Here is a 115343-nt window from a genome sequence, read left to right on the forward strand (position 1 = left end):
GGCCGGGGTCAGCGGACGCTCCGCGCTGGCGGCCGTCGGCGGCGTCTGGCGCGGCTACGCCCGCCGGCACCCCGGCCGCTACGCCGCCACCCGGCTGCCGCTCGACGCGTCGACCGCGGCCGCCAGTGCCGGCCCGCGCCACGCCGAGCTGTCGCGCGCCGCGCTGCGGGGCTACGCCCTGTCCGGCGACGACGAGACACACGCCGTGCGCCTGCTCGGCGCCACGTTCCACGGCTACGCCGCGCTCGAAGCGGCCGGCGCCTTCAGCCACGGCGGGCCGTCCGCGCCCGCGTCCGACGACACGTGGGAGCGCGTGATCGACGGCCTCGACACCCTGCTCCGCTCCTGGGAGACCCGATGACCGACCTGTCCCTCGACGCCCTGGCTGCCCTCGTGAAGGGGGCCCTCGAGCTCGAGCGCACCGGCCGCGGCCTGCTGCCCCACCGGCTGCCCGCGTGGGCGCGGCGCCAGTCCGACGACCCGCAGCTCCACCTCGTCGAGGCCCAGCCCGCCGGCGTACGCCTCGCGCTGCGCACCGCGGCCACCCGCCTCGAGCTCGACGTGCTGCCCACCAAGCGGCGCTACGTCGGCGCCCCGGCGCGGCCCGACGGCTGGTACGACGTGCTGGTCGGCGGCGAGCTCGTCGACCGTCAGCAGGCGCCCGGCGGCAACGTGCTCGACGTCGACATGATGACCGGTGCCAGCACCTTCACCGCCGGAGAGCCGACGACCCTCGTCATCGCGCTGCCCGCGGGCGAGGCGGACGTCGAGGTCTGGCTGCCCCACGACGAGCAGACCGAGCTGATCGCCCTCCGGGCGGACGCCCCGGTGGCCCCGGTCGTGGACGACCGTCGCCGCTGGGTGCACCACGGCAGCTCCGTCAGCCACGGCTCCGTCGCGGTCCACCCGACCGAGCCGTGGCCGGTCGTCGCCGCCCGGCTGGCGGGGCTCGACCTGGTCAACCTCGGCCTCGGCGGCAGCGCCCTGCTGGACCCGTTCGTCGCCCGCACCATCCGCGACACCCCGGCCGACGTGATCAGCCTCAAGCTCGGGATCAACCTGGTCAACCAGGACCTGATGCGCCGTCGCGCCCTGGGGCCGGCCCTTCACGGCTGGCTCGACACGATCTGCGACGGCCACCCCACCACGCCGATCCGTCTCGTCTCGTCCGTCTTCTGCGGCATCCACGAGAGCGTGCCCGGACCGACCGGACCCGACATGCAGGCGCTCGCCGAGGGCCGGGTCGCCTTCGTCGCCACCGGCGACCCGGAGGCGGTGGCTCGAGGAGCGCTGACCCTCGAGGTGGTGCGCGAGGTGCTCGCCCAGGTCGTCGAGCGGCGCGACGACCCCCACCTGTCGTACGTCGACGGGCTCGCGCTCTACGGCCCGGCGGACGCCGAGCGGCTGCCGCTGCCCGACAATCTCCACCCCGACTCCGCCACCCACCGGCTCATCGGCGAGCGGTTCGCGGCGCTCGGGGACTGGTAGCCGGAGCGGTCAGGCGTCGTTGGCGCAGCGGAAGCCGATGTTGCCCGAGGAGGACTCGGCGGTGTTCGAGGAGCGCGCCGCGACGCGGTATCGGTTGCAGTAGCTGTCGTGGCAGAGGTAGGACCCGCCGCGCATGACCCGGCTGACGAGGCCGTCGGCCGTGTCGTCCGGCTCCGCCGCGATCGGGTCGACGACCGGGTCCTCCCCGGCGCGGTCGGCGTACTCCGTCGGGCGGAACGCGTCCTGGCACCACTCCCACACGTTGCCGACGGTGTTGTGCAGTCCGTAGCGGTTGGGCTGGAACGCGGTCGCTGGCGCGGTCGTGAGATGCCCGTCCTCGAGCGTGTTGTGCCGGGGGAAGTCGCCCTGCCAGATGTTGCAGCGCCAGCGGCCGCCGTGGGTGAGCTCGTCGCCCCAGGGGTAGCGCGCGCGGTCGAGGCCGCCGCGGGCAGCGTGCTCCCACTCGGCCTCGGTCGGCAGCCGCTTGCCGGCCCAGCGGCAGTAGGCCTGGGCGTCACGCCAGGAGACGTGCACGACCGGGTGGTTCTGCAGGTCGCCGATGTCCGAGAGCGGCCCGGCCGGGTGGCGCCAGTCGGCACCCCGCACGGCCAGCCACCACGGCACGCCGGCGGCCCGCTGCAGGACGTCGGCCGGCGCGGCCTGCACGGCGAGGTGGAACACCGCGGACACGCCGTCGCGCTCCGCCTCGGTCACGTGGCCCGTGGCCTTCACGAAGGTGGCGAACTGCGCGTTGGTCACGGCCTTGGTGTCGATGAGGTACGGCGAGACGCGGACCGCGTGCACGGGGCCCTCCCCGTCGGCGACGTAGCCGTCACCGTGGCTGTCGCCCATCCAGAACGTCGATCCCGGGATCTGGACCTGGCCGCGGGTGCTGCGCCCGCCGCTCCGGACCTCCGACGACGCGGCACCGGGGTCGGTGCGGCCGGCCGTCGGCGCGCAGCAGGAGGCCGGTTCGGTGGTCATGGGACGGACGCTACACAGGACGGGCCAGAGTAAGTCGATAGGGTCAGTTGACTTAATCACTCCGGAAGGAACCACATGCCATCTCGGAAGCTGCTCACGGCGATCGCCGCGCCAGCCGTCCTCACCCTGGCCAGCGTCGCCCCCGCCCTCGGCGGCACGCAGGCCGGCACCGCCAGCGCCGCGCCCGCCAAGCCGGCCTCGTCGCAGGCGCCGCGCCCCAACCTCGTCTTCGTCATGGCCGACGACCTCGGCTGGGCCGACCTCAGCAGCGGCCTGCCCAACGGCGGCTACGCCAACGACTTCAACGAGACCCCGCAGCTCGACCGGCTCGCGGCGGAGGGGCAGAGCTTCACCGAGGCGTACGCCTCCGTGCAGTGCAGCCCCACCCGCACCGCGCTCCACACCGGCCAGTACGCCACCCGCCCGACCAACAACACCTACGCGGTGAGCGGGATCGCCGGCCAGGCGGGCGACCCCCTGCTCGGGGCGCCGCACGGTCGGCCCGAGGACGGCCGCTCGGCGGTCCCGGTCGGCTACCCGACCATAGGCGAGACCCTGCAGGGCGCCGGCTACGCCACCGGCTACTCCGGCAAGTTCCACGTGGCCGGTTCCGCGGACGAGATCGTCGCGAGCCACGGCTTCGACGAGAACTGGGGGGGAAGCCAGAACTCGCACGCCACCTACTACTTCGCGACGAACGACCAGTTCAACGACTCGGTCTCGCCGAGCCTCGACCAGTTCGCGGCGGACTACACCCAGGACTACGTCGACGCGAACATCGCGCCCTACAGCCACGGTGTGAGCGAGGCCCAGCTCGACGCCCTGGTCGGCACCGACAAGCACGTGACCGACGCGCAGACCGATGCGGCCATCGACTTCATCGACCGCAGCAAGGACGAGCCCTTCTTCGCCTTCGTCAGCGAGTTCGCGCCGCACTTCCCGGTCAACGACGCCCAGGCCCGTTCCGACCTGCTCGCAAAGTACCGCGCGAAGGCGCCGGGGTCGGCCCCCGCGAAGCCGTCGTACGCCGCGCTGACCGAGGCTGTCGACCAGTCGGTGGCCCGCATCGTCGACTACCTCGAGACCACCCCCGACCCGCGCAACGGCGGCAAGCCGCTCGCCGACAACACGCTCGTCATCTTCACCTCCGACAACGGCGGCGAGGAGGACCCGATCGAGGCGGGCGCCTGGAACGGCCCGCTCCGTGAGGACAAGGGGTTCATGTACGAGGGTGGCGTGCGCGTGCCGTGGATCGTGTGGAGCGGTGGCTCCGACCTCGTCCGCGGCGGCGGGCGCACCAACGAGACGATCGTCAACAGCACCGACCTCTACACGACGCTCGCGTCCTACGCGCAGGCCGAGCTGCCCGCTGGTGTCCCGCTCGACGGCGTCGACCTGAAGCCGGCCTTCAGCAAGGGCACGACGATCAACCGCGACCACTTCCACCACGTCCCCGGCTACGTCCGGTTCGGCGGCCAGGTGCAGTCGCGACCGTTCTCGAGCGTCCGCGACGGCCGCTGGAAGCTCTACTACGAGTACACCGACGGCTCCTTCGAGCTCTACGACCTGACGACCGACATCGGCGAGACCACCGACCTCGCGGCCGACCGGCCCGGCCAGGTGCACCGCCTCGGCCAGAAGCTGATCGCCTGGCTCGACGAGACCGACGCGCCGCTCGCGACGCTGCGGGCAGGGCAGCCGCCGCGCGTGTTCGACGACGTCAGGGGCGAGACCTACGCCAACGGCACGATCACCCGACGCCGCGGCGAGACGATCACCGTCACCGCGGGCCAGTCGGTCCCGTTCGTGCTGCCCCGGCCGTAGCAGCCACGACCCGACGGGCCCGGACGCGTGCGTCCGGGCCTGTCGTGCGGGTCAGACCCTAGAGTCGGCCCATGGCACGCTACGGCGCTCAGTTCGGCCCCGACATCACCTTCCTCGGCGTCCCGGCGTGCGACCTCGACGACGAGGCGACGTACGCCGACGCGGACGTCGTGGTCGTCGGGGCGCCGTTCGACGGTGGCACGTCGCACCGGCCGGGCACGCGCTTCGGCCCGCAGGCCATCCGGATGACCGACTACCTGCCGCACGACGGCTCGCGGCCCTCGCTGGCGCTGCGCACCGACGCGCTGCAGGACCTCAAGGTCGTCGACGCCGGCGACGTCGAGCTGCCGCCCGGCGACATCGAGACCACCCTCGGGCGGCTCGAGGCGGCCGTCGAGAAGGTGACCCGCGCAGGCGCGATCCCGGTCGTGCTCGGCGGCGACCACTCGATCGCCTACCCCGACGCCAAGGGCGTGGCCAACGTGCTCGGCCACGGCCGCGTGTCGATGATCCACTTCGACGCGCACGCCGACACCGGCGACATCGAGTTCGGCTCGCTGTGGGGGCACGGCCAGCCGATGCGCCGGCTCATCGAGTCGGGAGCGCTGCGCGGCGACCGGTTCCTCCAAGTGGGGCTCCGCGGCTACTGGCCCGGTCCGGAGACCCTCGACTGGATGGCCGCGGAGCGCATGCGGTCCTACGAGATGACCGAGATCGTGCACCGCGGGCTGACGGAGTGCCTGACCGAGGCCTTCGGCATCGCGACCGACGAGTGCGACGGGGTCTTCCTCTCCGTCGACATCGACGTCTGCGACCCTGGCCACGCGCCCGGGACCGGCACGCCGGAGCCCGGTGGGCTGACGGCGCGCGAGCTGCTCGACTCCGTACGACGGATCTGCCTCGAGCTGCCCGTCGTCGGGATCGACGTGGTGGAGGTCAGCCCGCCCTACGACCACGCCGACATCACCGCCGCCCTGGCCAACCGTGTGGTCCTCGAGGCCCTCTCGGCGATCGCCCGCAAGCGGCGCGACGAGCGCGACGGGACGACCTGGGACCCGGGCCGTCCGCTGCTCGACCGCTAGGGAGGCCCGGGTCGTCCGGCCCCGTCGAGCGGGTCCTTCGGGCCTGACGTCGACGGGGCCGGTCGGCGCACGCTGGAGGTCCGACGAGCCCTGGAGGTCCCGATGCTCACCCACCAGTACGCCCAGCACGACTGGTCGCCCACGTCGATCGCGCTCGTGTTCTTCGCCATGGCAGCGCTCTTCCTGGTCGGCATGGGCATCTTCCTGATCGGGGCGAACCGCGAGCAACGCGGCACCACCGCCCGCCACGCGCATGGCGGGAAGGCGCACGGCCCACTGCTGCACTGACCAACGTAGGCAGTTCGACGCCAGCCAGGCGGGACTGAGCGGGGCGGCGGGGTCGCGCCCGGCGAACTGCCTAGGTCAGTGGGCCACGAGCCCCTCGACGTACGTCACGCGGCGGTCGCGTAGGCGTGGCTGGCAGCCACGATGCCGAGGACGATGGCGAGCTCGGCTTCGTCGCGCGGTCCGAAGACCATCACGAAGCCGGGGGAGAGGCGCGATCCCGCCCACATGTGCGGCCGGCCCCAGCCCTGGGTGACGAGGTCGGCGGCCAGGTCGGGCGGCAGGACGAGGTGCATCGACCCGTCGTGCTCCGGGTGCAGGTGCGCGAACTCGCCGACCTGCGGCACCAGCCACGCCTGCGGGTCGGGCGAGCCCTCGCGGAGGGTGAGCCCTCGCGCGCCGGGCACGGAGATGCGGGACGGACCGACCTCCACACCGGCCAGGGTGCGGAGCTCGTCGAAGAGCCGCTCCTGCAGGTGCGCCGGGGCGTTCTGGGACTCCTGCTGCTGCGGGATGGTCCAGCTCACCTCGGGGCGGGTGCCCGCCCGCTGCGGCAGCTCGCCGTCGGGCAGCGTGGCCCAGCGGACGTCCGACCGCAGGCCGGCCGGGGTGGCGCCGAGCTCGGTCACGTGGGTCAGGCGGTGGGAGATCCAGTCGCCGAGCTGGTGGACGGCGTCGGCGGTGAGCTGGTGGCCGCCCCGCCCGCGGTGGGCGACGGTCGGGGCGCCCGACTCGGACAGCAGGTAGAGCCAGGTCCGGTCGAGGAGCTCGCGGGGGATGACGTGGTCGCCCTCGCCCTGGGCGACGAAGACCGGCAGGTGGGCCAGTCGTCCGGGGTCGGTCGCGAGGCCCGCCTCGAAGGGGAGGGTGCCGTAGAGGATCGCGGCCCCGGCGAACCGGGCCGGGTCGTCGAGCACGAGGCCGCCGGCGAAGGCCGCGCCCCCGCTGAAGCCCACGAGGAGCACGGGACGTCCCGCGGGCGCGACCTCGTCGAGCCAGCTGCGGAACCAGTCCATCGTGCTGCGCAGCGACTCCTCGACCGGGCGCCCGATGCCGCGGTTGGCGAACCACGCGTAGCCGCCGCCCTCGGCGATCGGCGCCCGCACCGCGGCGTACGCCGGCCCGGCCGGCAGGTGCGCGGCGAGGCCGAGGATCTGTGCCTCGTCGGAGCCGCGGCCGTGCAGCAGCACGACCAGCGGCGCCGTCGGGTCGGTGGAGCCGTGCACCGCGACCACCGGTGGGGCGAAAGGACCCGAGCTCATCGCACGTCGTCCTCGGCCAGCGGGACCAGCTCGCCGGCGGTGCGGACCCCGCCCCAGCGGCGTACGTCGCCGGGGAGGTCGAGGCGCTCGACGGGCGCCGCGTCGGCGAAAGCGCCCCACTCGGCGCGGGGCAGCATCCACATCACCTCGAACTCGTTGCCGTCCGGGTCCTTGCCGTAGATGCTCTTGGTGGCACCGTGGCTCGACTCGCCGGTGTAGGCGTCGAGCTCGGCCAGCGTGAGGCGGGCCTGCTCGAGCTCGTCGATCGTGTCGACCTGCCAGGCGAGGTGGTAGAGCCCCAGCCCGCCGCGGGGCCGCGGCGGCTGGGCGCCGACCCCGAACAGGCCGAGGTCGTGGTGGTTGCCCGAGCGGGGGAGCCTCAAGAAGGCGGCGTTCGCGCGGGGCTCGCGCGCCATCACCGTCATGCCGAACGCCCGGGAGTAGAAGGAGATGCTCTGCTCCAGGTCCGACACGTACAGGACGGCGTGGTTGAGGCGGACGGCGTTGACGGTCATGGTGCGCTTCCTCTGGTGGTGCGGTGGGTTGGCGGGTTCTCGGTGGGCTGTCGGGACGTGCCGGTCAGGCGGCGACGCCGAAGCCGCCGGTCCAGGAGACCTTCTCGTTCGCGGCGAGGGTGAGCTGCAGGAAGCCGAGGGCCTCGAGCTCGCGGGCTCGCTTGAGCGATCCGGCGTCGATGGCGTTGACGCCACCGGAGGTGACGATCCCGGCGAGGGTGGCCTTGGCGTCGGCGTTGTCACCGGCGATCAGGACCGTGGTGGTCAGCGGGCCCACGGTGCTGGAGGCGAGGGTGCCCGCGAAGGTGGTGTTGAAGGCCTTGAGGACCTTGGAGTCCGGCAGGGCGGCGGCGATCTCGGCGGCGGCGGAGCCGTCGGCCGGGACGACGAGGTCGTCGAAGGTCTCGAAGTCGAGCGGGTTGGTGATGTCGACGACGACCTTGCCGGCGAGCTGCTCGCCGCGCTTGGCGATGACGTCGGCGACGGCGGGGTAGGGGACGGCGAGGACGACGACGTCACCGGTGATGGCGGTGTCGACGTCGCTCTGGCCGAGCTGCTGGACGCTGTGGCCGCCCTTGGCCGCGATCGAGGCGATGGCCTGGCTCATGTTGCCGGTGCCGATGATGCTGAGGTTCGTCATGGTGCGCTCCTGGGGGGTGGTGGTGCGGCAACCATTTGGTTGTCACTTCAAGTAACACTCTACACGCATTGGTTGTTCCGTCAAGTAAACGCTATCCTTGTCCCATGGAGACCCAGTGGCTCGACCAGACCGAGCGCGAGGCCTGGCTGCGCCTGATCGCAGTGGTCGAGCTGCTCCCGGGGGTGCTCGACACCCAGCTGCGCAGCTCGTCAGGGGTGACCCACTTCGAGTACCTCGTGCTCGCGATGCTCTCGGAGGCTCCCGACCGGACCCTGCGCATGACGGCCCTCGCCCAGCGGACCAACGCCACCCTGCCGCGCCTGTCCCACGTCGTACGACGCCTCGAGGACCGCGCGCTCGTCGAGCGGTTCCCCTGTCCGGAGGACGGCCGCGCCACCAACGCCCGCCTCACCGAGGCCGGGTGGGACGCGGTGGTCGCCGCTGCGCCGGGGCACGTCGACACCGTGCGGCACCACGTCCTCGACCCGCTCACCCGTGAGCAGCTCGGCCAGCTCAAGGAGATCGGTGACGCGCTCCTGTCCCGGCTCGACCCCGACGGGCGGATGACCGCGCTCTACGACCCGGAGCGGTCGGAGTAGGAGGCAGCCGCGGTCGTGCGCCTCAGGCGGCGGGTCCCTCCGCGGCGACGGCCGGCGAGATGTAGAAGTTGTCGCGGAACAGCCCGGTGGGGTCCCACCTCCGCTTGAGCTCGCGCAGCCGCGCGAGGTGGGCGGGCGGGAACGCGCGCTCCAGCCAGACCGGCCCGATCCCGGTCTCGAAGCTGAGGTAGCTGCCGGACAGGTGCGGCACGAGCCGCTCCCAGGCGTCGTCGAAGCGACTGCTCGCGCCGAAGCCCGACAGCGAGAAGGCTGCGCTGCGACCGGCGTACGCCGTCGCGTCGCTCGGCACGTCGCTGACCGCGCCACCCACCGCCCGGATCGAGAAGAAGTACGACACCCCCGCGTCGAGCAGGTCGGCCACCTCCGCGGACAGCTCGGGCGTGAGGTGGTCCGCCAGTCCCGAGTGGGTGTGCGGCTCGCCCTGTCCCTGCTGCGGCTCGTCGCTGCTGAACAGCCCCATCACCTGGTCGTACGTCGTCAGCACGACGTCCTGCTGCACGAGTGGCGCCACCTCGGCGACCGGCTGCAACCGCTCCACGACGGCCTCGGGGTCGGCGGCGTCGACGACGAGCATCGCCTGCGCGATCCTCCGACCGCCGCGCCGCTGGCCCAGGATGACCTGGCCGGTGAGCGTGCGGTCGGCCTCCTCGATCGCGCGACCCCACCGCTCGAGGAAGGTGGCGGTGTCGCTGGCGTCGAAGGCGAGCTGGGCGAACGCGATCGTCCCGACGCGCGCCGCGGTGAAGTCGAAGGACGTGGCGATGCCGAAGTTCGACCCCGCCCCGCGCACGGCCCAGAAGAGGTCGGGCTCGTCGTCGGGAGTGGCACGCACGACACGTCCGTCGGCGAGCACGAGCTCGACCGCGGTGAGGTGGTCGATGGTCAGCCCGTGCGAGCGAGCGAACCAGCCCACCCCGCCCGCGGTCGCCAGCCCACCGACCCCCACGCCGCCGTAGTCGCCGCTGCTGATCGCCAGGCCGTGCGGCGACAGCGTCCTGGCGACGTCGCCCCACCGCGCACCGGGTCCGATGCGGACCGTGCCGGCCTCGACGTCGAGGACCTCGATCGAGCTCAGCGCGCTGACGTCGATGACCAGCCCGCCGTGGTTGAGGGACCGCCCGGAGATGCCGTGACCGGCGCTGAGGATGCCGAGCGGAAGCTCGCGGTGCTCCCGCGCGAACGCCACTGCCTCCTGGACCTCCGGCACGGTCCGCGGCCGCAGGGCCAGGCCGGGTGCGCCACCGCGCAGGTAGCCGGACCGGTAGCGGGCGTACGCCGCATCACCGGGCTCGACGGCGCGCTCGGCCAGCGCGGCCGGGAGGTCGTCGTACGCGATGCCGGGCAGTCGCCTCGCCAGCGCTGCCGGACCGCGGACGCGGGACCTCTCCTTCGTGCCGCTGGTGCTGCGGGCCTCCGCGACCCGCTCGTGCACCTCGTCGAAGAGGCCGGCGAAGCGGCGCAGCCCGCCCTCGTCGTCGCCCATCACGATGAAGGTGCTGACGCCGTCCTCGACCGCGAGCCGGACCAGGTCGTCGGCCGTCGCCTCGCCGCCGACGTTGAGCAGCCGGGTCACCTCGGCCGGATCCCGGCCGGCGGCGCGGGCTGCCTCGTCGATGGTCGTCATCCCGCGCTGGAGATCGCCGGGCTGGAGGTAGGGGAGCGAGGGCAGCCAGCCGTCGGCGACGCGACCGACGAGCCGCAGCATCCGGGGCTTGAGGGCGCCGAGCCAGATCGGCACCTGCCTGGAGGGCGCCGGCCCGCGCTTCGCACCTCGCACGTGGTGGTGGGTGCCGTCCACGGCGAGCACGGACCGGTCGCCGGTGTCCCAGATGCCGCGGATGACCTCGATGCCCTCGGTCAGGGCGTCGACCGCCTGGCCGGGCGTGAGCCGCGTGCCGCCGTACGCCTCGATCGCGTCCCAGAAGCCGCCTGCGCCGAGCCCGAGCGCGACGCGGCCGCCGCTGAGCAGGTCGAGGCTGGCCACCGACTTGGCGAGCACGGCCGGCTGGCGGAGCGGCAGGTTCAGCACGTTGCCGGAGAGGTGGATCCTCTTCGTGCGCGCGGCCGCGAACGACATCAGCGTCCACGTGTCGAGGAACGACGGCTGGTACGGGTGGTCCTGGAAGGTCGCGAGGTCGTAGCCGAGCTCCTCGCTCAGCAGGGTGAGCTGCACGGGCCGGAGCGGAGTCGCGGCCGTGGGGGTGAGGAACGAGCCGAAGCGCAGGGGATGGCCGTAGTCGGGCATGGACCAAGGATCTGCCGGGCTCGCGCGACGGACAAGTGTGGGTAAGTGACTTACGATGGGTAAGTGACCTCGACCCGCACCGCCCCCCGGCACGAGCACCGCCGCGACCTCATCGACGACGCGACGTGCCGCGAGGCGACCCCGATCCTGGAGTTCGTCGGCCGTCGCTGGACCGGCGCGATCATGTTGGCCCTCGGGCGGGGCGCGACGCGGTTCGGCGAGGTCGAGGCGGCCGTCGACGGACTCTCGGCCCGGCTGCTCACCGCCCGGCTCCGCGAGCTCGAGGCGCACGACATCGTCGAGCGCGAGGTCGTCCCCACCACACCCGTCCAGGTGCGCTACCGGCTCACGGCGCGCGGGCGCGACCTGCTCGCCGCGCTCCAGCCCCTGATGGCCTACCAGCTGCGCTGGGGGGAGTGACCGGAGCCGGCCGTCCGTCCCCGAACGGTGTCCGGGTGGTTCGAGAACGATGTCTACGTCGGACTGCTCGCGGTGGCGACCTACCTCGGCGTGCAGCGCTGGCGTGGGACGGTCATCCGGCCGTCGTAGGCAGGCACGTCGGGGCCCGGACCAGGTACACCTAGATGCCGAGCCCGATCAGCCCCAGCGGCTCGGACATCTCGCTCTCCTCGTAGGCGAAGTGCGACTCGAGGTCGGCCCGGAGGTCCGCGACGGCAGTGACCAGCTCGCCGATCCGACCGGGGTCGGTCCGCACGGCGACCGCCAGGTCGTCGACCCGCTCGAGGTGGTCGTGGACGACCAGGTGCTCCTCGGCCAGGCGGGCCGCGACGGGCGCGTACGCCTCCATCGTCGCGACGGCCGGGAACATGTTCTGGTCCTCGATGGTGTGGTGCATCGTCAGGAAGCGGCAGACCTGCCCGCACAGCCCGGAGACCTGCTGGGCCGTCAGCGACGGCGCCAGCCCGTGGATCCCGGCACGGACGGCCCCGACCTCGCTCGCCCCGAGGCTCGCCCCGGCACCTGACGCGTCCTGGAGGGCGTCGACGGCCCGGGTCAGGGTCTCCAGCTGGTGGCGGAAGTGGTCGTGGACCATCCGCAGGTGGTCGCCGGCCGCGCGCTGGCGCGGCTCCAGCTCGACCGAGCCCGCGACGCGTGGTCGGGTGGCGTCATCGATGGGCGGCACGCGGCCGAGCCTACGGGCGACCCCGCGCCGAGTTGCCTCATCGAGGGGATACCACGCGTCCGCGGCCCGTCACTAGATTCATGAAGTTGGCAGCCGACCGCCTTCGGCATCGGGTCGAACACGTGTGCCGGCCGCCCGAGAGGGAGCGATGAAGACTGCGTCCAAGCTGTTGATCGCGAGCACGACCTCCGTCCTGCTCGCCACCGCGGCCGCCTCATCCGGATCCGGGGCCGTCCAGACCGTCACCACCACCAAGGCACATCCGGGCCACTCGGCCCACGGTGTCACCCCGAGCGACCCGCAGGCCAAGAAGTTCGTGAAGGGTGTCTCCGTCCCGGAGATCACCGAGCACCAGGTCGCCCTGCAGCAGATCGCGTCCCTCAACAACGACACCCGCGAGGTGTTCTCGAGCGGCTACCGGGAGTCGCTCGACTACGTCGTGTCGACGCTGCGCGCCGCCGGCTACCAACCCGAGGTCGACCAGTTCAACTTCCCGTTCTGGGCGGAGACCCAGCCACCGGTCCTCAACATGGTCACGCCGACGCCCAAGACGTACGTCCCCGGCGACGCCGAGGACAGCGACCTGCCCAGCGCCGACTTCATCACCATGGCCAACTCGCCGACCGTGGCGCTCACGAACGCTCCCGTGTTCCCCGTCGGCGGCATCGTCGACCCGCCCACGGGCGGCTCGACCAGCGGCTGCGCAGCGGCTGACTACGCCGGTGTGTCCGGCAAGGTCGCGCTCGTCCAGCGCGGCACGTGCCCGTTCGTCGACAAGTGGGCGCTGGCGCAGGCGGCCGGAGCCACAGGCGTGCTCATCTACAACGAGGGCAACACCCCGGCGCGGCAGAACCCGATCTTCGTCGACAACCAGCCCGACCCCCCGGCGACGATCGCCGCGGTGATCAGCAGCTACACCCTCGGCAACGAGCTGCTCCAGGCCTACAAGCAGGGGCAGAACCCGACGGTCGACTTCAAGGTCTACGGGAGCTTCACGGACCGTTTCCTGCCGCAGGTGATCGCGGAGACGCGTGGTGGCGACCCCAACCACGTCGTCGTCGTCGGCGCGCACCTCGACTCCGTGCCTGCGGGTCCGGGCATCAACGACGACGGCTCCGGCACGGCGACGCTGCTCGCCCAGGCCCAGGAAGTGGCCAAGGGGCACTACAAGCTCCGCAACAAGATCCGGTTCATGTGGTTCGGCGCCGAGGAGAACGGGCTGGTCGGCTCGTCCTACTACGCCAGCAACCTCAGCCAGAGCGAGGTCGACAAGATCGACGTGATGCTCGACTACGACATGCTCTCGTCGGCCAACTACATCCGCGGGGTCTACGACGGTGACGGCAACGCCGCCCCGGGCAACCCCACCGGGCCGGAGGGCTCGGGCAAGGTCGAGCAGGTCTTCGACGACTGGTTCAGCGCCCAGGGGCTCGAGAGCTCCCGTCGGGCGTTCGACGGTCGGTCCGACTACGTGGGCTTCACCGAGCGCGGGATCCCGTCGGGCGGCATCTTCGCCGGCGCCGAGGGAGTCAAGACGGCCGAGGAGGCAGCGGTCTACGGCGGCGCGGCAGGCTCGTGGTTCGACCCGTGCTACCACCAGCTCTGCGACAACCTGATCACGGTGATGACAGGGGTCCCGGCGCTCGACGCCCAGGGTCTGGCCCCCGGTGGCACCGAGGCCCAGAAGCACGCCGCGCAGCGGGCGATGGCAGGGGGAGCGATCAAGAGCCTCACCGAGCTCTCGGCCGCTGCCAGCTACGCCGTCTACTACTTCGCCGCCTCGAAGGACCCCTTCAGCGCGAAGGTGCACAAGGCCCGGAAGTCGGCCAAGGCCGACAGGACCCGTCCTGACTTCACGTGGCGCGGCCACGGAAACCGGGTCCGCCGCTAGGGAGCACGACAGGAGCGACGACAGGAGCCGCAGGTCAGCACCTGACCTGCGGCTTCTTCGTGCCCTGGGCGCCGCAGCCTCAGTGGTCGACAGCAACGGGGTCGGAGGCGTGGGCCGGCTCGTGACCGGACTTGCAGGAGCCTGGTTGGTCAGCCATGATTGACTCAATTGTTGTTGAGCGAATGGTTTGGGTGATGGACTTCGACGGGCGGGTGGCGGGCTTGTCGGCCTTGGCTGAGCCGGCCCGCCTGCGCATCGTCGACCTGCTCGGCGCCGGCGACGCGTCTCCTGGAGAGCTGCGCGCCGAGCTCGGGTTGCCCTCGAACCTGCTGGCCCACCACCTGAAGGTCCTGGAGGACGCCGGCATCGTGTCCCGGCACCGCTCGCACGCGGACAAGCGCCGCACGTACCTCCGGGTGCACCGCGGCAGGTTGGCCGGTCTGCTACCCGCTGCGTCGTCGACAGCTGGTGCCGCAGCGGAACGGGTGGTGTTCGTGTGCACTGCGAACTCGGCGCGTTCGCAGCTGGCGGCGGCGCTCTGGCGGGAGGCCAGCCCCATTGCGGTCACGTCCGGCGGCACGCACCCCGGTGCGGCCATCGCCCCCGGTGCCCTGGCCGCAGCCCGGCGCCATGGACTGGCCTTGGTCCAGGAGCGGCCCCAGTCCCTCGCCGGCCTGCTGCGCGACGGTGACTACGTCGTGACGGTGTGCGACGCCGCCCATGAAGAGCTCGTGCCTGCTGACTCCACGTCCGACCCACGGCTGCGCCTGGCGGGCGTGAGCCACTGGTCGGTGCCAGACCCCGTGGCCGCCGGCACCGATGCCGCCTTCGATGCCGCGTACGACGACATCGCCGGCCGCGTGGCCGACCTCGCCGCTCGCCTCCACCGCACCCCTGGTGCCACGACTCCCAGGAGCACACCGTGACCACCGACCAGCAGCCGGAGGCAGGCGACGACGTCCTGCACCGCCTCTCCACCCTGGACCGGTTCCTGCCGGTGTGGATCGGTGTCGCGATGGTCGGCGGGCTGCTGCTCGGTCGTCTCGTCCCGGGACTGGACGACGCCCTGGCGGCCGTCGAGGTCGGCTCGGTGTCGCTGCCCATCGCCATCGGCCTGCTGGTGATGATGTACCCGGTGCTGGCGAAGGTCCGCTACGACGAGCTCGGCCACGTCACCGGCGACCGGCGCCTGCTGGGGACGTCCATCGTTCTCAACTGGGTGCTCGGCCCGGCCCTGATGTTCACGCTCGCATGGCTGATGCTGCCGGACCTGCCGGAGTACCGCACCGGCCTCATCATCGTCGGGCTCGCACGGTGCATCGCGATGGTGCTCATCTGGAACGACCTGGCCTGCGGGGACCGGGAGGCGGCGGCCATCCTCGTCGCGCTCAACGCGGTCTTCCAGATCGTCGCGTTCGCCGTCCTCGGCTACTTCTACCTCGAGGTCCTGCCCGGCTGGCTCGGCCTCGAGCAGGCTGCGCTGGAGGTGTCCATGTGGGACATCGCCGTCTCGGTGCTGGTGTTCCTCGGCATCCCGCTGTTGGCGGGCTTCCTCACCCGCACGCTGGGCGAACGCGCCCGCGGCCGGGAGTGGTACGAGTCGACGTTCCTGCCTCGCATCGGCCCCATGGCCCTGTACGGCCTGTTGTTCACCATCGTGCTGCTGTTCGCCCTCCAGGGCGACACCATCACCAACCAGCCGCTCGACGTCGCCCGCATTGCGCTACCGCTGCTGGTGTACTTCCTGCTCATGTGGGGCGGCTCGATGCTGCTCACCAGGGCCCTCGGCTTCGACTACGGACGCGCCACCGCCGTGTCGTTCACCGCAGCGGGCAACAACTTCGAGCTCGCCATCGCGGTCGCGATCGGTGTCTTCGGCGTCACCTCCGGCCAGGCACTGGCCGGGGTCGTCGGACCCCTCATCGAGGTGCCGGTCCTCGTCGCGCTGGTCTACGTGAGCCTGTGGGCACGCCGCTTCTTCACCAGCACAGACCCCGCCACTTCCCGACGCGCACGTTCAGACGCAGGAGCATGACGATGACCCACGCCACCTCCGAACCGGCCAGCCACGTCGAGACGGCGGACGTCCCGCAGGTCGTCTTCGCCTGCATCCGCAACGGCGGCCGTTCCGTCATCTCACGCGTCCTGACCGAGCACTACGCGGGCGGCCGCGTCATCGCCCTCTCGGCCGGAACTCAACCCGGTGAGCACATCCACCCCGAGGTCGCCGACGCGCTGGAGAAGCTCGGCCTCGACACCTCGGCCGAGACGCCGACCAAGCTGACCCGGGAGACCATCGAGGCCTCGGTCATGGCCATCACGCTCGGGTGCGGCGAGGAGTGCCCCTACGTGCCCGGCGTGACGTACGTCGACTGGCCGGTCGCGGACCCGGGCGGTCAGGACGAGGAGACGGTGCGCCGCATCATCGCCGACATCGACGGTCGCGTACGTCAGCTTCTCGTCGAGCTCGACCCGGACATCCAGCTGCCGCCGTCCGTCCTGGCCTGAGCCACGGGCCGGCGGTTGGAGCCGGTCAGTCGTCCTTGCGCCGCTCGAGGAGCACGGTGTCCCGCCACACTCCGTCGAGCTGCGCGATGCGCGACCGGACTGCGAGGGTGGCGTAGCCGGCCGAGTGGTGCAGCGCGATGGAGGCTCGGTTCTCGGGGAACACCGAGGTCTGCAGCGTCCACAGGCCGCCAGCGTCGGCCTCGTTGACCTGGCGCCAGAGCAGCGCCTTGCCCACGCCGCGACCGCGGGCCGACTCAGCGACGTACACCGAGCTCTCACCGACGCCGGCGTAGCACGCGCGCTCGGAGACCGGCGAGATCGCCGTCCACCCGACGACCCGGGTGACCCCGTCGACGTCAGCCTCGGCGACCCACCGGTGGCCGGGCAGCCACTTCGTCGCCATGGTCGCGAGGTCGGGCACTTCGGTCTCGAAGGTGGCGTTGCGGGTGGCGATGCCCTCGGCGTAGATGTCGCGCACGACCGGGAGGTCGTCGTCGGTCATCGCGCGGGTCGTGACGTCGGCGGGCAGGTCCTCCGGGCAGCAGGGCCGCGCGGCGAGCGTGCCCATGACGACGTCGGCGGCGTGCGGGAGGCCCGTGCAGCAGGCCGGGTTGACCGAGACGTGCTTGCTGGTGCCCACGCGGTCGACGTTGAGGAACCCGACCTCGGCGAGCTTCTGCACGTGGTGGGTGACGGTGGGCTGGCCGATGCCGAGCTCGAGCGCCAGGTCGCCGATGCGGATGTGCCCGGCCGGTGCGGTGGAGACGGCGTGGAGCAGTCGCACGCGCGTGGGGTCGGACAGAGTCGAGAACCAGCCGGCGAACGTCTCGGCCTCGTCGCGGTCCAGCACCAGTGGCGCATCGATCGCTGGCCCGCACGCGGCGTCATCACACGGGGATGCCGCGCCGTCGAGGGCATCCGCGGGCGTCGCGATGGTCTCGTCCTGCGTCGTGGTGGTCACGTCCACAACCTTACATCGAAGACTGTCGATGAAACCCTTGCGTTCATCGACCCAGGTCGATACTGTCCCACTACATCGATCCCCGTCAATGCTCCAGGAGATGTCGTGACCACCTCAGCCAGTCCCACCCCTGCCGCTTCCCTGCCGGTTGCCATCATCGGCGCCGGTCCCATCGGCCTCGCAGCCGCTGCGAACGCCGCCGAGCGGGGCATGGACTTCGTCGTCCTCGAGGTCGGCCCGGATGCCGGCGCCGCGGTGGGTGAGTGGTCGCACGTGCGGCTGTTCTCGGCCTGGTCCGAGCTCGTCGACCCCGCCGCACGCCGTCTGCTGGACGCCGCCGGCACGTGGGCAGCACCCGACGACGACGCCTACCCGACCGGCGGGGAGTGGCGCGACGCGTATCTGCACCCGTTGGCGGCTCTGCTCGACGGCCTGGATGGCGGCTCGGTGCGCTACGGCGCCCGCGTGGTGGGTGTGAGCCGTGCCGGTCGTGACCTGATGGTCGACTCCGGGCGCGAGGGCGACTCGTTCGCCGTGCACGTCGAAGGTCCCTTGGGACGCGAGCGGCTCCTCGCCAGCGCCGTCGTGGACGCGTCAGGCACTTGGACCAGCCCCAACCCCCTCGGGGCCGACGGCTACCCCGCCCTGGGTGAGACGGAGAACGCCGCCCGCTTCACCTACGGCATCCCCGACTTCCGGGACCCGGCCGTCGCCGCCCGGTACGCAGGCAAGCACGTCGCCGTCGCCGGCAGGGGCGCCTCGGCCCAGGGCGTCCTCATCGGCCTCGCCCAGGTTGCCAGGACCGCCTCGGCCACCCGCGTGTCGTGGGTGCTGCGCCGCCCGTCCGTGGGGGACGCGTTCGGAGGTGGCGACAACGACCAGCTCGAGCAGCGCGGCAAGCTCGGCCAGGACGCCAAGGCCGCCGCCGCGAGCGGGCTGGTGACCAACGTGACCCAGTTCCGCACCGAGTCCGTGACCACCCAGGCTGACGGCCGCCTCACCATCGCCTCGGTCAACGGCCAGCAGGTCACCGACGTCGACGAGGTCATCGTCGTCACCGGCTTCCGCCCTGACTTCACGTTCCTGTCCGAGGTCCGCCTCGAACTCGACCCCGCCCTCGGGTCCGCGCGCATCCTGGCCGACCAGATCCACCCGGACCACCACAGCTGTGGCGACGTCCAACCACACGGCCACCGAGAGCTGGCCCAGCCTGAGCAGGGCCTGTTCCTGGTGGGGATGAAGTCCTACGGCCGCGCGCCGTCGTTCCTCGCGATGACCGGCTACGAGCAGGTCCGCTCGGTGGTGGCAGCCCTGGACGGCGACTTCGAGGCCGCCGACAGGGTCGACCTGGTGCTTCCCGAGACCGGGGTCTGCAATGGAGCCGGCACGTTCGACGACCCCGACGCCGTCGCGCTGGCCGGGGTCGGCGGAGGGTGCTGCGGCCCCGCCCCGGCGGACGGCACGCCGCTCCGGCTCGAGCCCCAGCTGCTGACCATCGGCGCGCCGGTTGCGGCCGGCGCGGGTGTGACCTCTGCTGCGAACGAGGAGAGCAGCTCGGGCTGCTGCGGATGACGCAACGCCCGGCGACCGGCGCCGGCGCCGGCGCCGGTCGAGCCAGCCTCGTCAGCCCCGGGTCCGCATCGACTGCGGTCGCGGGGCTGTCCCGCGCTGTCGCCGTGCTGTGCGTGACGGAGATCGTGTCGTGGGGCGTGCTCTTCTACGCCTTCCCGGTCCTGTCCAGCAGCATCAGCGCGGACGAGGGTTGGCCGATGGTCTGGCTGGTCGCAGCCTTCACCCTCGCGCTCGTGGTCTCTGGCGGTTGCGGCATCTGGGTGGGTCGCCGCATCGACCAGGTCGGCCCGCGCGTCGTGATGACTGCCGGGTCGGTCGTGGCCGTCGCGTCGATCGCGGCCCTGGCGGCAGCGCCGAGCCTCCTGTGCTTCTTCGCCGGATGGGTGTTCGCCGGCGCTGCGATGTCCGCCACGCTGTACGCCCCCGCGTTCGCCGCTGTGACCGGATGGAGCGGCGACGACTCGGTGCGTCGCGTCCGGTCGCTGACCGCCATCACGCTCGTCGCAGGGCTGGCGTCGACCGTCTTCGCGCCGTTGACCGCCCTGCTGCTGTCCGAGCTGGGGTGGCGCGGTACCTACGCGGCGCTCGCAGCCGTGCTCCTGATGACCGTGCCGCTGCACGCGTGGGGGCTCCGCCCACCGTGGACGTCGACCCGCGCACCGAACACGACGAGCGACGAGGGCAGCCCGACCGAGCCATCGGCCGAGTTCGACGCACGCGCCTTCACGCTGCTGGTCGTCGCCCTGGCGCTGGCCGGCTTCGCCGTCCACGCCGTCGTCATCAACCTCGTGCCACTGCTGACCAGCAACGGGCTGACGACCACCCAGGCTGCCACCGCCCTGGGCGTGGGTGGCGTCGGGCAGGTGGTGGGCCGGCTGTTCTACGGCCCGGTGTTCAGTCGGCTGGGACCGACTGCCCGCACGATCGGAACGGTTGCGGGAGTTGTCGTGACCACGGGCGCGCTCGCGGTCTGGCAATCACCGTTCCTGTTGGTGTGCGTGTTGACGTTCGCCTCAGGCACGGTGCGCGGCATCTTCACCCTCATCCACGCCACCGCCGTCGTGGACCGGTGGGGTGTGGGCGACATCGGGCACCGCAACGGCATCCTGACCGGCGCCATCACGGCTACCTCGGCGTCTGCGCCGTGGGTGGGCGCGCTGTTCGCTGCCCTGCTCGGGTCGTACGACGCCACGTTCGCGGTGCTTGCGGGTGTGGCGGCGATGTCGATGTTCGTCATGCCTGGCGCCCGCCGGTCACGCAGGATCCGCTGAGGCCGTCGAGCGGAGGACGGACCGTCTCCGGGCCGGTCCCTGAGACGGAGAAGGCCCACCTCCCTGTCCGGGAAGCGGGCCTCTCGCGATCTGATCTGCGCGCCTGTAGGGATTCGAACCCCAAACCTTCTGATCCGTAGCGGCGCGTAACCTTCTTCGGGCGCGATCGAGTCGCGTCGTTTTGAAGGGGCGCTTGCCGACGTTTGCGCAGGTCAGAGGCGTGTTGGACGCCGCATGAGGGCTCGTGGTGGGGCGTGCGGCGAATCGTTATCAAACGGGCTTCTGGAGGGGTTCCTGCAACCGTTTCTGCACCCTCGATCGTGGGGCCCGTCCGGTGGAACGTCTCGTGCGTGCGGCGCTGCGATTGCCCATGGCCACGGACAGCAGAGCATGCACCAGCAGGCCGGTTCAGATGTGAGATCACGCGCTGCACATGGAATCCAGGCAGAAGGTCTCCGAGTCCAGAATGCCGTTGGCACGGCGGGAAGATGATGCGCATGCAGCCACGGCGGTGAGACAGCCGTGTTGACACTGACCTGCTTGTCGTGTGTCCAGAGCAACTAGCCTCCAGCCATGACAGCATCACCGGATCCCGACCTCATCAGACTTCTCGACAACCTCCGGTACGCCGTCTACAACAGCACCACCGACGCGATCCCATCCGCTGAGTTGGTCCTTTCCCGACTCAAGACCTCCTATAAAGGGAACGCTCAGGACCGGTCCGAGTTCGATGCACGCAACCTCGATGATCTGCACGCAGCGCAGCTCCGGAACTCTGAAGACGAGCGGGTCTGCCGTGCGGTGCTGGCGCAGTTGCAGCACTTCACTGAGCAGCGCGAGGTGGTGTCTGGCACGTTCCAGCGGCACTTGGACGCCTTTCCTGAGGCCGTGGGACCGCGGACGCTCATGGTGCAATGGCAGCTGCGCTGCGGTGACATCGACGGAGCAGTCGCGACCATCGAGTCGCTTGTTGACCTCGCCCCCAACTGGATCGACGAGCGGTTGGAGACTGCTAAACACGCCTCGCTGCGCTTCGACCAAGAAGCACAGCGGCGACTCGACGAGGCCCTTCTGGCCCGCGGAATCGGCACGGCCGGGCTCGCGTCCAAGGTGCGACGCGCTGAAGCGGCCGGAGGGTTCGGAGATAGCGCGGCAGCCATCCGAATCGTCGGCCGGGCCGCTCGTGGGGGCGACCTGGAGCTCGTTCAGGCGGCGATCGCCGTGGCCGAAAGAGCCCGTGAGAGCAGCCCCCGCCTCTATGGCACCGCGGCCCGCAGCTTCTCCATGAAAGGCGACGTCGACGCCGTCACGGCGCTGTGTGCCGCGTCGCCATTCGGCGCCGAGGATGACGGCGGCGAGATGCTGTTTGCACTGACGTGCGCCTACGAGAACTGCGGCCGCTGGCTCGAAGCGGCCGACCTTCACAAGAAGCACGGGCAGTTGCCCCGGTTCCAGCTCGCCGAGGCGCAGAACCGCCGACTCAACGCGCTGCTCAACGCCGATCTGATTCTCGAAGCGGTGGAATTCGTGAGCGCCGCCATGCGCGACGGCAGGTCGTACTTTTCGATGGAGATCGTGCAGAAGACCATCCGGTCGGCTGCACTCACACGTCCGCTGCTGGCCGCCGACGTGCTTTCTTCTTGGCAGGCTGTCCGGGTCACCGGACGAATGCTCGAGGAGATGCTCGCGGCAGTCATCCTTGCTCGTGGTGCTGACGTTGCGGTTTCGTGGGTACTCGACCACCGCACCCACTTCCGCGTCGACGAGGAGACCTGGCGCGTGGTTCTGCGGCTCCTGCTCGACAATGGGGAGAGCGTCTGCGCCTGGCTGGGCGCCGCCCGCGAGCAGGCTGAGTCCGACCAACTCACAGCTGTCGCGTCCCTCACCGCCGCGGATGACCTCCCCCTACTCGAGATCGTCCTTCCGCGGGCGGGTTCGCTCCATCCCCAAGTCAACCGGGCACTAGTGACGCACGGGCTGTCACGTGTCGCTCAGCTGCCTGTCGACGCGTTAGACGCATGGACCGTAGCCGTGGCGGCATTACCTTCCGAAAGACGAAGTGACGAGTACGCCGACCTCGTCGCGGCCGTGGCGGACCGCTTCACCGTCGAACGGCAGCCCGCACGCTCGCTAGAGCTGCTGGAGAAGCTGTGGGACTTCGGCGACGGTGAGGCCCTCGTCGCGTGTCCTCCATCAGTACTCCAGAGCTGGGTGCGCGCCCTGCGATGGGGCCGACCAGACCGGTGGGAGCGCGACTGCGGCGCCACCCTCAACCACATGATCTATGTGCAACGCCAGCTGCGGGTCAATCGGAGTCAGCCGTCGACGCCCGACAGGGAGGAGGCAGTGCGGCTGCAGTACCGGGCTACCGAGTCGATTCGCGCGTTCGCGGAGGCCTTCGCGGAGCTCAGCCAGGTCGGTCGTTACTCGCTGATCGACCGACAGGTGGAGCGGCTGACGCGCGCCCGGATCGACCCCACTCCCGCGATGCTCGAGTCCCTCATGGTGGCACTGCCTCGCGAAGCACGGCTCGATCACCTCGACCGGGTCCGAGCACTTCTCGGCGGTCAATCGATGACGGCCGGGCTGTGGACGACCTTCGTCGTGGGTGGTCTCTCGATCGCCCGGGTCGAGTCCAGCGAAAGCACCCCAGCTGCAGTTCGGGACAACGTTGCAAGGTGTCTCGCTCGGGGCGAAGAAGTTCTTCTCGAGGCCCTGGCTGCCCTCCGCTCAGCTCCAGGACTGTCCGTGGTCGACGCCAACTTCAGCCAAGGTGAGCTGTTGCGCATAGCCGACTCCTACCCGACGGGCCGCTACTGGGCCTACGGTCCGCTCGCCAACGACGTCCGCAGCCGACTCCGGTCGTGCCACACTGCTCACGACGAGTTAGTTGCAACCCTGTCCGCGGTCAGCGCGGCCCACGCCCGCTACGGCCTCGTGGCTGGAGTCGATCGAGTGCACCGCGCCTTCGACACGATTGGGCACCGTGCCAGCCGCGACGCACAGCTTGACCGGCTGGAGGCAGCAGGGCGCGCGGGCTCGGGCGCCGAGGTCGACCGCGCCGCGACCGAGCTGGGAGTCGACAGCATGGAGTGGAGCTCACCGGACTTCCTCCGGCTAGTGCGCGTCGCCGGTGAGTTCGACGCCGTTGAGCCTAGCCACGTAGTGACAGCAATTGGGACAGCTGACGTCGACGAGAACTGCCGCACCGTCCTTGCGGGTGAACTGCGCCGTGCCCAGGCCAGACGCGACAGCCCAGCTGTCCTGGTCTTGCACCGCCTCGCCGAGCACCTCGGGGTCGTCATGCCTTCCGACATGCAGCCAGCGCTCGTCGCGTCAGCTGCGAGCCACGTGACCGGCATGGACGACGAGAGCGACCTCGTCTCTGGCGAGCGGCGTGCGGACATGCTCACAGCTGAGCAGTTCCGCAACTTCCAAGGTCTCGTGCTTCATATGATGGCCGTTCCCGGGAAGAATCTGAATGACGCCCTCCCGGTCCTGCGGCGGGCCGAGGAGTCCGACGACCGAGCGCGGGCGGCGCTGGCCCTCGTGAGGCCCGGTCTCGAGGAGGCCGGCCAGCGGATCGAACGACTGCGCCGCCTGCTGCGGATCGGCGAGCGCGACGACGTGAGTGGGACGACCCTTCTCGAACCTGTCATTGACGAGGTCCTTGCGTCCTTCCGGTCCACGACCGACCGGTTGTCGATCCTGGTGGAGAGAGACCTCGAGGAGGGCCTCACCACCGAGGCCAACCCGGGACTCGTCGCATTCCTCATCGAGAACCTGATAAGCAACAGTGTCAAAGAGGGCGACCTCCTTCGCTCGCAGAGACGCACGCCGGAGGGGGGTTTCCGGATATCGGTGTCGACACACTTCCGGGCGCCGCAGTTAGGCGAAGACCAGCGATACGGGATCGTCACGATCGGCGTACGGGACAACGGCTCTGGGTTGCCAGCCAACCTCATGGACGACATCCGGTCATGGAACTACACGAGTTCGCCCGACCACGGACTCGGGATCGGCCTAAGATCGACCGCCGAAGGTGTCGACCTGGCCGGCGGGCGCCTCGCCACGCTGGAGCAGGGTGGCGGCGCGTGGGTGACGATCGAGCTCCCCGCAGGAAGGGCGCTGAAGTGAACTCCCGGATGCTGCCGGTCGTCGTTGTCGACGACGACCCAGATGTGCTGCGGGACGACGTCGCCTACCTCGGGTTCGACTATCCGGGCCGCGAGGTCGTGACGTATCAGCAGCTGACGACCGCTGTACCGGCGCTCATCCGACGCGAGGAGCCGTTTGTCCTGATCCTCGACCACGACTTCCCGCCCGAGGGCGGCACGACGCGCCTGGAAGGTCACGTCCTTGCTACCCGGCTCCGCGAGCGTCACCCATGGGGGATGCTCCTGCCGATCTGTTACCGCTCGGGCAGGTTCTCGGCCACCGCGTGGACCGAGCTCACAGCCGCCGAGGGCTCCTTCGCGCCCACCATGTATGTCGACAAAGCGAGCAGGGGCGTGGTCGGCTGCGTCGAGATGCTCGACTCTGCGTTCGCGCGCACCCGCCAGGCGTGGCTACGTCAGGCCGAACTGCTGCTCGAGTACAGCGACTACGACGACCTCGAAGACGTAATCCCGACGTTCCCGCCGGACCCAGAGTGATCCGCATCAGCCGGAGCGAGCTGGTGGAGCGCTCGTCCGACATAGTGCTCCTCGACCTGGAAGCGACTGTTGACCTCGCCCACGGACGCGCCGTGCCTAAGCTCCCCTCCGAGATGCGGTCGCCGGTCCTATGCGTCCTTTCGGACACTGTTGCAAGAATCTCGGAGAAGTCATGCACGGAGCTCACGCCGGAAGCAAGAGAAAGGTATGCGGAGACGCTCTCGTTCTTGGGCCGCGCCCCCGCGTTGCCCGATGGTCAGCAGCTTGTCGTGTTGCTACGGGACGCGGCCGTGGTCCGGTCGAGCATCCGCCTGACCACCCAGGCCCGCGACCTGGTGAGCAAGTACGAGCTGCACGTCCACCAGCTGGTCATGATCGGAGCGATTCGAGAGCTCGATGACTTGGTGCGCGACGACGGAACCCGGGTTCGCACCCACGTCGTCGCCAAGTATGACTCGCTGGCGCAGCTCGTTGTCGACCTCTACAACGAGAGCCTTTACGTCCGCGTCTCAGCCCAGGCGCCCCGTGTGCAGGGCGGGTATCGGCCCGGCCCGTTCGACGCGCTCGCGGCGTTCGGCAGCACGACTCCGGTCAGCCGAACCGCCCGTCCCGGGCGAGGTCGCGCCCGCGGCCCGCTGTTCGACACCAACGTGATGCTCGACCCGAACGTCCATGACAGCCCGGACGTGCGCGACGCAATGGAACGACATTCCGCCGTGCTGCTGCCGCACCGTGTCGCACTCGAGCTCCTCAGCGGTTCGCTTCCGGCTGCTGTTGAGCGCCGGATTCCACGTGGCCCGGCACGACGGTGTCTGCGTGACATCCAACGAAGCCGGTTCCAGGGCCGGGAGCTACACATCGCGGAGGATGAGTCCGCTCATGACTGCCACCGTCAGCTCGAGCTCCACGCACGCTCAGCTGCTGAGGATTTTGCGTGTCCCGGGTTGACCGACGAGCAGCTCATCATCCTTGGCGAACGACTCAACGCCGAGGTGTTCACGATGGACGGGGCCGCGCGGACATGGTCCAAGGAACACTTTCCTTTAGTCCAGCTCCGACCCTGACGATCGCGGTGACCGACTTCGACAGACATGCCGAGCCGCCCGCTTGGTGCGGCGCTCTCGACGCGGCCGCCGCGACGGACGGACAGTAGGTGGCTCGAAGGACGGTAATTGCACGCAGTCGGAGGCGTCGAGGATCTGAAATGCCACCGTATGTAACCGAGGAGCGCGCCGGCTCTCCGGAGCCGGGCCCGAGGCTGTGCGTCACGGTGCCGGTTTCGCCTGCGCCGACATTGGTCGGCCGCGGGTTAGCGGGTGGTCTCTCTCAGTCAGCCCGGAGAAGGACAAGACCGCAGGGCAGCGAGCTCGCATCTGCTGCATGTCGATCTGCGCGCCAGGAGTCGAACCCAAACCGCCCGATCCGTAGCGGCGCGTGACCTTCTTTGGTCAATGCGAGTTCCGCTTTCTCCGAGGGCGCCCGTCGTGCGTTTCGCCGTTCAGAGGCCTACTGGGTGTCACGTGAGGGCTCGTGGTGGGCCGTGCGGTGGATCGTTATCAAACAGGCTTCTGGAAGGGTTTCTGCAACCGTCCTTGCACCGTGTATCCGGACATCGTCCCGGGTTGCGCGGATGCCCCATCGAGCCGAGTCGGTGCACCGGGCCGTCGGGCGGCGCCCTGCGACTCGTACTAGCGGACCTGTCGGTTGCTTGGGCGAGGATGTCGCCATGGCAGGAAAGACTCATACCTTCGAGTCGCTGGTGGCGACTCGCGTCGAGCTCCTCATCGACGCACTCGGCACGGCTACGCGAGTGGCGGAGTGCCTTCGTATCACCCGTCCGCTGCTGTCCAAGTGGCGTGCTGGAACTGTGATGCCGACGCTGGCACAGGCAAAGTTGCTGATCGAGCTCGATCACGTGGTCGCGCGCGGGTGCCTGATCTACGTGCCAGAAATCATCAACGGCTGGCTGTTCGGGCACGACTCCTATCTCGAGGGTGCTCGACCTATCGATGTGTTACATCTCCGAGGGAGTGCGGATGTGCTGGCCGCGCTCGACTCGCTCGAGCAGACGGCATGGGGCGGCTAGCGGCGGGGGTCGGCCGCACCCCGGATCCTTCCCGGAGCGTCAGCGCAGCGCCTGCCATCCGCCCACTATGGCTGGGTGGCGCAGCCACCCCAGCCATAGTGGGGGAGATGCGACTTCCTCGAGGTTCATGCCTCAAGGCCAGTCAGACCAACTGCAAGTGCACCGACAATTGGAGAACCGGGAATCTCAGATGCCGGGAGGTTCATACGGCTGCCCAGCATGTCAGCGAACCTCTGCGCCGCCTCTGCGCAGTCACCGTGGGCTGCCCAGGTTTCGAACTCGTAATGGTGGTCGCGTTCGGGCGTGATGATGTCTAGGCGCCCCTTCTCTCCCGCCTTGGCAGGCCGGTACCGCACATAGCGAATCGAGTTCAGATCGATCGACCGGTTGATCTCTCCATGTCGCTCGAAGTCCTCCTTCGCCAGAACGAGCAGGCGCTTGTCGGTCGCGGCCAGGTAGTGCGTCCAGGACCGGCCCTTCCACTTCGTCTTGGTCTCGGCAACGGCGAGTAACTGTTCTTCTCTCAGGTGCCAGCGGATCACCCGTGGGAGGTGCTCTGGAAGGCTGTGGGGGAAGGCGACAACCATGGGCTCGGGGAGTGGAGGTACCTCGATACTTATGGACTCGCGCATCGCGCTGACCTGATCCTTCAAGAATCTCGAGACGCGTGCGACGTCCTCTGCCGCACGACGAGACTTGGTGAACGGGACGGTCTTCTTACCGGGCAGGTCGGCGAGCACCGAGAGTTCCCAGTGGAGCTGGTGCAGTAACTGATCCACCACCTCGAGCTCTTGGTCGTGTTCCGTTCTTGCGTCGACAACGATCTTCCTTACAAGGGAGTCAGGTTCGTTCGGGTCGGCGTGTACCCGTCCTGCTCTGATGGCTTGATATGTGAACCACGCGGCCTGTGCCCGAATCATCGCCTGGGCGTCGGTGATCAACTCCTCGGCGTGGTGCTTCAGGTACTCCACTCGGGCCCGGTGATCCTTCTTGGCAGCGAGTTTCGTCTTGTGGTTGTTGACGCTGTCTCGGAAGAGCGTTCGGCTTGCGCGCAACTCTGCTTCATGACCTGCGACGTTTTCCCAGATGTGGCCGGTCACGTGCCCTACGTGCTGGGCCTCGTCGATTGCCTTGAGCATCGCGGTGTGAAGCCCCTCAACACCGGCCCACTGCTCCCGTTTTACTGTCTGGAGCAAGTCGTCGGTCAGCGCGATATTCTCCCGGACGAGGGTGGAGATCTTTGCGAGCTGCAATTGGATCAGCAGCAATGCGACGGCGGGTCCCAAGGCGGCAGCCACGCCGACGGCGCCCGCTGCTCCTGCGGGGACCCATTGCACGGAGTGGGCAATCTTGCCCGAAGAGTCGACGAGCGCCCCTAGGTTTGCCCCCGCGGCGTTGGTCATAGGCGTCGCTGTTTGGAGTGCTGTCAAGGTCTCCGGGGTGAGCCTGACCAGCCCTTGAAGGCCAGCCGTGGCTTGGCCCGCTTGGGCCGCGATGTTCGCGCTGCCGGCAAGTGCACCGATCGCATCGGTCGCTGAGGACGCAGCGCTCGTTGGAAAGAGTGGCGGAGGGATCACGTCTAACCCCGAGATTGCCTGCTCACCAAACACCAACGCCAGACCTGGGCAACCTTCCAGCTCGACGAGGGTGGCAGGAGTCGCCTCGGCAACGGGTTTCATGCGGCTGTCATACCACCGGATATGGGTTCGTGCCGCGGTTTGGAGCCGGGCTGCGCTACCAACCGTTGTCTTCGCAGAGCTTGCACGAACCGGAGCCTCCACAAGCAGGACAGTTCGGGTCGGTGTTGTACGTCCGACCCGAGCTAGCTCGCTGCTCGTTCTCCCAGTGCTCCAGGCTGCAAGCATCGCTACAGAAGTTCCAATTGGTGGCCGTGCCGCCACAGTTCCGGCACTCGGTTGTCCAGTCCTCTTCGTCGTCACTCGACTTCTTGCTGAAAAGACCCATTGTCACCTTTCGTACAACCGTCGGTGCGCCTGCGCGCTACCGACAGCACGCTATCGGTCGTCCGTGTCGCGCGCGGACGATTCGCAAGCGTCGCCTCTTAGCTCGAGGCCGTGAAGCGGACGGATGTGAATTGGCGCAGCACCGACGATCCAGAGGAGTCGGACGCCTGGTCACGGTCTAGCGAGCGCCCCTCCGATGCAAGCGTCCGGTCGTCGAGAACTCGCTCACTGGTGGACTCTGGTCGGTGCGAGTCCAGATGGACCAACCCGAGGCAGACCAGAGCCAATCTCGTCTCGAAGAGGTGCTGACGAAGATCAACGATCTCTTCGCCTACGAGGACGTCACGCCCGGGCAGCAGCAGTCCTGGGTGCAGTCACTCGTGACTGTCCTTGAGGAGGACGACACCGTCCAGGAGCAGGGGGCCGCGAACGGGTCCAAGCAGTTCGTCGAGTCGCCGGACCTCGCCGAGGCCGTCACGGAGGCCGTCGTGGGGACTCAGGAGTCGCACAACACGATGGTGGACAAGTTCTTCGGCGACGACGCCTTCAAGACCAAGCTCGTGAAGCTCCTCGGCGAACTCGTCCATGAGGATCTGAACGGCCAAGTCAGCGCTTGACGCCCCAGCAGCTAGTCGACCTAGCCCAGTCGGCCGCTGCAGGTCCGATTCTGTCTACGGCAGTCGATGACCCGGCTAGCCTGAGCGCGTGTCCAATCGGCGAATCGGTGGCTCCACCAGCGTCACCGTCAGCGACCTCGCAACCCATTACGGAACGACGGCCAAGTTCGTCGTACTGGCCCTACGCCGCGTCGGTGTCGACGCGCAGACATCCCAGGACTGGCTCACCCCGACGGTTCAGGCCGCCTTCGAAGATGCGTACGGGGAAAGGATTCGTGCCGCCCGTCCTTTCGCCACACAGCCGCCGTCCGCGGTAGAGACTCAAGCGAGTCTTGGCTCTCGAGAGGCCCCTCCAGCGAATGATTCCGCCGACGAGCGAAGCTGGAGTCGAGACGCGTTCAGCCCAACACTCGTCGGCGGGGCCTTAAAGCCCGCCAACGAACTCACGTCGGAGCAAATTGCCCAGCGCGAGGCCCAGCGGAGCAAGGACCGCCGGTACGCGCTCCCGAAGAGACAGAGCGCAGAACGCTTTCCAGCCCGAGGCGTCGAGAAGATCTACCTCGGGGGTTTGCCGGGCGGCGGGCGACGTTCCTAGGCACAGCAGGCCCCGTAGTGAGGGTGCCGAGGAGGCAGGGACAAGCTCTCGCGAAGTTCGGTGCAGCGACGGAGCGGCAGTCCTAGGGTGTGGCTCATGCGAGGCATGGTTACCGTCAGGGGCGGCCCGTCTGGACAGCGGAGCAAGTTCGGTGGGCGCAAGCTCACCTGTGACTGCGGGTGGACCACCGAGTCCCTTCAGGCCGAGTCGTCAGCGGCGCGTCACCTGCGCGAGCGGCACGGTGCGGACAAGACCCTCGTCGACAACGGGAGCAAACGTCTCATCGTCTGCGGACTGGACGAGAGGCGGCTGAGTAGCGCCGAGCTCGTCGAGTACCGGGCGCTGGTTCTTGGCGGCGACGAGGCTCGAAGGGTTCGGACCGCTCGCAGGCTGCGGCTCAGCGTMGGGGACTTTCTCCTCACGGGCTTCATCCTGGTCCTTTGTGCAGCGTTCACCGTGGGGCCGTTCTCGGCGTCCTTGGGCTCGGAAGATCCGCGCGGTTTCAGGGCGGAACTACTCGGATTCGCTGGGCTAGCCTCGATTCTCGCCGGGCTCTACTGGGTCTTCATCGTGGGCCTCGCGGACGCCAAGAGAGCGCAGTGGCGAGTAGTCGGATGCTTCCTAGACGTCATCGGGTTCCAGGACCGCGGTGACGCTCACCCCTCGGTCAGACCCGGTGGCGACCACCGCGACAGTGAACGCACCTATTGGGCGACGGGGAACTACGACCCAGAGAGGTACTACCGAGAAACGGGGAGCTGGAGCAGGGAGTTCCGCAACTACGTCAAGGACTCGTACGGGGACCTCGACACCTACAACTCGAACCACCCGGACTAGAGGCAAGGCGTCTTGCCCGCCTCGATGAATGCTTCCCTCAGCTACGGGATAGCGACTAGACCACGCGGCCTGCGAGGTCCCCTAATCGCTTCGGTTCGCCGTCCGGGCGCCGCGGTCTACTAGTGGCCAGGCCGCGAGCTGCCGCGCCCAGCCTGCGCCAAACGTTCCCGGGCGCTCACTCTTGCGAGTCACCCTCCTCGTGACGCGCGAGTTGGGAACTGCTCCTGTACGAGGTAGGGGTCGATTCGGCGCCACGGGCCAAGAAGAGGCGGAACATCAGATCCGCGCGCGGCCGGCGCTGGCCCTTCTCGAATTTCTGATCGCGTCGACGGACACCCCGGCCCGAACGGCCAGGTCGGCCTGACTGATTGCAGCCCCTTCCGGTAGGCCCTTAGTACCCACACGAACTCGCCGAGAACGACCACACCTCGAGCGCCGGACGGTATGTGCGTTCGACGGACGCGGTCTGCGATCGGGTGCGACGATGAGTCCGTGGCACCGCACGTTCCCGACGAACTCGAGCGGCGCACTCTCAAGAGGCTGGACGACATCAGGTCGTTAGCATCGACAGCTCTGATCACGGATCCAGCTCGGTGGACGGCCGAGACCCTGAGCGAGCGGATCACGCAGGTGACCCGGCTTCATCACGGCACCATTCATACGATCGTGTCTGCGGTCTTCGCCGAAGCGGGGCCGCGGGAGGATCTCCGGAGACAGCGCGGGTTCGCGCAATGGCTGCGCATGGGCATCCGCGATCGCGCAGAACTGGTGCGGAGAGCGACGGTCGAATGGCAACTGGACGAGCTGTCCGCCGCGACGGTCGTCGACCGGCTCATAACGTCGGCGCGCCGAAACGGCGTAGCTTTCGGTGAACTGGCCAAGCTGCCCGCCCCGCCGCCGCCAGACGGCCAAGCAGACTGGGACCTCCTCGAGCGGCGGATCAGCCGGCTGTTGACCCGGCGCGACGTTGGCATGATCCGTGTGTCCCCATGGGAAGGCGTGCGTGAAGCGGGGTGGACCCTGCGCCTCGACTGGGTCGCGACCCAGAACGGCAACACTGTCCACATCGTGTGTCGCGCGACGCAGCCGGAGCCTTACGCGGCCCTCCGCTCCGCCCTGACGTTGCGACTCTCAGACGTTCCATCCCGGCCGCTCGTCCATGTGCCCAGAGCCGTCGAGACGTTGCCTGTCCTCATGATCCGGCGCGAGCCCACCTCGGCCGAGGCGGCATCCCTAACCGTCGAGCTCCTGCGCGACTCCCTCAACCTGCGTCCCAGCAGCGTCAACGACAGACATCAGACACTGAACACGGTTGCTCACAGCGAAACCCAACGAGTGCGCCGGCTGGCGCGGGCGTACCGCAGTGCCCCGTCGGGCTACTGCGTGGAGTGCCATCGCCCTCTCAGCGACCCCGAAAGCCTGAGGCGCGGATGGGGCCCAGTGTGTTACGAACGGCTCCATCCTGATCTCAAGGTCGTGGTCTCCTCTGGATGGGCCTTACCCCGAGCTCGGGAAGAGTCGACGACGCCTGAGGGACTGCCGCCAGCCGACTGGAGACAGCAGGTCGCGACCGCCTGGTGGGAGCGGGACATCCCCATTGAGGGAGCTACTAGGGGCTAGCCCGGGACCCGCAAACAGGCCTCGCCTATGTGCAACAAGGCGTTGCACAGTTGACCTTGCCGAGGCCGCTCCGTTGAGCAGTTCAGTCTGAACCACATTCGCCCTGCCCCGCCGGTGCCAGACCGGCTGCGCCAACACACGCTCTACGTGGTCAGGCGCCACGCGATGGCTACATCGAACCTCAGGGCTCTGGCGGCATCGCGGGTTGCGCCACTGCAACCAGTTCCGCGTGATTTCGCTGCTGCGACCGGCACATTGCGCCTCCGCCACCTGATCGCGCCCGGCAACTCGCGGGTGCAAAGCGGGCGCAACTCCACAACTTCTCGGTCATTTTCGATGGCGTTGCCCGGGTGTCCCCGAGTTCGGAACTGCTCGTGGTGGCGGCGGTCCTGGCCGACGGAGTCGGGATCACTCGGCTGCGCGGCCCCGTTTGGTGTGATGCGGTGCGTCCCCATCGATCACTGTGATGGTCGAAGCGTCTTGACCCCCGGGTGCCGGGGGATCAGCCCACTCGCAGGGGCTGTCACAGCGTCATTGCGCCAGTTGCGACGTCACAAGGGTTCGTATCGCAGTCGTCGTCGTCCCCCTCGATGTAGCCCGTGCCCTTGCTCATGCCGTCCCCGCAGTCTGCGCACCACGACAACTCGCTCACGGTCTGGTCGTCATCGACGAATACATCCGCCATGCCTGTTCCCTCGCACTCCTCGCACACGTAGTAATGCTCGTCATGCTCGATTGCCATGGCCTTCCCTCGCCCTCGGATCGCGTGCCCAGACTGTAAGTGCAGTCGCACTAGTGTTGGGGCGGCCGCGGGCTCTGCGGTTGCAGACCTGCGAAAGGCCCAGCGGGAACCTTCTTCATCAACAATGGCTGCCGCAGAGGCCGTCGACCCGGCCGATTCTTGGGCGGCTACCGCTCGACCGGGTGGACTGAACCGCTCAGCCACCCACTTGGAGCTTCTTGTAGCGCGAGAACCGAAGCTCGTATCCGAACTCCTCGCCCTCGGGCGTAAGGGCACGGCCGCCCGTTCGCGCGGCATCCCACAGCCACGGAAGGACGAATCGGATGACGTCGTCTGGAGCGAGGCCCCCCATCTCCGCCAGTGCTCGGTCACGTAGCGCCTCCAGCTCTTCGGGACTCTGTGATCCAACGGCGCGTTGGTGGCCATCGGCAGCTGTGGCCCGCGCCAGGTCCAATAGGGGTGATGACTCTGATGAGGCGCCAACGTCCGGTTGTTTCGTGGTCAGCTTCTCCGTCGGCGCACCGCCAAGATCTGAGGTGCGCCCCTCAGCCTCCTCAGCCGGGGGGCCGAGCACGAGTTGGCGTTGTGCCGACGGCCGGAGTTCGCCGAGATTGCCGACGAGGGTGGTGACCATCTCCACGTAGGCCGCGACCTCTGGCCGCGTGTCGTGGCCCCAGGCGTCCTCGATCAGCGGTACGACCTGGTCCCAGGTGAGATGGCTGTAGCGCTGACCATCGAGCATGGCCGGAGCCGGTTTGATCAGAGGTCCGGTGATGTACGTCAGGTCCAGGCTGCAGCCCGGGTGCGCCGCAGCCGCGAGGCGCAGGTAGTAGGGCAACTGGTCGGGACGGTGACTGCCTGCCTCGGTCTTGAGCTCGATGACCCAGACCCGGCCAGACCACAATACGGCCCAGTCCGGCCATCCGTTGGCAGCGTCGTCCTCGACCTTCGGCAGCAGGTACTCGTCGACGAACACGTCGGGAGGATCCGCGCGCCGTCCCTGGTCGTGCGCGCCGTACGCCGTCTCGTCCAGCAGTTGGAGGAACCGTCGCCCTGCGTTGCCCGGTGATCGTGGCGTGTTCCACGGTGGTGGGTCCCCGTCGAGGATGAGGGTGGTGACGAGTCGCTGGAGGTACTCCTCCCGACCCAACTTCAGGCGTCGCCACAAGGCCGTTGGGCTCTCCCACATGCGGGAAAGCCTAGGCCGCTCCGACGACAGGGGTGGTCTTGACGAACCAGAGCACCCATGAGCGGGCGCACGGCATCGGCTCGCCTGGTCTAGGCGAGGCGCTTCCTCAATTCATCCGGGGTCAGCCAAGGCCGGGCACGGTGGATCATCCGGTGGCAATTGCTGCAAAGAAGGGCGAGGTCGTCCATCCGCGTGGTCGTGGGTCCAGAGGCGTGCAATGGGAGGACGTGGTGAACCTCGATGAACCCATCGCCGAGGTCGCCGTAGGTCTCGCCGAAGTCGAAGGCACATACCTCGCAGGCGATGGGCAGTCCCGCGGCTTGCGCAGCGCTGAGTTTGCGCTTTCGAAGGGTCTGATTGCGCTCGCGTCTGTAGTGCCAGGCAAGAAGCGACGTCCCCTCCGGGGCCTTGAAGTCATCGTCGAGCATGTCGGGGTCGGACCGCCAGTCCACCTCGACCACTTCCACCGGAGGCGCGACGGGGGTCGAGCCGATCGCGATCTCGGCACGAAGTCGTGCCGCCATAGCGTCCATCTCCAAGGGCTGGGCGAGGAAGTCCTCGAGCACCTCGTGCGTTGGACGCCCTCCCTTGGTCGGCTTGCCCGTGTACGTCGGTAGGAGGGTGGAAAGGTCGTACATCTTGCGCTGGACGCTGCTTGGGCTTCGGAAGTTGTCACCACGCTCGTCGACCGGGATGAAATTCGCGTCGTTCAGCAGCGCCGACAATGCCTCGGCCTCGTCCGAACGCGCCCGGTAGACGATCCAGTCGTTCGCCTGCAGCTCCGCGCAGATGATGATGAGCTCCTCGCGCGTCCAGTCCGCCACGAGACGTCAGCCCAGGCCAGGTTCGGGGTAATCGCCCTTGCGAGTGTCTGGATTCGTCATGCCCTCCTGCCTCAGGCTCGCTTCTTGAGGCCGCAGGAGGTGCACTGCAACCAGTTCGTGCTGACGGGTTGAAGCGTGTAGGTGCCACAATCGGGGCACCGGTGACCTTTCGCCACGGGTGTGTCCTTTCCTGGGTGCGCCGCCCCAGCAGCGAGCACCTGAGGGCCAGCGTAATGATTGCATCAGCACGCCGCGCCGGAACTGCAGACAGGGATAGACGTGCGAGATCGCGCGCACGGGGCCGAAGGTACCTGTTTCTTCGTAAGACTCCGATCAACGTCTGGCGTTCGGGCGGATGGTTGCGGCCACCTGTCCGGCACGTCGAAGCCCCTCAGTTCTCGTCCAGCAATACGCGCGAGCGGCCCGCATCGTCGGTCGTGGCCTTGAGCTTTCCGCTGCGAAGCCATACGTAGACGGTCTGGCGGCTGACTCCCAATCGTTTGGCGGCCTCGGTGATCGACACACCTGGGGTGTCCGGCGTCGACCGTGGGGCGCTGCCGCGTTGGCGTCGCCATCGAAGCGATGGGGGCACTTGTTCGTCGTCCCTGGCGCGGTAGGCCCTGATCCGGGCGGTCTCCGCGCTGCCCAGGTCTGCTGCGCGCGCGATCTCCGCCCAGGTGAACCCACCTTGGTGAGCGGCGATGAGGGCCTCCGCGAGCCGGGTCGCGGAGCTTCGGTGCCTGTCCTCCGCCTCGCGGAGACTGCGGGCGGCGTCACTGACTTTCCCAATCAACTGGCCGCTGCCACGGGAATCCTCGGGCGACGCGTGGGTCGTCACCGGCTGATCGTGTCATGCCGCACGCATCCGCGCGGAGACGCCACACTTGAACTCGAGGACGCCGTGACCAAATATCTGATTGATCGGGTCGCTGGTCCGGGAGAAGCAATGAATGTTGTCGTCGAGCTTCGGGCCTGGTCTTCCGCTCCCCACCGCGGCCTGTGATGGAGTTTCCACACACGAGCGAGGCCTGACGGAGGCAGAGAGGAACAATCAGAGGTGTCTCGCATCTTGCGCGCCGGCATGTGTCCAGGTGCGGGAGCTCAGTAGTCCTCAGGCCTTGGCCCGAGTCGCAGAAGAAGCTCAAGGCTGGGGAGCAGGTCGCCGTACTCGTCGACCAATCCCCAGCCGACGTACGCCGACGTGTCGTCGTCGCCCTCACCGTCCTCCATGCGCCATGCCGTGGCTGAGAGCAGTGTGGTGACGACCAGTCGGACGTCCTCGACATGCCGAGCGCATCGATCAGCCCAGACCTGTAGGAGCGGATGCTGGGCAGGAACGCCGGTGCGGTGCGTGATGGCGTAGATGTCGAGGTCCCCGAAGCCGCTGTCGAGGCCGTGCCTGTCGACGAGCTCTGCGAGCGTGGTCGGCGTCAACGCCGCGAGCGCGGCTTCGACCGAGGCGATGGTCTCGTCGGTCGAAGCCTGGCCGGGCGGTCGCTCGGGGAAGTAGAGGCTGGTCTCCCACGGGCCGTAGCCGCGCATGCGGTCGGCGTCGTGGAGCCGGTCGTGGAGCGCGGCGGTCTTGAGCGTCACCTGCACCGCCATCTCGAGGCGCTCTGCGTTCGCGTCGTCCGGCGTGGCGATCGGGAGGGTCTTCGCGAGCTCCTCGCAGCGGGACACTGCGGCGGACCTGCCGGCGCCGCGAGCGATCCGAGACAAGCGACTGTCGAACAGGTGCTGGGACTCGCCCACGTCGCGCAGGAGGTAGGCGTTGTTGTGCAGCCCTCCGACGACGAGCTCGTCTGCCGTAGCGATCGACGCGGCCATCGCACGGACCAGCGGGCTGGCCGGTCCGAACGCGTCGAAGATCGAGAAGCCCTCGTCGCCCAGCGCGTCGGCGTCGACGAYGAGGTGGGCGGGTACGTCGGCGTGCGGAGGCAGCGCCGCGATCATCTCGCGGACTTTGCGGACCAGACCGGGTAGCTCGGTTGGGCTGACAGGCAACAGTGGGCCGAAGTCGTCACGCCGGAGCTCCCACCCCACGGGTGCGACCGGTGTGTGCGGAGCCAGAGCACTCGCTTCCAGAGCCAGCGCAGTCTCTGGGGCGCGGACGGTGAGGACGATAGTGCCGTTGGGCAGGTCGCGCTCCAACGGCTTGTCGACGGCGAACTCGCCTCGTGCCACGGCGTCCAAGATGTCGAGACACAGGACCTGAACTCCGCGTCTGCCACGTGGCCAGTCCAGGCCCGGGTCCATGCCCTCCGTCGGTCGGGTCCAGACCAGCAGCTCGTGGCCGAGGGGTTCGAGTAGCCCCTCGGAGTAGCCGAATTCTTGGTTCCCCTCAGGTCCGTCGCTCATGTGGACGGAGAACGAGGGGAGGTCTTCGGCGTAGTCGCGGTGCACCCTCGACATCCTGTCAGGCCCGTTCCCGGTCCACGAACGGTTCGCGGCAACCGCGCTCGCCGAGTCAGATGCTCATGTCGTCGTGCACGCCGACCTTTGCGAGCTCGATCGAACCGTCAGGCAGCACCCAGTAGTGGAGGCGGCGTGCGGCCGGGGTGTTGGACTGGAGGCTGACCCGCCAGGCCCGTGCCCCGTCCTCGCGCACCCTCTGGGGCGAACCGCCGGCATCGTCCGTACGGAGCTGGTGGAGCTCGCGACCCGCCGACAGCGCGGCCTTCCCGGTGACAACTTCCATCACCACGTCGGCCGCCCGTTCAGCGCCGAGGCCATGCAACGAGTCGAGGCTCCGCAGGAAATCCGGACCCAACGTGTAGTCACCCATCGGGCAGCTTGTTTGTTCGGCGGCGGGGATGCGCGTGGCCCACGCCCGCTCGACGAGGAAGCGGAAGCCCCGCTCCGGGTCGGCGAAGGCCGGCGCGTCGGCCGTGCTGGAGCTGGAGCGGGACTTCCGCAGCTTGGTCCGGGACTGCTCGAGCTGCTGCGTGAGGCGGCGTACGTGGTCCTCGGCCTGGCGCAGCTCCGTCCGCAGGTGCTCGAGCTCGGTCGCGAACCCCAGCGCCTGTGCGTGCACCTCGTCGCGCTGTCGCTTGGCGGTCCGTACCTCCGCCTGGAGCGAAGCGATGGTGAGCGACATCGACTTCGTACTGGCGCTCTCGGCCGCTGGGGCCGGTGCCTCTACCGGTGCTTCTGCCGGTCCCGGCGCCGGGCGCGGTCGGACGGCGCGGCTGCGGTCGAACATCGCTGGACTCGGAACCGCCGGTGCTGGGGTGGTCACTGGCACGTCGGGGACATCCGGCTCGGTGTCCGGGTCGCACACCTCGATCTCGACGTCGAACGACACGACCTCGATGGGTGCGGTGTCCGGCGCAGCCGGCTCCGCGACACCAACCGGGGTCGCCGGGACCAGCCAGGGTGGGCCGCCCGCGAAGAGGGCGGCCGCGGCCACCGGCTCCTCGTCGTCGTCGATGTCGAGCAGGCTGAGCTGCCACTCGCCGCCTGTCGCGAGGACGCGCGCCGGCAACACCTCGCCGGGAGTCAGCAGGTCGGACAGGTCGTCGAGCGGGTTGGAGTTGACGGCAGCGTGGGTCACGTCCACGGTGACGAGCGGGTGCAGGAAGACCGACGCACGGCTGGCTTCGACGGACTCGACCTGGACCAGGACGACGTCGCCTGCCGCGTACGACGAGAGCGCGACGTCGGGTTCGAGGCGGGACTCCCGTACGTCGAACCAGCGGCTGTCGACGTCGTACAGGCCCGTCACCTCCTGGCCGGGCCGCAGCGACCGCTCCAGCGGCAGGCCGGGGAAGGCCAGTGCGTCCGGGACGATGCCCATGCGCCCGTCGAGCTTGACCATCGCGCGGTCGGCCACGATGCCGGCCACGACCCCCGTCAGTCGTGCGCGCTCCGCTGTCCGCACATTGTCGAAGAGGCCGGCCTCGGTCGCCATGTGGAGTGCGTCATCGATGAGCGCGGTGGTCGCCTTCGGGCCCTCCGCGGCACTGTAGGCGAACCGCAACGGGGACCGTCGCGGCTCGCTCGCCCAATCGTGGCCAACCGGATAGACCCGTCCGGCGCCGCCGTAGACCTGCGTCATGGCCGGGAGGTTGTTGGACAGGTCCCACGAGTGCGGGCCAGTGGGCACGAGGTAGATCTCGGCGATGTCACCGACCTGGTCGACGATCTCCTCGACGTCGATCCACGGCTCCGCCCGGCCGTGCGGCGTCGTCACCACGATTACGGGTCGGTCCCTCGCGTTCCCGTTCAGGTGCGTTGCCAGAGCTCGGGCACCTTCAGGAGTGGTCACTCGTCGGTAGGCGGGCACGGTACAAGCCTGCATCGGCGGCATCGGTCGGGGGACCGGATTCGCGGAACCAGCTTCGAGCATTCATCCCGGTGGGTTGCGTGGGGCGGTTTGGGCTTCTTCCTCCGAGCATGCGAAGGCGTAGTCATCGACGACGCGCGCAAACCGCTTAATGCACCTTATGGGCGGAACGACGTTGCGTTGTAAGTGACAACATGTACACTGACGTAAACTACGGATCGAGGGAGGTGGAGGTGAGATGACGGAAAGGTCTTGCCACGAGCTCGGGACGCACGTTGTCGCCAAGCCGATGGCGCGGCCGCAGGTCTCGCAGCCGAAGGGGCGCGTCGCAATCACCCGGGGAGCGGACCACGGCGTTCTCAAGACCCCCGAGCTCCTCGCGCTCGTGGCGGAGGGCGTAAACGGTCTCGGGTGCGTCGAGACGCATCCGCCGTTCGACGCCGAGCGGCTTCAGGTGGTCCTTGACCTCGATGCTCCGACGGGCTGGGTCGTGGCCGCGTGGCGCGACATCTACGCCGACCGCGACCAGCGCCTCGAGGTCGACATGTGTGTCGAGGCGCTCACGGATCAGCACCTGTGTTGGAACTGCGGCGACCTCGGGTGTGCCGAACGCGACGACCTGCTCTGGTGCGCCGCCTGTCTGAAGGAGGAGAAGAAATGATGAAGGTGGAAAGCAGGCGTACGAGGCTGGGCATGATCCCGCCGCTCGCGCTGTCGCACGGGTTCCGTCTCTTCTACGAGGGACACGCCGGCGAGCGTCACCGGGTGCGGCTCTCGCGGCACCTGCCCGGCGGGCTCCTCGAGGGTGACCTCGAGGAGATCCTGACCGAGCTGCGTCCCTGGCGCCGGACCATGCCCGACGGCGGCATCATGGCCGTGGTCTGGTGGCTGCACGAGTCCGCGGCGATGTACGACGCGCTCATCGGGGACGACCATGGCGCGTGAACCCAAGCCCAACCCCAAGGCGAAGTGGGTGCCGCACGAGGACAGCATCCTCGTTCGCCACCCCGACCTCGCCGCCGAAGCCGACCACGAGCGCGCCGCCGCGATGGGTCTCGACTTCGCGCACATCGCCCCCGGGACCAAGGTGCCGCTGCCGTGGCAGCATCCCGTCGCCAATGACGGGACCCACCGCTGGCTTCAAGCCGGCACCAGCCGGGTCCACATGCGCGCCGGCTGCTCCGTCTGTCGCGGGTACCGCGCCGACCACACCACCTCGCTCGCCACCCTCGCTCCCGAGCTGGCCAAGCAATGGCACCCCACCCGAAACAGCGACCGAACCCCGGCGACGGTCACTCCTGGGTCGCGGCGAATGGCGTCGTGGCTGTGCACCCAGTGCACCTACGACTGGTACGCCCGCGTCTCCTCGAGGGCACTGGACGGCAACGGGTGCCCGCGCTGCGCCGGGCAGGAGGCCCTGCCCGGTGACCCCACCACACTCGCGGTGGCCCAGCCCCAGCTGTACGCCGAGCTCGACGTCGACGGCGTACGCGGTCTGGGCCTGGACCCCCTCCGCATACACGTCCGCAGCAACCGCCACCTTCCCTGGATCTGCAAGGTCGACTTCGCCCACCGGTGGGTGGCGAGCCCCGCCGCACGCATGAACGGCTGCCAGTGCTCGCACTGTCCGCCAACGGGTCAGTCCTCACACCCCGAACGCGCCCTCGTCGCCTTGCTGAGCAGGCGCCACGCGGACGCAGTCGGCAACTCACCCGCCGCTGACGTCCGATGGCTCGACCGACGAGGACGCTCTCTCCCCGCGCGCTGCGACATCGTCGTCCCTTCCCTGCGTCTGGTCGTGGAGTACGACGGACTGCGCTACCACGGTGCTCCCGACCGGCGCCGCTGCGATCACGACAAGACCCATGCACTGCTCACCGCTGGCTGGCGGGTGGTTCGTGTCCGCGAGGCGACAGCCCGCCAACAGTTGGCCGACCTCGACATCACCGACGGCAACCTGCTGCAGGTCCAGCACCGGTACGGCGACCACCTCCCGCCGCTGGTCGACACGATCCTCGCCTGGGTCGAGGCCTGCGACTCCTGAGTCCGTGGCACTGGGACGGCCGGCAGGCCGAGTTCGCCTAGCGGCGGGCGAACGCAAGGCCGTGACCTGATGCCGATACAAGTGGGCCTCGCTGCGCTCGGCTGATGGGTGCTTGCTGTCTGCCTCGTGTCCCGTCTCGGTTCCTCAACATTGCCCACCGTGCGTGCTGTCCCGCCACTCGTCTGCTTTTCGTATGCGTCGTGGTGCTTGTCGAGGTCCTTCCGTCTCTTCATGTCCGCTTCGCTGTCGTCCCGCTGTCAGATCACCCGAAGGGTGAAGCATCACCCCCCTCCAAGGCACGGGGACTGGGGGCTTTCCTGGGTCGATTCGATGCGGGTTCGCCCAAAACTTGCCGCGTATTTTCACGGCCCGAGTCCGGGGAGTTTCGGGCGCGCCGCGATGCCCTAACGGCCCGGACGGGGACCTGAGTTCTTCGGCGCATGGTGAAGGTGGTGACAACACCGATCCAGACCCCGCCATCCGGTACCCCCAGCGGTGCGAGCCCCCGCCGCGACACCCAAGTGGTCGTACGCCGTCGCCAGCCGAAGGTGTTCCCGCTGGCCGGTGACCGCACCGACCCGTTCTACGAGATCCCGTGGACCATCGGCGGGCGAGCAGCCTGGCTGTGCGAAGACGATCGTTCGACATGGCTGCGCAGGCGAGGCGTAGACCTCTCACAACAGGAAGCGATGAATCGCATCCTCGGTTCGGGTCGACGGCGAAATCCCTACGGTTTCCCGGTCCACCTAGCTGCGCTGGGGGTGCTTCACTCTTGGCACACCTGCACCTCCGAGCAGCTTGCTGCGTTCGTCGGCGATGAGCGTCTCGCGGGCACCAACGCTGGGCCGTTGACCATGGGCGTTGCGGCTGGGCTCCACGACATCGGTCTGCTTCCCGGCGTCGACTCCGACTCCGTCCCGGGCCTCGCACCGATCTCGGTCCACCAACTCAACGACGATGTACGGCGCCGCGGCGCCTGCCTCGACAAGCTGGCGTGGATGCAATGGCTGGCAGTCACGGGCGGTCAAGGTCTTGGGGTCGGACCGCGCACGGACAGGCACAACATCCTCGCGGCCGAGTTGGGGCTCCGCGTCGCCGAGCTCACCGCCGTGTCGGCGGTTCTTGGAGAGCGGTTCTCCCGACATCACCAGCTCGCCAGCGAGCGGGCCAGGTTGTCCGCGCGCTCCGGGGCGCGCGCGGCGGACCTCACCGCGGTCAGATCCGACGGCCTGCGCATCGTCTTCGAGGTCACCAGCAACACCTCGCGCGGTTTCAGGTCCAAGGTCCGCGCATCGGTCCGACTCGTCGGCGACTCGCCACTCGATGAGTGGGGCCCCGCCGTCATCTTCGTCCTGGCCGTCCCGCCGCGCGGTGAGCGATGGCAGAAGAGACGCAGGCGGCTTCGCAAGGTCGTCGAACGCGAACTCCACATGGCGGTCAGGGACGTCCCCGGCACGTCCTTTGATCGCACTGCCGCTCGCATCGCCGTCGTCGACTGGACGGAGTGGTTCCCCGCACCCCGCATCGGATCGTCGGCATTCCGGAGACTGATGGCACACCGGTGGGTGCCAGAGCGCCAAACGTGGGAGAGGGTGGCCTTCGCGGACCCGAACGCCTTTCCCTTCGACCCCACCGACCCCATCTCCGGGTTACAGATCGTCGACAACGCCAAGCTCCTGGGTCAGTCGCCCTGGGCTCTCCGCGGAGACGTGGATATCAACGGCCTCACACGCACGCTGCTCGATCGTTACGGTCTCGGAGCCGGCTCCGACCATCCAGCTCTTGGTGCAGGCCGCGGCGCCACAGGCGACGTACAACTGCCGCAACCGCTGCTGGGACTCGTGTCGCCCCGACCACATCCCTCACCGCGTCACGCCCTGCCGAGGGCGCCCGCCGCGGCGCCGCTCTCGTCGCCCCTCGACGCCGACCGCGAGCGGCCCCCGAAGCTGCGTCGTGCCGCGTGCTCGATCCGTGTCGCCCACGGCGAGGTCTCCGTCGATCACGTCATCGAGTACGCCGTGCGTCACCCCGACTCTCCGATCGGAGCACTCGGCCTCGCCGAGCTGTTGCGGTCCCAACCCAACCCGGGCGACGTACGCCGCTCGCTCAGGCAGATGCGTCGAGCCGCGCACGTGCTCGGCGAGGAGTCGAGCATCACCGGCCGTACCGTCCGCTGGCTCGTCGACGGCCGATCCCGCGGTCGACGACTGACTGCGTGGAGAGACGCAGGCCTTCCGCATGAGGTCGACCCCGGCTTCCCATGGCGACACGGGCCATCTCCCACATGAACCCGCCGTGTGAATCCCTCCACGCCCGCAAGACCCGGCGAGAGAACCGGCGGTTCGGGCCGCCTGCACGGTCGCTTTGTGATCGCCCCGCTGGAGGCTCTCGCCCAGCGGGGTGCCGCCGGACTCCTGCTCGAGCTCGCCCTTCCCCGCAGCCACGGCATGGGCTCGTGTCCCGGACGTCATGATCGACATTTGATCGGCCGCGCCTCATGGGCGGTGCCTGCCTTCGGCCGGGAGAGGCAGACCTCCACCTATTGCGGAACCGCTGGGGGTCGGTTCGCACGGCCGGCGGTTCCGATGCCATTGGCACCACGGCGAAGTTCATCGGCAGGACCGCACGAGGTCACGGCGATCGACTACCGATGCAGGCGGTTCAGCCGCCCGTTGCCGAACCCAACCACGAGAAGGCAATGGCCGGCGCCGTCAATGACGGCTCTTCCCAGTACTACGAGAACAGGTCGAGTTGAGCGTCCTCCGTCATGACGGGGTCGTCTGCCTCCTCTCCGTCAGGCACCCACACCTCCACGGGTATGGGCAGGCTGCCCAGGTGGTGCTTGATGAGAGGCCATACCTGGCCCCACTGGAGTTGCCCGTTGCCGCATCCGAGGGGGGGCAGAGCCAAGCTCGTGATGCCCCATTCGGTATAGCGGTGCGACAAGAGTCGCAGCCCGCCGTCGATCCATTCGATCCGCGAAGGGTCGCGCCAGTGATCCTTTGTCGGGAAGTTCAGGATCAGCTCAAGCTCGGGTTTGTCGCGCTTGGGGTCGGCGCGGAAGACGTAGGGCACCCCAGGTTGGACCTGACGAACCAGGCATCGCGCTTCGTAGTCAGCGAAGTTTGCGGGGTGCGCCCGCTTGAACTTCAGTGCGACGCCCTTCCCCATCACGCCAACGCAGTTCACTGTGTTGGTGATGGTTTGCATCCGGGACTGCATGATCGTGTCGTTGCCGATGTGCCGTCGATGAAGGGGCATCGACTATCGCCATCCCCTCTGAAACGATCGGTTGTCTTCTGTCCAGCGGAGCCATCGTATCTAGAGGCGGCCGGAGTCTGATGGCCTACGGGGACGAAAAGAACAGATCAGGGTCCACGCTCCCCGGGAGGTCGGGAGCCAGCTGTCGCACCCAACGGTACGCGGACTGGTCACGCACGATGAAGCTCTCGACGAACTCGGGTGGAACGGTGTTGGGAACCAGTACTTCCGCCTGGGTGGTTCGCTTCAGATCGTCGTCGCTCCTGCCATCAGCACCAGTCCAGTACCTCGCGTAGATGCGATCGAACGGAAGGTCGGGCGACTCGGCCGCAAGTAGCCAGGAGCGCGAACTGCGGTTGGCTGCGTTCCCGTCAGTCACATGGACACCCGGCAAGCTCAGCACGTCGCGCGATACCCGAAGAACGACCAGATCCCGACGATCAAGCGCCAGCGTGTAGAGCATCGCGTTGTGTGGATTGAAGTAGAGACTTGCGAGGTCGTGCAGCCGGGTTCCGTTCGCAGCCTTGCGACCCCAGCGCAGGTTTTGGACATCCGCGTTCGATACGTCCTCGTGGGGGATTGAGGCGGCGAGATTGTGGGAAAGAATGCCGCGCTGGACGATGCTCGGGAGGTTGGCGATAGGCATGATGTTGTACAAGTAGGCGATCCTGTCGCGCACCGCTGCCACACGTGCCGCTGCCTCCGAGCGCCGCCGCTCTTCCTCGGCGAGCTTGCTTCGTCTGGCCTCGCCAGCAGCGCGGCGGCGGGCCAACTCCTCGTCGCGCTGACGTTCCATCAACTGAACTCGCTGGCGCTCCAGCGCGGCCGCCTGTGCCCGCCGCTGGCGCTCTGCCTCCTCTCGCTGGGGGCGCTGTGACTCCTCCGCTGCAGCGAACCAGAACGCCAGAAACGCCTCCTGCTCACACCCGGTGTGCTCAAGCCACACCTCGCGCGCCAGGGATTCAGCCAGTTCTCCAGGCAGGCGGCTTATCGCGGCGACTCGAGGATCTGTGTTGAAGCGCATCTTGAGGGTCCCGTTTCCGGGGTCGCTTCCAGACAGCAAGCACCAAAGCTGCCAATCGCGGTTCATGCAGCTCCCCTCGACGCGCGGGCCGATCAGCACTCGCATCGTATGGACTAGTGCTCCTTCATGGCCGTCGATTGAGCGGAGACGCGGTTCGGTCCGTGGCGAGGACAATGCTCGACGTCGAGAAGTCGTTCTTGACCCGCGACAGGGCGATGAGCCTTAACCTTGGGACGTGATCGTGACGAGGAGCGGTGCGTGCGTGGTCGCGACCACGCGACGTCTCACGGAGACGTGGGCTGTCGCTCGAGGGGGCACTCACTGATGGAGATCATCGACAACGTCAACCGTCTGTTGGGTGACGACCTCAAGGACACCCTGGACCGGGGGTCCAAGGTCCGCATCGCCGCGTCAACGTTCTCGATCTTCGCCTTCGAGGCTTTGCGCAAGGAGCTCGAACAGGTCAGTGAGCTGGAGTTCATCTTCACGTCGCCTGCCTTCGTGACCACGAAGGTGACCGACAAACTCCGGAAGGAGCGCAGGGAGTTCTTCATCCCGAGCGCTGCGCGCGGAGAGTCGAGCCTGTATGGCTCCGAGTTCGAGATCCGGCTGCGCAACAAACTAACCCAGCGGGCCATTGCTCGTGAGTGCGCAGAGTGGGTGCGTGGCAAGGTCACGTTCCGTTCTAACTCAACCGGCAACCCGATGCAGCAGTTCGCTGTCGTGGAGGACAAGGCGGCGTACGTGCCGCTCCAGGGTTTCACCACTGCCGATCTCGGCTATGAGCGCGGAAACGCTGTGTCCAACATGGTGCATAAGGTTGACGACTCCCCGATGACGGCGCAGTACGTCGCGCTGTTCGACCAGATTTGGAACAACCCGGCCCAGCTCGACGACGTCACCGAGGCGGTCTACGAGCACATCTCGAGCGTGTACGCCGAGAACTCGCCGGCTCGGATCTACTTCCTGATCCTCTACAACCTCTTCGAGGAGTTCCTCGACGACATCAACGAAGACGTCCTCCCCAACGACCGCACGGGCTATCAAGAGACCCAGGTGTGGAAGAGCCTCTACAACTTTCAGCGCGACGCTGCGACGGGCATCATCAACAAGCTTGAGACCTACAGCGGCTGCATCCTCGCTGACAGCGTCGGCCTCGGTAAGACCTTCACCGCGTTGGCGGTGATCAAGTACTACGAGCTCCGCAACAAGTCCGTCCTGGTCCTTGCGCCGAAGAAGCTCTCTGAGAACTGGACGAACTACAACGCCAACCTGACTACCAACATCTTTGCGAGCGATCGCTTCAACTACGACGTCCTCGCCCACACCGATCTCTCCAGAACTCGCGGGGAGTCACTAGGGCTTCGCCTCGACCGCATCAACTGGGGCAACTACGACCTCGTCGTTATTGATGAATCCCATAACTTCCGCAACGCCGACTACGCGGAAGAGAAGGAGTCGCGCTACCAGCGACTCATGCGACGGGTGATCCGCGAGGGCGTGAAGACCAAGGTGCTCATGCTCTCCGCCACCCCGGTCAACAACCGATTCAATGACCTCAAGAACCAGCTCCAGCTTGCCTACGAGGGGGAGTCGGAGACTCTGTCGCAACACCTGAGCATCTCCACGTCGATCGAGGAGGTCTTCAGGGACGCACAGCGCGTCTTCAACGAATGGTCCAAGCTGGCACCTGAAGAACGCACCGCGGACCAGATCCTGACGATGCTCGACTTCGACTTCTTCGAGCTCCTCGACTCGGTCACCATCGCCCGCTCCCGCAAGCATATCCAGGCGTTCTACGACACCAGCGAGATCGGCGCCTTCCCCGAAAGACTGCCTCCTGTCTCAATCAGGGAGCCTCTGACAGACCTTCCCAACGTCGCGAGCTTCAACGAGATCTTCGACCAGATCCAGGCGCTGACTCTCGCCGTCTACACCCCGCTTGCCTACGTCTTCCCTAGCCGCTTGGGCAAGTACGAGGACCTGTACAACGTCAAGGGAGGAACCGCCCGGTCCAACCTCGGTCAACTGGGCCGTGAGCAGGGTCTGAAGAAGCTCATGACCGTGAACCTGCTCAAGCGTCTCGAGAGCTCGGTCGAAGCATTCCGCCTCACCGTCGCGAAGATCGAGCGCTCCGTGGACGGCATTCTTAGCCGCTTGGCATCCCGCACGGGTGCTCTCTCAGACACGGACGTCGACTTCACCGCTCTGGACCTTGACGTAGACGACGAGGACGACGCCAATATCGAGGCGCTCACCTTCGGCGCGAAGATCAAGATCGATGTCGAAGACATCGACGTTGACTCTTGGCAGCGTGACCTCTGGCACGACCGCGAAACACTGCGCGAGCTCCTGGAGGAGATGCAAAAGGTCACCCCTGAGCACGACGTGAAGCTGCAGCGATTGAAGCGGATCGTCGCGGACAAAGCAGCGCACCCGATCAACCCCGACAACCGGAAGGCCCTCATCTTCTCGGCCTTCGCAGACACCGCGGAGTACCTCTACCGAGAGCTGTCGCCGGACCTGCACCGGGCCGGCCTGGAGAGCGCCATCATCACTGGAGGTGGCCACGCCGCGAAGACCACCTTGGGGAAGGGATTCGACTTCCAACAGGTGCTCACGCTCTTCTCCCCGCGCTCCAAGCAGCGGCACCTTCTCATGCCTGGGACAACGGGCGATCTGGATGTCCTCATCGGCACCGACGTGATCAGTGAGGGCCAGAACCTCCAGGACTGCGACTTCCTGGTGAACTACGACATCCACTGGAACCCCGTACGGATCATTCAGCGGTTCGGCCGCATTGACCGCATCGGGTCGACCAACGCGCAGATCCAGCTCGTGAACTTCTGGCCCGACATCTCGCTCGACGAGTACATCAACCTCAAAGAGCGCGTGGAGAACCGCATGGTGATCGCGGATCTCGCGGCGGTGGGTGACGACAACATCCTTGATCCCGCCAGCGCAGATGCCGCATACCGCAAGGAGCAGCTCCGCAAGCTTCAAGACGAGGTGATAGAGCTCGAGGACGTACGCACAGGGGTGTCGATCACGGACTTGGGGCTGAACGACTTCAGGATGGACCTGCTCGGCTACATCAAGGAGCACGGCGAGCTAGACACCACGCCCAAGGGCCTCCACGCGGTCATCCCTGCGGATCCCGCAAAGGGACTGCATCCTGGTGGCATCTATGCCCTTCGCAACGTCACTGCCGACGAGAGCATCAATCGCGGAAACCGCCTCCACCCTCACTATTTGATCTATCTCGACCTTGACGGCAAGGTCATCGCCGATCACACCGAGGTCAAGCACCTCCTCGATGTCATCAGGGCCGGCTGTCGTCCCTTTGATCAGCCGGTGAATGCCGTGACCCGGATATTCAACGCCGCAACCCACGAGGGTGCGGAGATGAGCAAGTACTCCGAGCTCCTCACCGCGGCCATCCGATCCATGATCGAGGTCACCGACGAGCAAGACGTGGACAGCCTCTTCACAGATGGACCGACCACTGCGCTCACCCAAACCATCGCCGGGCTCGACGACTTCGAGCTGATCGCCTTCCTCGCCGTCGTCGACGCAGAAGGGGAGACCGCGTGACAGCGCTTCTTTATCGCTGGCCGGACGCGGCCAAGTTCGGCCGTGTGGTTGCGAAGGCGAAGTTCTATGAACACGCGTCGATCGGGGTATCGCTCAAGGAGCGCTTCGTCTCCGACGTACGGCGTATCACTTGGGCATACAAGCTGGCCGAAGGCACGATCAACCTTCCAGGCAGCGTTGAAGTACCGGAGATCCAAGTCTTCGAGATCGACGCCAAAGAAGACGACGTGGCAGTGGGCGTTCTCGAGGCGATAGACAAGGTCGTCCGGTCGCCGATCATCTTCGAGATCATCCGCGGTAGTCAGGAGGCGGATCCCGTCACTCGGATGGTCGCTGCCCACAAGCAGCTGGGCGGTGGCACTCCGAAGTTAGGCCCCTACCTCAGCACCGACTGGCAGCCTGCCTCTCGCTCTCGCTCTCGCGACCGGGTACCGCTGCCGCCAGCCATCGACCTCACGAGTATGTATACCGAGCTGCTACAGCCGTTGGCCCCCGTCGCGCCGCGCGCCGGTGAGCCTCTTTCGGAGGTCATCGGCAGACTAACGACCGTTCGCTCGCTCGAGCGAGAGATATCCGCCTTGGAGCGGAAGCTCCGGAATGAAGCGCAGCTGAATCGGAAAATGGCGCTACGCCGACAACTGAAGGACCGACAGGCCGCGCTCGCGGATCTGGTGTGAGAGGAACAGATGGAAAAGCTTGAGCTGCAGTCGGCCGACGTGACCGCCAAGAACGTTGAGGCCATCGCCGGACTCTTCCCGCAGGTCGTCACGGAGGGGCGTGACGACGTCGGCAACCTCGTGCATCAGATCGACTTTGAGGCCCTCCGTCAAGAGCTCAGCGACTACGTCGTCGACGGCGCGAAGGAGGTCTACCAGATCGACTGGCCCGGCAAGCTGGCAGCGGAGTTCGCCTCGAACGCCCCGATCTCGAAGACCCTGCGCCCGAGCCGGGCGGACTCGGTTGATTTCGACACCACCAAGAATCTCCTCATCGAGGGCGACAACTTGGAGGCGCTGAAGCTCCTCCAGGAGTCCTACCTCGGAAAGGTTCGGCTCGTCTATATCGACCCGCCGTACAACACTGGCGGGGACTTGGTCTACCGCGACGACTTCGCCACCTCCAAGGACGAGTACCTGTGGAGGTCGACACAGGTCAATTACGCCGGCGAGAAGTTGCGGTCGAACACCGAGGCGAACGGTCGATTCCACTCGGACTGGCTAAGCATGATCTATCCGCGGCTCCGGCTTGCGAAGCGCTTTCTGGCTCAGGATGGCGTCATCCTCGTCAGCATCGACGACGCGGAGCAAGCGTCCCTCCGTCGCCTCATGGACGAAGTCTTCGGCGAACAGAACTTCATCGCTCAACTCGTTTGGGAGAAGGGCCGTAAGAACGACGCGAAGTTCTTTTCGGTCGGCCACGAGTACGTCATGGTCTACGCCAAGTCGAAGGCGACCCTCCGCGAGCGAAAGACCGAGTGGCGCGAGGAGAAGCCGGGAGCACGCGAGGTTTGGGACGAGTATCTCCGGTTGCGCGAACTTCACGGAGACAACGACGAAGCGGTGGAGGAGGCACTAACGGCTTGGTACAAGGCGCTCCCGAAGTCCAGTCCGGCCAAGAAGCTCTCGCGTACACGCCACGTCGACAGTAACGGTCCCTGGCGTGACGACAACATCTCTTGGCCGGGAGGTGGCGGACCGAGGTATGACGTCATCCATCCGGTGACCGAACTGCCATGCGCGGTCCCCGAAGCGGGATGGCGCTATGGCGAGGACGAGATGAAGCGGCGCATCGGGCTTGACCTGATCGTTTTCCGCGACGACCACACGCAGCCGCCGTTCCGGAAGTCCCACCTCAGGCCCGTCGAGGGTGAAGTCGACAGCGTGGAGGATGAGGTCGAAGACGGAGACGACGCTGGCCTCGCCGTTCAGGTCCGAGGGAGCTACTTTTACAAGCAGTCCCAGGTATCTGTCCGGCATCTACGCAACCTGATGGGGGCGCAGGTCTTCAACAATCCGAAGGATCACTTCGAGTTGTCGCGGCTCTTTGAGTATGTCCTCGGTGGTCGCGGCGGAATCGTCATGGACTTCTTCGCAGGTTCGGGTTCCACCGCGGAGGCGGTCTTTGAACTGTGCGCTCGAACGGGGCTCAACTGCCCGGTGATTCTCGTGCAGCTGCCCGAGGCTCTGGAGGACAATCTGAAATCCGCAACTGGAGCCGCCAAGACAACGATCCAGAACGCCATCAAGTATCTGCAGAAGTTCGACAAACCGTTGACGATCTCAGAACTGACCAAGATTCGCGTCGCGAGCGCTGGCGCGAAGGTGAGCTCGGAAAGCGCGCAGTCTGACTGGAAGCGTGACGTTGGGTTCCGGGCGTTCACGATTGACACGAGCAACTTCGCTGATGTGACGACCACGCCGGATGCAGCTGAGCAAGACACCCTGGACCTTCTGACCGAGAGCGTGAAGCAGGATCGAACGGGCGAAGACATCCTGTTCGAGGTACTCATCGATTGGGGCCTGGACCTCAGCGCGCCGGTCACCGTAGAGAAGGTCGACGGACACGAAGTCTTCTCGGTTGAGGGAGACGCGTTGGTCGCCTGCTTCGACGACGACATCGACGACCAACTTGTCCGCGCGGTGGCGAGTCGCTCGCCGCTCAGAGCAGTGTTCCGTGACTCCGGCTTTGAGACTGACGCGGCGCGGATCAACGCAGAACAGGCGTTCAAGCAGATCTCCCCGGACACCGATCTGAAGGTGCTCTGACTCGATGAAGCTTCAGTTCAAGGTCCAGGAGTACCAGACTGCAGCAGTCGAGGCTGTGGTCGATTGCTTCCGAGCGGTGCACCGCCAACCGTTCGCGGACAACATCACCTACAAGATCGATCCCGGCCGCGCTTCTCGCTCGGCGCAGGCACAGCTTGCCCTCGGGCAGCCCACCAATGGAACCGGCTATGGGAACAGCGACCTGGTGCTCGGTCCCGCTCAGGTCCTCGAAAATATCCATGCCGTGCAGCGACGTACGAGTGGGTTGCCGCTTTCGCCGGAACTTGTGGTGAGCCCCGCGGCTGGCCTCAACCTCGACATCGAGATGGAGACGGGGACGGGGAAGACGTACGTCTACATCAAGACGATCATGGAACTGCATCGGCAGTTCGGATGGTCCAAGTACGTGGTGGTCGTACCGAGCATTGCCATCCGTGAGGGCGTCAAGAAGTCCTTCGAGATCACCGCTGAGCACTTCCTGGGAGAGTACCGAACCCAGGCCCGCGCCTTTGTGTACGACTCAGACCATCTCGACGCAGTCGAGACGTTCTCGTCCGACGATGGCATCCAGGTCATGATCATCAACGCGCAGAACTTCAACCGCGATGCGAAGAAGGCAGACAGCGACGCCGGCAGCACCGGCAAGGCATCGGGCCTCAAGATGTTCAAGACCCTGGACGCGTTCAAGTCGCGTCGCCCTATCGACGTGATCGCGGCAAACCGGCCGATCCTCATCATCGACGAGCCTCAGCGGCTGGGCAGCAATCCGAAGAAGCCAAGCGAGACGCTCAAGGCCCTAGGTCGGTTCAACCCGCTCTTCGCGCTTCGGTACTCGGCGACTCACGCCATCGAGCACAACAAGGTCCACCGTCTCGACGCGCTCGACGCCTACAACAAGAAGCTCGTCAAGCGGATCGCTGCCCGCGGGATCAGCGTGAAGGGACTGGCCGGCAGCAGTGCCTATCTCTATGTAGACGGGCTTGAACTCGGCAAGGGCGCCGATTTCCCTAAGGCGCGGCTCGAGCTCGAGGTTCAGACGAAGGGCGGCCCAATCGTTCGTAAGACCATGAAGGTCCAGCAGGGATCGCGACTGCACGACCTTTCTGGCGGCATCGAGGCCTACAAGGGGCTTGTCATCGACGACATCGACGCCATCTCGAACACCGTGACGCTCCTCGACGGGCAGACCCTCCAAGGTGGTCAAGTCACCAACGATGTCACCGATGAGCAGAAGCGGCGTCTCCAGATTCGCGAGGTGATTCGTGCCCACTTGGACAAAGAACAGCAGTTGTTCAGGCAGGGCATCAAGGTGCTGTCGCTGTTCTTCATCGACGAGGTGGTGAAGTACCGCGACTACGACCAGCCTGATCGCCGCGGCGATTACGCCCGGACCTTCGAGGAGGAGTACCAGGCGCTGTGCGCGGCCAAGCTCGATGAGTTGGACCTGGATGAGACCAGTGAGTACCGCACCTACCTCGAGCGTGACTCCGTTCAGGACATCCACAACGGGTACTTCTCGGTCGACAAGAGGACCGGCCGCTGGGTCAACAGCGACTCGTCGGATGCTTCGGATGAGAAGCAGGGCATCTCTAAGGACGCCGAGGCTTACGACGCGATCCTGCGGGACAAGGAGAAGCTGCTCGACCCGGACTACTCCCTCCGATTTATCTTCAGCCACTCGGCCCTTCGAGAGGGTTGGGACAACCCGAATGTCTTCACACTGGGGTTCCTGAAGAAGGCGACGGCCGGCGACTCGCGCCGACAGGAAGTTGGTCGCGGACTTCGTCTCGCCGTGGATCGACATGGGGAGCGCGCCGACAACCCGGTGACCGTCCACGACATCAATGTGCTGACGGTCGTCACCGAGGAGTCGTATCTCGACTTTGTGAAGGGCTTCCAAGATGAGACGCTGCGACTGCTCAGCGCCCGACCGAGAAAGGCGACGCCCGACTTCTTTGCAGGCTCTGTCGTTCATGACGAGGCGGGAGGAGAGCTGACGCTCACGATCGACGATGCCAAGCAACTGCAGCACTGGCTGATCAAGCACGACTTCGTTGACTTCGACAATCAGATCACCGAGAAGTGGATCGGCCGCAAGGACCTCCTTGAGATGCCTGCGATGCTCCCCAAGTTGGACCCGTTCTTCCCGCAGCTTGCTTTGCTGATCGACTCCCTCAACGTCCAGGCGCCGAAGGTGGACGACTCCCGCAAGGGGCAGGTCGTGCCGATGAACAAGGCCAACTTCGGCAAGAAGGAATTCAAGGAACTCTGGGAGCGGATCAATCGACGGGTCGTCTATCAGGTCGACTTCGATTCGCAGGAGCTCATCGTCAACTGCGTACGTGTGCTCGACACCTCGTTGCAAGTTGCGCGGCTTCAGTACGTCGTCGTGGAGGGCGTCCAGCGCGACGTCGTTGAGGCTGAGCACTTGGAGTCTGGTGAGAGTTTCAAGGTCGCTCGTACCAAGATGGAGGAGTCTTCGCTGAGTGCCAGCTCAACCGTGCCGTACGACCTGCTCGGTGAGATCGCCGACAAGACCAACCTCACTCGCAGGACGTGCGCTGCGATTCTGAAGAAGGTGCGGCCGGACACGTTCGCGAAGTTCAAGCAAAACCCTGAGCAGTTCATCACCGAAGCGGCCAGGCTCATCAACGAGCAGAAGGCTGCGGCTGTGGTCGAGCACATCGAGTACGACCTGTTGGACGATAGGTACGACTCGTCCATCTTCACGGAAAATCAGACAGCGCGGGATCTGTCCAAGGCCGCGCATACTCCGAACCGCAACATCTACGAGTACGTCGTTCACGACTCGGAGGTGGAGCGAGCATTCGGTGCATCCCTCGATGTGAGCGAGGAGGTTGTGGTGTATACGAAATTGCCCCGAGGCTTCAAGATTCCGACGCCGCTGGACGACTACAACCCCGACTGGGCAATCGCGTTCAAGGAGGGGGATGTCAAGCACGTCTACTTCGTCGCCGAGACTAAGGGTTCGCTCTCGTCGCTCGAACTCCGTCCATCGGAGAAGGCGAAGATCGAATGCGCGCGCAAGCTCTTCGAGAAGTTGAACGACGAGACAGGGAGCCCCGGTGTGAAGTACGAGGTCGTCACCAACTACTCCGAGCTGATGCAACTCGTGACGACTTAGGTGAACGAACGAAGCCGTAGTGCACGATGACGTAGCTACCGGAGGCGACATGTCCCTTGTCAAACACATCTCGATGCGAGTGCCATGGCGAGATCAGCCGTGGGACGACAAGGTCTGTCGTGCGCCTCTGGACAACAGTTCGTGTCTGTTGCTCAAAAACATCGGTGACAAGCGCGACGACCCATGGGAGTTGAAGGTTGCCGGACACTCAATAGCTGACCTGCCCACACCGGAGCGCCTGCCGTGCCTCAGCGAGCGGGGCAGCTTCATGTCCTCACACGGCTACACGGTGGCCAAGGAGCACCCCTACCGCGTGAACCGAGCCCTCAAGGGACACCTGCATCCGACTACGGTGACGGTTCCGCCGTACGCATTCGAAGCTGTGCCCTTTCGCTGGCTCAGTCGAGAGGCCGTGGACGAAGAGCTGTGGCGAGATGTGGATGACTACAGGCCCGAGCGCGAAGACCACGCCCACAGCGTTCTCAAGTTCACCCCGGGTTGGTTGATGGATGGCCACAACCAGCGGGCTTTGATCTCGAGGTTCTTCGCCGACGTCGTCCCCAACACCAGCCTCGTTCTCGTCTACCTGAAGCACTCCCCCCTCCAGGAAGAGTCGACCCAACGCCTCCTCGCGGGAGCTGCTCTCGTCACCTCGGTGACACCCCCGCCAATGTGGAACCAATCGGGTCAGCAGCCGTTCGACTCGTCCATGTGGGAAACGATCATCGGCCACAGCCTTCGGCCAGACCAGAAGCAGGGCTTCCTTCTTCCCTATCAGGAGCTGGTCCCCCTGATGGACACCGGCGTCGATGTGAGCAGTGCGCTCGCGTGGGCCCCGGCGGACTCCACACATGAGTTCTCCTACGTCACTGAGCACCTGTCCGACGACACAGCTATCGCTGCCCTCAAGGAACTCCGCGCAGCCGCAGAAGGCATGGCGGGTCTTGGAGTCAACATCCCGCGATCCGCGCTGGCGTGGGTGGACGAGCAGATCGACCGTCTATGGCAGCTGCGCGGACCGGCCCCCGGCCTCGCTGCCGTTCTGCGCTACCTCGGCGCCGAGTCGGCGCATCAGGTGATCAGACGCCTGGTGGAGGACGCAGACTGGCAACAAGACCCGTGGTTCGTCGTCGAACGGGCCTTCGATTCCACACAGGCGCTGGGGAAGGAACTTGCGGCAGTCCTTCCTCCGTCCGTTGGAGGCACATGGCGCGGTCTCGAGGATGACGAGAAGATGGCGCTACGGATCCTTTCCGCTATGGACGTCGACGCGGCACAGGTCTCCGACCTCATGGACGGACGATCCACCATGGGGGTGACGGCTGCCGAGCTCGTGGAGAATCCCTACTTCGCGGCGACGTGTACCTACCGATCGCTCAACCCCATTGCGTTCGCAACCGTCGACCAGGCATGTTTTCCCGCGGTTCACGTCGACTGGGTGAACCTTGTAGCGGACCTGGCTGGGATGACTGATCCGGGTGATGGCCGTCGAGTTGAAGCGCTCCTGGTCGAGGTCCTCGAGCGCCTCGCAGACGAAGGGGACACGATTGCCGGTCAAGAACAAGTCTTGTCATTGGCCGCCGAAGTCCCGGTGACAAGACCCTGCCCCGTGTCCAAAGCCCTGCTCAAGTCCCACCACCTTGACGCTCCAAGTCTGAATGACTATCCGCTGTGGACCCCACTCGTGGGGGCAGAGTTCGCCGGCGGACTGCCGGCGTACAAGCTCGTGCACTTGCACGAGGTTGGCCGCGACATCTCCGATCACATGGGGGAGCGTCGCGGGGCGAGCCGCTTCAAGGTGACTTTCGATGCTCGTGAGCGGATCGATGACAAGTTCGGTGCCCAGGATCCCGGCGACGCACAGGAGGAGTTGGCCCGGTCCGAAAAGGCGGCCGGTCTGGACGAGCTCTATGCGTCGCGACTTACAGTGCTGGTGGGTCCAGCGGGTACGGGGAAGACGTCGGTCCTCGAGGCCTTGGTTCAGGAACCCAGCATCCAGGCAGATGGCGTCCTGCTACTCGCCCCGACCGGCAAGGCGCGCGTGCAGCTTCAGTCCAAGGTTGGACACACTGCTCGGACGCTGGCGAGCTTCCTCGTGAAGAAGGGCGGGTATGACTCGGACACCGGGCGGTACTCAGTCGTAGACCCGGCCAAGAAGGAACAATTCGGACTGGTCGTTATCGATGAAGCGTCGATGCTGACGGAGGAGATGCTGGCTGCGACCCTCAGTGCGCTCAATGGTGTGAAGCGTCTGGTGCTTGTGGGGGACCACCGCCAGTTGCCGCCGATCGGAGCCGGCCGCCCGTTCGTCGATATCGTCGAATGGCTTAAGCCCGAGTCGTTTTCCGCCATCCACCGCGTTGCACCCGGGTATGTCGAGCTCACGGTCTTTCGGCGGCAGAAGGGCAAGGACGCTGAGCGCGATGACCTCGCGCTCGCACGCTGGTTCGGCGGGGGCGACCTTCCGCCGGGGGCGGATGCGATCTGGCAGAAAATGCGACTTGGCGAGAACTCACCGACTCTGGAATGCCGCCCGTGGGGTGACATGGGGGTGGTCGAGACACTGATCGACGCGATTGAATCGGAGTTCTCCCTTGCGGATCATCCTGAGCCAGAGAAGGCGTTCAAGCTCACCTATGGTGGGCATCTATCGCAGGACGGCAAGTGGGTGAACTGGCAGATCGGCCCGGACCAAGGCGACGTACCGGGCGCGGGACAGAACTGTGAAGCGTGGCAGATCCTCTCCCCAACCCGATCGCGCGTCTTCGGCACGGTCGAATTGAACCGCTTGATCAAACAGCGCTATCGCGCAGGTGATCTCGACTGGGCACGGCATCCCTGGGGTCATCGTCCGCCCAAGCCATTGGGCCCCGAGCAGATCGTTCTCGGAGACAAGGTCATGCAGACCCGAAACGATGGTCGTGCCAAGGCCTACCCGGACGGAGCAGGGCTGAACTACGTCGCCAACGGAGAGATCGGCGTGGTGGTTGGGCGAGCCAGCAAGTCGCCGACCTTCGCGAACGTTGAGTTCTCCTCCCAGGTCGGCGCAACCTACGGCTATCGCCCATCGGCGACGGATGATCCTCCCCTCGAGCTGGCATGGGCTGTCACCGTGCACAAGTCGCAGGGGTCGGAGTTCGGCACGACCTTCCTGGTCCTCCCGTCTCGCGTCGCTGTCAGTCGCGAGCTCCTCTACACAGCCCTGACGCGGCAGACCAAGAAGGTCGTCATCCTCCACGAGGGCTCCATCGACGACATCTTCGCCCTGACCTCACCTGCGCTCTCAGAGACGGCGCGCCGCATGACGGATCTGTTCAGGCCACCTTCGCCGCGAGACATGACCGTGGGGGACGGACTCCGCAGGTTCGACAGCAACCTCATCCACGTTGCGCCCGGCAACGTGATGGTGCGCAGCAAGAATGAGGTCATCGTCGCGTCGATCCTTGAGAACGTCGCGCCCGATCGTTGGTCGTATGAGCAGCCGCTGACGGTGGATGGGGTCACGAAGTACCCCGACTTCACCATCGAAACCGCGTCGGGCGACACCGTCATCTGGGAGCACCTAGGCATGATGGGCAACCCCAAGTACGCCGCCGACTGGAGCGCCAAGAAGGCTTGGTACGTGGGGCATGGTTTCCGTCCCTTCGACGAGCCTCAGGTCGAAGGTTCTCGGGGCGTCCTCATGTGGAGCGACGACCGCGGTGGAGTCGATCAACCGGGATGGGTGCAGATGGCCACGCAGGTGCTGGGTGCACCGGCGCCTCGCCGTGCGGCTAAGAAGGCCGGCGGGAAGCGTCCATGAGTCTGGATCGCGAGGCGCAGGCGTGAGCAGAGTTGACCGGATGTATCGGCCGTCGCTGACAGACGTCTCGTGGACCGCTTCTCTAGGCCCAGCGACTGCCCTCATCGTCGGGGCCCCGACGGAGGAGATTCTTGCCGGGCTGCGCCCTCTCGCCGTTGAGATTAGGACGACTGACCCAAAGCTTGCCGCGCTCTTGAAGCGCGGAGCGTACGCAGTGGAGAGCGGTAGCCAGTGGAGCCTGGTAATTGTCCCGACCGGCGAGGCCGCGCAGCCTGAAGAAGCGGCTGACCGCGACGCTTCTGGCCACCTCGGCAACGTCGGCACCATCCTCGACTGGTGGGACGACGCACGACCCATGGCGTCCGGTTGTGCTTTCGCGCTCGGCGACCTCGTTCGGCCCCGTGGAGAGCAGCAGGTCGGGACGGTGACCAAAGTCGTCCTCCATGCGCACGGGTATGACGTACAGATGCGAGCTGAGGGTCGCACACGGACCTTCAACGAAGACGACTTGGAACTGGTTGAAGGCGATCCACACGATCCCGAGTTCTGGCTACGCGACGTTCCGGGGGACGCCAACGATCTCGCCCTCACCCTGAGTTATGCGAAGTTGAGTCATCCGCTCTCCGACATGCTCTACTCCTTTGCCGCGTCGAAGACCGTGTTCCGTCCGTACCAGTTCGTGCCCGTGCTCAAGCTGCTCAACTCACCTTCCGGTCGATTGCTCATCGCAGACGAGGTCGGCCTCGGCAAGACGATCGAAGCCGGACTCATCTGGACTGAGCTCGAACAGAGAGAACGGCTGCGCCGCGTGCTGGTCCTCGCGCCAGCCGCCTTGGTTCAGAAGTGGCGTGCAGAAATGCGGCGCCGTTTCGACCGGCCGATCGAGATAGCGGACCTCGCGCGAGTCCGAGATTTCGCCACAGAGTCAAGCAGGGGCCGAGACGAAGAGTTCCACGCCGTGATGTCCCTCCAGGCACTTCGCCGCGCCGATGATGTGTTGGAGAAGCTCCAAGAGGTCAATCCGCACTTCGACCTTGTCATCGTCGATGAGGCCCACGCGATGCGGAATCGGGGAACCAGCACGCACGCGCTGGGACAACTCCTGTCGGACTGGGCAGACACTCTCGTCTTCTTGTCCGCTACGCCGCTGAATCTAGGTCGTGAGGACCTGTTCAACCTGATGAACCTCCTCGATGCCGAACAGTTCGATGATCCCGTCACCTTCCAGTCCCAGCTGGAACCCAACAAGGTCCTGAATGCCGTACTACGAGAACTAGCGAGAGCGGAACAGGAAGACCCGCGCAAGCTTCTCGCCAAGCTCTCCGAGATCCACGACATGTCTCTGGGCGATGCGGTCACAGCCCGACCCGACTACGAGGTATTGCGCACCTTGTTGGACCGTCGGGAGCCTCTCGATGCACGGGACCGAGCGCGAGCGAAGCGGTTGATCAACGAACTGAACACACTCAGCAGTGTGTTCACGCGCACTCGCAAGGTGGACGTTCCCGATGCCAAGGCCGAGCGCGAGGCTCGAAAGATCGATGTGAAGTGGACCGACGAGGAAAGGGCCTTCTACAACGGTGTCAAGCGCCTGTACATGGCAAAGGCAAAGGAACGTCGTATCCCTACTGGTTTCGCGATGCAGATGCCGCTGCGGCAGGCCGCCTCATGCATCCCCGCGATGCGGCAGATGCTCTCACGCACGGACTTCGAAGGTGTCACGGTCGAGATCACCGAAGACGGGGACGAAGAGGGCTACGGCGTCCCCGCCGACCAGATGACCGCTGAGGAGTATCAAGCCGTCATGGGTCTTGATGTTCCGATCACCCATGACTCGAAGTTCGAAGCTCTGCGCGACCGCCTTCTCGAGGCGCGCGCACATGGCATGAGACAGGCCATGGTCTTTTCCTTCTTCAGGGGCACATTGAACTACCTGGGCGATCGACTCGCAGACGACTTCTCCGTCAGGGTTCTCACAGGCAGCACCAAGATGGCCGAGCGGGAGGTCATTATGGAGGACTTTCGAGCCGGCAAGTTCGAATTGCTCCTTCTCAGCCAGGTCGGGTCGGAGGGTTTGGACTTCGAGTTCTGCAATGTCTTGGTCAACTACGACCTACCGTGGAACCCCATGCAGGTCGAGCAGCGCATTGGTCGTTTGGACCGGTTCGGCCAGAAGCACCCCAAGATCTTCATCTACAACATGCACATCCCTGGCACGATCGAGACTGACATCTTCGAGCGCCTGTACCACCGGATCGGCGTGTTCACGGAGTCGATCGGCGAGCTCGAGCCCATCCTGCGAGATGAGCTTGAGCATTGGACCAACGAGCTGATGGACCCCAACCTCAACGACGCCCAGCGGCTTCAGCAGACGGATCGAATCGCCGTCGCGATCGAGGCGAAGCAGCAGCAGATTGAGAGCCTCGGCGAGTCGAGCGCACTGTTGACCACTCCGGATCTCCTCGAGATCGATGGGATGACAAATCGAGGGCCGACCGATGGCCGCTATGTCGGTGAGTCCGAGGTGCGACGGCTGCTTGACGTGCTGTTCAAGCGTTACGGCGGGTCGATCTCGGCGAAGGATGGCGAAGGTTTTGCCACCCTGCGTGGGACACACCCCTTGGGTACTGCGCTGCTGCGGTCAAGACTCGCCCGTCAGGGCACGATGTACACCGTCCCGCAGCTCGCCCAGTTGCTCCGGGACGAGGACGACATCCGGGTGACGTTCTCCTCCGATGTAGCCAGCGGGCACAGCATCGAACTGCTGTCGAGCCGTCACCCGTTGGTGACTCTGGCCTTGCATACCCTTGCGGAAGATGATCTCTACCTGAGGCGGTTTGGCTACGTTGGCGTTCCTGGCCTCCCCAAAGGGCAGCGGTTCGCCGTCAGGCTGGACCTGGTGACCAGCACGGGCCTTCGACCACGCACCGAGTTCTGGGCCACGGGCGTGGATGTGGTGTCGGGCGAGGTTGCATCTGACGTGGAAGGTCCACTACTGACAGGACTCGCTGAAGGCACCTTCAGGGTCGTCGGGCCGACATCCGAGACGGTGCCGTTGACAACACTGGAGTCGCTCCTGTCGTCGAAACGCCGGGAGGTCCAGGCAGAACGCAGCAGGGACAATGTGGCGATGGTGGAAGGGCGCATCCAGAGTCGTCGACAAGGAATATCACGCAAGATTGATAGGACGAGGGGAACGCTGGCGTCTCTGAGAGCAGCCGGTGGAGATCCGCGCATCATCCGACTCCACGAAGGTCGCCTCCGCAATCTCACCCAGGATCACGAGGACATCGTTGTCAGCCTGGAATCCAAGAAGGCGTTGACGGTCTCCAGTGACCCAATCGCTGTGTTGATCGTGGAAGGAGTTTGAAGTTCCTCAGTGGAGGAACAACGGGTCGTTCTCCCACGCGCGGGTCTGCCGTTCCTGCCGGGCAGCCGCGTCCAAGCGCTCGATCTGGATGGCTGCGTGGTCCCGCCCGCGCAGCACGGGCCAACGGTTGACGCGGAAGTAGTGCAGGCGCCCCTTGCCGTCAGTCACGGAGATGTGGCCGTTCGGCCGGATCCGGAAGCGGATGTCTTTGACTCCGAGCGCGACATCGATGCCGGTGTCCTCGGCCGACCCGAACTTGAACGAGACGTCAGTCCCCATCGCCGACCGCGCGCGCAGCTTGGCCGTTCCTCGCCCAGGAAGCTCGCGGGCCGGCACGACCCGTTCGTAGTAGAGGTCACTGCGCTGGAATGCGAGCCAGCCCTCGTAGAGCGGTGAGAACGCCTCGTAGAGCGGAACGGCGGATCCGTCGTCGAGTTCGAGCATGAAGTCGAACGGCGGACGGTGCAGGTTCACGCGATCGTAGACAGTGGTCTCGGCCAACCCGGCCACGATCGCTTCATCGGCCGAGAGGCGCTTGCCAGCAGTGGAGTACACCTCAGCGTGAGGAAACATCCCCTCAAGCTTTTCCCGCACTGCAGGGATCTGGCTCATACCGCCGGCCAGCAGGACACGGTCCACCCCGCGAGCGACCTGTGCGTTCGGAATCGCCCTCAGCTCTTGGGGAGACCGATGGGTCTCGTGGGTGAGAAATGACTCGCGCACAACGTGCCAGGTGAGGCCTTCTGCGCGGCTCAACTGTTCGGCGAACTGCTCCTCCAGCTGCTCACGCGTGTAGGTGAGAGTGGGAATGCGCACCGAGTCCATGGGGATTCGAATGTGGACCTCATCCTCAATGCTGAGCATGATCTTCGCGTGCCGAGCCTCGGGGAGGAGCTTTCGGTCCAACTCAGCCTGAGTCGCCGCGTCCAGTCCAAGCTCGTATCCCTGGAGGATTCGCATGAGTTCATCGCGGATCGCAAGGTCCAAGGCATCACCCGCTTCGTTGACACCCTTCGACGACAGCACGGAGATCTCGCCGGCGTGATCCCCGGACGTCGTGTCGACTTGTAGCAACGCGACGTCCAAGGTGCCTCCGCCCATGTCGAAGACAAGCAGGCGGCCCTTCACCTGACTGTCGTGCTCACGAATCCGGTGCGAGACCCATGCCATGCCCGCTGCGATGGGCTCATCAATCAGGGTGTGCTCAGCGACCGGAATTCCAGCCTTCTGGGCGAGTCTGAGCAGACGACCGCGCTGATGGGAGTCCCACATTGCTGGGCAGCCGAGGCGGATGAGATCTGCCTCTAGCTCGACGCCGACGTCCTGAGCGTTGGAGGCGAGTTGACGGAGAACGAGGACGATCCCTTCATCAACGTTGATGGAGTCACCCTCAGCCAGCGGATGTGGAATCGTCATGCAGCGCTCGGTGATCTGACGTTTGATGGACCGAATGATCTGCCGCTCTGGCATGTCGGMAGCGGCATCCCCAGCGAGCAATGCTGTCTCGGTTGCGCCCAGCAAGGTGGGCATGTACGTCGTCGCTCGTCCCAAGGGAGCCAATGTGATCCCACGGAGCACGTCACCCTCGGCAGCCAGGGACGTCGACGTACCGAAGTCAATGCCGATGGCCCTGTCGGTAGTAACCATGAAGACTCTCCTACTTCACACGCACGTGCGCTTTCACGAGAACGAGCTGTTCGTCCCCCGAGTCATAGGTATAGCCGCAGCGACTGACAATTACCGGCGTTCCGGAATCGATGTGATCTCCCTGGGCATCGTGTAGGCCAGGGTCGTAGTTGACGGTCTCACCCGAACTAGCGATCTCAACAAGCCCCTCACGACGCAGGGCGAACCCGAGGCGCTGGATTAGAGCGGGGTCTTCCTTCGCCGCAGCGGACTCCCTGATCGTGACAGCGAGACTCGCCAGCGAGCGGAGTACGTCGAGCTTCGCCTGCCGTAGCTGTGCGTCGCTCGCCTCCACGGCCTTCTCACCCGCTCGCCTGAGCGCAGCACTTGACGCGTCTCGATCGGCGAGTGCCCTCTCCGCTCGGTCTTCAGCTTCCGCGGTCGCGGCCTTGGCAGTCACCGCTTCGTGGACGGCGGCGTCGCGTTGTTTCGTGACCGAGTCGAGCAACTCCTGCTGGCGCAGGCCCCTTAACCACTCGGCCGCTTTCCGGTCATCCTTGGCCACACGCGCCATCGCCGTGGTCAGGGCACGCTCGTCCACGTACGCAGCGAATGTGCCGCGCAGCGCGACGAGCTTGCCCAGGTCGTGCCGGGTAGAGCAATCGGCGGCGAACTGGGCGACCGCTGGGCGCACAATGCGTTCGGCGAGGTCGGGGTCGAGCAGGACGCGACGCATGACTCCGCCAGCAGCGTGGTGGAGATCGTCCAGCTCGATACTCTTCCACAGGAGGTCGCCGTCGAGATGTTGCCTACGGATGTCGAAGAGGGCTGCGAGGAACTTGCTGCGTGGGCCCTCTTCGTCCAGGGGCAATCGGTTCATCCCGATCGCTACGTCCTTGACGCGTTGATCTGCCTGCGTCCAGTCCTCGCCCACTGACGTCTTGGTGCGCTCTGCCAGAACCGCAGCCAGATCCTGATGACTACTAGATCGACTAGGCACACTCTGCAGTGCAGAGGCACGTGCGAAGGCGCCCGCGACAAGAGCCAAGGGAAGCTCGTGGAGGTCTGTGCGTCCTGCGACGCGTACCACGAATCGCGCGAACAGATCGCCGGCCGGACTGGTCCTGTAGCTCTCCGCTATGGCGCTCTCAATGGCGGCAGACGCTGCCGACGGATCCAGGACCCCTGGCTCTGATGCCCAGAGCCTGGTCTCTCGCTCCCGCGCAAGGAGCAGCAACTGCGCGAGAGGCCGCTCAACGGAGGGCACGTCCGCCAAGGCCTTCAGATCCTTGACGGGTACAGGGGTGAGCGCGGCTCCGATCTGGAGGACCGATTTCTCGACATCCTCCAGAGTGTGTGGTGAGGAAGAGCCGAGCCACTTCTGGAGGAGGGCCAGCAATTGGCTCTTCAGTACGGCCGGTTCATCCGGAGTCGACGTGTGTGCGGCGGTCGCGACGGCCGCGTCGAGAGTCGCAGCCGCTGAGGCCGCCTCGGCGACAGATTCGTCTGGAAGGGGAGGCTTCTCAGGAGCGGGCGCCGCCGTCGCATCGGTGACTGAGTGTTCGAGGGGGTCTTGTCCGTTCGCGGGACTCGGCGCAGGCGCGTCCGTCACGGCTTCGACCGGTGCGGGTTTAGGCGGAGCAACCACGTGCGAAGCGTTGATGTACGGAAGCAGCCGCGTCTCTTCTGATCCCTTCCAAGCGAACTTCCTCGCCGACCCCTCCCCGTTCGCGCGAACGCCCGGCTCGTCCTCGAACGTCTTCCTGACCTGCTCCCACGCCTTGTCGACCTCGGCGATCCCAAGGCCGGCCTGAGTCAACCTAGCCTTCAGGTCGGTGACTGACAGGGACTTGCTCGAGTCCAGGAGGGCCTGCTCAAACACCGATCTGGGTGACGATTCGAGTGCCCGACGAAGACCGTCCGTGTCGAGTCGGGCAAAGTGGTTGATACTCCCGAAGTTGACGAAGGTGAGGCCGCTTCGTGTGTGGGTCTCAGCAGCTCCGTCAGGAGTGATAACGGTGACCTCGGTCTTGCTGTCGATCGAAACCAAGCCAATCAATGTGAATGACTTGTCGGATTCGCGGCGCAGCGCCAAGCGGTCGGTCTCGCTCAAGGTTCCTCCTCGGCGCCTCAGGATAGTGCCCGCGTGGCGACGACCTGTCGTCGTTGCCTCAAGAACCTAATGACTCATCGGCTCACGCGTTGAGCGTCCGCGTGCGACTAGCCTCGCTCCGCTCCGACGCCTTCGTTAGAGGCGCTGACCGCTGAGCATTCAGCGCGCAGCCCGCCCCTTCTCCAAGTGTCAGGGCAGGATCGGGGTCAACGGAGCATGCAGGCCGGGCCAGCGAAGTTCGCTAGGACCGCAGCGACGCGCTCGGCTTCAATGCCGTGCGCTTGTCCGGCCGCCAGGCGGTTGACTCGCGTTAGGGTCATCGGACTACCGGACGAAATGACGACATCTCGGGAGCGATGCCATGGACGCCACACTGGAGCCGCGGCTCGTGATCCAGGGCAGGGCCGGCATCCCGTACGTCGAGGGCGACTTCCTGGTCGCGGCGTACCAACGCGGCTATCGCTGGGGTCGCGAAGAGGTGCGCGCGCTGCTGGAGGACATCGCCGCGAACGAGCGCGACGCGGAGGCCGAGGACCGCAAGGTCTCCGACTACTTTCTGCAACCCGTCGTCGTCATCCGCCGCGGCGACCCGGCGGCCAAGTCGTGGGAGCTTGTCGACGGGCAGCAGCGGCTCACCACCCTCTACCTGGTCGTGAAGTACATACAGCGACACCTGCCGAGCGCACGCCTCAGCTACCAGATGTCCTACGAGACCCGTGAGGGCAGCGCGACGTTCCTTGACTCGCTGGACCCGGGCCTTGCCGACGACAACATCGATTACCGCCACATGGCGACGGCGTACGCCGAGATCGAGAGGTGGTTCGAGGAGCAGGGCAACGCCGGTCTCGCGGCCACGTCGATGCACACCGCGCTTGCCAAATGGGTCTACGTGATTTGGTACGAGGCGCCGGCCGAGACGCCGGCGATCGACCTCTTCATTCGGCTCAACCGGGACCGAATTCTGCTCACTGAGTCCGAGCTCGTCAAGGCCCTGGTGCTGTCGTCGAGCGGCGTCGAGCGGCGCGACGAGGTGGCGGCACAGTGGGACCGCTTCGAGTTGGAGCTGCGTGACCGGCCGCTGTGGGGGTTCCTCACGGGCAGCGACTCAGAGCCCGGGACGTACATCGACTTCCTCCTCGAGACGATGCCCTCACCACCGGGCATCGGTGACGCCGAGCGAGACGAGTCACGCCACTGGTTGTTCGGTCGCGCGCGTGATCACATCCAGGCCGAAGGCGTCGAGGCGTTCTGGAGCGCCGTCGTCGCGCACCACGGCCTGCTCACCGGATGGTTCAAGGACCGCGAGCTCTACCACCGGATTGGTTACCTCGTTGCGATCGGAGATTCGATCACCGAGCTCGTCACCATCTCCCGAGACCTGACTCACTCGGCTTTCGGCAAAGCGCTGAAGGAACACACCCGCGAGCGCCTCGGGCTCTCGAGCGACGACGTCTCGGAACTCCGCTACAGAAAGAGCGCCAAGACCGACCGCGACTGCATCCGGGTGTTGCTCCTGATGAACGTCGAGACCGTGCTGGCCGGCAAGGACCTCGCCAATCGGTTCAGCTTCCATGCCTACGCCGCCGCCCGGTGGTCGCTCGAGCACATTCACGCCCAGCGCTCCGAGTCGCCCGACGACGAGAACGGCCGTCGGGAGTGGCTGAAGATGCACCAGGAGAAGATCGCGCGACAGCAGCCATGGCCGAGCGAGTCGCAGCAGGTAGTCGATCCGCTGCTCGCCGACCTCGCGACGCATCTTGCTCGTCCGCTCACCCAGGTGGACGGGCCCGGTTTCGAGCGCCTGCGCGACCGCGTGATCACGCTCTTCGACGCCCCCGACGCCGCATCGGGCGACGACACGCACAGCCTCGACAACCTTGCGCTCCTGCAGCGCGAGATCAACAGCATGCTCAACAACGCCGTGTTCGCACTCAAGCGCGACCGCATGGTCAAGGTCGACAAGCAGGGGGGCTACCTCCTGCCGTGCACCCGCAACGTGTTCCTGAAGTACTACACCGCCGGTACCGAGCGGGCCTCGCTATGGGGACCCGGCGATCGCAGGCCCTACTACGACGAGATGGTCCGTCTAGTCAGGCCGTTCCTGACCGATCCGCCCCCCGCGTTGGACAATGAGGCGGTCGAGGCCGGCCTGGCCAGCATGACCGACGACGCGGAGGTCTCGGCGTGAAGGGGTACCAGACGACGTACCTCGGACTCTTCGACGAGCCCGAGGGCGACCGGCCGAGAATCACCGGGATCGAGATCCCGATCATCCAGCGTGACTACGCGCAGGGCCGGTCTGACAGCGCGACCACGGCGATCCGTCGGCGCTTCGCTCGCACGGTCGTCGACGCGGCGTACGGGGCCGCCGGCGTGCCCGAAGGAGGCATCGGTTTCGACTTCGTGTATGGCGGGGTGCACGCCCGAAAGCGCGACGGCGGGCAGCAGTACTTGCTGGAGCCGCTCGACGGGCAGCAGCGCCTCACCACCCTCTACCTCTTGCACTGGTACGTCGCCTCCCGCGCCGACGTACTCAACGGCGACGCAGCGTGGCTCCGCTTCAGCTATGCGACTCGGCCGAGCGCGCGCTACTTCGCCGCGGCTCTGCGCCAGCACCCCCTCCCCGCCGAGGCGGGGGTGCCCTCCGCCTGGATCACCGACCAGCCGTGGTACCTCTACCCATGGCATGACGACCCGACGATCGCCTCGATGCTGGTAATGCTCGACGCTATCCACGAGGCTGCGCTGGAGGTTGCGACCACGACGCGAGCCGATGCCGCGGCGGCCTGGGCCCGGCTGTCGAACCGGGCCGCGCCGAAGATTTGGTTCTTCTTCCTCCCGGTCGCCGACCTCGGCCGCGGTGAGGACCTTTACCTCAAAATGAACTCCCGCGGCAAGCCGCTCACCAAGTTCGAGGTGGTCAAGGCCGATCTCGAGGACGCGCTCGCAAGCGTGCTCAACCCGACGCAGCACCAGCACGTGACCCGAAGCTTCGACCTTGCGTGGACCGACATCTTCTGGGAGTACGAGAAGGCGTCCCGCAAGGAACGCGCGGCCGCCGAGGAGGCCGGCACCACACCGCCCCCGAAGGTCACGGTCGACAGCGCCTTCATGCGCTACATCGGATTCCTCATCGAGGTCTGCGAGTGGCGCGACCGCGAACCCGGACGCCGGTGGAGCGACGACGAGGGGAAGCACGAGCGCACGCTCGAGGAACGTGCGCGGCTCGCCCTCGTCGGTCGCGGCGCCGAGGATGAGCGCGCCAAGCGCAACCGCGACCTGTTCCTTCACGCCTTCGACACGTGGTGCGAGAACGGTGAGCACCCGATGGCCGTGTTCCCCCAGCTGTTCCGGGTGGGTGACGTCGGCGCCGGCCCCTTGCCGCTCCTCGTATCGGCGGCTCCTGACCTCGTCGGGATATGCGTGAGCTCAGACAATGGGCTGACCCTCCCTGAGATGCTGCTCCTGTACGCCGTCCTGCTCGCTCGCCAGCCCGGCCACCAGCCCAGCGAGCCCGACCTGCACCGCCGGCTCCGGACCCTGCGCAACCTCGTCGAGTCCGCGGTCATCCAGCGCAAGCGGATGCCCGACTACCTCCACACCGTCGAAAGCCTCGTCGTCGACGGCGTGCTCGACGAAAGGCAGCAGTCCTTCAACGCCGACTGGGCGGCCGACCAGGTGCGCGTCTGGAAGCTGATCGACCAGAGCTCCCCTGAGGTGCGTTACGCGATTCACGCGGTCGAGGACCACTCGATAGTCCGCGGGCGACTGCTGTCCTTCGACCTGGACGCTGCGACGCTGCCGAGACGTGCCGCGACGTTCGCCCTCGTCGCCGAGCCGGAGCTGCGCGACCTCTTCGGGGCAGCGCTGCTCACGCACGGCGACTACTCCCGCGACGTCGGGTGGGAGGGCCAAAAGCGGCAGCTTGGCAGCTCCGAGCTGGACGAGTCCTGGCGCGAGATCCTGACGATCGGCTCCCGGGAGAGCTTGGCCCGTGTCCGCGGGCCACTGATGGCGCTGCTCGACGACGTGGAAGCACGGCTGACGTCGGAGGCGACGTCGACTCGCAACGTACTAACCCAGATTTGTCAGGACTGGTGCGCCGAGAGGGAGTCGAGGAGTCTGTTCGACTGGCGCTACTACCTCGTCCGCTACCCCGGAGCGCGCAGCAAGGTCGGTCAGGGCTTCTTCCACGGCGAGTACGACGCTGCCGACGGCGGCTTCGGCTATGCGAGGCTGCACATCCTGAACGGCAGCCACTACAGCGCCTACTTCAGCGACGCGCTGCTCCTCGCTGCCTGGATCGACGGTGAACTCGCCGACGTCGCGTCGAAACCCCAGTGGTATCGCGAGAACACCGGCATGGCTGTGCGTCAGGCGGCGATCAAGTGTGTGGAGGACGGGTTCACCGTGCAGGTGCCGGACGATGCCGACGCCGAGATCCGCGCTGCGGTCGCGCGGATCCGCGAGATCTACCGGACCGGCTACGACGGCCGAGTGCTAGTGCAGCAGCGTGACGCCGGCATCGGACGGCCGATCGACAGCGAGGACCGAGTCCAACTGTGCGTCCGTCTCGTGCGCGACCTGGCAGGCTAACGGCCTGGCTACTCCGTGCGCGGAGGCAGCGGTGTGACCGCCTCACCTGTCCGTCCGTCACACCCCAACCCCACTGGCCCGGGCGCGCCGCGACCGGTTCTTGACCGAACATCTGCGTCAGGTTCACTCGCAACGCGAATTGAACGCTGGCCTGCATCGTCCTTAGCCGCCGTTGAGGCGCGCCTCGTATTCGCGTGCGGACTCCATGAGCTCCGCCTCGGTGACGAAGCTGTCCCACCCGCGCAGGTAGGGCCGGACTTGTTCGCTGCCGTTGATGCACACCGCGTCGTCGTGCCAGTCGTTGTTGTACGTCGGCGAGTAGCTGCAGTTCCAGGCTGCGTGGCCAGGGGCGGCGGTGACTTGGTCTTCATCTGAGCAGTACCCATCCCGACGAGCCATTCTGAGCGCCTCCGCCTGGATGTCGTAGGCGGAGTACTCAGCGCAAGGACCCCCGGCGCCGGCATTCGCGAACCCCTTGATGGACACGTAATCGACGAACACCTGGTACCTCTTAGGGCAGCGATCGCCGAGTTCATCCAGCTCCGCGTTGATGGCGCCTGCAGTGTCGCCACTGCGTTCCCGCCTCAGAATCGTCCTGAACAACGAGCTGCAGGAAGGCGGCTGCAGTCCTTCGCCCGAGTTCGCCTGATCGAGCGCGTTGGCGCCCGTGGGTGAGTAAGGAGAGGACGCGCAGCTCGACAACACCGCCGCCATCAAGGCGACACTGAGTGGCCGGCCGATGCTCATCGTGGATCACCCGCCGGCGTAGTCGCAGGCGACAGCGTTGTAGCTATGCATCGTGGGGTCGTCGGTGGCGTGGAAGCGGGAGTTGCCACTCTTCCTCACAGTGAGAGAACTCAGCTGAGCCGCGGGAATCGGCGTAGCGCCCGACAGGCTGGCAAGCCGACCGTTGCGGACCGATGCCGAGATCGCGGAGTACGGGGTCCCCCTCTCATCAACGAGGACCTCATACTTCCCCGAGGCGTTCACATGGACCGCCGTGCAGGCGTAGGCACCGTCCTTGAGCTTCGCGAATGAGGACTGACTCGTGTACCACCAAGTTGCTCCTACGGCGAGAACTACCAGAGCCACGTACGGCTTCCACGTCCGCCAAATCGAGCGCTCCAACATGTCCCCCACCGTTCGTACCTGATTCGGCCTTGCACCCGGAGCAGCGGCTTCCCTGCTGCCGAACCGTGCAAGGTCGTCCGCGCCTGACGCTACTGGGCGCACATCCCGTCGCGCAGGGAATCGGTTTGAAATACGAGTTGCGGTGTGGACGGCGTCGACCGACAGCCCGAGGGATCCGAGCGAGCGAGGGCCATTGATTCGGACCCCGGGCGCAGAGTACGCACACCCGACGCCGACGAAGGAGGACGAGATGGCTGAGCGGATGGCACTGTCACTCGAGCCCGACTTCGCGTCGGGCAGGTGGGCCTGGAGCCTCATGGGGGAGAGCTTCGGGTCCACCGGGTCCGTCCGTGCGCACGACCGGGAGGACGCCGTGCTGTGCGCGCTGGCGGTTGCCTTTCCCGCCGTGCAGGCCCGGGGCCCGGCCGAGATCGTCGTGACCCTGCCGCCGACCGCGCGGCTGTGGTCGTACGCCGCCGAGGTGGAGGCCCACTTCACGGGTGTGAGCCTCGTGGCCTACACCGCCGCCGATGCTGCCCTCCGCTCCGCCGCCATGCGTGCGCTCAGCCCAGTGCAGACCGTCGTTGCTCCACCCACCGGGTCGCTCACCGTCGCCACCGACGGCTCCGCTACCCGTGGCCGTATCGGCTGGGGGTGGCTGGCGGAGGACGGACTGCACGGGCACGGCACCGAGACGCCGTCCGTCAGGCAGTGCGCCAGGCGCAGGCACCCCGTGCTCGCCGAGCTCCGCGCCATCTCGCAAGCCATCTCGGCGCTGCCGCAGCGGGACCTCTTGATCCGCACCGACTGCCGGGCCGCGGTCTCCCTCGTGGAGGAGTGGGCCGTCGGCGGCGTCAGGCTTCCCGACGGGTACGTAGCGACCCACCACACCGCGGTCAAGCGAGGCGGGCTCCTGTGGATGCAGGAGCAGGTCCGCGAGGAGGCGCCCCGACTCGACATCGGCTGGGTGCGCGGCCACGCAGGTGACCCGCTCAACGAGGGGGCCGACTCCCTGGCCAAGCTCGCCCGCCGCGGCGCCGAGGGCACCTGGGGTTTCACCGCGGACGACGTACCACGGCGTGCCCGCGAGATCGCCGACGCCTTCACCACCGCGCACCCCCAGACCACTCGGTCCGCCACCGCGGCCTGAGCTTCCCAACGATCCTGGAGGATCCCATGAAGATCAACGCACTGCTCGACGTCAACGTCGTCGCTCACGAGACCGAGGACGAGGTCACCGTTCTGCTCGAGCTCGAGGCTCCTGCCGCGGTGGCCGACGCAGGCCGGCCGCAGGCCTCGCTTCAGGTCGTCCTCGACCGCTCCGGGTCCATGCACGGAGCCCCGCTTGAGGGAGCCAAGAAGGCCCTCATCGCGCTGGTGCGTCGCCTGGAGCCAAGCGACAACTTCGGGCTGGTCACCTTCGACGACTCCGCCCAGGTCGTCGTGCCTGCCGGTTCGCTTTCTGACAAGGAGGCTGTGATCGCCCAGATCCAGGCTGTCCACTCGGGTGGTTCGACCGACCTGTCCGCCGGCTACCTTCGCGGTCTCCGCGAGATCCGTCGGGTCATCCCCGCCGACGGCGACCGACGGGGCAGCGGCACGGTCCTGGTCATCTCCGACGGCCACGTCAACGCGGGCATCAAGGGCGTCGACGAGTTCGCCTCGGTCACCTCCAAGGCCTACGCCGACAGCATCGTCACCTCCACGCTCGGCTACGGCCGCGGCTACGACGAGACGCTGCTCACCGCGATCGCACGCTCGGGCTCCGGCAACCACGTCTTTGCCGACAACCCCGACTCTGCCGGGGCAGCCATCGCCGGGGAGGTCGACGGCCTGCTCAACAAGGTCGTGCAGGCGCTGTCGCTGACGGTGGTCTTCGAGCCGGCCGTGGAGTTCCTGCGGCTCTACAACGACCTGCCGGCACAGCAGATCGGCGACGGGCGGGTCATGATCGAGCTCGGTGACCTCTACAGCGAGGAGGCACGCAAGGTCCTGCTGAAGCTCAAGGTCCCGGCGCTCACCTCCCTCGGCCTCGCCCGGGTCGCGACCCTCGAGCTCGCCTACGTCGAGCTACCGGGCCTCATCGAACACGTCGTCTCGCTGCCGGTCAGCGTCAACGTCGTGCCGGGCGACGAAGCGGCTGGTCGGATCGCTCACCCGAGCGTGCAGTCCGAGGTCCTGTTCCAGGAGGCCCAGGACGTGAAGCGCCAGGCGTCCGAGGCGTTCGAGCGCGGGCAGTTCGATGAGGGCCAGCGGCTCATCGGCGAGACCAAGACTCGACTGACTCAGTCCCTCCAAGTGGCCCCCGAGAAGCTCAAGCCCGAGATCCAGGTCGAGCTCGACGACGTCGCACGGATGGAGCAGTTGGGCCACGACAGCGGCCACATGGGCGCGCCGATGATGTCGAAGATGTCCCGGGACTCCTACCACCGGATGAACCGCAAGCGCGGTCGGCGAATCGACCCCGACCAGGACGGGCGCTGACGCAGAAGCGTGATTGTTTCGGACCCCTGGCGCACCCTGCTCCCATGAGCGAAATCATCAATGAGGTCAGCGCCGCTGAGGAGCCCGCGACCGTCTACTTCCGCACGGCCACGGGCACCCGCGTCCACCGGCCCGAGTGCCCGCACCTCGTCGGCACCGACGTCCACGTTGCTTCCCCCGTCGAGCGGCTGCAACACCCTGTCTGTGACTGGTCGCGAGCCCAGGACGAGGGCTACGGCCGCGAGCACTTCGACACGGTGGAGGACGCCATGCGGCGCCTGGGAGTGCCGGTCGAGGCGCACGACACCATCCTGGGTGCCCTGCGCTTCGTCCGGCACGACGAGGTGTTCACCGTGAACAGCCTGACTTACGGCGCGCTCGGCGCCCGGGGCCGCACGGTCGCTGGCTTCGGCAAGACGTTCTATTGGGTGGGCGACGAGCGGATCAACCTCCCGTCGTACGTCGACAGCTCGCGTTCGGGTCACACCGCGCCCAAGGCGCACGGCGGCTCATGTTCCGGCTGCCACCTCGAGCTGCCCCTCACCGGGGTCTGCGACGACTGCTGAGCCGTCCTGTTTCCACCCCGCGCCCCACCGATTCGGGGCACGATGGACGGCCTACAGGCAGCCGAGCGGGGGAGACGCCCATGCCACCAGGTCGAAGTGCAGTCATTGCGATGCAGCGTCTCGCGCGCATCCTCGCCGTCCTTGACGATGCCGGCGTCGTGGGGGCGACGGCCGAGCGCCTGGTCTCCGTTGCTGGCTATGGCGACAAGGCACCCGAGGACCAGCTCAGCCTCGATCTCAAGAACCTCCGCAAGCAGGGCTGGCAGATCGACAACGTGGCGCCCGCCGGCGCGCCGGGTCGCTACCGGATGGTGAGCGGCGACAACCGGCTTCAGGTCAAGCTCACGGCACCCCAACGAGCCGCCCTCCAGCGTGCAGTGCTCCTGGCCGAACGGTCTGACCTCGCCAAGCGCCTCGGTGTCCGCCCCGCCGCGGTCCCCGAGGGGGTCGGCAGCATCGTGATCCGGAAACCGAAGGGCGACAAGCTCTCGCTCGCCTTCCAGTCCGTGCAGCTCCGCAGCCGGATCAGGTTCACTTACAAGGGAACGTCGCGGCTGGTGCACCCCGGGACGGTCCGCTTCCAGAACTACAAGTGGTACCTCAGTGGCGTCGAGGACGGGTCCGGCCTCGTGAAGCACTTCGTGGTCAGCGAGATGAGCGACATCGCGCTGGACCCTCCCGGTACTGGTGCCGAGGTGCCGTCAGTGAGGCGCATCCCCCTGCACCCGCTCCGGTGGGAGGTCGACGCGCCGACGGAGGTCACGCTGCGCACGACCCGCGACTTCGTGCCCGACGTCATCCGATGGCTCAACGAGCCCGACTCCCAGGTCGAGCGCGAGGGCGCAGTCGACCTGACCTACACCGTGACGCATCGGCACGCCTTCCGCGCCCGCCTCTACGTCCTCGGCCCGCGGGTCACGATCACCCAAGGCGCCGATGTGTACGACGAGCTGGTCGCCGAGCTGCGCGAGATGGCGGGTCTGTGATGGCCGGGCCCAAGTTCCTCGAGCGCATCGCCCGCCTTCCCGAGGTGCTCAACGTCCTTGGCGCCTACCCCGACGGGTTGCCTCTGAGCGAGCTTGCCGCCCAGTTCGGCCTCGGCGTCGAGACCATGCGCGAGGACCTCGTCACCTACCTCGACCTGGAGTCGTGGGGCTGGACGTTCGACATCTTCCGCAAGCCTGCCCTGGAGTTCGTGCAGCCCGAGCCTGACCATGTGACGGACGGGGCCGGGCGCACCGTCGTGCGCGTCGTGCCGGATGCCATCCCCGGACTCGGCGCAGAGCACCTGTCCGCCGGTGACCTCGCCACGCTCTACACCGCCGGTACGGCGCTGCTCGAGGTCGACCCGGACGATGCCGATCTCGCCGCGGCGCTCGCCGTCATCGCAGAGACGATGTACGGGCAGCCGGCCGCGACACCGTATGTGGGTGACTGGACCCGCCATGTCAAGGACCTCCAGGACGCGCAGGAGCAGAGGCGCAAGGTTCGGATCGTCTACTCCCGCGCCTGGCGTCCGGGCGTGACCGACCGGGTCGTCGAGCCGCTGCGGCTCGTCCAGACGCGTCGTGGCTGGGAGGTCGACGCCGGACCGGTCGGACCGGAGGGCAATCTGCGGACCTTCCTGCTCTCCAACGTGAGGGCCGTCGAGGTGCTGGACCAGGGGTTCGAGCCTCCCTCCGGCGTCGAATCGCTGCTGACGAAGCAGCGCGCGACGACCACGGTTCGGATGCAGCTCGCGCAGGACGCCCGATGGGCCGCACGTCAGCACGCCGAGGGTGTCACCGTCGTGGCCGAGGACGAGGAGACCTTCACTGCCAACCTCGATCTGCTCGCGCCGGTCGGCGAGCGGATGGGTCTGATCATGCTGGCGAGCGGTCCCGCGACCCGCGTCATCTCACCGGGGTCCGTCCTGCCGGAGGCCATGGGCCTCGTCGAGGAGCTCATGCACCATCACGAGTCGGCAGGGCGCCCGACAGGCTGAGCAGCACTCACCACTCCTCCATCACGGGCTCGCCACAGTTAGGGCAGCTCATCTGCTCGGCACTCTCGCCTTCGGGCACTTTCCCGGTCGACGTGCAGTACTCGCAGATCCATCTCGCCATGAGTCGACGGTAACTGTGTCGCGGGTTGTGCGTGCTCGTCGCCGATCAGTTCCGGACGGGCTCGAAGGCGCGGACAGGCGTCCAGTAACGCCGGTCGAGGGCGAAGTCGTGACTTCCGTCGCGCCCTCCGGTCCAAGCCGACGCTCGAGCACTCCGGCCACCCACCCGCATGCAACGGCGCGGCACAGTCATGACCACGCTCCGCTTCTCGAGCGTGATCTCCAGACGAGGACATCGAACGCGCTCGGGCCGGCCTTCGTCGGAGGCCAGAACGGCCAGGTTCAGCGTGGCTTTCGGGCCGCGGGGAGTCCGTCGCCAGGTGACGAGGTACCCACGCCGCGCCCCGGCGTCCACTGCGGCGGTGGCCGAAGAGATCTCGCGTCGGTAGTTGTTCCACATCTGGATCTCGACTCTGGTGTAGTCCGGAGCGTTGCGCAGCTTCAGGGCTTTGATGTCCACGGCCCCAGCGCCGTACTCGGCGTAGCGATCGGGGTAGACCCCTTCTTGGGCGGCGTACCGCACCTCCACCGGGACGGTGACAACCTGTTGCCGGACGCCATAACCAGCCACCTCGACGTCCCACCAGCCCTCAGGTGCGGTACCAACGGCGTCCCAACTCCAGGAGTACGTGCCGACAGCGAGCTCGCCGAACCGGTGCTGGACTATGTATCCCCGTCCGCGCTGGACGTGGAGGTGAAACTCCCCGGGCTGGTGCACTGTCAGCGTCACTGTCACCGACTCACCACCGTCCTCAGGGTCGGGCCATACCTTGGTGTCCGAGACGGTCACCGACATCATCTCCGAGTGTTGGGTCGCCGGCTCCTCGCCAGCTGCCGGGCTGTGCCACGAAGCCGTTGCCATCGCGAGACTGACCGTCAGCCCACGCACGACGTGCAAGCCGATCATCACTATCCAATCCCCTCGTGTGTCTAGTTGAGGATTCTTGCCCACGCCCTTCGTAATGACATGCGAATGGCCAACGGATCAGCGTCGCTTCCGATAAAGCGTGGCCGGGCGCCCCCGAAGCCCGTCGGAGACAACGACCTTGCCGTTGCGTGTCAACGGCTCGACGTACTCCCGCATCCGCCGGTTGAAGTTGTCCTTGTGCAGGTCGGCGCCCACCACCGCCTCGTGCACCTTGCGGAGCTGTCGCAGGGTGAACGGCTCGGGCAGGAACCCGTCGGGGTCGGGATGGATGTCGACGTAGCGGTAGCGGATCTCGTAGTGCTGCCGGAGGGCCTCCACCGCCGCCGAGACGATCTCGTCGTGGTCGAAGAGCAGCCGCGGCTCGCCGCGGAGGCGTCCGTCGGGACCCACGGGCACCAGGTCGCCGCTGGCGTCCAGCAGCTCGGCCTCCGGGAGCGAGAGCGAGTGCGCGGCTGAGATCACCCAGCTGCGGTCATCACGATCGGGGTCGTCGAACAGCCGCAGCAGCCGCGGCCGGTTGCGTTCCGAGGGCTCGATGCCGACCTTGCGACGCAGGACGTCGTCGACGGTCCGGTCGACGGTCCACCGCTCCCGGATGAAGCCGCCGGGAAGTGAGCGGCCGTGGGGCTCGCGTCGGTCCTGCACCAGGACGCGAAGCTGGGGGTTTGTTTCGGAGGGTCCGCTTACGGTCAGCACAGCGACATCGACAGTGACACCGGGTCGGGGGAACGAGTCGAGGTCAGCCATACGGCAGACATTAGCGCGATGCGCGTGTTAATGTTTAGAGATAACAGAGTGCTAAAGGGGGATGCCATGAACGATCGGCACCAGGACGGCGGGGCCGCCCACACCGAGAGCTCCGACCACGAGCTCACCCAGGCCTGGAGCGACCTGGTCAGCGGACTGACCGCACAGTTGAAGCGGATGCGGGACGAGAGCGACCACCTCATCATCGAGCTGCCCGACGGCGACGACGGCGAGATCCGCCCCTACACGCAGCTCGCGGGCTTCGGTCCCGGAATGGTGCGCGCCGAGCTCAGCGGCAACGCCTACCTCGCGCCGGCGTACGTCCTGACCGACGAGTGGTGCGAGTCGCTGCGCTCGATGGGGTGGAGCGGCAACGAGGAGGCCGAGCCGAACTGGTACGTCGAGCGCCCGGTCGAGGAGGCCAAGAACATCGCGGCCCTCGTGGTGGCCGCGCTGCGCCTGGCCTTCGGCGTCGCCCACCCTCAGTTCCTGACCTACCGGGCATGGGGGCGCAACGCCGACGGTGCCACCGAGCTCGGTCTCAGCGCGAGCGATGACGTGCCGATCGAGCGACCGTCCGAGCCGATGATCCTGCAGCCGGAGGACCGCGACGACCTCCTGGCGATGATCCGCATGACGCTCCACGTCAAGTACGACGAGGAGCCCACTGTCGACGACGACGGCGACGTCGTGCTCAACCACCTCGACCAGCCGGTGTGGGTGCGGGCCCGCGAGGACATGCCCGCGGTCGAGATCTTCGCCCCGGTCGTCCACGGCGTGCACTCCCGCCGTGCGACCGCGGTGGAGATCGGGATCCTCAACCGCGACAACCCGCTGGTGAAGTGGTCGATGCAGGAACGTGCGGTGTGGCAGCACATCGTCATCCCCGCGCTGCCCTTCGCGCCCGGTCACCTCGATGCGATGGTCGACGTCTTCCTCGCGACGATGACGGCGACGCGCGACGACCTGGCCCTGCGTGTCGGCGGGCGGGTGGTCTGAGATGGTCCTCGAGCGACCTCGGCTCACCACCGCCCAGATCGACCGCGCCTGCGGCGTGCTCATCGCATCTGCGGCCGGTGACGCCCTTGGCGCCGGCTACGAGTTCGCCAGCGTGGCCGCCGACCTCGTACCCACGATGATCGGCGGCGGCCTCGGCAACTTCTCTCCCGGCGAGTGGACCGACGACACCTCCCAGGCCGTCGTCATCGCACGGGCCGCTGCCACCGGCATCGACCTGCGCACCCCCGAGGCGCTAACGCAGGTCGCGCAGGGCTTCGCCGACTGGTACGCCGGCGGCCCCGCCGACGTCGGCACCCAGACCTCCGCCGTGCTCAGCCGCGCCGGGCGCAACCCGACCGGTGCCGCCATGGCAGAGGCCGCACGCGTCGTCCACGAGCGCTCGGGTCGCAGCGCCGGCAACGGCTCCCTGATGCGCACCGGCCCGGTCGCGCTGGCCTACCTCGACGACCCCGAGGGCCTCGTCGAGGCCGCGATGGCCATCAGCGCGCTGACCCACCACCAGGACGTCGCCCAGGAGGCCTGCGCGGTCTGGTGCCTGATGATCCGCCACGCGGTGCTGACCGGCGAGCTCCCGCCGTACGACGACATCGCGCCGTGGGTGCCCAACGGGGACGCCTGGCGCGAGCTGCTGCTCGAGGCCGAGACCAAGCCGCCGTCGTCCTTCATGCGCAACGGTTGGGCGGTTGGCGCGCTGCAGGCGGCGTGGTCCGCGATCACCCACACGCCCGTGCCGACCGACGGGCCCGCCTGCGGGCACCTCGTCGACTCGCTCACCACCGCAATCCGCATCGGTCACGACACCGACACCGTCGCAGCAATCGCCGGCGCCCTGCTCGGCGCGCGGTGGGGGATGAGCGCCGTCCCCGCCGCCTGGCGTCGCGTGCTCCACGGTTGGCCGGGGCTGCGTGCCCGCGACCTCGAGCACCTCGCCTACCTCACCGCCCACCGCGGCACCGCAGGCAAGTACGGCTGGCCGCTGGTCGACCACATCGACTACGCCCACCTGCAGTACGGCCGGCCCGCGCTGGCGACGCACCCGCACGACGACGGCGTGCTGATCTCCGGTGCGACCGTGCTCGACAGGGTCCCGGACAAGGTCGACGTCGTGGTCAGCCTCTGCCTGACGGGCCGAACCCAGGTGCCCGCCGGCGTCGAGCACATCAACTTCCGGCTGATGGACCAGGCCGAACCCGAGCAGAACCCCAACCTCGACTTCGTCCTGATGGACGCTGCGCGACTCGTCGCCGACCTGCGCGACGAGGGCAAGACCGTGCTGCTGCACTGCGTCGCCGCCCACTCGCGCACGCCCACGGTCGCCATCGCCTACTCCATGCTGCGAGGCGTGGAGCTCGAAGAAGCGCTGCCGGCGGTGTGTGGGGCGCTGCCGGCAGCGCGACCGAACCGGGGATTCCGGGATGCGCTGAAGCGCCTCGCGGACAGTGCCGTCCGGGATTCAATTGCGGAACCCGCTTGAGAGAGAGACACAAGGATGTTCATCGTCGATGGAGCACTTCACTGGAGCGCCTCCGACCTGACCGCAGCTGCCGCGTGCGAGTACGCCGTCCTCCGCACGCTCGACCACAAGCTGGGCTGGGGTGCCGCGCTCCAGGAGTCCGAGGATCCGCTGATGCGGCACATCGCCGCGCTGGGTGACGTGCACGAGGAACGCTTGCTCGCGGAGTACATGGCATCTGGCGACGTCGTCCAGATGCCTCGTGTCCTGGGATCGCACACTGCGGCCAAGCTGCAGGCTGCGAGGGACGACACTCTCGAGGCTCTCCTCTCCGATGCCCCGGTCGTCTACCAGGCCGCCTTCTCGGACGGGGAGTTCTTCGGCTACGCCGACTTTGTCGAGCGAGCCGACGACGGGTGGCGCGTCTGCGACGCCAAGCTCGCGCGTCAGGCCAAGCCTCAGGCCTTGCTGCAGCTGGGTGCCTACGCCGAACAGATGCGCACGCTTGGATTGCCCGTCTCTTCCAGGGTTGCGCTGCTGCTGGGCAACGGCGAACGCGTGGAGTTCCAGCTCAGCGACGTGCTTCCGGTTTTCTCCGAGCGACGCGAGCGGTTGCGCGAGCTCCTCGGCACGCACCGCTCCGGGGGCCGGCCGGCCGAGTGGGGGGCGAGCGGGGTCCGCGCCTGCGGCGGGTGCGCCGAGTGCCGTGACGCGGCCGAGCAGGCCGGCGACCTCGTGCTGGTGGCCGGCCTGCGCATGGACCAGCGTCGCAAGCTGAGAGCTGCGGGCATCCTGACCATGGGCGACCTCGCCGCGGCGACGTCCAGGCCCGGCGACATGGCCCAGGCCACGTTCGACAAACTGCGCGCGCAGGCCGCGATCCAGTGGAGCCAACGACACGCCGGTGAAGGAGCACCCGTCGAGTTCGAGCTGCTCGACGGCGCGGCAGAAGCCCTCACCCGACTGCCGGCACCGTCGGCGGGCGACCTCTTCTTCGACTTCGAGGGCGACCCGCTCTACGACGAGGGAGACCCCTCGCGCGTGGGGCTGGAATACCTCTGGGGCGTGCTCGGCACCGACGACGACTACACGCCGATCTGGGCCCACGACTGGGCTCAGGAACGAGCGGCGTTCGTGGAGTTCATGGAGCTGGTGGCCAAGCGCCGAGCAATCGATCCGGACATGCACATCTATCACTACGCGCCCTACGAGACGGCGGCGCTCAAGCGTCTCGCGATGCGCTACCAGACGTGCGAGAAGGAGCTCGATGACCTCCTGCGCTCCGAGGTGTTCGTCGATCTCTACGCCACGGTGCGCGCGTCGGTTCGGGTCTCGGCCCCGTCGTACAGCATCAAGAAGCTCGAGCCTCTGTACATGGGTGACGAGCTGCGCTCGGACGACGACGACGCGGTGTCCGACGGAGGCGCCTCGGTCGTGGCTTACCACGAATTCCGCACGTGGCGGACCGAGGACCCGCCGGCGGCGATGAAGCGGCTGGCCGCCTTGGCGGATTACAACGAGTACGACTGCCTCTCGACCCTCCGCTTGCGCGACTGGCTGCTGACACGAGCCGAGGACGTGGGTGTCCGACACCTCATCGTGCCGCGCACCAACGCGGTCGAGGGTGAAGAGCTGACGGTCAAGGACCCGGTGTTCCGTGGCTTGATGGATCTGTCCGGGCCCGAGGTGCGCACCGAGCGCACGGCTCCGGAGCAGGCGTGCGCGATGCTCGCGACGTCCCTCGACTTCTTCCGTCGTGAGAACAAGCAGTTCTGGTGGGAGCACTTCGAGCGGCTGATGCACCCGATCGACGACTGGGCCGGTGCCCGCGACGTGTTCGTGGTCGAGTCGGCCGAGGTGGTCTCCGACTGGCAGGTGCCCGAAGGCAGGGCAAGGAACGAGCGTCGACTCGTGCGGCTGGTGGGTGAGTGGACCCCGGGCAGCAAGGACGGCTCGGGCGCGAAGGTCGCCTACGCGACCCCCGCACCGTCGAAGTCGCACGGTCCGGAACGCGCTCCGTACGCTGCCTGCGACAGCGCCGCAGTGAAGTCCGACGACGCAGACACGCGGGTGGTGTTGCTGACCGAGAGCCGCAAGTCGGAGGACACCTTCCCCGGCCTCCCGGTGGCGTTGCTGCCTGGCAGTCCGCCGCCCGTCGGCAGGCTCGAGGACGCCATCAAGGGGGTGGGCCAAGCCGTCGTCGCTACGGGTGGGCCATCGGACTCAGCCGCGATGGACATCCTGACGCGGCGCACTCCCCGACTTCGCGGCGGGTTTCCGCTCCCGCGCGGTGGATCGACCATCGACAACGTCGTCGAGGCTTTGGTCGGCATGGACGACTCCTACGTCGCGGTCCAGGGGCCGCCCGGCACCGGCAAGACGTACGCCGGCTCCCGGGTGATCAAGTGCCTGGTCGAGCAGCACGGCTGGCGGGTCGGCGTCGTGGCGCAGTCGCACGCCGTCGTGGAGAACATGCTCGACGGCATCGTCAAGGCGGGCCTTGATCCGGCGCTGGTCGGCAAGGCAAAGGTCGAGAAGTCCGACCCCGCCTGGACCAGCCTGAAGGACGTGCCGAAGTTCCTCGACGAGCACACTGCGGAGGGCTGCGTCATCGGTGGAACGGCCTGGGACTTCGCCAACGACAACACGGTTCCTCGGGAGAGCCTCGACCTCCTGGTCATCGACGAGGCCGGGCAGTTCTCCCTCGCCCCGACCATCGCGGTCTCGGTCGCTGCCCGGCGACTCCTTCTGCTGGGAGACCCTCAACAACTGCCCCAGGTGAGTCAGGGGACCCACGCCGAGCCGGTCGACACCTCAGCCCTCGGGTGGCTCCTGGATGGACACCGCACACTGCCCGAGGACCGGGGCTACTTCCTCGCCGAGTCGTACCGGATGCACCCGGCCCTGTGTGCGCGCGTCTCGGTGCTGTCCTACGAGGGACGACTGCACGCTGCGGCGCCCGCGTCACAGCGCTCCCTCGAAGGCGTCCAGCCGGGACTGCAGGTCGTGACGGTTCCGCACGCAGGGAACCAGACGGCGTCTCCCGAGGAGGCTGCCGAGGTGGTCGCGCAGGTACGAGCCCACCTCGGCGCTCGCTGGGACGATCCGGACGATGCGTCCGCGCCGCGGCCGCTCGACCAGTGCGACTTCGTGGTGGTGGCGCCCTACAACGCGCAGGTCACCCTGATCCGGGCCCGCCTGAAGGAGGCGGGACTGGGAGAGGTGCGGGTCGGCACGGTCGACAAGTTCCAAGGTCAGGAGGCACCCATCGCGATCGTCTCGATGACGGCTTCGTCGCACGGGGACGTGCCCCGTGGGATGGGCTTCCTGCTCAGCCGCAACCGCGTCAACGTTGCGGTCTCGAGGGCCCAGTCGAAGGCGATCGTCATTCGTTCGGCCTCGCTCACGGCCTACATGCCGTCGAGTGTCGACGGGTTGCTGGAGCTGGGGGCGTTCATCGGCTTGTGTGGCGAGCAGTCCTCGGCACAGGATCGAAGCTGCCGCCAGGCGGACCTCCGAAGCCGTACGGTCGAGCCATGGAGTTGAGTGCAGAACTGCTGGGGCCCCTGAAGCCGGAGTGGGACCGCGCGCCAGGGGATCCGGAGATGACGGCGTTTAAGCGGGAAGCCCGGCGCCGTCAGGCCACGTGGCGAGCCCAGCAAGGTCTCGGCGTCGGGGAGCACCCTCCCGGGAACAAGAACGGCTCCGTTCTCATGGAGGAGGATGGCGATGCCTACGCCAACTTCCTGTCCCCGCGAATCGTCGAAGCCGTCAAGCAAAGGTTGCATGAGGATCAGCGACAGACGTCGCAGCAGCTTCAGGAGTCCAGGCTTCTCAACCACCTCCTCTCCTCGATGCCGATGTGCTTCAACCTGTTCGGCGAGCTGCACGACGATCCTGAGCGTCTCACCGCCGCCGGCAAGGCCCTGTGGAACGCGGCGGGGGAGGGACAGGCCGTCGATTTCGAGTCGTCTCCAGGGCGTCACGACTCCCGATTCACCGGGGACGGCACAGCGTTCGACGTCGCGCTGTTCTTCGGTGAGCCGGACGCGTCGCGGACCGTCATCGGGGTCGAGACGAAGTACCACGAGCACGCCGTCATCGAGTCCCCACCGAACGCAGTGTCTCGCCTGCCCCGCTATCGCAAGATCGTCGAGACCTCCCAGGTATTCAAGCCCGACTGGGAGAAGCGCATCCTCGGCACCGAGCTGCAGCAGGTGTGGCGCGACCACCTCCTGTTGCTCGCCATGCTGCAGGACACCGACCAGGCGTGGACGTCAGGCACCTATGTCCTCGTCTACCCGGAAGGCAACACGTCATTCGCTCGACTGGCGGAGCGCTACGTGGACGCGCTGCAGGACGATTCGACCTTCCTTCACATGACTGTCGAAGCCCTTCTCGACGCTCACGTCCTCCACGCGCCCGACACCGAGCAGAAGTTCCGAGAGAGGTACCTCTTCTGACAGCCGTCCTGCTCGCGAACAGTGGCGAAAGGGGCTGAGCCCTTCCCCGCTGCCTGCTCTACCTTGCTGGCCAGGGATCCGGGACAGTCCCATCGCGGGCGCCTCGCACTGCGAGGTACCTGGGGGGATGGGCTTCCTCGTTCGCTGAAACCCAGTCATCGTCGCCTTGTCTCGGGCACAATGCCGAGCAGTCCTCATCGGGTTCGAAGCCATGAGAGCTTCATGCCGTGCAGCGCAAGCGGTGTGCTTGGGTTGGGTGCAGTTGTCGGGCCTTTCGCAGCCCGGCGGGGTGCAGCGCCCTGATGACGGGGATCGGGACGAACGAGGGGTACGGAATGACTGATCAGGTGAACTCGGACGCCCACCTCACATTGCATCCGATCGTCTCCGAGCTCGCGGAGGCGCTCGCGCGCGTTGCCGGGTCGCGCGCAGAGATCGTGCCTGGGGATAACCACAACTGGCTGGCAATTGAAGAGACGTCCAGCGCGATTACCTTCGTCGAGGCGGAAGGCTCCGAGCTTCGAGTCGTTCCTTTCGTGGGGGACGCTGACGCCTTACGGGCGCGTTCCTTCGTCAGTGCGATCAGGCCATCCTGGCTCGACGGGGAGTGCGAGCTCGTCGCTGATGTGTCAGCACTGTCCAGCTACGCCGACCGCGGTCAGGTCATCGACCTAATGCACGCAGCGTTGGACTACTGGACCAGGTCCGCCAACACTTCAGTGACTACGCCAACGCCAACCCCAACTGTTGAGCCGGTCGTGGTCCACTCGACAGCAGAGGTCGACTTCTCCGAGGCGGCGATCGAAGCGCCCGCGGACGAGACACCGGCAGAGGACGCCAGGACTGTCGAAGTGCATATGCGCGCCGACATCAGCGATCAGTGGTCGTGGGCGTCCTCAGCCGCACGCATCCCGCAGATTTCTGACCTGACCGTAGCTGTGGCTGAACCGATCGAGCACGCCCGAATCAGCGTCGTCGTGCGTGACGCAGATGTTCAATTCGGCACGAAACTCGCCTTCGAGGGCCCGCTCGACGCCGGCACATCGGTGCTGGGCAGCGTCCATGTCCCACTGTCGGCCCGGGTCATGTCCCAGGTGGATGAGCGCCAAGGCGCAGAGTGTGTCATCACGCTCGAAGACGCGGCCGCGGACCGGGTGCTCGCCCGATACGACGAGGAGCTGGACATTCAGCCGCGCGACCTGTGGTTCTGGCAGGGCGACCCGCGTCGTTCTGAGCAGAGGGCACGCATGATCGCGCGCTACAACGAGCTGGTAGAGCTCGTTAAAGAGGACTCTGAGCGGGCCGACATTGCCGACATCCTCACGGAACTTGAGTGGCTCAAGCGGGTGGTCGACGACCAGGATGGACGGAGCGACACGCTGAGCCGTTCGCTGCTCGCATCGTTTGTGCGTCCGAACCATCCCGAGATCGCTGTGCTGGCCCGAGAGGCAGCCGACGTGCGCGGACGTATCGCCGGCGAAGCGTCATTCCACACATTCCAGCTCCCCGAGCGCGACACAGAAGAGCGCCAAGAAGTTGCTGGCAACGTAGAGAGCTCGATCACCGCCATCTACGAGACCCTGCGCGCTCGCAAGGTCGCCTACTCCGAACCGCCGCCGGGCTGGGATTACACACGCGACGGTCAGCGCATTCGAGATCACGGCGTAGTCGCACGAGGTGGACTCGGCACCTGCATGGACACCGCGGTCCTGACCGCAGCCGTCATCGAGCACGTAGGTCTCAACCCTGTGCTTGTCCTGATCCCATCCCACATCTTCATTGGGTACTGGCGACTCGACCCAGCGAAGAGCGGGAAAGACGGGGGTCCGGACTGGTATCCACGTTCACCCGTCGTCCGAGACCCATCGCACATCCGGAACCTCGTCGAGGCCGGCTACCTCGGCCTCATTGAAACGACGGCCCTCGCAGTTGCAGCCAACGCGTCACCGGGCGACGCGCGCGAGCAGGCCCGCCAGGTGCGATTCGCCAGTGGGATCCACGCCAACGACGTCACGCTCATCGACGTAGCCGCAGCCCGCCGCGAAGGCGTATCCGCTCTACCAGCGGTACACGAGAGGGCAGACGGCGTCACCGAGATCTATGAGTACCGCGCCGGGCAACATGCTGTTGTTACTGAAGTCGAAGAGAAGGTCATCGATCCCGAGTCGCGCCAGCGCCACGTCGATAACCACCCCGCGCGCTACCGGACGTGGAAGAGCTCGCTCTTCAGCCTGAACGCAACGAACGCTCTGCTGAACCTCGGCAATAACGCTCGCGTGCAACCGCTGATTCTCCCGGCTGAGGGTTTGGGCGTCCTTGAGGACAAGCTCCATCAGGACGTCTCGTTCAGCTTGGTAAGCGGTTATGACATCCCGGAAACCTTTGCCGCCCGGGACGTCAAGAACGCCCTGCAACTGCTAGAGAGCGGCAACGCCGACGATCGCAAGGAGCTGTTATCACAGCTAAACGACCGGCGGCTCTATGTGCAGCGGATCGGGCGGTCCGGGGGACAGAGGACCGCACTCGGATCCAGCACATTCGTGAAGGAGATCCGGTCGATCGCCCACAACGCGAAGACAGCCCGCGAGGAACGCGGGATGAATCCACTGTTCCTCTGCCTTGGTCTCTTCCGATGGGAATACAAGCCGGATGTGTTCGCCGAGGCCCCGCTCATTCTCGTGCCGGTCAACATTGGCGTAGCGCGCGGACGCCAAGAGATCACACTGTCGCTCGACACGTCGCAGCAGACGACGCCGAACGCAGCTCTCATCGAATGGCTTCGTCGTGAGCACGGATTGTCGATCGCCGGGCTCGCGGAGCCTCTCTCGGACCGGGCGGGCATCGACGTCGATGCGGTTATCGCAGAGGTACGAAACGCTGTCATTGGGCGACAGCTATCTACACGTGTCGAGGTCGTCTCCGAGGCGCGCCTTGCGACTCTGGATCTGTCCTCCTTCCGCATGTGGCAGGACCTGAACCTCCACGCGGACCACTTCTTCGACCGCCCGCTGGTCAAGCATCTCGTCGACACGCCTACAGAGACCTTCAACGACCCTGCGATCGTGGCGGTCGACGACGCTGCCCATGTCGAGGTGCTCGAAGACGAGTTGGAGAAGCTCGAGACTCCAATTCCGGCCGACTCCACTCAGAAACAAGCCGTCCTCTGGGCCAAGCAGGGCCGCACTTTTGTACTCCAGGGGCCGCCCGGCACCGGCAAATCGCAGACGATCACTAACATGGTCGCCGAGTGCCTTCTTACCGGCCTCCGGGTGCTCTTCGTGGCCGAGAAGGGCACCGCTTTGGCGGTGGTGCAGCGGCGACTGGACGAGATCGGTCTTGGCCCTTTCACGTTGAATCTTCACCACGAGGGCTCCAACGCGGCAGAGGTACGCGCCCAGCTGAAGCGATCACTCACGGCCAGCGTCAACCCCGACAACCTGGCCATTGAAAGCGCCCGCCGACGGCTAAGAAACGCACGTTTCGAGCTGACCCAGTATCCCCAGCAACTCCACAATGCCAACGCCGCGGGACTGTCGGCGTACAGCGCGCATGATGAGTTGCTCGTCCTGCAGGACGGCCCGGCGATGCCGATCCCCACGACACTGGTCGCGCATCAGGCAGAGCACATCGAAGCGCTGAAGGACCTCTTTGAGAACCTCCAGAGGTGGACCGCCGCAGCGGGTGTCCGTCCTGGCCATCCGTGGCGGCTCGCTGGTGTGGGTAACGGGGACCCGTTCGACATCGAGCGGGTGAGTGGCGCAGTGCGCGGCATCCTCGCGGGGTTCGCGTGGTCGGACTCGCTCGGTGGCGCGCTCCGCCTGGCGCTCGACTCCGTCACCCGGCCCGCGCAATTCAACACCCTCGCGGCGGCAGCGAACCCCGCCTTCCCCTCCGGGGACGAGCTGGCCGGCGTGCTCGAATCGAGTTGGCCAGCGCGCGCCGGCGAAACGGTCGCTGGCTGCGAGCGCGCGGTTGAGGGCTGCACCCCCAAGCTCCACGGGTTTGCACCAGACGTGCTCGGACTCGATCTTCGCGGAGTCGCGAAGCAGTTCGGCGCCGCCACAGCGTCCGGCTTCATGGGACGCAAGGGTCGTCAGATGGCAGCGATCGCTCCGATAGCAGCACTGGCGCCACCAGGGCTGGACATGCACCCTTCGAACGTCGGGGCGATCCTGTCCGACCTCGTTGACGTCCAAGACGCAGACGAACAAGTCCGGATGTCGATCGCCRCCACGCCAGGTCTGTCGAGGACCGTTCCGAAAAATGCGCTCGTGCCCGGTGCGCTCGCGGCCGCTCGCACGCGGGTCGAGGAACTCACTCAAGCAACTGCGAGCCTCCGCGATGGAGGTGAATGGACTCACCTCGTCAATGACCTTGCCCGCGCCGGCCATCTCGCTGGACAGGCCGAGGCTCTCGGTGCTTACGCGGAATCATGGAGCAACCTTTGCGATGAGCTCGTCATCCAGGACGCGGACTTCGAGGCATGGCGAAGCGGTGCGACACTGACGACCGCGGTGAGCCGGGTCGAAGACGTCTGGCGTCGCGACGTTGAATATGAGCGGCTCGTCCCGCTTCAACGTTGGTGCACCCTCGTACGCAAGCTCGAGCCGATGCGTTCCGCCGGGCTCGACCAAGCACGGGTCGAGCTTCTCGAAGGCACTCTTCCCGCCTACACCGCCGAGGATGCGCTCGCACGAGGCGTCGCAAAGGCCTCGCTCGCTGAGCGGATCAGCACCGAGGGGCTCGATCGCTTCGACGCCGTCGCGCACGACCAGCGCGTGTCGTCATACTCCGATTCTCAAGCCGAGGTCCGCAAACAGTGGGTCACGGACGGCCCTGCGCGCATCATGGCGCGAAGGGGCGCTGGAGGCCTTGGCTCTCGCACTGGCGGCCTTGCGCGGGAGTTGGAGAAGACCACCCGGAAACTCGGGACCCGCCCGATCCTGCGGAAGTACGGCGAGGCCGTCCAGGAACTCACGCCCCTCGTGTTGTGCAGTCCGTCGTCCGTCGTCGACCTCATCGAACCGGGCGTCATGGAGTTCGATCTCGTCATCTTCGACGAAGCTTCCCAGATCACAGTCCCCGAAGCGGTCGGCGCGCTTGGCCGCGCCCGTGCCGCCATCGTCGTTGGTGACAGCAAGCAGATGCCGCCCACCCGCAAGGTTGGGGGTGGTGCATTCGACGACGACGAGATCGACGACCCCGATGCCGAGGAGATCGTCGAGGATCAAGAGTCAATCCTCAGCGAGTGCGAGCTCGCCCGCGTACCTACCCTCAGCCTTAGCTGGCACTACCGCAGTCAGGACGAGGCACTGATCGCGTTCAGCAATCGCACGTACTACCGGGGTGACCTGAGCAGTTTCCCAACTCCCACCCTGCTCTCTTCCGAGACAGGTCTGGAGTTCCGGCCGGTGCATTGGCCTGAGAACGGCGACAAGGGCATGTACCTACGAGCGGGCGCCGCGAAGGTGGACCTCGGAAACGGGATCACCGCGGGATCCAACACCAACCCGTTCGAGGCAGTCGAGATCGTGAAGTACATTCACGAGCTCGTCCATGCCAGCGAGCGGCTCCCCTCCGTCGGCATCGTGACCTTCAACGAGCAGCAGCGCCAGCTCATCGAGGACCTGTTGCACGCAAGCGGCGACACCAAGATCGCCGACCTCCTGGACGAGTCCAAGATGGGTCGGGGCGAGGCCCTATTCGTCAAGGCCCTCGAACAGGTCCAAGGCGATGAGCGGAACGTCGTCGTCTTCTCGGTCGCCTTCTCCAAGCAGGCCAACGGCAAGGTCCCGACCAACTTCGGGCCACTCTCCAACGCTGGTGGGGAGCGACGGCTCAACGTCGCCGTAACCCGAGCGCGGCGAAAGAACGTGGTGTTCTGCTCCTTCAACCCGGCCTCCAACGAGCTCGACGTCTCCGGATCGACGTACCAGGGACCGAAGGACCTCAAACAGTTCCTGATGGACGCGCAGGCCGCCGGCTCTCAGAGCGATGAGGCAGAAACCGCCCACCGTATTGCCATCCGGGATCGGCACCGTGATGAAATCGCTGTGGCCCTGCAAGACGCTGGTCTGCACGTGATGTCCGACGTCGGGCTGTCCAATTTTCGGCTCGACCTCGTGCTCGCACGACCGGAATATCCAGATCGCCCGATCCTCCCGGTCCTGCTCGATGGCGAGAGTTGGAAGAAGCGCAGCACGGTGTCCGATCGGGACGTCTTACCTGTTGAGGTTCTTGAGAACCTGATGGGTTGGCCGACCGTTGCGCGCGTCTGGTGGCCGATGTGGCTCCAGAATCGGGACGAGGTCATTGCCCACGTCGTTGCGGAAGTGGATCGAGCCGAGGCCCACCTCGACGGCAGCACCGCGGGAACGGTGTCTGCCTCGAATCCCTTGCCGGGGATGATTGCTGAGCCTGTCCAGAGCCTCGCCCCGGAGACCGAGTGGGATCTCCCTTCAGAATCAATGCGCACGAACGCCGAGGGTGACGGCGAGTCGAACTTGGACATCGCGGCATCGCGGACCCCTCCGGAACCTCTGGACCCCGAGTCCGCGGTGCCGTTCCTGTCGCAGGAACAGTTTGAAACCCCTGCGGCTTCGATGCCTCCCGCGCCGTCGACGCCCGTCCCCGTCACTCCGTCTGGTACTCACGCAGCGCAGACGGACACCGATGCCATAGCCGAGTTCCAGCCCGCTCACACCAGTGTGGTCGGCTCGAAGGAGACCCTCGACCGCCTGCCTGATCGCACGGCCGCGGCGACTGTGCGCGATCAGGTACGCGACGTCATCGAGACCGAAGGACCCGTCGAGCTGGGGCGACTTGCTCGCATCGTTGCGCGACGCTTTGGTCTCAACGCGGTCCGCTCGGCACGTGCCGACAGCATCATCAAGCTGGTCCCACGGGGGCAGGTACGCAAGAACCGAAGACTCGGCGATTTTGCTTGGCCGACACACCTCGACCCCGAGGCCTGGGCCGGTTTCCGCATCGCCGGACAGGACGGTGCGCGATCCCTCGATGAGATTGCCCCGGAGGAGATCGCCAACGCGATGCTCGCGGTGCTCGATGAGTACGACTTGAACCTGGTTGACGACTTGCTTCGCGCGACTGCGGAGCTGTTTGGGATCACCAGGCTAGGGGCCAACGTTCGCGCTCGACTCGAAGCGGTACATGACTCGCTCCCGATCGAGGATGTCGTGGCGACCGCTCAGGAGCAGCCGGCGTCCAGCGAGATTGCGGCGGCCGCGCCCCCTTCGGACGATCCCACTGATTCCGACGGCGACCTCGGAGTCGTGGAGATTGCAGCGATGCTGGCCGATGCAATCCAGTCGAGTGGCACGGGCGGATTCGACGTGAATGGCGGGTACGTCCAGTGGCAGGGCGATCGCGAGAGGGGCCTGTACGTCGAGGCGGGCGATGGACAGGGGTACGACGAATCGTTTGACGCGGCACTCGCCGAGAAGCTCGTTTCGACCGGCTGGCGCAGGCCTGTGCCCAAAGATGGCATCCGCAACTGTTGGTTCGAGCTCCCGCTTGCGTTGAACGGTGACGAGTCGGAGCGTAGCTACGCCACTCGGCTGCAGGTGGCAGCGGAGCGTGTTCTCAACGGCATCCAAGTCTTAGAAGTACATCAGCGCTGAGTCAGGTCTCTGCCCGTCCGAACAGCACCCCACCCATCCGCGCCATGGCTTCCCGGCGCATCGGGTCGATGACGTGGGCGTAGCGCTGGGCGGTCCGGTGCTCGGTCCATCCCATGAGGTCCATGAGCGTCCGGGTGTCGACACCGTTGGCGAGGAGCAAGGTCGCGGCAGTGTGGCGGGCGTCGTGGACGCGAGCGTCACGAACGCCGGCGAGACGCAGCACCTCCTTCCACTCAGCCCAGTCGCGTCGGGGATCGATGGGCGCGCCGAACTCGGTGGCGAAGATCCAGTCCTCGTCGCTCCACAGGAAGCCCGCCTGGAGGCGTTCGGCGGCTTGAGCTGCCTTGTGGGCCCTGAGGAGGGAAGCCAGGCCGGGCGGCAGCGGAATGGTGCGTGACCTGTTGTTCTTCGGGGTGCGGGTGACGAGGCCGCCTTGGGTCCGCTCGGGACACCGGCCTCCCTGCTTGGTCCAACACGTGGGCTGGCCTGCGTCGTCGGGCTCGCACCCGTGGCGGCCGGTCTCGCGGCGCAAGGCGCGACGTACGACCACGGTCTCGGTCTCGAGATCCAGGTCGGTCCACTTCAGCCCGAGCGCTTCGCCCTGCCGGAGCCCCAGGGACAGGGCGACGCTCCAGCGGGCGCCGTTGCGGCGGTCGGCGACGGTCCGGAGGATGCGCGTCGCGTCGTCGACGGTGAGAGGCACCACCTCGACCTCCGGGGGCTTCTCGACCTTGACCTTCTTGGCCGGGTTCACCGCCAGGCGGCCCGAGTCCACGGCGGCCGACAGGCACGACCGCAGGACGCGGTGGGTGGCGGCGACGGTGTGGACGCTGGCGCCGGCCCGCTTCATCTCGATGAGGCGACTGCGGATGACTTCCGCGGTCAGCGCGCTCAACTTCATCCCGGCGAGATGGGGCAGGACGTGAACTCGGAGCGTGGACCGGTAGCCGTCGATGGTCTTGGCCTTGCGCCCGGCCAACGGAAGGATGTCGTCGAGCCAGTGGGTCGCCCACCAGCCGAGGGTCGTGTCCTGGCTCGAGTGGATGTACTCGCCTCGGTCGCGCTGCGCCTCGAGTCGTCGCTGCGCCTGGATGACCTCCCGACGCGTCTTGCGCCGCAGGTGCTTGCGGTCGGGACGGCCGTCGGGGTGCCAGCCCATCGGGACGTAGACGTGCCAGAGGCCGTCCTTGCCCTGATACGGCGTCGGTGTCGCCTGGGCCGGGTCCTGGCGGGGGCGGCTCATGCCGCGCCTTGTCCTCGCCGCTCAACGCGACGGGACTCGATGTAGGCATCGACGTCACGGCGCAGGATGCGCGTCGCGTAGTTCATCTTCACGTGGGGGAGTTCCCCGCGCCGGAGCATGCGATCGATGGTGGACATGGAGACCCGCAGGATGGCGGCGGTCTCGCGGATGGTCAGGAGAATCGGTGTCTGGGTCATGACCAGCCCTGTGCCAGATACATCGGGGCTGCGGCCGCCGACGAAATGAGGGAGCTGGGACATGTCTGAAGACTGCCGCGCCGAGATAACGGTGCCCGGCGGGGTTCTTGCACCATTCCTGCACCACTCGGACCGGGCGGCCTCCTGAAGTCGAGGGGAGCATCCGCGGTCGGGAACGCCAAAGCCGCAGGTCAGCGAGCTGACCTGCGGCTTTGTTGGTCTGCGCGCCTGTAGGGATTCGAACCCCAAACCTTCTGATCCGTAGTCAGATGCTCTATCCGTTGAGCTACAGGCGCTCGTCCGTGCGGCCGATGCGGCTGCGAGGACTGGTCGAGAATAGCCGACACACTGCGGACGGGCGAAATCAGGGGAGGGGTCGAGCGGCTGGGACCTTCGTCGCGGAGTCGGGACTTCCGGCCCCGTCGCAGGCGCGGACGGTGCCCTATCGTGCCTAGCACCCGCACCGCGGCGAGGCACCGCCGCACGACGAGAGGGAGCGCGATGGCAGATCTCGAGGCAGTCATGGATGAAGCCGGGCTGACGAACCCGAAGGTCCGAGAGTTCGTGAAGGAGTACGCCGAGCTGACCGGCGCCGAGCGCATCGAGGTGGTCAACGCCTCCGACGACGCCCGTCTCCTCGAGGAGGCCGTGGCGACCGGCGAGCTGCAGATGGCCGGCGAGGGTCGCTACTACTCCCGCAGCTACTACAAGGACACCGCCCGCTCCGAGGAGCGCACCATCGTCGCGACGAACAACGAGTCGGACCGGGGCGTCTACAACAACTGGCGCCCGGCCTCGGAGATGAAGCCGATGCTGCACGACCGGATGCGTGGCGCGTCCGAGGGCAGGACGATGTACGTCATCCCCTACCTGATGGCCCCTGCCGGCAACGTGCTCGCGCCGTGGGCCGCGGGGGTCGAGCTCACCGACACCCGCACCGTCGTGCTGCACATGATCCGCATGTCGCGGGTCGGGGTGCAGTTCGTCAACGATCTCGAGGACCCCGACTCGTTCGTCCGCGCCGTCCACGTGACCGGCGACCTCGAGCACCTCGGCCAGGGCACGTCCGCGGACCAGCGCTACTTCGTCACGGTCGCCGACGAGCGCACCATCCTGCACTTCGGGTCGTCGTACGGCGGCAACGCGCTGCTCGGCAAGATCGCGCACGGCCTGCGGCAGGGCGCGTACGACGGCTGGGCCAGCAAGAAGTTCCTCGCCGAGCAGTACATGCTCATCGGCATCCACGACAAGGAGACCGGCAAGGACTACCACGTCTGCGGCGGCTTCCCGAGCGCGTCGGGCAAGACCAACCTCGCGATGATGGCGGCTCCGGACGCGTTGGGAGACCGCTACCACGTGTCGTTCTACGGCGACGACATCGCGTGGCTGTGGGTCGACGAGGAGTCCGGCCGGCTGATGGGCATGAACCCGGAGTACGGCGTCTTCGGCGTCGCCAAGGACACCAACGAGACCACCAACCCCAACGCGCTGGCCTCGGTCGACGAGGGCTCGCGGGCGATCTTCACCAACGTCGCCTACAACCCGACCACCGGTGAGGTGTGGTGGGAGGGTCGCACCAAGGAGAAGCCGGCCGACCGGCACGGGTGGCTGGACTGGATGGGATCGCCGATCGCGGATCGCAAGGAGGACGACTCGGCTCCGTGGGCCCACCCCAACAGCCGGTTCACGACGACCCTCGCCAACGTCCCCAACATCGCTCCCGACTACGACGCGCCCGTGGGCGTGCCGATCGACGCGATCATCTTCGGAGGCCGCACCCGTGACCGCGAGCCGTTGATCCGAGCGATCACCGACCTGGCGGAGGGCGTCTACGACGGACTCACGCTCGGTGCGGAGGCCACGTCGGCGGCCGAGGGCAAGGAGGGCGTCCTGCGTTACGACCCCATGTCCAACCGGCCCTTCATGGCCTACGGCGAGGGCGACTACGCCCGCCACTACCTCGACATCGTCGGGGCGGCCTCGGACCAGCCGATCTTCGCCCACGTCAACTGGTTCCAGCGCGACTCCGAGGACGGTCACTTCCTGTGGCCCGGCTACCGGGACAACCTGCGCCCGCTGCTGTGGCTGCTCCAGCTCAAGAACGGCGAGGTGGAGGGTCGGCGTACGGCCGTCGGGATCATCCCGACCGAGGAGGAGCTCGACCTCACGGGGATGGACGTCCCGGCCGCCGACCTCGAGCGGATCCTGACGATCGACAAGGAGCGGTGGCAGCAGGAGATGGGCTTCCGCGAGGAGCACCTCTCCCAGTTCGACCGGATGCCCGAGGAGATCTGGGAGGCGCACCGCCGGGTCGCTGCGGATCTCGACTCCACGGACTGAGTCTCGCGACGTCGCACGCGCCACTAGGGTGGTGTCGTGCGACGTCGTTTCTCGGGGACAGCCGCGCCGGGGTCCGCGCCGTCCGACCTCAGGCGAGGCGGCCCTGCCCTGGCCGTGCCCTTCGGCATCGTGGCAGCGCTCGGCCTCGTCACCGTGCTCCTGCCGCCCTACGACCGGCCCTGGTGGGTTGCCGGCCTCGCGGCAGCCGTGCTGGCTCTGGCCGCCGTGCTCTTCGTCGTCAGCCGCCGCCAGCAGGAACGCACCTGGCTGGACGCGCTCCCCGCCTACCTGCTCTTCCCCTACGCCGCCCTGGTGAACGACGCAGCCGGTGCGAGCAGCGGCGGCTCGTCGTCGGGAATGACGGTCCTGGTCCTCCTCCCGATCCTCTGGTTCGCGATCACGGGCACCCCGCGACAGCTCTGGATCGCCAGCGGCCTGGCCGTCGCGACCCTCGTCCTCCCGGTGCTGGTGATCGGGCCGCCCGACTACACCCTCGGCGACTGGCGCCGAGCCCTGATGTGGGGCGCCGTGGCGGTCATCATCGCGCCCGTCCTCCAGCGGATCGTGCGCGACCTCGAGCGGCAGAGCCGGCGCGCCCGCGTCTCCAACGAGCGGGTCGAGAAGCTCTTCGACGACGCCCCGCACGGCGTGGCCCTCCTCGACCCCTCCGGCTCCATCATCCGCGTCAACATCTCGATGGCCGTCCTGGTGGGCCTCGACCCGCCCGACATGGTGGGCCACCGGCTCGCCGACTTCGAGACCCCGGGCGAGACCAGGATCGAGGACCACCTCGGCCGGCTGATGCTCTACCGCGGCGAGTCCCTGCAGTCCGAGTGCAACTTCCGGGACTCCGGCGGCAACGACGTCAGCGTGTCCCTGAGCAGCACCGTCGTCGGTGACGCGCAGATGGGCGAGATCGTGATGGTCAACGTCGTCGACATCTCCGACCGGCGGCGCTACCTCGACCGCCTCGCGCACCTCGCCGACCACGACGTCCTCACCGGCCTCGCCAACCGTCGCCGCTTCGAGAGCGAGCTCGACCGGCACCTCGACCGCTGCCGACGCCACGGTCCGACCGGTGCGCTCCTCCTGCTCGACCTCGACAACTTCAAGCAGGTCAACGACACGCTCGGGCACAACGCCGGCGACCAGCTCCTCGTCACCATCGCCGGGCTGCTCCGTCGTTCGATCCGCAGCACCGACGTCGTCGCCCGGCTCGGCGGCGACGAGTTCGCCATCCTGCTCACCGACTGCGAGCAGTCCGACGCCGCGCGGGTGGCCGGCCTCGTCGTCGAGCGGATCGCCACCCACGCCGCGACCCTCGACGGGGTCGCCCGGCGCGTGACGGCGAGCGTCGGCGCGGTGACGTTCCGGGCCGCCGCCGAGCACGCCGCCGACGTGCTCGCCCTCGCCGACATGACGATGTACGACGCCAAGGAAGCCGGCCGCAACCAGGTGGTCGTCCTGTCCGAGGGCGACGAGCGCGGCCCCCGCACCGCCGCCCGGCTGCACTGGCAGAGCCGCATCGAGGCGGCGCTCGCCGAGGACCGCTTCGAGCTGCACCTGCAGCCCATCATGGACATCACCAGTGGCCGGATCAGCTCGGCCGAGGTACTGCTGCGCCTGCGCGACGAGGGCGAGCTGGTCCCGCCGTCCCGGTTCATCTACATCGCCGAGCGGGTCGGCCTGATGCCGCAGGTCGACGCCTGGGTCGTCGACAAGAGCCTCGAGCTGCTGGCGCGGATGCGCCGCGACCACGATCCGTCGTTCGAGTTCGAGGTCAACCTGTCGGGCCACTCCATCGGCAACCCCGACATCGAGAAGGCCATCGTCGCCTCGCTCACGACCCACGGCGTCGACCCGTCGGCGCTCATCCTCGAGATCACCGAGACCGCGGCGGTCGCCGACGTCGCGCTGGCGAGAACCTTCGCCGAGAGGATGATCGAGCTCGGCTGCGCCTTCGCCCTCGACGACTTCGGCGCCGGTTTCGGCTCGTTCTACTACCTCAAGCACCTGCTCTTCGACTACGTGAAGATCGACGGGGAGTTCGTGGCCCACGTGCACGAGTCCACGGTCGACCGGACGATCATGCGCTCGATCGTCGGCATCGCGCACGACCTGGGCAAGCGGACGGTCGCCGAGTTCGTCTCCGAGCCGGAGATCCTGCAGGTGTGCCGCGACGAGGGCGTCGACTTCGCGCAGGGCTACCTGATCGGCAAACCTATGCCCTTCGACCAGTTCGTCCTTGAGTTCATGCCATCCGCCATCGGGGCGGCACCGAACGACTGAACGGTGCGGGACGTGCGCGCCCGCGAGGAGACAGCAGGAGACAAGGAGACTCGGGACAGATGCAGTGGCTTCAACGGTCCGTCGGTCTGGCGATCATCGGCCTGGCAACGCTGGGCGCGGGCATCCTGTGGGTGGCCGTCGCAGCGGGGGACCCGGAGGCCGGTCGTGCACCCGACGAGGGCCTGCTGTTCGGCATCTGGCGGGTCTTCTACGACACCGAGATGCCCGCACCACGGGTGCTGCTCGCCGMAGTGGGCGTCGCCCTGCTGCTCGCGGCCGGGGTCGCCGGCATCGAGCGGCGCCTGCTGACCCGGGCCCGCCGCAGCGAGGACGGCAACCGGATGCCCCTCGCGCCCAAGCTCGTGATGACCGAGACCCGCGGGGAGTACGCCGGTGAGGTGACCATCACCGTCCTCATCCCTGCGCACAACGAGGAGGGCTGCATCTCCGATACCCTGGCCTCGCTGCAGTCGCAGTCGCTGCCCCCAGCCCGGATCGTGGTCGTCGCGGACAACTGCAGTGACGGGACGGTCCGGCTGGCCCGCGAGGCCGGCGTCGACGTCTACGAGACCGTCGACAACAAGCACAAGAAGGCCGGCGGCCTCAACCAGGCGCTCGCGCAGGTCCTCCCCGGCCAGGGCGACAACGACTGCGTGATGATCATGGACGCCGACACCACGCTCGACGCCGGCTTCCTCGAGGGCGCGGCCAAGCGCCTCACCAACGACCGTGCGCTGATGGCGGTCGGCGGGCTGTTCTACGGCGAGGACGGCTTCGGCCTGATCGGCCAGTTCCAGCGCAACGAGTACACCCGCTACCAGCGCGACCTGCGTCGTCGCCGGGGCCGGGTGTTCGTGCTCACCGGCACTGCGTCCGTGTTCCGTCCGCGCGCGCTGCGCGCGGTGGCCGAGGAGCGCGGCAAGATCCTGCCCGGTGTCCCCGGTGACGTCTACGACACGATCGCCCTGACCGAGGACAACGAGCTGACGATCGCGCTCAAGACCCTGGGCGCCCTGATGATCTCGCCGAGCGAGTGCACCGTGGTCACCGAGGTCATGCCGTCCTGGCGCGGCCTGTGGGCCCAGCGGCTGCGCTGGCAGCGCGGAGCGCTGGAGAACCTCGGCGCCTACGGCCTGCGGCCGCAGACCTTCCGCTACTGGATGCAGCAGCTCGGCATCGGCTACGGCGTCATCGCCCTCGCCGCCTACCTGCTGCTGATCATCCTGATGGTCCTGGCGACCTCGAACTGGGTGTGGTTCCCGTTCTGGATCGGCATCGGCCTCGTCTTCACGCTCGAGCGGATCGTGACGGTGTGGCGCGGGGGGTGGAAGGCCCGGTGGCTGGGACTGTCGCTCTTCCCCGAGCTCTTCTACGCGATGTTCCTCAACGTGGTCTACCTCAAGGGCATCTGGGACCTCTCCCTGGCCAAGCAGGCGGACTGGAAGCACGTCGTCCAGACCACTCCCGGCTCACGAGCGGAGCACTGACATGCCGACCCTCGTCGTCCCGATGGGCGTGCTGCTGCCCGACAGCATCCTCCGCAACGACTTCATCGCCGTGCTGGCGGCCTTCGTCGCGATCAACACGATCGTCTACGTGACGCTCGCCGTGGCCAAGATCCTGCCCAAGTTCTACCTCCGCGACTGGCTCGCGGCCAGCAACCGGCGCTCGGAGACCCGCAGCATCCACCCCGACGCACCGGTCGGAGGACCGACGGGCGGCACGCTCGGCACGCGCCTGGCCCAGCCCCACCGGCGTACGCGCAAGTAGCGAGACGCAGGTCACAGGTCTGTGATCGATCCAATATGTGCGCCGATTCACGAGCGTTAACGTCCGCGACAAGTCGCCGACAACGAGGCCGCGCGAACCGACCGCGACGCAAGCTGTGAGGAACCGGCATGACCGCAACCATCGACACCCAGACGACGCCACCGACCACGCACGCAGGCATCCTCGCCTGGGTCACCGAGGTGGCCGAGCTGACCCAGCCGGACGCCATCCACTGGTGCACCGGCTCCGACGAGGAGTGGGCACAGCTCACCGCATCCCTCGAGGCGACCGGCACCTTCACCCGCCTCAACCCCGACGTGATGCCCAACTCGTTCCACGCGGCTTCCGACCCCACCGACGTGGCCCGCGTCGAGGACCGCACCTACATCTGCTCGGTCGCCGAGCGTGACGCCGGACCCACCAACAACTGGATGGAACCGGAGAAGATGAAGGACCTCATGCGCGGGCTCTACGCCGGCTGCATGCGGGGTCGCACGATGTACGTCATCCCGTTCGTGATGGGCCACCTCGAGGCGGACCACCCGATGTTCGGCATCGAGGTCACCGACTCGGCCTACGTCACCGTGTCGATGCGCGTCATGGCCCGCATGGGCACCGACGTGCTGCGCCGCATCGAGGAGCTCGAGACCGCGGGCGAGGACCCGAAGTGGGTGCCCGCCCTCCACTCCGTCGGCATGCCCCTCGAGGCCGGCCAGGCCGACGTCGCGTGGCCGTGCAACGACACCAAGTACATCGTCCAGTTCCCCGAGGAGCGGATGATCTGGAGCTTCGGCTCGGGCTACGGCGGCAACGCGCTGCTCGGCAAGAAGTGCTACGCGCTGCGCATCGCCTCGGTGATGGCGCGCGACGAGGGCTGGCTCGCCGAGCACATGCTGATCCTCAAGCTGACGTCCCCGCAGGGCGTGACCAAGTACGTCGCGGCGGCTTTCCCGAGCGCGTGCGGCAAGACCAACCTCGCCATGCTCAAGCCCACCATCCCGGGCTGGAAGGTCGAGGCGATCGGCGACGACATCGCCTGGATGCGCATCGGCGAGGACGGCCGCCTGTGGGCGGTCAACCCGGAGTTCGGCTTCTTCGGCGTCGCCCCGGGCACCAACGAGCACACCAACCCGCACGCCATGGAGACCATCCGCCAGGGCAACTCGGTGTTCACCAACGTCGCGCTGACCCCGGACGGCAACGTCTGGTGGGAGGGCCTGGAGAACACGCCCGCCGAGGCCACCAGCTGGAAGGGCGAGCGCTGGACGCCCGAGCTCGCCGAGGAGACCGGCGAGCTCTCCAGCCACGCCAACAGCCGCTACTGCACCCCGATCAAGCAGTGCTCGATCCTCGCCGACGAGTACGACGACCCGCGCGGCGTGCCGATCGACGCGATCCTCTTCGGCGGCCGTCGCAAGACGACCATCCCGCTGGTGACCGAGGCCCGCGACTGGAACCACGGCACGTTCATGGGCGCCACGCTCTCCTCGGAGACCACCGCCGCCGCGGTCGGCGCCGTGGGCGTCGTGCGCCGTGACCCGATGGCGATGCTGCCGTTCATCGGCTACAACGCCGGCGACTACTTCGGCCACTGGGTGGGCATCGGCAAGGACAACGACGCCGCCAAGCTGCCCAAGATCTTCTATGTCAACTGGTTCCGCCGCGGCGACGACGGTGGCTTCCTGTGGCCCGGCTTCGGCGAGAACAGCCGCGTCCTCAAGTGGGTCATCGAGCGCATCGACGGCCAGGCCGCCGCGGTCGAGACCCCGATCGGCCACGTCCCGGCGCCCGGCTCGCTCGACATCGACGGCCTCGACCTCACCGAGGCCGAGCTCGCGCAGGCCCTCGCGGTCGACGCCGACGAGTGGAAGGCCGAGCTGCCGCAGATCCAGGAGTGGTTCGAGAAGTTCGGCGACGACCTTCCCGCGGTGCTCTGGAGCGAGCTCGACACGCTGAAGGCGCGCCTCGACGCCTGACGCCGCGACACCACGCCGACCCGCCGTCCCGTTTCTCCGGGCGGCGGGTCGGTGCGTGTGGCGCCCGTCGAGCGCCTGCTCGCGGTGCCTGCTGGGGCTGGTGTGGCACCATCCTCCCCACGGGGATGTCGGTCGAGCGGGAGTGAGCCATGCCCTTGGGGCCAGATGAGCGGATCGTGTTCGAGGAGCACGCGACGCCCCTCTACGAGGAGATCGTGACGTCCGGAGGCATCGAGGCCTCTGACGCCCGCATCGTCGCGCGGGGCGAGCTGCACGCCGCGTTCGAGCTGCTCGTCGACGTCGGCCTGGTGATCAGGAGCGACGACGGCCGCTCGTGGACCGCCGTCGACCCGGCCGCCGTCCAGGCGCGGGTCGTGGCCCCGCTGGGCCAGCAGGGCGCCGAGCTGATCGCGGAGTCCGCCAACTGGGCCCACGCCTTCAGCACCCTCTCCCACGTCTGGCGCCGCTCCCCGAGCGCCGTCGGCGGCCCCTTCGCCGAGATCCGCGGACTCGCCACCATCGGCAACTTCCTCGCCTCCCTCGTCAGCGACGCCGAGGAGGAGCTGCTCACGGCCCAGCCGCAGTACCGCCGGGGCGTCAAGCAGCTCGACGCCGGCGTCGGCGCGCGCGACATCGCCGCCCTCAAGCGGGGCGTGAAGATGCGCACCCTCTACCAGCACGCCGCGCGACGCGGGGCGGACACCCGAAAGTACGTCGCTGCGGTGACCGCGGCCGGCGCGGAGGTGCGCACCCTCGACGAGTTCTTCAACCGCCTCATCGTGGTCGACCGGCGGGTCGCGCTCATCCCGAGCCACGAGGGCACCGACGCCGCGATGGTGATCAGCGACAAGTCGATGGTCGGCTACCTGGTCGACATGTTCGAGCGCCACTGGGAGCGGGCGCGTCCGTTCACCAGCAGCGAGACGTCGCTGGTGCGCGACATCGCCGCCGAGCAGCGGGCGATGACCATCCGGATGCTCCTCGAGGGCCGGGCCGACCCGGTCGGCGCCAAGCGCCTCGGCGTCAGCCCCCGCACCTACGCGGCCTACGTCGCGGACCTGAAGAGCGAGTTCGAGGTGGAGACGAGGTTCCAGCTCGGCTACGAGATGGGCAAGCGCGGCATCTCCGGCCGCGAGACCGACGAGTCCTCAGCCTGATCCCTCAGCCTGATCCCTCAGCCTGATCCCTCAGCCTGGCCACCCGGCCTGACCGATCGGCCCGAAATGAGGGGGAGGGCAGCACCTCCGTGGAGGTGCTGCCCTCATGCCGGGACGGGCCTGTGGGGGAGGCCATCGGACCAGAACTCGTGGGGGGTTGAGGGGTCCGTGTCCCAGCTCTTCGTTGCGTGCCCATTCTAGGCACGGCTGGTCTCAGTTGCGGATGTTGATCCGTCCCCAGCTGGTGTCGATGGCCTGCGCCGGCGTTGCGCCGATGGCGGCCACACCGAATCCGAGAACTGCCACGAGTGCGGCGGCGGCGATACGGCGTACTGGGGTCATGGGGTTTCCACCTCTTGGTCCTGTCACAGGGGATGACATGACCATTGTCGCCCACCGTGCGCGGCCACGTCCCGTCCAGTCGGCTGCAGTTCTGTGCATTGCAGGTTCCTGCAAATCCATGCGCTGCCAGCCGGCCGGCCCCCTCGGTGGGAGGGGGCCGACACTGGCGGAGGCGGAGGGATTTGAACCCTCGATGGGGTTTTAGCCCCAAACCCGCTTAGCAGGCGGGCGCCATAGACCGGACTAGGCGACGCCTCCATGCCCGACCACGGCCGGGCGGACAGAAGGTTACAAGGCTCGGCGCGCGTGCGCCGAATCAGGTCACAGTTTGCGGAGGCCGTGTCCGCGCTGCAGGTGGTCCTGGACGTCCCGCACGAAGGCCTCGCGGTCCACGGCGAGCATCTGGACGGGGATCGTGGTCGTCCGGCCGTCGCGCAGGCGCAGCACCACGACCGGGGCGTCGGCCACCGTCATGGTGACGGCGTCCTCGACGTCCTTCCAGCGGCCCGAGGCCACTCCGACGCCGCGCACCCACTGCACGCGGTAGCCCTCGGGCGTCATCCGCACCACCCAGCCCCGGGTGTGCCACGCCCACCAGCAGCCGGCCAGGACCGCCACGGTGAGGAGGACCGGGACCAGCAGGAAGACGGTGTGCAGGTCGAGGACGGCGATCGCCAGCGTGCTCGCCAGGATGACTACCGCCACCAGGCACAGCACCACGCCCAGCAACCGCGCCGCGACGGCGGGGGAGAGGCGGTGCACGGTGGCGGTCTCGGTCGTCACGCCGACGATTTCACCACGGGCGCCACCCGCCCCCGGCGCGCGGGTCCCGCCACCCTGCCTGCGTACGACGGCCCCGCCCGCGCGGTTGGGTAGAGTCCCGCGGTGTGCGGCGCCCCGGCGTCGTACGAGGAGGGGTGCCGGAGCGGCCGATCGGAACCGCCTTGAAAGCGGTCGTAGGGAGACCTACCGCGGGTTCGAATCCCGCCCCCTCTGCTGAGGCGCAGCGGAGCAAGCCGCCGGCTGAGGGGGCGTGGCCGGGTCTGGCGGCTGCTGAGCCCTTCGCGGAGCGAAGGGCTCAGCAGAGGCGGCTTGAACGCCAGCGAAGCCTCTGCTGACGTGACGTTCACTCGTACCTGGTGCGAGCGAACCTCGACCTTCCCGGGTCAGGTGGCCTCCCAGTAGGCCAGGTGCACGCGGTGCAGCCAGTCGTCCACCCAGGCCCGGTCGGGCTGGGGCGGGAGGTCCGCTGACTCGCGCAGCTCCTCGAGCCGGCGCTCGGCCTCGCCGACAGCGGCCACCACCTCGTCGAGCCCGACCTCTCCCCGGCGCACAGAACGGAGGAAGGACAGGGCGGGCTCGGGGACCGGCAGCGTGATCCGGCCGGTGGTGAGCAGCTCGGTGCCCTGCACGCCGAGTCGCAGCGCATGCATGGCGAACTTGGTGTCGTAGCCGTGGACGGCGACCAGCTCGGGGCGGTTGGTGTGCGCGCCGACGGCACCGGTCATCGCCGCCTCCTGCGACCGCAGGTAGCCGAGGAACCGGTCGGCAGCCAGGCGTGAGACGAACCGGTGGGCGTTGGCGACGAGCTCCGCGCCGACCTCGTTGCGGAAGACCACCTCGTCGTCGGGCACGAAGAGCGCGAGGAGCACGGTCGGGTTGCCGGCCAGTGCGAGCCGGCACCACTTCCGCGCCGAGTAGACGACCACGTCGAGGTCGCCCGCCCCCGACCGGTTGGCCAGGCCGCCGGGCTCGTCCCACACGGTGTGGCGCTGGTACTGCTCGAAGTCGACCTCCCGGTCCTCCCCGTCGATGCCGCGGGGCACGCGCGCCAGGCCGGTCACGAACCGGGCCGGCTCGAGGCAGATGCCCATCTCGTCGCGGTCGTCCTGCCCGCTGATCGAGGTGCCGTGCACCCCGGAGCCGACCTGGACGCGCAGGATCATGCCCTCCTCGGCGATGGCCCGGGCCTCCTCCGAGGCGTGCGGGTGGGCGAAGCCGGCCGGGAGGGCGCGGCTGCCGTGGACGGTGCTGACCGAGGACATCTCACGACCCTAGGGACGTGCACCGGCCCGCGCGAGGGGTTTGCGTCGAGGCCGGCCAGGCTGCACGACCCGGCGCCGCGGGCGCGGCTAGGCTCGCCCGGGTGACGACCTGGTTCGAGTCCCCGGACGACGCCGCGGCCCGGCTGCGCGAGACCGGCTACCTCACCGACGACGCCACGGCGCTGACGGCGTACCTCGCCGGCGCGCTCGAGAAGCCTCTGCTCGTCGAGGGACCGGCGGGCGTCGGCAAGACCGAGCTCGCCAAGGCGGTGGCCCGCGCCGCGGGCGCGGAGCTGGTGCGGCTGCAGTGCTACGAGGGCCTGGACGAGGCGCGCGCCCTCTACGAGTGGAACTACAAGAAGCAGCTGCTCCGCATCCAAGCGGCCGGCGGCGACCAGTCATGGAGCGCGACCCACGACGACATCTTCACCGAGGAGTTCCTGCTCACCCGGCCGCTCCTCAGCGCGATCCGGCGCGACGAGCCGACGGTGCTGCTGGTCGACGAGGTCGACAAGACCGACATCGAGGTCGAGGGCCTGCTGCTGGAGGTGCTCAGCGACTTCCAGGTCACCATCCCCGAGCTGGGCACGGTGACGGCCACCCGCCGTCCGTTCGTGGTCCTGACGTCCAACGCGAGCCGTGAGCTGTCCGAGGCGGTCAAGCGCCGCTGCCTGTTCCTGCACCTCGACTACCCCGACGCCGAGCGGGAGCGGGCGATCGTCACCAGCCAGGTGCCGCGGCTCGACGACAAGGTGGTCGCCCAGCTCGTCGACGTCGTCGTACGCCTGCGCGAGCTCGAGCTCAAGAAGGCCCCGTCGATCGCGGAGTCCGTCGACTGGGCGCGCACGCTGGTGGCGCTGCAGGTCGGCGACCTCGACGAGGCCACCGTCGCCCGCACCCTCGGCGTGGTGCTCAAGCACGCGTCCGACCAGCAGCGTGCGGCCAGGGAGCTGAAGCTGGCGTCACGATGAGCCTGCTCGACACCCACATCGGCTTCGTGGAGGCGCTGCGCTCCGCGGGCCTGTCGGTGTCGCTGGCCGAGGGCCTCGATGCGATCAGCGCGCTGGAGAAGGTGCACTGGCACGACCGCGAGACCGTGCGTGCCGCCTACGCCGCCACCCTCGTGAAGCGACAGCCGCAGCGCGTCACGTTCGACGCCGTCTTCGACATCTACTTCCCGCGGCTCATCGGCAGCGGCGTGGCCGGCGACGGCCTCGAGCCGGCGGCGGGCCCGCAGGACACCGGCCCGGACCTCGAGCGCTTCCGGGAGGCGCTGGCCGACGCCCTGGCCTCCGGGGACCAGCAGGCGTTGCAGGATCTTGCAGTCGAGGCGGTCGCCCGCTTCGGTGCGATGCCGGGCCGCGGGCCGGGCCTGTCGAGCTGGTCGGCCTACACCTCGCTCCAGCGGGTGTCGCCCGCCGAGCTGATGGACCGGCTCGTGCAGGGGCTGCTCGGCGAGGGTCTCGACGACGAGCAGGCCCAGCGCACGGCCGGGCGCCGGGTCGGGGACTTTACTCGGCTGGTCGAGGGCGACGCCCGTCGGCGCATCGCCGAGGAGAAGGGGCCCGAGCACGTCGCCGACGTCACCGTCCGTCCGACCATCGACCGGCTCGACTTCACCGCCGCCCGCCGCAGCGACCTCGAGGAGATGCGGCGGGAGATCTACCCCCTCGCCCGACGGCTCGCTGCGCGGCTGACGAAGGAGCAGCACGCCCGCCGGCGCGGTCCCCTCGACGTACGCCGCACCGTGCGCGCGTCGATCGCGACGGGCGGGGTGCCGCTGGCCACCCACCACCGTCCCAAGCGTCCGCACCGCACCGACCTGGTCGTGTTTTGCGACGTCAGCGGCTCGGTGGCCAACTTCGCCCAGTTCACCCTGATGTTGGTGTTCGCGCTGCGGGAGGCCTTCAGCGGCGTGCGCGCGTTCACCTTCGTCGACGACGTCGTCGAGGTGAGCGACAGCTTCCGGCCGGGGGCCGACGTGGTCGAGGTGATGGAGTCGCTGTCCGGGCAGATCTCCCAGGCCGCGCTGTGGGGGCGGACCAACTACGGCCGGTCGCTGACCCGGTTCGCCGAGGAGCACCCGGACGCCGTCGGGCCGCGGTCGTCGTTGCTGGTGCTGGGCGACGGGCGGTCCAACTACAGCGACCTCGCGCTGCCCGTGCTCGGCGACCTCGCCGGTCGGGCGCGGCACGCCTGGTGGCTCAACCCCGAGCACCCCCGTCACTGGGGCACCGGCGACAGCGCGGCCGACCGCTACGGAGAGATCGTCCCCATGGTGGAGTGCCGCAACCTCGCCCAGCTGGGCGAGTTCGTGCACGGCATCGTCTGACGCTGGCGGTCAGCCGGCGAGGAAGCCGAGGTCCTGCATGCGGGTGATCTCGGCGCGCAGCTCCGGGTGGGCGGCGCTGTCGGCGGCACGGGCGCCGGTGACGTAGAGCTGGGTGCCCTCGGCGCCGGCCGCGTCGAAGACGACCGTGAGCCGGTTGGTCGTCGAGGCGTTGATGAGCGACCCGAGCAGCACCACCGGGTCGGAGCGGTCCTCGAGCGACAGCACCCGGGTGGCCGCCGGGATCCGCGGCACCTGGGCGGACGGGGCGCCGGCGGTGACGACCTGGTCGACCACGAAGCGTGACGAGCGGGCCGTCGCGGCGATCTCGGTGGCGATCGCGCCACCGGCTGCCGAGCCCACGAGCATCACCCGGGCGTCGTCCTCGGTGACCGACGCCTCGATCGCCCGCACCACCTGGCTGATCGTCGTCGTCGGGTCGGCGCCGACGAGGCGCAGCCGGCCGGCGTCGTGGTTGAGCGAGCCGGGGAGGTAGGCGATGTAGCGGCCTGCGCCGACGCGCTGGACGCTGATCCGCTTGTCCTCGGCGAGCAGGTTGGCCATCAGCTCCTCGAGCGAGCGGGGAGCGGTGCCGGCGCTGCTGTCGACCTCGGCCTCCGGGATCTCGGCCTCGACGAACGAGCCCGCGGAGTCGCGGAAGGCCGACACGGCGTCGGTGGGGAACGGGTCCACGCCGATCGCCCGCAGGCCGCCGCGCGCCGCGTGGGCGCCCTGGTCGGAGGCGAGCGCCCCGGCGGTGAGGAGCGAGCGCATCTGCAGCCCGTCGAGCAGGCCGCCGCCACCGGAGAGGTGGTCCATCAGGTCGGGGTTGTTCTCGGCGAGCTCGTTGAGGTAGGCGGTGACGTCGTCACGGTCGAGGGTGTCGGTCTCGATGAAGCCGGCGCTGACGATCGCGCCACCGAGGGCGACCTCGGGGGCGAGGTAGCCGATCGCGCGGCCGGCGATGGAGCCGAGCGTCTTGTAGGCCGCCAGCTGCAGCTCGTCGATCCAGCGGTAGGTGAGGACCGTGGCGCGTACGACGAGCGCGTCGGCGTCGAGCTCGACCGAGCGGGCCAGCAGCCCGCTCTTGCCCGTCGTGGCGGCGCGGATGTCCTCCTCGGCCTCGCCCCAGGTCGCCCTGGACAGCTCGCCGGAGTCGACGACGTCGTCGTCGGTGAGGATCTCGGTGCCGAGGCGGGCACGGGTGCGCATCTCGTTGCCGGAGATGTCGAACAGGTCGGCCAGCGCCAGCATCTGGTCGTACTTGTCGGCGGCCACCGACGCCGAGGAGTCCTCCGGCGGGCCGTCGTGGGTGCGGGGGATGTCGAGGTCGCTCATGTCGGGGTCCCTGCGGCGTTGTCGGACGGGGGAGCGCAGCGGGGGAGGCCGAGAAGGCCGTGGGGTGGCTTCATGTCGGGGTGTCCTCCGGGGCGGTGACCTGCGCCAGCACGGGCGCCAGCTCGGTGGCCAGGTCGTCGGGGTCGACGCGGGAGACCGCGATCCGGGCGCCGTCGTCGTCGTGGCGAGGGGTCAGGGAGTGCCAGCCGTCGCGGAGCAGCACCCACGACACGACGCCGACCGACGTCGTGGCGCGCTCGGACACCTCGGCGGCGAGGATGCGCATGCGGCCGCGACCCTCGGTGTGCACGGCCGACACGGCGTCGGCGGCCTCGGCGCCGCTGATCTCACGACCGTCGGCCAGCACCACGCCGCCGGCGGACCGGTCGACCAGCACCGGCACCAGGTCGGCTCGGCCGGAGCGGAGCGCCTCCCCGACCGAGTCGGCGAGCGCGTAGGGGACGTCGAGGTGGGCAGGCACGTGCGTGGTGGCGATCGGGAGGTCCTCCGGAGGGGCCGTGACCCGGGCGAGCTCGGTGGTCCACAGGTCCACGGGGAACCAGGCCAGCTCGAAGACGATGCCGTCGCAGGTCGACAGGCTGGCGACCGCGCCGCCGGCCTGGCGGTGCCAGGCCTTCACCTGGGTGGCCCCGGCGGCGACGTCGATGTCGAGCGCCAGGCGGGGCGTCGCGAGCAGCCCGACGGCCCCGACGACGCCGGGGTCGGCGCCCGCGTCGGTCACCAGGCCGCGTCGGCGCAGGGTGTCCTCCGGGTCGTGGAGCGTGCGGAGGGCGTCGGTGTAGGCGGAGTCCTCCACCGAGCCGCGGCTCTTGCCGAGGCGGCCGGACAGCGAGCCCGCGTCGACGGTCCCGTCGGCGCCGCTGGGCAGGTCGAAGGGCAGCGGGGCGCCGCCGGCGAGCTCGGCGACGAGGCGGAGCTCTGGCAGCGTGAGCGCGAGCCGACGAGCCATCGCGTCGATGAAGCTGGTGGGCGGCGGCGGAGGCGTGGTCAGGTCGATGGTCACCATGTCAGAGCCCCGGGAGGTTCACGGTCAGCCAGTCCTTGTGACCGGCCGGGGGAGGGTCGAAGGCGAGGAGGGAGGCGTCGGCCTCGTCGGCATCGGCCGGGATCCCGTCGGGCCCGGACGCCTCGCCGGCCCGGGTGCGGGCGTCCTCGACGAGCGTGGTGGCCTTGTGGGCGCGTACGTCGATCGCCTCCTTGAGCGTGTCGACCTCCACGAGGTGCCGGGCGAGCGAGTCGGCGGCGGTCTCGTGTTGGGCGGCTGCGGTGCGCAGGTGGGAGGCGCGCTCCTTGATGCGCTCGCGCATCGCGTCGGCGGCCTTGCCGTGCCACGGCACGGCCTCGGCCTGGGACACGAGCCGGGCGGCCAGGGCCCGGATGTCGCCACCCTGCTCACGGAGCTGCGCCACGCGCTTGCGGCCCGCAGCGGTGTCGCCGTACATCGATCACTCCCTCTCGTCCGGTGACGCCTACCCCGTCAGCGGCACCTCAAACGTCCTCTTCCGGCAGGCGATTGTGCCGCAACCGGCCCCTGACGCGCCGGGGCCGGACCGTCCGAGCCCGGTCGAGGCGGCCGGGGGGCGCGTTGGCGGCCGATAGGATCCAGTCCGCCCCGCAAGCCGCAGAGCCACCCAGAGGTCACATGACGTTCGACGTCCACCAGCTCGACGAGTTCGTGCTGGTCGGTGCGGTCGTGACCCTCGCGGCGATCCTCGCGGTGCGGCTCTCGGCGCGCGCGGGGCTGCCGTCGCTGCTGATCTACCTCTTCATCGGCGTCCTGCTCGGCGAGGGCGGACCCTTCGGCATCCCCTTCGACGACGCCCAGCTCGCGCACGCGCTCGGGTTCGGGGCGCTGGCGGTCATCCTGGCCGAAGGTGGCCTGACCACCGACTGGCGGCAGATGCGCTCCAGCGTCCGCCTCGGCCTGTCGCTCGCGACGATCGGCGTGGCGGTGTCGGTGGCCATTGTCGCCGTGGGGACCCACTACCTCCTCGGCCTCCCGTGGGAGCTGGCGATCCTGCTCGGCGCGATCTGCTCGCCCACCGACGCGGCCGCGGTGTTCTCCGTCCTGCGCGCGCTCCCGCTGCCCAAGCGCCTCACGGGCGCTCTCGAGGCCGAGTCCGGTCTCAACGACGCCCCGACCGTCGTGCTCGTGGGGATCATCTCCACCGGTGCGATCGGGGAGGCGGGCCTGCTCGAGACCAGCGGCCTCATCGTCTTCGAGCTGATCGCCGGCGGGCTGATCGGCGCCGCGATCGGCGTGGGCGGCGCGTGGGTGATGCGACGGGCGGCACTGCCGTCATCCGGCCTCTACCCGCTCGCGGTCCTGTGCCTGGCCTTCGCGGCGTACGGCGCTGCGTCGGCGGTGCACGCCTCCGGGTTCGCCGCGATCTACATCGCCGCGCTGATCCTCGGCAACAGCGAGCTCCCGCACCGGGTGGCGACCCGCTCGTTCTCCGAGGGGGTGGCGTGGCTGGCCCAGATCGGGCTGTTCGTGATGCTCGGGCTGCTCCTCTCGCCGGCCCGCATCGACCTCGACACCGTCGTCCGGGCGCTGGCCACCGGCCTCGTGCTCACGCTCGTGGCCCGGCCGCTGTCGGTCGTCGTCAGCAGCATCGTGCAGCCGATGGGGCGGCGCGACCTGGCGTTCCTGTCGTGGGCCGGCCTGCGCGGTGCGGTGCCGATCGTGCTGGCCACGATCCCGCTGTCGGAGGGCGTGGAGGGCGCCGAGGACCTGTTCGACATCGTCTTCGTGATGGTCGTCGTCTACACGCTGCTGACGGGCCCGACCCTGCCGTGGGTGGCCCGCACGCTCGGGGTCGCCCGTCGCTCGGAACCGCGGGGCCTCGAGGTGGAGGCGGCGCCGCTCGACCGGGTCGCCGCCGACCTCCTGCAGGTGACGATCGCGCCCACCTCGAAGATGCACGGCGTCGAGGTCGGGGAGCTGCGGCTGCCGCAGGGGGCCTCGGTCTCGCTGGTGATCAGGTCGGGCGAGGTGCTCGTCCCCGAGCGTCGTACGGTCCTGCGGCACGGCGACGACCTGCTCGTGGTGACGCCGCGCAAGCAGCGCGAGGCCACGGAGGCGCGGATGCGCCAGGTCTCCGACAACGGGCGACTGGCGCAGTGGGTCGGCGACCCGAAGCGCCGTGACAAGGACAAGGACTAGGTCGGACCAGCCGGCGGGGCCGTCACTCCGAGCCGGTGGCCTTGCACCAGGTCGCGTCGGCCTCGGTGACCACGGACTCGACCTGCTTCTTCTTCAGCGACTGGAACTTCTCGCCGACCACCACGACGACGCCGGGGCCGAGCTCGTCGCCCTGGACGACCTGCGCGCGCTTGAACTGCCGCTGCACGAGCACGACCGCCGGGTTGTCCGGCTGGGAGGACCAGATCTGGGTGGTGGCCGCGGGGAGCGGGGAGTCGCCGACGGTGCCCTCGACGAAGCCGCGCTCGGCGAGCTGGGCGATGGTGGCTCCGGCGAGGCCGCTGCGCTTGCTGCCGTTGAAGACGCTCACCACGACCTGGTCGCGGCGCACCTCCGAACCGGCGGGCAGCGTCGTGTCCTCGCAGATCGCGACCGGCTCGTCCTCGGGGAACGGCTGGGTGAAGGCGGCCCATCCCCACACCGCGGCAATCAGCACCAGCACGGCGAGGACGGCCAGCGTGAGCGCCGACCGAGCCGCACCCGTCATTCGTCGGCCGCCTGGTGGACGCGGGCGTGCAGCACGCTGCGCTGCTGGAGCGCGGCGCGGAGGGCGCGGTGCAGGCCGTCCTCGAGGTAGAGGTCGCCCTTCCACTGCACGACGTGGGCGAACAGGTCGCCGTAGAACGTCGAGTCCTCGTCCAGGAGCGTGTCGAGCCGCAGGGTGTCCTTGGTGGTCACCAGCTCGTCGAGGCGCACCTGGCGCGGGGGCAGGTCTGCCCAGCCGCGCGAGTCGAGCCCGTGGTCGGGGTAGGGCCGGCCGTCGCCCACCCGCTTGAAGATCACGCCGGTGATCATAACGACGCCCCCTCACGGGCCTCGTCCTCGTCTCCGCCAGTGGGTGGGCGCGGGGTCACGCGGCCTCGCTCGTCAGGCCGGGAGCGACGCCGTCGCGCCCGGCTAGGCTCGCGACATGAGCGAGACGCCCGAGGCCGAGCCCACCCCGTCCGCACCCGCCGAGGAGACCACCGCGAGCGCCCCGGTCCCCGACCCGGTTCCGGCACCGGCCTCGGACCCCATCTCAGACCCCATCTCAGAGGCCGTCGCACCCGGCTACCTGTTCGAGGGCGACGCGCTCGAGCTCGGTGGGCTGATGCTGAACGCCGACGACCTCAGCGACGTACGCATCCGCATCCCGCTGGGGATGCTCAACCGCCACGGCCTCGTCGCGGGCGCCACCGGCACGGGCAAGACGAAGACCCTGCAGCTGCTCGCCGAGCAGCTCAGCGCGAACGGCGTGCCCGTCTTCGCAGCCGACATCAAGGGCGACCTGTCCGGCATCAGCGTGCCGGGGGAGCCGAGCGACAAGCTGTCCGCGCGCACCGCCAGCGTCGGCCAGGACTGGAAGGCGACCGGCTTCCCGACGGAGTTCTACGCGATCGGCGGCCAGGGCGTCGGCGTACCCGTCCGCGTGACGATGAGCGCGTTCGGGCCGACCCTCCTCGCGAAGGTGCTCGGCCTGAACGAGACGCAGGAGTCCTCGCTGGGCCTGGTCTTCTACTACTGCGACAA

General features: G+C 67.7%; 84 protein-coding genes and 3 tRNA genes (1 of these 87 running past the window's edge). 53 read left to right on the top strand and 34 right to left on the bottom strand.

The genetic code is table 11. The annotated features are described in order from the left end of the window. The coding region (locus AC1DP1_RS07140) for a TetR-like C-terminal domain-containing protein (RefSeq protein ID WP_477506271.1) at positions 1-361 on the top strand (361 nt) is incomplete at its 5' end. Next, complete coding sequence (locus AC1DP1_RS07145; protein ID WP_477506272.1) at positions 358-1488, top strand: SGNH/GDSL hydrolase family protein; 1131 nt, start codon at positions 358-360, stop codon at positions 1486-1488. The genes AC1DP1_RS07140 and AC1DP1_RS07145, both read left to right, overlap by 4 nt. 9 nt (positions 1489-1497) lie before the next feature. Here the strand turns inward: AC1DP1_RS07145 and AC1DP1_RS07150 are convergent, their stop codons facing one another. Further along, positions 1498-2472, bottom strand: coding sequence for a formylglycine-generating enzyme family protein (locus tag AC1DP1_RS07150; RefSeq protein WP_477506273.1), 975 nt, complete (start codon positions 2470-2472; stop codon positions 1498-1500). Positions 2473-2547: 75 nt separating this feature from the next. On the opposite strand from AC1DP1_RS07150, the gene AC1DP1_RS07155 reads away from it, so the two are divergent. From AC1DP1_RS07155 to AC1DP1_RS07165, 3 genes are all read left to right on the top strand, one after another. After that, complete coding sequence (locus AC1DP1_RS07155; RefSeq protein ID WP_477506274.1) at positions 2548-4296, top strand: sulfatase; 1749 nt, start codon at positions 2548-2550, stop codon at positions 4294-4296. A gap of 71 nt (positions 4297-4367) precedes the next feature. Further along, positions 4368-5378 carry an agmatinase gene (gene speB, locus AC1DP1_RS07160; RefSeq protein WP_477506275.1) on the top strand — a complete coding sequence of 337 codons (1011 nt, stop codon included), beginning with the start codon at positions 4368-4370 and terminating at the stop codon, positions 5376-5378. 102 nt (positions 5379-5480) lie between these two features. Then, positions 5481-5666: a hypothetical protein gene (locus AC1DP1_RS07165; RefSeq protein WP_477506276.1), complete on the top strand. Its 186-nt coding sequence runs from the start codon at positions 5481-5483 to the stop codon at positions 5664-5666. 104 nt (positions 5667-5770) lie between these two features. On the opposite strand, the gene AC1DP1_RS07170 is transcribed toward AC1DP1_RS07165, so the two are convergent. The 3 genes from AC1DP1_RS07170 to AC1DP1_RS07180 form a co-directional block, all read right to left on the bottom strand. Further along, positions 5771-6925 (bottom strand): luciferase domain-containing protein, encoded by a 1155-nt coding sequence (locus AC1DP1_RS07170; RefSeq protein ID WP_477506277.1) that lies wholly within the window; start codon positions 6923-6925, stop codon positions 5771-5773. Beyond that, positions 6922-7440, bottom strand: a complete 519-nt coding sequence (locus AC1DP1_RS07175) for a VOC family protein (protein WP_477506278.1) — start codon at positions 7438-7440, stop codon at positions 6922-6924. The genes AC1DP1_RS07170 and AC1DP1_RS07175 overlap by 4 nt, the downstream gene beginning before the upstream one ends. A 64-nt stretch (positions 7441-7504) precedes the next feature. Next, on the bottom strand, positions 7505-8080 hold the full coding sequence (locus AC1DP1_RS07180; RefSeq protein ID WP_477506279.1) for an NADPH-dependent F420 reductase: 576 nt from the start codon (positions 8078-8080) through the stop codon (positions 7505-7507). 104 nt (positions 8081-8184) lie between these two features. Between AC1DP1_RS07180 and AC1DP1_RS07185 the strand changes: the two genes are divergently transcribed. Next, positions 8185-8679: a MarR family winged helix-turn-helix transcriptional regulator gene (locus AC1DP1_RS07185; protein ID WP_477506280.1), complete on the top strand. Its 495-nt coding sequence runs from the start codon at positions 8185-8187 to the stop codon at positions 8677-8679. Positions 8680-8701: 22 nt separating this feature from the next. On the opposite strand, the gene AC1DP1_RS07190 is transcribed toward AC1DP1_RS07185, so the two are convergent. Continuing rightward, a complete protein-coding gene (locus tag AC1DP1_RS07190) occupies positions 8702-10945 on the bottom strand; it encodes an LLM class flavin-dependent oxidoreductase (RefSeq protein WP_477506281.1) in 2244 nt (747 codons plus the stop codon). A 63-nt stretch (positions 10946-11008) separates the two neighbouring features. On the opposite strand from AC1DP1_RS07190, the gene AC1DP1_RS07195 reads away from it, so the two are divergent. Then, positions 11009-11365: a winged helix-turn-helix transcriptional regulator gene (locus AC1DP1_RS07195; RefSeq protein ID WP_457190973.1), complete on the top strand. Its 357-nt coding sequence runs from the start codon at positions 11009-11011 to the stop codon at positions 11363-11365. A 160-nt stretch (positions 11366-11525) separates the two neighbouring features. Here the strand turns inward: AC1DP1_RS07195 and AC1DP1_RS07200 are convergent, their stop codons facing one another. After that, positions 11526-12089 carry a hemerythrin domain-containing protein gene (locus tag AC1DP1_RS07200; protein ID WP_477506282.1) on the bottom strand — a complete coding sequence of 188 codons (564 nt, stop codon included), beginning with the start codon at positions 12087-12089 and terminating at the stop codon, positions 11526-11528. A gap of 148 nt (positions 12090-12237) precedes the next feature. Between AC1DP1_RS07200 and AC1DP1_RS07205 the strand changes: the two genes are divergently transcribed. From AC1DP1_RS07205 to AC1DP1_RS07220, 4 genes are all read left to right on the top strand, one after another. Beyond that, the gene (locus AC1DP1_RS07205) at positions 12238-13980 is read left to right on the top strand and encodes a M28 family metallopeptidase (protein ID WP_477506283.1); all 1743 of its coding nucleotides are present in this window, start codon (positions 12238-12240) and stop codon (positions 13978-13980) included. 194 nt (positions 13981-14174) lie between these two features. After that, positions 14175-14906 (top strand): arsenate reductase/protein-tyrosine-phosphatase family protein, encoded by a 732-nt coding sequence (locus AC1DP1_RS07210; protein ID WP_477506284.1) that lies wholly within the window; start codon positions 14175-14177, stop codon positions 14904-14906. After that, positions 14903-16015 (top strand): ACR3 family arsenite efflux transporter, encoded by a 1113-nt coding sequence (gene arsB / locus AC1DP1_RS07215; RefSeq protein WP_477506285.1) that lies wholly within the window; start codon positions 14903-14905, stop codon positions 16013-16015. The genes AC1DP1_RS07210 and arsB overlap by 4 nt, the downstream gene beginning before the upstream one ends. A gap of 2 nt (positions 16016-16017) precedes the next feature. Continuing rightward, positions 16018-16488: an arsenate-mycothiol transferase ArsC gene (locus tag AC1DP1_RS07220; protein ID WP_477506286.1), complete on the top strand. Its 471-nt coding sequence runs from the start codon at positions 16018-16020 to the stop codon at positions 16486-16488. 25 nt (positions 16489-16513) lie between these two features. On the opposite strand, the gene AC1DP1_RS07225 is transcribed toward AC1DP1_RS07220, so the two are convergent. Then, complete coding sequence (locus AC1DP1_RS07225) at positions 16514-17449, bottom strand: helix-turn-helix domain-containing GNAT family N-acetyltransferase (RefSeq protein ID WP_477506287.1); 936 nt, start codon at positions 17447-17449, stop codon at positions 16514-16516. A 105-nt stretch (positions 17450-17554) separates the two neighbouring features. On the opposite strand from AC1DP1_RS07225, the gene AC1DP1_RS07230 reads away from it, so the two are divergent. From AC1DP1_RS07230 to AC1DP1_RS07255, 6 genes are all read left to right on the top strand, one after another. Continuing rightward, positions 17555-19021, top strand: a complete 1467-nt coding sequence (locus tag AC1DP1_RS07230) for an NAD(P)-binding protein (RefSeq protein WP_477506288.1) — start codon at positions 17555-17557, stop codon at positions 19019-19021. Further along, on the top strand, positions 19018-20292 hold the full coding sequence (locus AC1DP1_RS07235; RefSeq protein ID WP_477506289.1) for an MFS transporter: 1275 nt from the start codon (positions 19018-19020) through the stop codon (positions 20290-20292). Before AC1DP1_RS07230 ends, AC1DP1_RS07235 begins: the two co-directional genes overlap by 4 nt. A gap of 573 nt (positions 20293-20865) precedes the next feature. Continuing rightward, on the top strand, positions 20866-24429 hold the full coding sequence (locus tag AC1DP1_RS07240) for an ATP-binding protein (RefSeq protein WP_477506290.1): 3564 nt from the start codon (positions 20866-20868) through the stop codon (positions 24427-24429). Then, positions 24426-24947 carry a hypothetical protein gene (locus AC1DP1_RS07245; RefSeq protein WP_477506291.1) on the top strand — a complete coding sequence of 174 codons (522 nt, stop codon included), beginning with the start codon at positions 24426-24428 and terminating at the stop codon, positions 24945-24947. Before AC1DP1_RS07240 ends, AC1DP1_RS07245 begins: the two co-directional genes overlap by 4 nt. Next, positions 24944-26011, top strand: a complete 1068-nt coding sequence (locus AC1DP1_RS07250) for a hypothetical protein (RefSeq protein ID WP_477506292.1) — start codon at positions 24944-24946, stop codon at positions 26009-26011. The genes AC1DP1_RS07245 and AC1DP1_RS07250 overlap by 4 nt, the downstream gene beginning before the upstream one ends. A gap of 662 nt (positions 26012-26673) precedes the next feature. Then, positions 26674-27033 (top strand): hypothetical protein, encoded by a 360-nt coding sequence (locus AC1DP1_RS07255; RefSeq protein ID WP_477506293.1) that lies wholly within the window; start codon positions 26674-26676, stop codon positions 27031-27033. A gap of 125 nt (positions 27034-27158) precedes the next feature. On the opposite strand, the gene AC1DP1_RS07260 is transcribed toward AC1DP1_RS07255, so the two are convergent. Next, positions 27159-28712 carry a hypothetical protein gene (locus AC1DP1_RS07260; protein ID WP_477506294.1) on the bottom strand — a complete coding sequence of 518 codons (1554 nt, stop codon included), beginning with the start codon at positions 28710-28712 and terminating at the stop codon, positions 27159-27161. 587 nt (positions 28713-29299) lie between these two features. On the opposite strand from AC1DP1_RS07260, the gene AC1DP1_RS07265 reads away from it, so the two are divergent. From AC1DP1_RS07265 to AC1DP1_RS07275, 3 genes are all read left to right on the top strand, one after another. Continuing rightward, complete coding sequence (locus tag AC1DP1_RS07265; protein WP_477506295.1) at positions 29300-29614, top strand: hypothetical protein; 315 nt, start codon at positions 29300-29302, stop codon at positions 29612-29614. 691 nt (positions 29615-30305) lie between these two features. Next, positions 30306-31046: a hypothetical protein gene (locus tag AC1DP1_RS07270; protein ID WP_477506296.1), complete on the top strand. Its 741-nt coding sequence runs from the start codon at positions 30306-30308 to the stop codon at positions 31044-31046. Positions 31047-31538: 492 nt separating this feature from the next. Then, positions 31539-32666 (top strand): DUF6011 domain-containing protein, encoded by a 1128-nt coding sequence (locus tag AC1DP1_RS07275; protein WP_477506297.1) that lies wholly within the window; start codon positions 31539-31541, stop codon positions 32664-32666. 523 nt (positions 32667-33189) lie between these two features. Here AC1DP1_RS07275 and AC1DP1_RS07280 read toward each other — a convergent pair. From AC1DP1_RS07280 to AC1DP1_RS07305, 6 genes are all read right to left on the bottom strand, one after another. Continuing rightward, a complete protein-coding gene (locus AC1DP1_RS07280; protein WP_477506298.1) occupies positions 33190-33408 on the bottom strand; it encodes a hypothetical protein in 219 nt (72 codons plus the stop codon). Between the two features lie 196 nt (positions 33409-33604). Beyond that, entirely contained in the window at positions 33605-34597 is a 993-nt protein-coding gene (locus tag AC1DP1_RS07285; protein ID WP_477506299.1) for a hypothetical protein, read from the bottom strand. 89 nt (positions 34598-34686) lie between these two features. Beyond that, complete coding sequence (locus tag AC1DP1_RS07290) at positions 34687-35421, bottom strand: HNH endonuclease (protein ID WP_477506300.1); 735 nt, start codon at positions 35419-35421, stop codon at positions 34687-34689. Positions 35422-35812: 391 nt separating this feature from the next. Further along, on the bottom strand, positions 35813-36259 hold the full coding sequence (locus AC1DP1_RS07295; protein ID WP_477506301.1) for a helix-turn-helix domain-containing protein: 447 nt from the start codon (positions 36257-36259) through the stop codon (positions 35813-35815). 263 nt (positions 36260-36522) lie between these two features. After that, positions 36523-37824, bottom strand: a complete 1302-nt coding sequence (locus AC1DP1_RS07300; RefSeq protein ID WP_477506302.1) for a hypothetical protein — start codon at positions 37822-37824, stop codon at positions 36523-36525. Positions 37825-37888: 64 nt separating this feature from the next. Then, on the bottom strand, positions 37889-39613 hold the full coding sequence (locus AC1DP1_RS07305; protein WP_477506303.1) for a hypothetical protein: 1725 nt from the start codon (positions 39611-39613) through the stop codon (positions 37889-37891). A gap of 382 nt (positions 39614-39995) precedes the next feature. On the opposite strand from AC1DP1_RS07305, the gene AC1DP1_RS07310 reads away from it, so the two are divergent. The 4 genes from AC1DP1_RS07310 (at position 39996) to AC1DP1_RS07325 (ending at position 44038) form a co-directional block, all read left to right on the top strand. Further along, on the top strand, positions 39996-40367 hold the full coding sequence (locus AC1DP1_RS07310; RefSeq protein ID WP_477506304.1) for a hypothetical protein: 372 nt from the start codon (positions 39996-39998) through the stop codon (positions 40365-40367). After that, positions 40364-40651, top strand: coding sequence for a hypothetical protein (locus tag AC1DP1_RS07315; RefSeq protein ID WP_477506305.1), 288 nt, complete (start codon positions 40364-40366; stop codon positions 40649-40651). The genes AC1DP1_RS07310 and AC1DP1_RS07315 overlap by 4 nt, the downstream gene beginning before the upstream one ends. After that, positions 40641-41750 (top strand): zinc-ribbon domain-containing protein, encoded by a 1110-nt coding sequence (locus AC1DP1_RS07320; RefSeq protein WP_477506306.1) that lies wholly within the window; start codon positions 40641-40643, stop codon positions 41748-41750. Before AC1DP1_RS07315 ends, AC1DP1_RS07320 begins: the two co-directional genes overlap by 11 nt. Positions 41751-42190: 440 nt before the next feature. Next, complete coding sequence (locus AC1DP1_RS07325) at positions 42191-44038, top strand: hypothetical protein (RefSeq protein WP_477506307.1); 1848 nt, start codon at positions 42191-42193, stop codon at positions 44036-44038. 445 nt (positions 44039-44483) lie between these two features. Here the strand turns inward: AC1DP1_RS07325 and AC1DP1_RS07330 are convergent, their stop codons facing one another. Next, positions 44484-44972 carry a macro domain-containing protein gene (locus AC1DP1_RS07330; RefSeq protein ID WP_477506308.1) on the bottom strand — a complete coding sequence of 163 codons (489 nt, stop codon included), beginning with the start codon at positions 44970-44972 and terminating at the stop codon, positions 44484-44486. 124 nt (positions 44973-45096) lie between these two features. Then, positions 45097-46140 (bottom strand): DUF4433 domain-containing protein, encoded by a 1044-nt coding sequence (locus tag AC1DP1_RS07335; RefSeq protein WP_477506309.1) that lies wholly within the window; start codon positions 46138-46140, stop codon positions 45097-45099. A gap of 219 nt (positions 46141-46359) precedes the next feature. On the opposite strand from AC1DP1_RS07335, the gene AC1DP1_RS07340 reads away from it, so the two are divergent. Genes AC1DP1_RS07340 through AC1DP1_RS07365 form a run of 6 tightly spaced genes read left to right on the top strand, consistent with a single transcriptional unit; the run spans position 46360 to position 62711 of the window. Then, on the top strand, positions 46360-49629 hold the full coding sequence (locus tag AC1DP1_RS07340) for a helicase-related protein (protein ID WP_477506310.1): 3270 nt from the start codon (positions 46360-46362) through the stop codon (positions 49627-49629). Continuing rightward, the gene (locus tag AC1DP1_RS07345) at positions 49626-50306 is read left to right on the top strand and encodes a DUF4391 domain-containing protein (protein WP_477506311.1); all 681 of its coding nucleotides are present in this window, start codon (positions 49626-49628) and stop codon (positions 50304-50306) included. The genes AC1DP1_RS07340 and AC1DP1_RS07345 overlap by 4 nt, the downstream gene beginning before the upstream one ends. A gap of 9 nt (positions 50307-50315) precedes the next feature. After that, positions 50316-52394 (top strand): site-specific DNA-methyltransferase, encoded by a 2079-nt coding sequence (locus AC1DP1_RS07350; RefSeq protein WP_477506312.1) that lies wholly within the window; start codon positions 50316-50318, stop codon positions 52392-52394. Between the two features lie 4 nt (positions 52395-52398). Next, a complete protein-coding gene (locus tag AC1DP1_RS07355; protein WP_477506313.1) occupies positions 52399-55539 on the top strand; it encodes a type III restriction-modification system endonuclease in 3141 nt (1046 codons plus the stop codon). A 49-nt stretch (positions 55540-55588) separates the two neighbouring features. Further along, complete coding sequence (locus AC1DP1_RS07360; protein ID WP_477506314.1) at positions 55589-59341, top strand: AAA family ATPase; 3753 nt, start codon at positions 55589-55591, stop codon at positions 59339-59341. A gap of 22 nt (positions 59342-59363) precedes the next feature. After that, positions 59364-62711 carry a DEAD/DEAH box helicase gene (locus AC1DP1_RS07365; RefSeq protein ID WP_477506315.1) on the top strand — a complete coding sequence of 1116 codons (3348 nt, stop codon included), beginning with the start codon at positions 59364-59366 and terminating at the stop codon, positions 62709-62711. A 6-nt stretch (positions 62712-62717) separates the two neighbouring features. On the opposite strand, the gene AC1DP1_RS07370 is transcribed toward AC1DP1_RS07365, so the two are convergent. Further along, positions 62718-64241, bottom strand: coding sequence for an Hsp70 family protein (locus tag AC1DP1_RS07370; protein WP_477506316.1), 1524 nt, complete (start codon positions 64239-64241; stop codon positions 62718-62720). Positions 64242-64368: 127 nt separating this feature from the next. After that, positions 64369-66450 carry a hypothetical protein gene (locus AC1DP1_RS07375; RefSeq protein ID WP_477506317.1) on the bottom strand — a complete coding sequence of 694 codons (2082 nt, stop codon included), beginning with the start codon at positions 66448-66450 and terminating at the stop codon, positions 64369-64371. A gap of 361 nt (positions 66451-66811) precedes the next feature. Between AC1DP1_RS07375 and AC1DP1_RS07380 the strand changes: the two genes are divergently transcribed. Together AC1DP1_RS07380 and AC1DP1_RS07385 are read left to right on the top strand one after the other, a co-directional pair. Then, positions 66812-68638: a DUF262 domain-containing protein gene (locus AC1DP1_RS07380; RefSeq protein WP_477506318.1), complete on the top strand. Its 1827-nt coding sequence runs from the start codon at positions 66812-66814 to the stop codon at positions 68636-68638. Further along, on the top strand, positions 68635-71046 hold the full coding sequence (locus tag AC1DP1_RS07385) for a GmrSD restriction endonuclease domain-containing protein (protein ID WP_477506319.1): 2412 nt from the start codon (positions 68635-68637) through the stop codon (positions 71044-71046). The genes AC1DP1_RS07380 and AC1DP1_RS07385 overlap by 4 nt, the downstream gene beginning before the upstream one ends. 162 nt (positions 71047-71208) lie before the next feature. Here AC1DP1_RS07385 and AC1DP1_RS07390 read toward each other — a convergent pair whose 3' ends face one another. Then, a complete protein-coding gene (locus AC1DP1_RS07390) occupies positions 71209-71793 on the bottom strand; it encodes a hypothetical protein (protein ID WP_477506320.1) in 585 nt (194 codons plus the stop codon). Positions 71794-71799: 6 nt separating this feature from the next. Continuing rightward, positions 71800-72177: a hypothetical protein gene (locus AC1DP1_RS07395; protein ID WP_477506321.1), complete on the bottom strand. Its 378-nt coding sequence runs from the start codon at positions 72175-72177 to the stop codon at positions 71800-71802. Between the two features lie 250 nt (positions 72178-72427). Between AC1DP1_RS07395 and AC1DP1_RS07400 the strand changes: the two genes are divergently transcribed. The 5 genes from AC1DP1_RS07400 (at position 72428) to AC1DP1_RS07420 (ending at position 77211) form a co-directional block, all read left to right on the top strand. Further along, positions 72428-73327 (top strand): RNase H family protein, encoded by a 900-nt coding sequence (locus AC1DP1_RS07400; RefSeq protein WP_477506322.1) that lies wholly within the window; start codon positions 72428-72430, stop codon positions 73325-73327. A 26-nt stretch (positions 73328-73353) separates the two neighbouring features. Further along, entirely contained in the window at positions 73354-74661 is a 1308-nt protein-coding gene (locus tag AC1DP1_RS07405; protein WP_477506323.1) for a vWA domain-containing protein, read from the top strand. A gap of 44 nt (positions 74662-74705) precedes the next feature. Beyond that, positions 74706-75227, top strand: a complete 522-nt coding sequence (locus AC1DP1_RS07410) for a hypothetical protein (RefSeq protein ID WP_477506324.1) — start codon at positions 74706-74708, stop codon at positions 75225-75227. A 110-nt stretch (positions 75228-75337) separates the two neighbouring features. After that, positions 75338-76213, top strand: a complete 876-nt coding sequence (locus AC1DP1_RS07415) for a helix-turn-helix transcriptional regulator (RefSeq protein ID WP_477506325.1) — start codon at positions 75338-75340, stop codon at positions 76211-76213. Beyond that, entirely contained in the window at positions 76213-77211 is a 999-nt protein-coding gene (locus tag AC1DP1_RS07420; RefSeq protein WP_477506326.1) for a helix-turn-helix transcriptional regulator, read from the top strand. Before AC1DP1_RS07415 ends, AC1DP1_RS07420 begins: the two co-directional genes overlap by 1 nt. Before the next feature lie 166 nt (positions 77212-77377). Here AC1DP1_RS07420 and AC1DP1_RS07425 read toward each other — a convergent pair whose 3' ends face one another. After that, positions 77378-78238 (bottom strand): hypothetical protein, encoded by an 861-nt coding sequence (locus tag AC1DP1_RS07425; RefSeq protein WP_477506327.1) that lies wholly within the window; start codon positions 78236-78238, stop codon positions 77378-77380. Positions 78239-78316: 78 nt separating this feature from the next. Continuing rightward, on the bottom strand, positions 78317-78904 hold the full coding sequence (locus AC1DP1_RS07430; RefSeq protein WP_477506328.1) for an NUDIX hydrolase: 588 nt from the start codon (positions 78902-78904) through the stop codon (positions 78317-78319). A gap of 168 nt (positions 78905-79072) precedes the next feature. On the opposite strand from AC1DP1_RS07430, the gene AC1DP1_RS07435 reads away from it, so the two are divergent. The 5 genes from AC1DP1_RS07435 to AC1DP1_RS07455 all read left to right on the top strand — a co-directional run bounded on the left by AC1DP1_RS07435 (position 79073) and on the right by AC1DP1_RS07455 (position 93582). After that, positions 79073-80005, top strand: coding sequence for a TY-Chap domain-containing protein (locus AC1DP1_RS07435; protein WP_477506329.1), 933 nt, complete (start codon positions 79073-79075; stop codon positions 80003-80005). A gap of 1 nt (position 80006) precedes the next feature. Beyond that, positions 80007-81500, top strand: coding sequence for an ADP-ribosylglycohydrolase family protein (locus AC1DP1_RS07440; RefSeq protein ID WP_477506330.1), 1494 nt, complete (start codon positions 80007-80009; stop codon positions 81498-81500). 15 nt (positions 81501-81515) lie between these two features. Then, on the top strand, positions 81516-85025 hold the full coding sequence (locus AC1DP1_RS07445; protein WP_477506331.1) for a TM0106 family RecB-like putative nuclease: 3510 nt from the start codon (positions 81516-81518) through the stop codon (positions 85023-85025). Continuing rightward, complete coding sequence (locus AC1DP1_RS07450; RefSeq protein ID WP_477506332.1) at positions 85016-85942, top strand: PGN_0703 family putative restriction endonuclease; 927 nt, start codon at positions 85016-85018, stop codon at positions 85940-85942. The genes AC1DP1_RS07445 and AC1DP1_RS07450 overlap by 10 nt, the downstream gene beginning before the upstream one ends. A gap of 335 nt (positions 85943-86277) precedes the next feature. Then, complete coding sequence (locus AC1DP1_RS07455) at positions 86278-93582, top strand: AAA domain-containing protein (protein ID WP_477506333.1); 7305 nt, start codon at positions 86278-86280, stop codon at positions 93580-93582. Position 93583: 1 nt separating this feature from the next. On the opposite strand, the gene AC1DP1_RS07460 is transcribed toward AC1DP1_RS07455, so the two are convergent. From AC1DP1_RS07460 to AC1DP1_RS07470, 3 genes are all read right to left on the bottom strand, one after another. Next, entirely contained in the window at positions 93584-94825 is a 1242-nt protein-coding gene (locus tag AC1DP1_RS07460) for a tyrosine-type recombinase/integrase (RefSeq protein WP_477506334.1), read from the bottom strand. Next, positions 94822-95085: a helix-turn-helix domain-containing protein gene (locus tag AC1DP1_RS07465; protein WP_477506335.1), complete on the bottom strand. Its 264-nt coding sequence runs from the start codon at positions 95083-95085 to the stop codon at positions 94822-94824. The genes AC1DP1_RS07460 and AC1DP1_RS07465 overlap by 4 nt, the downstream gene beginning before the upstream one ends. 160 nt (positions 95086-95245) lie before the next feature. Then, positions 95246-95318, bottom strand: a tRNA-Arg gene (locus AC1DP1_RS07470). 205 nt (positions 95319-95523) lie between these two features. On the opposite strand from AC1DP1_RS07470, the gene AC1DP1_RS07475 reads away from it, so the two are divergent. From AC1DP1_RS07475 to AC1DP1_RS07500, 6 genes are all read left to right on the top strand, one after another. Continuing rightward, positions 95524-97362, top strand: coding sequence for a phosphoenolpyruvate carboxykinase (GTP) (locus AC1DP1_RS07475; RefSeq protein ID WP_477506336.1), 1839 nt, complete (start codon positions 95524-95526; stop codon positions 97360-97362). 36 nt (positions 97363-97398) lie between these two features. Continuing rightward, positions 97399-99651 carry a putative bifunctional diguanylate cyclase/phosphodiesterase gene (locus AC1DP1_RS07480; protein WP_457188608.1) on the top strand — a complete coding sequence of 751 codons (2253 nt, stop codon included), beginning with the start codon at positions 97399-97401 and terminating at the stop codon, positions 99649-99651. A 59-nt stretch (positions 99652-99710) separates the two neighbouring features. Continuing rightward, positions 99711-101138: a glycosyltransferase family 2 protein gene (locus AC1DP1_RS07485; RefSeq protein WP_477506337.1), complete on the top strand. Its 1428-nt coding sequence runs from the start codon at positions 99711-99713 to the stop codon at positions 101136-101138. A 1-nt stretch (position 101139) separates the two neighbouring features. Further along, positions 101140-101421, top strand: a complete 282-nt coding sequence (locus tag AC1DP1_RS07490; protein WP_300048656.1) for a hypothetical protein — start codon at positions 101140-101142, stop codon at positions 101419-101421. Positions 101422-101549: 128 nt separating this feature from the next. Beyond that, entirely contained in the window at positions 101550-103397 is a 1848-nt protein-coding gene (locus AC1DP1_RS07495) for a phosphoenolpyruvate carboxykinase (GTP) (RefSeq protein ID WP_457188604.1), read from the top strand. 176 nt (positions 103398-103573) lie between these two features. After that, positions 103574-104554, top strand: a complete 981-nt coding sequence (locus AC1DP1_RS07500; RefSeq protein ID WP_457188602.1) for a TrmB family transcriptional regulator — start codon at positions 103574-103576, stop codon at positions 104552-104554. A 213-nt stretch (positions 104555-104767) separates the two neighbouring features. Here the strand turns inward: AC1DP1_RS07500 and AC1DP1_RS07505 are convergent, their stop codons facing one another. The 3 genes from AC1DP1_RS07505 to AC1DP1_RS07515 form a co-directional block, all read right to left on the bottom strand. Continuing rightward, positions 104768-104896, bottom strand: coding sequence for a hypothetical protein (locus AC1DP1_RS07505; protein WP_300048662.1), 129 nt, complete (start codon positions 104894-104896; stop codon positions 104768-104770). A gap of 164 nt (positions 104897-105060) precedes the next feature. After that, positions 105061-105154: transfer RNA gene (locus AC1DP1_RS07510), tRNA-Ser, on the bottom strand. 63 nt (positions 105155-105217) lie between these two features. Further along, the gene (locus tag AC1DP1_RS07515) at positions 105218-105679 is read right to left on the bottom strand and encodes a hypothetical protein (protein WP_457188600.1); all 462 of its coding nucleotides are present in this window, start codon (positions 105677-105679) and stop codon (positions 105218-105220) included. 128 nt (positions 105680-105807) lie between these two features. On the opposite strand from AC1DP1_RS07515, the gene AC1DP1_RS07520 reads away from it, so the two are divergent. Further along, positions 105808-105892 (top strand) — tRNA-Ser (locus AC1DP1_RS07520). Between the two features lie 170 nt (positions 105893-106062). Here the strand turns inward: AC1DP1_RS07520 and AC1DP1_RS07525 are convergent. After that, complete coding sequence (locus AC1DP1_RS07525; protein ID WP_477506338.1) at positions 106063-106941, bottom strand: nucleotidyltransferase domain-containing protein; 879 nt, start codon at positions 106939-106941, stop codon at positions 106063-106065. Positions 106942-107042: 101 nt separating this feature from the next. On the opposite strand from AC1DP1_RS07525, the gene AC1DP1_RS07530 reads away from it, so the two are divergent. Further along, positions 107043-107912: an AAA family ATPase gene (locus AC1DP1_RS07530; protein ID WP_477506339.1), complete on the top strand. Its 870-nt coding sequence runs from the start codon at positions 107043-107045 to the stop codon at positions 107910-107912. Continuing rightward, the gene (locus AC1DP1_RS07535) at positions 107909-109273 is read left to right on the top strand and encodes a vWA domain-containing protein (protein ID WP_477506340.1); all 1365 of its coding nucleotides are present in this window, start codon (positions 107909-107911) and stop codon (positions 109271-109273) included. Before AC1DP1_RS07530 ends, AC1DP1_RS07535 begins: the two co-directional genes overlap by 4 nt. Before the next feature lie 9 nt (positions 109274-109282). Here AC1DP1_RS07535 and AC1DP1_RS07540 read toward each other — a convergent pair whose 3' ends face one another. From AC1DP1_RS07540 to AC1DP1_RS07550, 3 genes are all read right to left on the bottom strand, one after another. Beyond that, positions 109283-110608, bottom strand: a complete 1326-nt coding sequence (locus AC1DP1_RS07540; RefSeq protein ID WP_477506341.1) for a hypothetical protein — start codon at positions 110606-110608, stop codon at positions 109283-109285. 70 nt (positions 110609-110678) lie between these two features. Beyond that, the gene (locus AC1DP1_RS07545) at positions 110679-111635 is read right to left on the bottom strand and encodes a hypothetical protein (protein ID WP_477506342.1); all 957 of its coding nucleotides are present in this window, start codon (positions 111633-111635) and stop codon (positions 110679-110681) included. A 1-nt stretch (position 111636) separates the two neighbouring features. Continuing rightward, the gene (locus tag AC1DP1_RS07550; protein ID WP_477506343.1) at positions 111637-112071 is read right to left on the bottom strand and encodes a hypothetical protein; all 435 of its coding nucleotides are present in this window, start codon (positions 112069-112071) and stop codon (positions 111637-111639) included. Positions 112072-112271: 200 nt separating this feature from the next. Here AC1DP1_RS07550 and AC1DP1_RS07555 point away from each other — a divergent pair, with 200 nt between their 5' ends. Next, the gene (locus tag AC1DP1_RS07555) at positions 112272-113795 is read left to right on the top strand and encodes a potassium/proton antiporter (protein ID WP_477506344.1); all 1524 of its coding nucleotides are present in this window, start codon (positions 112272-112274) and stop codon (positions 113793-113795) included. A 22-nt stretch (positions 113796-113817) separates the two neighbouring features. Here the strand turns inward: AC1DP1_RS07555 and AC1DP1_RS07560 are convergent, their stop codons facing one another. Both AC1DP1_RS07560 and AC1DP1_RS07565 read right to left on the bottom strand, forming a co-directional pair. Continuing rightward, entirely contained in the window at positions 113818-114321 is a 504-nt protein-coding gene (locus AC1DP1_RS07560; protein WP_477506345.1) for a LytR C-terminal domain-containing protein, read from the bottom strand. Continuing rightward, positions 114318-114617: a type II toxin-antitoxin system VapB family antitoxin gene (locus tag AC1DP1_RS07565; RefSeq protein WP_457188583.1), complete on the bottom strand. Its 300-nt coding sequence runs from the start codon at positions 114615-114617 to the stop codon at positions 114318-114320. The genes AC1DP1_RS07560 and AC1DP1_RS07565 overlap by 4 nt, the downstream gene beginning before the upstream one ends. 127 nt (positions 114618-114744) lie before the next feature. Here AC1DP1_RS07565 and AC1DP1_RS07570 point away from each other — a divergent pair, with 127 nt between their 5' ends. Next, positions 114745-115343, top strand: partial view of a helicase HerA-like domain-containing protein gene (locus tag AC1DP1_RS07570; protein ID WP_477506346.1) — the beginning only. The gene runs 1066 nt beyond the window's last position; the window shows 599 of its 1665 coding nt (coding positions 1-599); its start codon is at positions 114745-114747; its stop codon lies beyond the right edge, outside the window.

It is taken from the genome of Nocardioides sp. P4_G10, assembly GCF_056401175.1.

Coding starts and splice junctions, on each gene's coding strand:
- AC1DP1_RS07255 (WP_477506293.1), top strand. CDS start 26,674: ATGGCAGGAAAGACTCATACCTTCGAGTCGCTGGTGGCGACTCGCGTC.
- AC1DP1_RS07150 (WP_477506273.1), bottom strand. CDS start 2,472: ATGACCACCGAACCGGCCTCCTGCTGCGCGCCGACGGCCGGCCGCACC.
- AC1DP1_RS07465 (WP_477506335.1), bottom strand. CDS start 95,085: ATGTCCCAGCTCCCTCATTTCGTCGGCGGCCGCAGCCCCGATGTATCT.
- AC1DP1_RS07190 (WP_477506281.1), bottom strand. CDS start 10,945: ATGCCCGACTACGGCCATCCCCTGCGCTTCGGCTCGTTCCTCACCCCC.
- speB (WP_477506275.1), top strand. CDS start 4,368: ATGGCACGCTACGGCGCTCAGTTCGGCCCCGACATCACCTTCCTCGGC.
- AC1DP1_RS07360 (WP_477506314.1), top strand. CDS start 55,589: ATGTCCCTTGTCAAACACATCTCGATGCGAGTGCCATGGCGAGATCAG.
- AC1DP1_RS07380 (WP_477506318.1), top strand. CDS start 66,812: ATGGACGCCACACTGGAGCCGCGGCTCGTGATCCAGGGCAGGGCCGGC.
- AC1DP1_RS07320 (WP_477506306.1), top strand. CDS start 40,641: ATGGCGCGTGAACCCAAGCCCAACCCCAAGGCGAAGTGGGTGCCGCAC.
- AC1DP1_RS07445 (WP_477506331.1), top strand. CDS start 81,516: ATGTTCATCGTCGATGGAGCACTTCACTGGAGCGCCTCCGACCTGACC.
- AC1DP1_RS07410 (WP_477506324.1), top strand. CDS start 74,706: ATGAGCGAAATCATCAATGAGGTCAGCGCCGCTGAGGAGCCCGCGACC.
- AC1DP1_RS07560 (WP_477506345.1), bottom strand. CDS start 114,321: ATGACGGGTGCGGCTCGGTCGGCGCTCACGCTGGCCGTCCTCGCCGTG.
- AC1DP1_RS07405 (WP_477506323.1), top strand. CDS start 73,354: ATGAAGATCAACGCACTGCTCGACGTCAACGTCGTCGCTCACGAGACC.
- AC1DP1_RS07315 (WP_477506305.1), top strand. CDS start 40,364: ATGATGAAGGTGGAAAGCAGGCGTACGAGGCTGGGCATGATCCCGCCG.
- AC1DP1_RS07170 (WP_477506277.1), bottom strand. CDS start 6,925: ATGAGCTCGGGTCCTTTCGCCCCACCGGTGGTCGCGGTGCACGGCTCC.
- AC1DP1_RS07240 (WP_477506290.1), top strand. CDS start 20,866: ATGACAGCATCACCGGATCCCGACCTCATCAGACTTCTCGACAACCTC.
- AC1DP1_RS07335 (WP_477506309.1), bottom strand. CDS start 46,140: ATGCGAGTGCTGATCGGCCCGCGCGTCGAGGGGAGCTGCATGAACCGC.
- AC1DP1_RS07330 (WP_477506308.1), bottom strand. CDS start 44,972: ATGCAGTCCCGGATGCAAACCATCACCAACACAGTGAACTGCGTTGGC.
- AC1DP1_RS07285 (WP_477506299.1), bottom strand. CDS start 34,597: ATGTGGGAGAGCCCAACGGCCTTGTGGCGACGCCTGAAGTTGGGTCGG.
- AC1DP1_RS07425 (WP_477506327.1), bottom strand. CDS start 78,238: ATGATCGGCTTGCACGTCGTGCGTGGGCTGACGGTCAGTCTCGCGATG.
- AC1DP1_RS07235 (WP_477506289.1), top strand. CDS start 19,018: ATGACGCAACGCCCGGCGACCGGCGCCGGCGCCGGCGCCGGTCGAGCC.
- AC1DP1_RS07545 (WP_477506342.1), bottom strand. CDS start 111,635: ATGGTGACCATCGACCTGACCACGCCTCCGCCGCCGCCCACCAGCTTC.
- AC1DP1_RS07205 (WP_477506283.1), top strand. CDS start 12,238: ATGAAGACTGCGTCCAAGCTGTTGATCGCGAGCACGACCTCCGTCCTG.
- AC1DP1_RS07350 (WP_477506312.1), top strand. CDS start 50,316: ATGGAAAAGCTTGAGCTGCAGTCGGCCGACGTGACCGCCAAGAACGTT.
- AC1DP1_RS07525 (WP_477506338.1), bottom strand. CDS start 106,941: ATGTCCTCGGTCAGCACCGTCCACGGCAGCCGCGCCCTCCCGGCCGGC.
- AC1DP1_RS07460 (WP_477506334.1), bottom strand. CDS start 94,825: ATGAGCCGCCCCCGCCAGGACCCGGCCCAGGCGACACCGACGCCGTAT.
- AC1DP1_RS07495 (WP_457188604.1), top strand. CDS start 101,550: ATGACCGCAACCATCGACACCCAGACGACGCCACCGACCACGCACGCA.
- AC1DP1_RS07475 (WP_477506336.1), top strand. CDS start 95,524: ATGGCAGATCTCGAGGCAGTCATGGATGAAGCCGGGCTGACGAACCCG.
- AC1DP1_RS07175 (WP_477506278.1), bottom strand. CDS start 7,440: ATGACCGTCAACGCCGTCCGCCTCAACCACGCCGTCCTGTACGTGTCG.
- AC1DP1_RS07355 (WP_477506313.1), top strand. CDS start 52,399: ATGAAGCTTCAGTTCAAGGTCCAGGAGTACCAGACTGCAGCAGTCGAG.
- AC1DP1_RS07325 (WP_477506307.1), top strand. CDS start 42,191: ATGGTGAAGGTGGTGACAACACCGATCCAGACCCCGCCATCCGGTACC.
- AC1DP1_RS07310 (WP_477506304.1), top strand. CDS start 39,996: ATGGCGCGGCCGCAGGTCTCGCAGCCGAAGGGGCGCGTCGCAATCACC.
- AC1DP1_RS07415 (WP_477506325.1), top strand. CDS start 75,338: ATGCAGCGTCTCGCGCGCATCCTCGCCGTCCTTGACGATGCCGGCGTC.
- AC1DP1_RS07450 (WP_477506332.1), top strand. CDS start 85,016: ATGGAGTTGAGTGCAGAACTGCTGGGGCCCCTGAAGCCGGAGTGGGAC.
- AC1DP1_RS07210 (WP_477506284.1), top strand. CDS start 14,175: ATGGACTTCGACGGGCGGGTGGCGGGCTTGTCGGCCTTGGCTGAGCCG.
- AC1DP1_RS07390 (WP_477506320.1), bottom strand. CDS start 71,793: ATGAGCATCGGCCGGCCACTCAGTGTCGCCTTGATGGCGGCGGTGTTG.
- AC1DP1_RS07490 (WP_300048656.1), top strand. CDS start 101,140: ATGCCGACCCTCGTCGTCCCGATGGGCGTGCTGCTGCCCGACAGCATC.
- AC1DP1_RS07550 (WP_477506343.1), bottom strand. CDS start 112,071: ATGTACGGCGACACCGCTGCGGGCCGCAAGCGCGTGGCGCAGCTCCGT.
- AC1DP1_RS07400 (WP_477506322.1), top strand. CDS start 72,428: ATGGCTGAGCGGATGGCACTGTCACTCGAGCCCGACTTCGCGTCGGGC.
- AC1DP1_RS07220 (WP_477506286.1), top strand. CDS start 16,018: ATGACCCACGCCACCTCCGAACCGGCCAGCCACGTCGAGACGGCGGAC.
- AC1DP1_RS07435 (WP_477506329.1), top strand. CDS start 79,073: ATGAACGATCGGCACCAGGACGGCGGGGCCGCCCACACCGAGAGCTCC.
- AC1DP1_RS07420 (WP_477506326.1), top strand. CDS start 76,213: ATGGCCGGGCCCAAGTTCCTCGAGCGCATCGCCCGCCTTCCCGAGGTG.
- AC1DP1_RS07260 (WP_477506294.1), bottom strand. CDS start 28,712: ATGAAACCCGTTGCCGAGGCGACTCCTGCCACCCTCGTCGAGCTGGAA.
- AC1DP1_RS07180 (WP_477506279.1), bottom strand. CDS start 8,080: ATGACGAACCTCAGCATCATCGGCACCGGCAACATGAGCCAGGCCATC.
- AC1DP1_RS07280 (WP_477506298.1), bottom strand. CDS start 33,408: ATGGCAATCGAGCATGACGAGCATTACTACGTGTGCGAGGAGTGCGAG.
- AC1DP1_RS07395 (WP_477506321.1), bottom strand. CDS start 72,177: ATGTTGGAGCGCTCGATTTGGCGGACGTGGAAGCCGTACGTGGCTCTG.
- AC1DP1_RS07555 (WP_477506344.1), top strand. CDS start 112,272: ATGACGTTCGACGTCCACCAGCTCGACGAGTTCGTGCTGGTCGGTGCG.
- AC1DP1_RS07145 (WP_477506272.1), top strand. CDS start 358: ATGACCGACCTGTCCCTCGACGCCCTGGCTGCCCTCGTGAAGGGGGCC.
- AC1DP1_RS07540 (WP_477506341.1), bottom strand. CDS start 110,608: ATGAGCGACCTCGACATCCCCCGCACCCACGACGGCCCGCCGGAGGAC.
- AC1DP1_RS07440 (WP_477506330.1), top strand. CDS start 80,007: ATGGTCCTCGAGCGACCTCGGCTCACCACCGCCCAGATCGACCGCGCC.
- AC1DP1_RS07165 (WP_477506276.1), top strand. CDS start 5,481: ATGCTCACCCACCAGTACGCCCAGCACGACTGGTCGCCCACGTCGATC.
- AC1DP1_RS07535 (WP_477506340.1), top strand. CDS start 107,909: ATGAGCCTGCTCGACACCCACATCGGCTTCGTGGAGGCGCTGCGCTCC.
- AC1DP1_RS07185 (WP_477506280.1), top strand. CDS start 8,185: ATGGAGACCCAGTGGCTCGACCAGACCGAGCGCGAGGCCTGGCTGCGC.
- AC1DP1_RS07155 (WP_477506274.1), top strand. CDS start 2,548: ATGCCATCTCGGAAGCTGCTCACGGCGATCGCCGCGCCAGCCGTCCTC.
- AC1DP1_RS07340 (WP_477506310.1), top strand. CDS start 46,360: ATGGAGATCATCGACAACGTCAACCGTCTGTTGGGTGACGACCTCAAG.
- AC1DP1_RS07505 (WP_300048662.1), bottom strand. CDS start 104,896: ATGACCCCAGTACGCCGTATCGCCGCCGCCGCACTCGTGGCAGTTCTC.